Below are 115,343 nucleotides of genomic sequence, written 5' to 3'. Positions count from 1 at the left end.
TCTTCTTGTATATGAACTTCTATCTCACCTTCTAACTGATAAAACAATTCTTCGGTTTCGTTGTAATGATAATCTTTTCTAGCATTTGGACCTGCAACAATCATTACGATGTAATCTCCAGCTTCTTTATATAAATTTTTATTCCCAACAGGTGGTTTTAGCGTGTCACGATTCTCTTCTATCCATTTAGTAAGATTAAAAGGTTTTTGAATTGCCATACTTGTATATATTTTGTTATAAAATTAAGCAAATGACCGCATATCTTTTCTAAAACCTAAAATCAATGTATAAAAAAAGCGAACCTAAGTTCGCTTTTGTAAATTTTAACATCCTGTATCTTCATATTCCGTACTTCCATCTACTGGGCAAGGATCAGAACATGATTGTGTAATCAAAATAGGAAATGGTCTATTTGCCGGTCTAAAAACACAAGCACAACACTCATCAAAAAAGGGAAAGCTTCCTCCATGAATAGATTGTTGTTCGGTTTTACTAAGTTTTTTGCTTTCATCAATGTTTAAAATCTTCTTAAGCATACCTAAATAATTTAATTTGTTATGTTATTAAAGTTAAAAAACATTATGATGAATACGATCATAAAAAACCAAAATACAACCGCATTTTATTCAAATTGCGCCCTTATTTTCAGTTAATTACAAAATATAAATAAAAAAACAAAGTTGGGGAATTTTCCGAAAACCCTAAAAAAGAAATCGCCCAGACAAGATTTCTCTTGTAGAGCGATTTCCAACTAAATAACCAACCAAAAAAATTTATATCGTCTAGTGCGACTTTTTCTATTTTGTAAGCTTCATAAAATCCGCTTTTTTAATTCTTTTCTTATCATTCTGAGACGGTTTCCCATCTTTAGAAGATTTAAATTGTAGGTATCCTCTACCTTCAAATTCATAAATTGTACCAGATGCAGGGTGTAATAATTCTATTCTACTATCATTGATAACGGTTAATTCGAAATATTCATTGCCCAAATAGTCGTAATCAAGTGTTAAATTTTTCATATAGAAATTATTAGGTACATCTTGAACAGCATAATATCCCGTATAATCGTAGTATATATCGTTGATATTAGACACATTAACATCTTGTGAGCTTCTAAAATTATCTCCTGATCCGTAATACAAAAACTGTAAATAATTCTCGTTATCAAACTCATTCAATGCACCAAAATCGCTAGTATATACTTTTTCCCAAGCTGTATATTCATGTAAAAAGTAATGAATGTTGTCATAAAACACCTTATCATAATCAAATGTGTTTCTCTGATATCCAATTAAATAATAACTTGTATTAGTAACTCCATCATATAGTCGTATTTCATTGTTCGCTAATTGAATTACATCAATACTATATGTTCCATCGATATCATGACTAATATCAACCTCCATTCCGAATGTATTATAAAAACCTACATCTAATCCGAAACCATTACCATTGCTTCCAATACCTACTAGATTATTATTGGCAAAAAACGTCCCATTTCTGAAGGATACCGTAAATGCTTTCTGAAGAAACGGAATTTCACCATTACCTTGCGTGCGTTCTATATCTACATACCATATTTCATATGAATTTAGTAATTGATCTAATGAGATTGTTGGTTCTTCAATAAAAACATCTTCTTCTACCACTACTTCAGCAACACAAGAAGTAAATAGTATTGAGCCTAAGATAAAAGCCGAAAGTAATTTTAAAGTCTTCATAAGCTATAAGTTTTTTTAATTTGATCTGCTCTTTTTATTATTTTTTATTTATCAGATAGAATTCGCCATTAGACATTTAGTTTTGTGTAAACATATTCTAATGGCTCATTTCATTTATGAGAAACCAAAACGTGTGCCAAAAACATATATAATTGATTATCAGATGTTTATTTTGACTTCTATTTTCCTTATTTTTGAACTCACAATCATTTTACATGGATAAAGATTTAAAATTTGCTGTGATTGGTGGTGGTAGTTGGGCTACTGCGATCGTAAAAATGCTTACTGAAAACTTAAATGAAGTAGGATGGTATATGCGAAGTGTATATGCTTTAGAACACCTTAAGCGACAACAACACAACCCTAATTATTTAAGTTCAGTAGAATTTAAATTAAATCAGCTTAAGCTTACCAATGATATTAATGAGGCAATTGAATACGCTGATTATCTAATTTTTGCAATTCCTTCTGCATTTTTACATACGGAATTACAGAAGTTAACTACTTCTTTAGAAGGCAAGGTAATTTTTTCCGCAATTAAAGGAATTGTTCCGGAAACCGGATTAATTGTAGGAGAACATTTTCACGATAAATACAATATCCCATTTAATGATATTGGAGTCATTACTGGTCCTTGTCATGCTGAAGAAGTTGCTCTAGAAAGACTTTCCTATCTGACAATAGCATCTAATGATGAAGAAAAGGCAAAAATTGTAGCGAAAAAACTGAGTAGTGAATACATCAAATGCAAAGTAAGTGATGATATTATTGGAACCGAATATGCAGCAGTACTTAAAAATATATATTCAGTTGCCGCAGGAATTGCTCATGGATTAGGATATGGAGATAATTTTCAAAGTGTTTTAATGAGTAATGCCATCCGAGAAATGAAACGTTTTATTAAGAAAGTTCATAAAATGAAACGTAATATTAATAATTCTGCTTATTTAGGTGATTTATTGGTGACCGGGTATTCTGTTTTCTCTAGAAATCGAATGTTTGGGAATATGATTGGTAAGGGATATACTGTTAAAAGTGCCCAAATGGAAATGAATATGGTTGCTGAAGGCTACTATGCCGCAAAAACCGCTTATGAATTAGACGCTAATAAAAACACACGTACGCCAATTATCGATGCAGTTCACGGTATTTTGTATGAAAATAAAAACCCAAAAAAGGTATTTAAAAAATTAGCAGAAAAGCTGGATTAATTAAATCAACACAAATCATGAGTGATCATAAAAAACTTATCGAAACATTTTATACTGGTTTAAGTCAACAAAATGCAGATATGATGATATCTTGTTATCATAAAGATATTGTTTTTGAAGATCCTGGTTTTGGGCAACTACAAGGTGATAGAGCTAAAAAAATGTGGCAGATGCTTTGTAAAAATGGCAAAGACCTTAAAGTGGAATTCTCTGACATAAATGTTTCTAATGAAACAGGTTCTGCTCATTGGGAAGCTTGGTATACCTTTAGTCAAACAGGTAGAAAAGTTCATAACCGTATTGATGCTAAATTCGAATTCAAAGATGGAAAGATCATAAAACATACTGACGATTTTAATTTACATCGATGGGCCTCTCAGGCAATTGGATGGAAAGGGAAATTATTAGGTGGCACCAATTTCTTTAAGAAAAAATTACACCAACAAACTAATCGATTATTAGATAAGTTTCAACCTTAATCACATGGAAACATTACAACTTCCGGGTTTACTAGTATCTGTAGAATGGTTGCACCAACATTTAGATCATCCAGAGTTAATAATTCTAGATGCTAGTATTAAAAAAGTTACTTCAGCTCAAGCATCCTTGGATAATGACGTGCAAATTCCTGGAACAAGATTTTTTGATATCAAAAAGTCTTTTTCAGATCAAAATTCTTACTTACCAAATATGCTACCTTCTGCAGAAGATTTTGAAAAAAACTGTAAAGAGCTTGGTATAAATGCTAATTCTAAAATTGTGGTTTACGACACCATAGGCATGTACTCAAGTCCAAGAGCTTGGTGGATGTTTTCTAGAATGGGACATACCAATGTTGCGGTTTTGGATGGTGGGTTTCTGGAATGGAATAAAAAACAGCTACCGACTGAAATTAAAGGACTTACAGCTATTTTTGACACAGGAAACTTTCAAATAAACGATCGTTCCAAATGTACGGTAACTGCAAAGGAAATTTTATTTGAAATGAACGATCCAAACACTTTGATTCTTGATGCACGGTCTTCAGGAAGGTATAAAGGAATTGAACCGGAACCTAGATCAGACCTCAAAGGTGGACACATTCCACATTCCATAAATTTACCGTACGCCACTGTTCTAGAAGAAGGCAAAATGTTGCCAAAAGAAAAACTGCAAAACATCTTTGATGATCTTGATATTGCTAATAAAAAATTAATCTTTAGTTGCGGTTCTGGTATCACAGCGTGTATAATTTTATTAGCAGCACAATTAGCAGGATATACTAACCTCTGGATTTATGATGGTTCATGGACAGAATGGGGTCAGTTAACCGATGTGCCTATTGAATTTTAATTTTACGACAACCCTAATCTATGTCTATGCGATATTTTATCTTATTCCTATTTTCCTTTCTCCTTCATACTCAAGTCTCTGCTCAATCTACTAGATTCAGTTTACAAGATTTTTATTCTTATGATTCCGAACTGGAATACAAAGTAGATTCGATATACCGTTCACTGTCAGAACGACAACAGGTGGCACAAATGATTATTTCATCCGCAGGAGAATTGGGAAAACCAATGGCAACAGTAAAAAAACTGACCGAAAGTAATTCTATTGGTGGTGTAGTTTTCTTAAAAGGAAGTAAAAAAACACATACAGAAAGCATCAATTCTTTAAATGAAATTTCATCTAAAAATAAGTCTCTTCCCTTGTTGTTTAGTATGGATGCTGAACCCAGCTTATTTGCTAGTCGTATTAAAGGAGCAAAAGATGTTGGAAAAACCATAGATATTAAAACCGAAGCTCAGTCAGATGCTGTTGTAAACACCATAAATACTGAATTAAGAGCTATTGGCGTACATCATAATTACGCTCCTGTTTTAGATATTAGTGCTAAAAACGAAGCTATAAAATCTCGAAGTTATGGAAGCAACAAAGATTCTGTAATCAGCTTGGCCAATCAATTTATTAAGTGCACACAAGAAGGTGGAATAATTGCTACCGCAAAGCATTTTCCGGGTCATGGTTTGGTAAAAGGTGACACCCATAAACAAAGCGTTTATATCGATGGGCCACTACAAGAAGTAGCTAATTACAAGAAAATTATTGAAGATGGTGTTTTATCAATCATGATAGCACATATCACTATTCAAAATAATGAAAAGTATGGTACTAATGGTTTACCGTCCAGCTGTTCTCGAAAAATCATTACTGGATTACTCAAAGAAGAAATGGGTTTTAAAGGAATTATTATTTCTGATGCATTGAATATTATGAAAGCTGTTACGATTCTTGATAATGCTCCTTTACTGGCTTCAAAGGCAGGTTGTGATTTAATCTTAATGCCTCAAAATGAAAACGCAACTATAAATGCTATTATCGCTGAAATGAAAAAAGATCCGAATTATAAAAAACAAGTAGTACAATCTGTAAAAAAGATATTACGCTTGAAAATTTGTGCTGGCGTTATCTAATACCTCTATAGTACCGAAATTTGTATCAAAATACGAATCAAAAAAGAATGCAGCAAGTCATTAAACCTAATTGTATTGGTACTTTTACGACTATAAACATCTATTAAAATTGGTTTGTCCAACTCTATAATGCGCAAAATTATTCTTTGTTCACACGAATAATCAGAACCCTTAATTACTAATTAAAATAACATTCTGGCAATGTACACATCATATTCTACAGATATTTCAGAATAATATTGAAATCATCTATTTCGCTCATCAAATTATCCGTTCCTATCAATAGTAATCATTTATTTGTCTCATAATGATTATATTAGCAATTGGGTATGCTTTTCATCAAAAACAAAAAAAACATATTATCTCATTTTTTTTTGATTAATTTTATTTTTTTAATCAGTAGTCAAGCGCAAACATTGATGAGCGATACACCTCCTTTTGCAGATAAAGAATATACTGCTCAGGATATAGACTCAATAACCGCTGCATTAAGAAAGAGCTTCTATAAAGGAGATTATCATAAAATTATTGATTTTGGCACTCCCTTATTAGATCATGTAGAAAAAACAAATTTCTTCAGAGAAGAACGTGCATTAAGAAGCCTTATTACAAATACATTTATTCAACTTGATGAATTTGAAGGTGCAGAAGACCTCATTAATGAAGGTCTTGAAAGAGCAAAACTAAAAAAAGACACTATTGCTATCATAAGTAGTTATGTCGACCTTAGCAATTGTTATTTTGAAAATGAACCATTAAAAGCGATATCCTATTTAAAACCTGCTGCACCGTTAGTACAAAGAGTCAAACACCCTAGAGCACAATTTGTAGTTAATTCTAACCTAGCCGAATTATACGAGAGGGTGGATACACTAGAGATTGCTCAAAAACATCTCGACATTAATTGGGAATTACTCGATATGCATTCATTGCCAGATCGGAAAATGGAATTTGAAGCTGTTACTCTACATATTCAAGGAGCGATTTTTTTAAAACAAAAAAAATATAAAAGAGCTATTGAAACCATAAAAAAATCATTAGAATTAGGGTATGGTAAGTTTGATCAACGATATCACATAAAAAATTATGAAAATCTTATGATGGCTTATGAAAACATTGAGCAATACAAAAATGTAACCGAAATAAGGCATATCTATGATTCATTAATCACCGCTCAATACAAGTCAGAAAAGATAAAGCAACAAAATATTGCCTCTTCAAAATTTAAATTAGACCAATACAAGCAAAAATTACTTCAATCTCAATTAGAAAACGAAATTTCGTTACAAAAACAAGCCAAAAGTGACCTCTTACTAAAAATATTTTATGCGTCCTCTTTTATACTAATTGCCATTTTAGGAATTCTTTTTTATACCCGATACAAGCGAAATTTATTACTAGAGAATTTAAAACTCAAAAATCAACAATATCTTGAAGCAAAGGAACAATCAGAAAAACTTGCTAATAAAAACACGCAGTTTCTTTCTACCATAAGCCATGAATTAAGGACTCCTCTTTATGGTATTGTTGGCCTTTCTTCGGTATTTTTAAAAGACCCCAAATTTGATGAACATTCTGATGACCTGAGTTCTTTAAAATTTTCAGCAGATTATCTCTTGTCCTTAGTAAATGACGTTTTGAATCTTAATAAATTTTCCTCTGTTGAAGGTAGGCAAATACATAAAAGTAATTTCAAGATTGGGCAACTTATATCGAATATTGCACAAAATTTTGAATTTCTAAATCGAAAAAATAACAATTCAATCAACCTAACGATAAGTGAGAAAGTACCTGAGATATTATATACGGATAAAATGAAAATATCACAGGTTTTGTTGAACCTGATTAGCAATGCCTGTAAATTTACTGAAGATGGAAAAATCAATGTAAGTGTTGAATTTTTGGAATATAAAAATGAGCAATATCTTCTTAAATTTACAGTAAAAGATACCGGCAAAGGTATTCCAGAAGAAGAACAAACCAATATATTCAATGAATTTGCTCAAGTGCAGAATCATCAGGATTTAGAAGGAACCGGACTAGGACTAGCAATCGTGAATAAAATTTTACTGACCCTAAACAGTAAATTAAATTTGAAAAGTACTTTGCACAAAGGTTCTGAGTTCTTTTTTGATGTATGGCTAGAAGCTGGAAACCATATTACCGCAGAGAAAGAGGAGCTATTAGGATTTGAAAAACTTAAAAACAAACATATTTTAATTGTAGATGACAATAAAATTAATCAGGTAGTAACACGTAAAATCCTTGAACAATATGATATGAAGCACCAAATTGCTTCAAATGGTCTAGAAGCGGTTACTTTGGTCGAGGAAGATTATTTTGATGCTATTTTAATGGATATCAATATGCCTATTATGAATGGGATGGAATCTAGTACACAGATACGTACTTTTAATAAAACCATCCCTATCATAGCACTTACCGCTACCGATTATGTTAATGAAAATAGAAACCTGAAAGATTATGGTATCAATGATTTTATTATAAAACCATACAAAACTGAGGATTTACTAGAAACACTAACCCAACATATTGCTAATGGTAAAACTTAGTATTTTTATCCAGTAACATACATTCTTTATTAATGTTCGATAATCGAACTTATATGGAACACTTAAAAGGGATCCGAATTATAAAAAAAACAAGTAGTACAATCTGTAAAAAAGATATTACGCTTGAAAATTTGTGCTGGGTTGATTTAAAAATATTTTTTGTACTAAAAAAACGAATTTGAGAAAGTGCCTAAATTGTGGAACCGAATATAAAGGAAATTTTTGTCCCGAATGTGGACAAAAAGGTACTGTAGACAAGATTACATTGTCTTTTTTGGTTAATGATTTTCTTTCCAGATTTATGGATATCGATAAAGGAATATTGTTTAATATTAAACATCTTACTTTATATCCTCAAAAAACAATTTTTAATTACTTACTAGGCAAAAGGAAAAATGTACTCAATCCTGTTAGTTATGCCTTAATAGCTACTTCGCTATACTTATTAATAAGTTCTCAATTCGAATTGAATTGGATAAATACAACAAATCTTGAGAAGTATAAAGGGGAAATTTATGATAATAGTTATGAAGCAGGCAAAATTATAGGTACATACACAAAGTTCTTTTGGCTTCTTAACATCTTATTTTTAAGTGTATTTTCCAGATTATTTTTTAAGAAGTTTAGTTTTCTGGAACATTTAGCTATGAATTGCTTTATACATGGTCATGCAACTATTCTAGGAATACTGACCTTTATTCCTTTCAGATTACCGGTAGTTTATGATCCTTTTGTATTTCTCTATATTATCATACTCAATTTCATGATTTTTCAGAAAAAAGGAGATCGATTCGAAATAGCGGTTGCTGCATTTTTTTCAGTGTTTTTTTCATATTTGTTATTTTATACGATCCCCTTTATTATTGTTTTCATAACCAAATGATCAACAAACCTATATAATGAAATACCGTTTTTTAAATCAAAAACCAAATCCCAATTGAAAAGCAAATCGTAGTCCGTCATCACTTTTAAACGTTGATATATTAGCCGTCAACATATTGGCTAGGCTTACAAATGCACCACCACCAAAAGAAGTATTCAAATCATTCTCGTTAAAGGATTGATCAAACGCTAACTCATCATCTATCCATACTCTTCCATAATCTGCGCCCGCATAAATACCTAAACTTATTGGTAATAATGCTGTTTTAAGGCTCAAAAAATTCCATCGAATATCTGTGGATTGTACAAAAGCACTTTTCCCAGTAAAACGTTGATTTCTATATCCTCGTAAACCATTGTTAGCCCCTAAGCTTGCTCCTTGATAAAACTCAAAATCGTCACCAATATTAATATGCGCTCTTAAATCGGTAGCTAAAACCAACTGACCACTTGGAATGAGTTTATAATCAAATCCTAGTTCTGGCATAATATACCCAAAGCCTTTACCCGTCGATACATTATTTTTATATCCTAATTGTAAACCTATTTGCATACCTAGTGTTGGAAATGCTGGGTTATCTTTATTTTCAAAATAGTATGCAGCATCTATACCATAAAAATCTTGTTTATCAAAAACATCATTATTAATTGGTGTTAAATTTGCAGTTGTATTTACATCGGTAACATCATCCAAAAAACGTCCATTTGTCCTTTCTACCTCGTTAGATTCATAAAAAGCACCTATCTTTAAATGTCCTCCTAATTCTCCTCTCCAAATGATAGAAGGCATTGCACTCAACGTTCGAATTTTTACTCGATTATAATCCAAATCTACATCAATTCCATCACTGTCATTTGCTTCAAAATTTGGAGTGCTATTTCCAAATCCGAAAAAATTTACTGCAAAATTTGGGCTGTTAAAATGAGCATCTATTCCAATGTTTAGATTTCCAATAACATTAGCAAACTCTCCATTATAATTCAGATCAAATCCTTGCGTGGCAAAATAATATGATGCTGATACCGTATGATTAGAGGTAAAGGGATTCCGTTCAAAACCATATGGAGTATATGTATTACTTACCCCAATTTTAAAGCCATCATCAGGATTGGATCCCAAAGTAGGAATTAATTGATTGATATTGTTTTTTAATTTTTTGTAATCATATGTATTCGTTTCATAATCATCTCTTAATCTTATTTTGGCGGTTTTCGCTTTGGTAATATCATTAGGCTTACTCTTATGGTCATAGACTACTATTTTGTTACCATCTGGAATTAGGTAGGTATCATTGTTTTGTCCTCCTATTAATCTTATCTTAATCTTTTTACTTTTTCCTTTAACTTCGAATACATCGTCATCATCTAAACCATAGATCCATATTTCTTTCGTAAATTCTTTACTATAAAGACGTTCATGAAATACGTCTGCTTTTTTTCCCTCCTTGATCCTTTGTCCTAAGATTTTAACCTTTCCATCTGGAAAACAATCAATTGTAAAATAATCATCCTTATTTGTTCCTTTGATTACAGAGAACCTATTAAGTAATGTATAATATCTATTAGAAATAGCTTGAAGATTAGCGCGTCTAGCTTTAAGTTTCTTTTTAATTTCATCTACCGTCTCATCTTGTACTTCTTTTGGAAAAGACAAAAAGGCTTTGTCAATAATAGCATCAGTAATACCTTCCTGAATCATTTTTACCTGTTTATCCCAAACATCTTTATCTGATAATTCAATAAACTCCATATCCAAGGGATAAGGTGCTACATTGACTCCTTTTACATCTTTAAGATCATCATCATATTTTCTAAGCGCTCTAGTAGTAGGTACTAATGTGACTGCAGCACCTAATAAAAAACCATCTGACATAATGGAAAATGCTTGATCTCTATCTCTAGGCAAGGGACGATATACTATCTTCCCGTCTTTATTAAATTCTATCCATCTCCATTGATCCTGATGACGATCCCAATCACCAATAAGCATATCAAACAGTCGAGCTCGAATATAAGAGGCCTCATCAATAACAATATCCTCATCTTTATGGATTTTTTTCATTACATCTCTTGTGCTTATTATTTTATCCTGAAATCCAAAACTTTCCAAATTACCATGTCCAGCAGATGCATGTTCTTCAATCATATATAATTCATCACCAAATTCTTTATTAAACTCACCTAAAGCATTTTGTTTTGGAATATAGTATAAGATCGGATTGGTATGATACACGCCTACTGCATCTGATAAAGTTCCAATAGCAAAAGGAGCATAAGGGTATGATCCTGCAAACACATCCATTATTAAGTTTTCTGTACCCGTATGATCAAATTGCCCTTCGATATATTGATCTTTAAACATTACAGCTTGTAAATATTGTACGGCATTTTTGCGAAGCGCACGCATTACATATTGTGCACCATTTTTATCTTGAAGACGTAGTGATTTGGATTGATTCCCTCCTCCTTTTTTCACCACTGTTAGCCCTCCGTATAAAGTGTCTAAATTTACTGTAGGTGCAGAAACTTCTGTACTATAATATCTTCTATAACGATCACCCCATAAAAATCTATAAAATCCTGATTTATCAGTTTCTTTTTTAGTATATATAGAAGCCATTTTTTCTTTTGGGAAATTATTTGGATAATCAACTACTTTCTTTTGAGGATTGGGTGAAAACAATCGAGTGTTAAATACTATTTTTTCATTTTCAGTTGTGTAAAATTGAACATAAGATGAACCGTCTTTATAAATGTCCAATTTTGCATATCCATAAGTTCCATAAGAGAACTGCGCTCCCCCAATATTTCGAGTTGCTGATATTTTATCACCAGAACCACTACCACTTATTATTTGATGAAGATTGTCTTCTACTATATACTGTAGATTATGTTCATGACCAGATACAAAAACCACCTTTTTATTTTCTTGAGAAATAGTAACCAATCGTCTTTTAAATTCATTATAGCGTTTGTTTTGCAAATCAACATTGGCTACTCCACTTGTTCTTCTAATCACATTTTTTAGTGTTCCCAATATTGGAAAAGGAATCATATGACTTCCAAAAGTATACTGTCCTCCATGAGATCCGTTAGAATACATAGGATGATGTAGTGCTACAATAGTAGTTTTACCTCTAGACTTTTTAATAAGACTCATATATTCATCAAAAAAATTAGTTCTTGTTTTGATGTCACAATCATCATTTAGTGTTGGATACTTATCCCAATTAGTGATATACCAATAACTATCTATAAGGATAAGTTCAATATCATCAGAAATATGAATATTCTCTATTGGACACCCGTTTTTAGGTAAAAATGTATGTTTACCCACTTTTTCATTGATATATTTTTCTTGTCGTTTCAATCCTTCAAGACCATCATTATTCCAATCACGATTACCAGGAATAAAAACAGTTTTTCCTTTAAAACCCTCAACTACATCAGTTTGAAAATTTAGCTGACCTTCAGCAAAACGTCTATTTGGATGATCATTTTCGGGCATTCCATTCTCATAAATATTATCTCCCAAAAAAATCGCTGTACTATTCTCTGAAGCTTTGTTAAGTTCTTTTTTAAAGGACACTAAAGTCTCAGAAGGTTTGTCGATTGGTAAATTACCTGTGTTACCAATCAAATAGAAAGAATGTTCAATTTCAGAATTTGATTTAGTGTCATTAACACCAGAATTTTCATATTGTGCTTTAAATGTGGCACATCCGTTAAGAATTAATAATGTTATTAATGCTATACCTACGGAGTATACGTTTTTAGCCATAATAATTTTAGTTTACCCAGCTCTTTATAGAGAAAAGGCTTTGTAATTATAAGAAGTGTGTGAAGGTTAAAGGTATACATTTTTATTTTTAGTAAAAATATACACTAGATCACTAAAAATCTTTCAAATGCAAAAGCAAGGTTTAAAATCAAAAACAAATAAAAGTGTGATTGGGGCAGCAAAATGATTTTCAAAATGGTAACTTTAATAAAAAGAAAGCTTCTAATGAATAAAAATATCTATTCCAGTATACTTCTACTATTCATATTGGTTTTTGGTTGTTCCTCTGATGAGAGTATACAAAACCCTGTTCAGCAAGAGGAAGATCAAATAGAAGAAATCCAGAAATTTTCTTTTTTAGCATTAGGGGATTCTTATACCATAGGGCAAGGAGTGACAGAAAGCGAAAGTTGGCCCTTTCAATTACAAAATGCTTTTGCATCAAATACTCAAAAAATTGAAACTGTAAAAGTTATTGCACAAACTGGATGGACCACTGGTAATTTAATTTCGGCAATAGATACTCAAAACCCCGAAAATTATGATATCGTTTCATTACTTATTGGTGTAAATAATCAGTTTCAAGGGGCAGATTTTACCATTTTTCAATCAGAATTCAATTTTTTATTGGACAAAGCCATATCCTTAGCTGGTAATAATAAAAATCGTGTTTTTGTGGTATCCATACCAGATTATGGAGTAACGCCATTTGGATCTAATAATAGTGAAGTTATTGCTTCTGAAATTGATATGTATAATGCATATATCAAACAGCAATGTGAAGCACAATCAATACCATTTATTGATGTAACATCAATTTCAAGAAATCTTGGTAATTCTGAAGGAGCTTTAGCTACCGACAATTTACATCCAAGTGCGAACCAATATAGCTTATGGGTAGAAGCTATACTTCCAGTTGTAAAGGAAATTTTGGAATAACCATTAATTTACTTTAAACAAAGTGTGTGATCATAAGCCGAACTCAAAGCCTTACGAAGTTATTCGGTTTTGTCCAAGATATTTTATGTTAGCATATATTGTTATTGTTTTATAATTCTTGTTATGAACCCTTCTGATTTTAATAAATAAATTCCTCTTGACAAGTGGCTCACATCTACTTTATCACCTACTCCTTCTGCTACTTTTCTTCCTGAAGTAGTATATAGATCATATGAAAAATCACTACTTACTCCTTGTAGATTAATAATATCGATACCTGGATTAGGATATACAAAAACACCTTGAGTAGGCACTATAATATCCTCTATAGATAATACATTAATTATCGTTGAAGAGTCTTCAGTTTGTAGAAAGTTATTTGCCGGATCTTCAATGGAAGCGATCCAACTATTTCTAATATCAGCATCTATTTCTACTCTGCTATCTCCCCAATATCCAGAGGCATAATTATTATTCGCAGCACTCCATATAAATTCGCTATCCCAATCCGTATTAATATAACATAACGCTCTTACATCATCATTGTTTTTTACGAAATTAAATAATTCATCAAACCATTCCTGATAAATTTGGGTAGCAGTTTTATTTGTGCACCCTTGATTGGCAGTTCCATCATACACAGGACTAATATTACAATTGGTTTTGGCATCTAGATCATATCCTTGAGGAGAGGCCTCTGCAATCATAACAGGTTTCCCTTTGGATTGAGCAAAACTTACTAATTCATTAGCCAAAGCTAATTGTGTAGCTGGAGTAAATGATCCTACGGTAGGGTTTTCATTAGGAAGTAAGAACCAAGATAACCCCATCCAATCTACATAATCATCTCCTGGATAATAGGCATTAATATTTTCTTGACCACCATCTAGTATATCATCAATAGGCGAAGTGGATGACTGCCAAACATAAACTACATTATCCTGAGATAGATTTGTTCTCAATACATCTACAATTCGTTGATACGCGCCTATATATTTAGTCTGATCATAGGCGTTCCAGTTCCCGTCAAATTCGTAGCCTATTCTCAAATAAAAAATATTGGATGGAAATTGGTTGAAAAAAGTAGCCATTTTCACAATTTTACTATCGTGATTTCCATCAATAATATTCTGCAAACCATCTAAACCGTTAAAGGCATCTTCTACAATACTAAGTCCAATAGCTACCAAAGGAGAACGTTCTGCTGCCGTCCACAAGTTTAGAATTCCTGCTCCCCAATTTGTATTATTTGTATCTCGATTACCATTATTATCCATACCCATACCTCCATAGTATATAGATCTATTGACATCAATAAAAATCGAAGATTCCTCTAAAGTATAAAAAGACAAATACGCAATTTCTCCATGTCCATTATGACAACCCGTACAATTAGTTCTATAATTAGAAACAGAGGCTAAATCCTGCCCTACAAAAAGTAATTTTTGATCATTACCTGGATAAAATTGTCCGTTTATAAAGTGAGAATAAAAAAATAAACTAATAAGCAGCATTAGGTTATTCTTTATAGTAAGATCTCTGGACTCTGCAGCATAAGAAAACATCATTATCAACTATTTTTTTATTATTACTGCTAAAAATATAGTTTTAAACAAATTACTCACTAGAGAAAAGTTGATTATCTACGAAACCCTTTAAGTAGCTATCCTAAAAAAATTGAACTATTTATCATATCGCTTCAAACAATTTACCAGGTAATGGTCTGATGACACCTTTCAATTCCATGTTTAGCAAGGTAGAGGCTACTTTAAATGTTGGAATCTCACATTGCAATGCAATCACATCTAATAATTCCTTTCCATTTTTTCTAAGGAGGTTGTATATCTTTTTCTCATCACCTTCTAATTCTACAAAAAGTTGTTTTTGTACTGTAGGTTGTACTTTCTCCTCCAATTCCCAATTCAACATATAAATCAGATCTGCTGCACTGGTTAACATATGTGCTCTTTGAGTTTTAATTAATGTATTGCATCCTTCACTTAGAGCATCACCTACTCTGCCAGGCACGGCGAACACATCACGATTATAGGAATTTGCAATTTCAGCGGTTACTAATGAACCTCCTTTATTAGCGCTTTCGATAACAATAGTAGCTTCACTCAATCCTGCAATAATACGATTACGTCCTAGAAAATTCTTTCTATCAAAGGTATCTGTACTCCAAAAATCTGTAAAAAACCCTCCATTTTCTTCAATTTGTGACATATACTTTTTATGGGCTTTCGGATATATTTGATCTAATCCATGTGCCAAGCAACCTACGGTTTGTAAACCATGTTTTACCGCAGCTTTTTGAGCCGTAATATCCACGCCGTATGCGAAACCTGATACAATAACAGGATTTAATGGAACGATTGTTTCAATTAATTCTTCACAAAATCGTACTCCATAACTTGTTACTTTTCTTGTTCCTACGATACTTATTATTTTTTTATTCTTTACATCAATATTACCTCTACTAAACAAAACAACCGKACCATCTAAACAGTATTTTAGTTTCTCAGGATAACTGATATCATCATAAGCCATATAACGTATATCATTATCTCTCATGAATTGCAGCTCATTTTCTGCTGCAATCTTATTTTCCTTATTGTAAATCTCTTTAATCTTTACAGTCCCGATACCATCTATCTTCAGTAAATTCTGAGGTTTCTCTTTTAATACTTCTTCTGCAGATCCAACTTCTCTAATCAATTTTTTGATTGAACTATCTCCAAGATTTGGTGTTTTCTTAAGTGTTAATAAAGCAATTATTTTTTCTTCTGTCATGTAAACTATTATAAGTCAGTACAAGAAACGAAAAAAATCAAAAATGTTAATAAAATCAAGGTATCTTGTTATTTACAAACCCTATTTTTTTTAATTTTGATATACTCAATAATAGAAAGCATTTACGAGAGGGGATAATGAATAATACAGCTAAATACATAAGTGAATTACTATATAGATATGAATGTGTAATCTTACCAGGTTTTGGTGCTTTTTTAACCAAAAGACAGCCTGCTATGATTCAGGAGTCTACACATGCTTTTTTTCCTCCTCAAAAGTTAATTTCTTTTAATAGCCAATTACAAAATAATGATGGATTATTAGCGAATTATATAGCTACTGCGGAAAATATATCATATACCGATGCTGTTGCTAAAATTCAGCGTTATGTATTGTGGTTACAAAATAAAATGAGTGCTGGCAATCGTTTGGAACTTGAGGGAATTGGCGCTTTTTATACTTCAGTAGAAAATACTTTACAATTTGAGCCTTATCAAAATACAAATTATCTATCTGAAGCTTTTGGACTAAATTCTTTTATTTCTCCTTCTATTCTTAGAGAAAAAGAAATCAAAACGGTTCTACCTGAAGTCGCGACTTCAACAGTAACAAGAGAAACGTATAAAGAACAAGTCGAAGCTATTGAAGAGACTGCACCTATAGCTTTTACACCAGAAAAAAGACGTCAACGTCCATATTTGAAGTATGCAGCTGTTCTTGGTTTTGGAGTTATCCTTGGTTCATTAGCGCTATACCAAGTTAATACGCAGACTAATTTAGAAAATGATCGTATTACTATTAATGCGGAAAGAGAAATCGAGAACAGAATTCAAGAAGCCACTTTTGAAATAACAAGTCCTCTTCCTGCTATTAACTTAAATATTATTAAATCTGAAGAAAATACTGTTGTAGAAAATTCTGAGACTGAAGAAACAACAGTAACTAATTCCTCAGCAAAATACCACATTGTTGCTGGAGCCTTCAGAATAAAAGCAAACGCTGCTAAAAAAGTAAATAAATTAAAAGCTAAAGGTTTTGAAGCTCGCTTAATTGGTATAAACAAATATGGTCTTCATCAAGTTGTTTATAATAGTTTTGAAAACAGATTAGAAGCGTTAACGGCTCTTCAAAACATTAAAAAGCAACAAGATCGTCGTGCTTGGTTGTTGGTTCAAGAACTTTAATTTTTTTTTAGTTTTCACTTTTCTTAATCATCTATTGCAAATAGTAAGATACTATTCTTGATTCTATTTCTAAAGTTCATTCTTTTTTAGAAAAACATTGAAATTTTATCAATCTTTTCAAGGTAATTGAATATCAGTTTTCTAGAATGATATGGTTATAAGTTAATCTTACCTAACTATCTTTGTCAAAAATTACCAAAATTCATGGAAGCCAGATATCCTTCAGAATCCAGAACTATTTTAACAGATCTTGTTTTACCAGGAGAAACGAATCCTTTAAACAACCTTTTTGGAGGAGAATTACTTGCTCGTATGGATCGCGCAGCAGGAATTGCAGCTGGTCGACATTCCAGAAGAATTGTAGTAACAGCATCGGTAAACCATGTTGCTTTTAGCAAAGCTATTCCCTTAGGAAGTGTAGTAACGGTAGAAGCGAAGGTTTCTAGAGCGTTTAAAACCTCTATGGAGGTTGTTATAGATGTTTGGATAGAAGATAGACAAAGCGGTGATAAAACGAAGGCTAACGAAGCTATATACACTTTTGTAGCAGTAAATGAAAGTGGTTCCCCAGTATCCATACCTCCTATCAAACCAGAAACCGAATTAGAACAACAACGTTATGATGCTGCATTGCGTCGTAAGCAATTGAGTTTGGTACTTGCTGGCAAGATGAAACCAGATGAAGCAACTGAACTCAAGGCACTTTTTATTTAACAAAAAAGACACTCTCTATAAGGCTAGAGAGCATCTTCATATCATTCTGGGGAAAACGATTCTTTGCTATTTATTTTTTGACAAACTTAAATGACTGAGATTGTTCTTCGGCGAAGATAAAATAAACTCCTTTAGGTAAATCATTTACACTAATAGTAGATTCAGTTCCTTCCATTAACTTTGTTCCAGTTATTGTATACAGTTTCCAGGAAGTAATTTTTTCGTGTAATGTCAAAATATCTTTTACAGGATTAGGATACATTGCAACTTCATTATCCAATATTATGTCATCAACAGATAAACTTGTATCTACCGGTTTATACACTCTAATCCAATCCACCTTCATCGTATTTCTAGCTGGATCATTCAGTTGATTATCTGTTGGTGTTCGATCTGCATCAACATGCCAGTTTTGAGATTCTACATTGATAATAATATCCATCTCTTTTGTAAATCCATTTCCTCCTTGATAATTAAAAGGATCTATTACACTTACAGAAGATATGTTGCTAGCTTCTTGTAACGTTTGAAAAGAATACACAGTTCCACTTGCGTATTCCACAGCAGTTTGAAATCCATTAGGATCAAAATCTAGATTTCCATTGGTCATTGTAGGATACGTATACGTCCAAATACCATTTCTATTTGTCGCAAAAGCTTTATCATACAAAACTCTTACCAACTCTCCATCGATATAATATTCAAAATGAACAGGACTAATCCAATTTACCCCAATTCTAACATATCTCCTGTTTCCTCCATTCCAGCAATATTCACCCCATACCGATACATCAGATCGGCTCCACCAACTATTAAAATCTCTAGGTTGATAATCAGTGAAAGGTTGACGAATAAATGAGTGGTGACTTAAGTGAATAAACTCTGCAAAAAAACCATTTCCTTGTTCATCGCCACCATAACATTCTATAATATCTATTTCCTGTGTATCATCAGGACTTAATAACCAAACATCAGATGCCAAAACAATATCTGCAACGCTTACACTAGATTCTACAAAAACTGGGTACACTACTTTTGTATTTGAGGTAATACATCCAGCATTTACACCATCTTCAGGTCTTCCCATTTTATTTGGCAAGTTTGTTTTAGGAAGAGCAGTTTCTCCAGCTTGTCCCCATCTTGAAGCTCGTAAAACCAAATCATTTCCATCTACAGAAACATGATTATACTTCCAATATGTAGTTCCTGGACCATCCCAGCCGTTATGATAAAAGTTATACCATTTGTCATTACCAAAATTAGAACGCTGATTCGTTTCATCAAAAACATAGTTAAAGTCATCAGAAGCATCTACCTGAAGCTCCCATTCCTGACCTGTTCCAGCATCAGCAGGAACAGGAATGCCGTTCCAATCCTGAGCCATAGCAGATACGGAGATCAATGACATCATAAAGTAAATTTGGGCTTTTTTCATTGTGTAAAAAGTTAGTTTTTATTAAAAATGTAATCTTGAGTCATACAAAAGAAATTATTTTTTCAATCACATTCAAAAAATAAACGTACTTTTTACATTTTATTAATTTTCACACTTATTTTATACCAAAATCTTTTAAAATTTGGCCATAACCTATCAATTTTTAGTGTATAAATTAAATAAAAGATGATATGAATGTAATCCATTACCATTCTAAAGAAATCCTGCTCCTAAAGCCACAGAAATTAGGATCAACATAATTGCTACTACTATCTGTAAAAACTTTAGCGTGACTTTTTTGAGTAGTTTATTACCTAAAAATGCTCCAGCAATAGCTGATGCCGTAGCACAAATTACTAATGGTATATTGTCGCTTATACCTGATTGTGAAACATTGGTAGCATATACACTGAGTCTTGTGAAATCCACAAATGTAGAAACTACTACTGCTGTTCCTATAAAAGCTTCTTTAGAAAGCCCTGCTTTGATGAGAAAAGCCGTTCTTAATGCGCCTTGATTTCCTGAAAGGCCACCAAAAAATCCGCTTAGAAATCCTCCTAATGGTAATTTTTCTTCACCAAATTTTAATTTAGCGAAAAACGGGACTAAATCCATACTCGCAAAAATGATTAATAAGATAGAAATGATGAATTTCACAGGATACACCACAAAAGTTTTACCGAATAAAGTATAAGCAAAAAGAGGTTGAGCATCTGGAATCTTTAACAACACCCATGCTCCTAAAAAGGCTGCTATTACTGCAGGTATTCCAAATCTGAGTAACACAGATTTATTAGCATTTTTCCCAACTAAAAACAATTTGAATACATTATTAAAGAAATGCACTATTCCTGTTAATGCTATAGCGATCTCTACGGGAAAAAATACCATTAAAACAGGTGTGAGAATGGTTCCCAATCCAAAACCAGAAAAGAAGGTTAAGATCGAAACTAAAAAAGCCACAATCGAAACAACAACTATTTCCATAAGCATATTACATTTTATAAATCCAAGACTGTGGATTTAGTTTTTTTGTGTCTTTAAAAACCAGAAACTTCATAACAGCACGACCTGTTCGCGGGTTTACTCGGACTTCTCCAATATTTTGTTTGGTAGAAACCTTTTGCCCTTCCTTTACAGAAATATTTTCTAGATTGTAATACACTGTAATATAATTACCGTGTCGTATATGCACTAATTTTCCGGCATTCTTAAGTTGTTGAATAGCCATTACTTCTCCTTGGAAAATAGCTCTTGCCTTTTCTCCTGGTCTGGTTTCTAACTCTACACCGCTACTATTAATTTGAATATTTGGAAGTGTTGGATGTGGTTGACGTCCGTATTTCTTTGTAAGTTTTCCTGTACCTACAGGCCAAGGAAACTTTCCTTTGTTAGACGTAAAATTATCTGCCAATTTTTTATCTTCTGGAGTCAACGCAAAAGTGGTGGCAGAACCTTTTTTAGATGCTTTTTTACCAGCTTTTTTATTTGCTTTTGCTATCGCTTCTCGAATTAATTTTTCGATCGCCTTATCAATTGCACTTGCTTGCTCTTGTTTTTTCTTTATTTCCTTCTTATAGGTTCCTTCTTTTTTACGGATAGAAGCCATTAGTGTTTGTTGCTGCTTTTTTTCTTCCTTAAGCTGCTCGTGAGCGTCTCTATTTTCAGCTATTAATTGCTCTTTATTCTTCTTTCGCTCTAATAGATCTTTATTTAATGTTTGAAGTTCTTCTGTTCTTGTTTGTATCTGTTCTGCTTGTTCCTTGCGATGCTCGTTGTATTGCTTCATATATTGCAAACGCTTATAAGCTTGCATAAAATCAGTAGAAGACAATAAAAACATAATCTTACTATTCTGAGACTTACTTTTATATGATTTTACAATCATCTTGGCGTAATCCTCTTTCAACACCTTCAGCTCATCTCGATACGAACCCATTTTTTTTAGGTTTGTATTGATCTCCCTTGTTAGAAGATTAGCTTGTTGATTTGTAATTTTTATAAGATTTTGTCTTGTACTTATTTGAGAGTTTAAAGTTTCTACTTCATCCAATACCGATCTTTCTTTTTGCTTCGTATCTGCGAGCAAAGCCTTCATTTCTTCAATCTGCGCTTTTAGACGACGGCGTTGTTCTTCTAGCTGCTGCTGTTTTGCACTTTGCGAAAAAGAAGGAATACTAATTAATAGCATTCCAATAAAATATATCAACTGTTTTAACCTCATTCTATGGTGACTTCCTCGTATCCTGATGGTATTTTAAACGGAAAACTTACTTTTGGATTGTAATCTACATTACGATATTCAATCATAATGACGGTTTTGGCAACTCCTTCGGTTGCCATAATATTAATTTCTTTGGGAAAATCCTGATTTCCAACTTTTTGATAGCTACTATAATTGATTAGTAAATTTCTATTCTCCAATGGCTGTTTGAGTTGCTGTGAGAATATTTTAAAATTATCAGGATTTATAATGAATAATCGCTCGAATAAGGCTAGTTCTTTTTTAGGTTGCAACCTATATTTTTGGTTTGCTATAGATGAGCTATATTTTTCATTGTTTAAATTGAATAATGCCTGACCTAGTAATAATTGCTGTACTTTTTCAAAGTCTAACTCGGTTCCTAACCATTCACTCAACAACTTAAAATCACCTTCAAAGTAAGTGTTATTTACTTTTTCATAATAACTTACTTTTTCAGGTGTAATCAATGCTTTAGCAAGTGTAATACCTAAAAGTTTAGCACTTACCCATATTTTTTTATCTTTTTCTAGACGCAGCGTCACATTTGGACTAAATGATTGTTTTCCATCATCGTATCTAACCTTTACCCTAGCGTTCAGTGTGGTAAAATTGAAATCATTACTAGAGTGATTAGAAATAATCTTAGCTGTTTTCAGCTTTTTAACAGAAGCTCCAGAAACAGCTTTGGTCCCTTTACAGGAATTTAGTATGACAAGGCAAAAACATAATAGATAAAACAGTCTATTCATTATCCTTTATGATTTTTTTTTAAGTTCAACAGATCTGTCTTTATATTCTTTGGCTTTGGCTTCATTACCCATTTTTAGGTAAGCTTCGCCAATTTGATCATAAAAATCAGATTCCATTTTGAAGTCATCAATGATGTAGTCCATTCCAATACTTAAAATATCTATAGCTTCTTCATAATCATTAAGGTTTATTAGCGAAACACCACTAACCAAATAAAGAATAGGTTGTGAAGGATATAACTCTATTGCTAATTCACTCCCCACTTTAGCCTTTTCATATCTTTTAAGATCTAATTGTAAAAGCAATATTTTTCTAAGAATCCCAAAGTTACTGGCATTATCTTTAATTCCTCTTTCATAATAATTCAATGCCAATTCCTTTCTATCTTTATCATAGAAATAATTTCCTATCTCGGTAAACACCTTACTATTGCCTGCATCTTCAGAAAAGATCTTTGTTACTTCAATAAGTTTTGTTTCATATTGAGGATTTTTATCGACATAAACCAAAAAGTCATTGACCACTTTATATTTAGATTCTTCATCAATTTTATCAGAAGACAATACTACTTTCATTGATTTAATTGCATCCTTAGGTAAATTATCATCTAAATAATACTTATATAAAGCTAAATGGGCTAATTCAGATTTTGGTACTTGCTCTAATAATATTTGTGCAGTACCAAAAGCCTTTTCTACCTGATTATCCTGACTATATAAATAAATTAGATTCAAATAATTTTGTTCTTCCTTTGGATTGGCTGCTATTTTTTCTTGCAATCTAATTATCTGTGAATTAGGATTATTAATTTTCAAGGAAATTTTCTTTCGCAACTTATCTCTATAAGGATCTAGTCCAAGCTCTTCTATTAATTCATCTACCACTCTTAGTGCATCATCATATCTAGATTCTAAAAAGTAAAGATTAGCTAACTGCTCTTTGTACATACTGTCGAAATTTACTAACTTCTCCACCACTTCCACAGATTCGGCATACTTCCTTTGAGTAAAATATACCTCAAAAAGTAACTCTAAGACATAACGATCATTTGGTCTTTCTTCTAATACCTTTTTGAAATTGGTAGCAGCATTATCATATTGCTTTAGCTCTAGATAATTACTTCCTAATTCATAGTATAAAACAATTGGTTTTGGATTTGCCTCTATACATCTTTCTAAAGCGCTAATTGCCTTTTCGTAATTTGTGATTGCTCTTTCTTTTAGAGCTTCAAAGAAACTCTCTCTAAAAACATCCGACACATCACCCAAATCATCAAAAATCTCTATTTTCTTTAGAGATTCTATTTCTTGAGAAAACATGGTACTACCCAATCCAATGGTCAGCACCAAGCTCAATGTGATATGTCGACAAAATTTAATCATCCAAATTATTCTAAGGTAGAATAGTCTCCAATACTAATTGTTGTATATGTTCCGTCGTAATAAACGTGATTTCCAACCATAGCATTGTCTAAGTTAGCATTTTTTATGACAGTTTGGTTCTGTATTAAGCTATTTTTAATATCACTATTTTCAATTGCACAACCATCACCAATAGAAACATTAGGACCTACCGATCCATTTGCAATCGTAACACCTTTACCAATACAACAAGGAGGAATAATAGTTGCGTTTTCTAAAGTTACATCATCACTCACTAGATTTTCACCATCTTTTTCTAAAAAACCTAGCATTCTAGTATTGGTTTCGACAGTTACATTTTTATTACCACAATCCATCCATTCATCCACCTGACCAGTAACAAAAACTTTGCCATCTGCCATCATTCTTTTTATTCCATCATTTATCTGATACTCTCCTCCATTGATAATATTGTTGTCTAACACATATTGCAACTCATCTTTTAGAACTCCAATATCTTTAAAATAATAGATTCCTATCACTGCTAGATCCGAAACAAATTCTTTAGGCTTTTCTACCAACTCTACAATTTCTTTCTTTTCATTAAGTTTCACTACTCCATAAGCTTCAGGTTGATCAACTTGTTTTACCCAAATTACGGCATCCGCTTCTTTATCTAGATTAAAATCTGCTCTTATCAATGTATCTGCATAAGCCACAACTGCAGGTCCTGATAACGAATCTTTTGCGCACATAATAGCATGACCCGTTCCTAACGGTTGATCTTGTCGGTATATAGAAGCTTTTGCACCTAATTCTGAAGCAAGAGCCGTTAAGCTTTCTACCACATCATCTCCAAAGAAAGCAGGATCTCCTAATACGAATGCTATTTCATCTACAGGTTCTCCCAGAACCTTAGCTATATCCGAAACTAATCTATGAACAATTGGTTTTCCTGCTACAGGAATTAATGGTTTAGGAACAGTTAATGTATGAGGTCTTAATCTAGAACCTCTTCCGGCCATTGGCACAATAATTTTCATTACTTATGTTTTTTTGATTGGTTGATTATTTAACTCCTGTACTTCCAAAGCCACCTTCACCTCTAGAAGTTTCTGATAATTCTGTTACTTCATTCCATTCTGCTCGTTCGTGTTTTGCGATCACCAACTGAGCAACTCTTTCACCATTTTCTACTACAAAATCTTCATTAGACAAGTTGACCAAAATTACACCTATTTCACCTCTATAATCCGCATCTATAGTTCCTGGAGCATTTAAAACTGTAATTCCTTTTTTTGCTGCTAATCCACTTCTTGGTCTTACTTGCGCTTCAAAACCAACAGGTAACTCAATAAACAATCCTGTTTTAACAATTGTTCTTTCTAAAGGTCTAAGAGTTATTGACTCAGTAATATTGGCTCGCAAGTCCATTCCTGCAGAAGCAATTGTTTCGTAATGAGGTAATTTATGAGATGATTTGTTAATGATGTTTATTTGCATAGTTGTTTTATTACGCCATTATACAGCGTTGTTATCTTTTTAATAGTTGTTTTATTTCTTTTTTTTCAAAAGCATACAAAATTACTAAAAACACTAGTAAGAGTGGGATAGAAATTATATAATTACTATCGAAAATGTAAAAAGAAATTATCGAAAAACTAATTGACAATAAAAGATACGCTCCTATCTTCTTAAGATCGTATGGGATTGGATAATATTTCCTACCTAAATACCAAGATATCATCATCATAGAACCATAGGCAGCTAAAGTAGCAATAGCAGAACCTATGTAGGTGTATTTTGGAATTAATAAAAAGTTAAGAAGTAAAGTAATTACTGCACCAAAAACGGAAATATAAGCTCCAAATCTGGTTCTATCTGTTACTTTATACCAAACTGAAAGATTATGATAAATACCTAAGCAAAAATTAGCTAATAAAATTAACGGAACTATCTTTACCGCTTCCCAATATGATGTATCTCTTAAGAAAGCTATTTTTAAAACATGCACAAAAACAATTACAAATAGGAATATAAAAGAACCTAAAATCACAAAATACTTGGTTATTCTTGCATAAGTATCAGGAGCATTTTTATTAGAAGCATAGTTAAAGAAAAAAGGTTCAATTCCTAATCTGAAAGCCGTTGCAAATAAAGTCATAAACAAGGCTAGTTTATAACAGGCAGAGTATACACCTACCATATGGTCTGCAACATCCTCAGGTAATAAAAAGTCCAAAAGAATTCTATCAAATGTTTCGTTAATTGAATATGCAATTCCTGCTATGAGAATTGGCAGAGCATATTTCATCATCTTCTTCCACAATTCTTTATCAAAACGATATGATATTTTAGAATAAAATGATATCAGCGCCACTAATGCAAATCCACTTGCAATAAGATTTGAAATAAAAATATAACTGATTTCATAATCATCTTTACATATCCAATTTAAAAATGAAAAATGGAATGAAAGCTCCGTAAGAAAGAGCAAGAAAAATATATTAAGACCAAAATTTATTGCAACGTTTGTGATTTTAATAATTGCATATCTTATAGGACGCTCTTTGGCCCGTAACCAAGAAAATGGAATAATCACCAAAGCATCTAATAATAATATCCAAATAACAAGGTTGATATATTTAAGTTTTATATCTATCCAATCTGCTATTTGATGTTTTAGTAATAAGGCTATTATCAGGAATACAAAGGATGAAATCGCAATTGATATTGCAGATGTACTAACAACATTGTCCTTATTCTTTTCTTTATTAAAAAACCGAAAGAAAGCGGTTTCCATTCCATACGCGAGAATTACGTTAAAAAGTACAAAGTATGAGAAAATAATAGAGACTTTACCATACTCCTCAGTTGGTAATTGATTTGTATATAAGGGTACCAAAAGAAATGACAACATGCGTGGTAACACAGTTGCCATTCCATATATAAAAGTTTGCTTAAAAAGTTTCTGAAAAATTCCCAATTGCAAATTATTACGGCTCTAAAAATACAATTTTATTGCCTTGGCTTCATTGGATACGCTTCCAATTCTTTTTCTGGTAATTTATCGAGTTTGAAAAATCCTTCTTTTCCTGATTTGGTGTAAGCAATAATACACTCGTCATCTTTAAGGACAAAGGGTGTTTTTTCTTCTACTTTAGGTGCTTTATTACCGTATTCGTCTTTAGCATCACCACTCATAATCATATCGGGTTTTACACTTTCAGGATCTGTATATTTTCCTCTATAAAAACCTTCTCTTTGATTAAAATTTAGATCAACTTTTTTTCCTTTAAAATAAGCTGTATGTAATACAACATCCGATTCTTTGGCTACTGGAAAATACAGTGTGAAACCTTGACCGCCTCCTCGAATACCGGAAACCCATTTTTGAAAATAAGGAGCGTTTAATTCTACAGGTGCAATTTTATCTATTTTCTGACTTGTAGCACATTGGGCAAAAGTCATTAAAATTCCTAATAAGCCGATTTTTGTAAGTAGTGTTTTCAAATTTATTCTTTGTTCCATTTTTCTTTTAAACGTTCACGATGTTTTTCTTTCATTTTTTTAATATCTCTGGTATTAAAGACAATATTCATTCCAAAATTAAATGCAACACCAGAGAATAGCTTTGAATCTTCTCCATTTGTGATATTAAGACCATACATATAAGGAAGACCAAATTCTAATTCTAAACACTTGGCAAATTTATAATTAATTCCAGCACCTGCTGCAAATAATAACAAACCACCACTATTATCTTCTATTGCAATATCTGCAGGATCATTTGTTTCATATCGAATCGCACCAATCCCTATTCCAGACTCAAAATAGAAACTAAATTTTCCACTATTAATTGCATGTTTTCTAAAAGATGGTATAAACCCATACGCTTGTACTTCTACATCTCTACCATTTTCTTGCTCTATATCTTGTGGAAACAATGCAAAAGCCGAAGTATTAATAGCAAAACGTTCTGATAAATAATAAGATAGGCTTTGTTTTACGGCTACTCCGCTAAATCCATTATCGAAATCCATAAGTGGAACTGCAGCTATTCCCATCTTAATATCTCCTGCTTCGTATAAAGTTTCTGAATCCTGTGAATTCATAGTACTTATAAATGCCAAAACAAGCGCTAAAGTACAAAGTTTAATTTTTTTCATTTTTCTTTTTTCCATTAAAGATAAAAAATGAATGTGGTGTTTGTCCTAAAAAAAACAAAAAACCACATTCGACCAAACGAATGTGGTTATGCAATAAGAATTCACTTTTCTATTGTAAACTAACTGATAAAGTTCCTAATCCAACTGAAGAACCGAAACCAGACACCTCAATTGAATAACTACCGGCACTTAAAGAACCTACCATTCTAGATAACGTACCTGCTCCTCCATCATCATTAGAACCGATAAGATTTCCAAAGGAATCATACAGTCTTAAAAAGGTATCATAATTTGCAAATGTTGTTTCAAACACATAATCTGATTGACTATCTATACTAAAATTGAATGCAATAGCTCTATCTACTTCGCTGGTTGTATCATAGTTATAAGTTTCACTAAATGGAATGTTCAACGTTCCCAAATCTAAATCTGAAGAATCATAATCTTGTAAAGTAAGATTCATAGTTCCGTTTGCAGCAAGACCAAAATTATTATTAATTACTTCAAGATAATATGTTCCGGTTTCTAATGAAGCAAGTAGAATATTATTAAATCCATTAGCAATAAAATCTCCATTCTCGGAAAATAAGCTAAATGACACATTGCCAGACTCTTGTACAACAGAAAAACCAATAGAACGTTCTATTTCAAAAGTATAACCTACCTTATTATCTGGTTCATCTTCTAAGATTTCAAATGCTATATTCTCTTCATATGGAAGTGTCAATATCCCTAGATCAACATCTGTACCTCTAAAATTAAAAGTTCTACTTATCTCGTTAGTTCCACCGGTACGATCATTAGCAACTACTCTAATTACAAATTCAGAATCTATAAATTCTCTAAAATCTTGATTATAGAACAGAAACCCGTTAACATCATTAGACCCTATCACATAATTTTCTCTAATAACCGTGTCATTAAAATAAATATCATAAGACAAAATATCTCCGTCAGGATCTGTTGCTGGTGTCCAAGAAATTTCTAACCAGTTATATGCAAACAAATCAAAATTGATAAAATTAAAAGAAAACTCTTGAGGATCTCTGTTCATAAAAACATTTCTGTTTACTACAGCATCTTCGGACACACCACCATTAGAATCGAATGATGTGATCTTGATATCTAGTTCCAAACTCAATCCCTTGGCTAATAATTCTATACGATTAGTCTTGTTATTTTTTCCATCAGGATCAGTATTAGGAATGAACTGACTTGCATCGAACTGTAAAGTGGTTTCATTTGTTTTGCTAGCCAGAATTTTTTCATTTATAACCAAATCATAGGATATTTGATCATTATTGACATCTTCTGAAGGCTCCCAACTGACTTGCACCAATGTCCCTTCAATGACTTCTATTTCGATATTCGAAACTTTTTCTGGTGGAACATTCACAAAAGTATCATCATCGCTCCCACACGATAATATTATTAAACTTAAGCATACATAAAATAGGCTTACAATTTTTCTCATAAAAAGTGGTTTTAAAAATTAATGTTTAGTACTTTAAAGTAAGTACCTAAATAGAGGGAAATGTTACCCTACAAAAACCACTTTTACGAATTTTTAAAGGAAATGTTCTTAAATAAAAAAACTCGGCAAAATTCATTGCCGAGTTTTAAGAAATTTATCTTTTTTCTCTAAAATATTACTAAATTCTAATTATTTAGAGCTTCTGCACCACCAACGATTTCAAGAATCTCATTAGTAATTGCAGCTTGTCTTGCTTTGTTGTATTGTAACTTAAGACTATCTCTTAATTCTGTAGCGTTGTCCGTTGCTTTATGCATTGCAGTCATACGTGCACCATGTTCTGACGCGAAAGAATCTCGAATTGCCTTATACAATTGTGTTTTAAGAGACTTAGGGATTAATTGTTCCACTATCTCTTCTTTTGAAGGCTCAAAGATATAATCTACATTATTTGTACTTTCCCCTTCTATAGGTTTAATTGGCAAAAACTGTTCTTTTGTAACAATTTGAGTAGCAGCGTTTTTAAACTTATTATACACCAATACTATTTTATCATAAGAACCATTTGTAAACATTTCCATCAATTCTTCAGCTATCTCCGCAACATTAGCAAAAGTAAGATCGTCAAAAACTTCACTTTTATTGGATACAACTGTATGAGTTTTAGAAACAATATCATTTACTTTTTTACCAATAGCAACAAAATCAACCTGCTTACCGGCATATACATTCTCATAAAGATCTTTTGATCCTTTTATGATATTAGAATTGAACGCACCTGCCAAACCACGATTAGAAGCAATAGCCACTACTAATACTTTGTTTACTTCGCGTTGTTCAGAATATACACTACTACTATCTCCTTCTAGCGAAGCACTTAGACTTTGTAACAATTCAGTAAGCTTATCCGCATAAGGACGCATAGCTGTAATTGCCATCTGTGCTTTATTCAACTTTGCCGCAGATACCATTTTCATAGCACTGGTAATTTGCATCGTTGAAGATACAGAGGTAATTCTACTACGTAATTCTTTTAAATTTGCCATTTTTCTTAGTATTGAGTATTGAGTTGTTAGTAAATAGTACTTTCCTAATCAATACTTTCTAATATTATAACTTCTATAAATACAGAGTAAAAGATCTTATATCTAAATACTCTGTACTCAATACTACTTATTTATATTTTGCCGAAATTTCTTTACAAGCAGAAAGTAATACATCTGTAACTTCGTCTGTAAGTTTTCCAGCCTTTAACGTATCTAATGCATCTCTATGCTTAGCATTTAAATACTCTATATAATCACTTTCGAATTCTTTTACCTTATTTACAGGAACATCTTTCAATAAGTTCTTAGATCCAGCATAAATAATCGCAATTTGATCTTCAACTGTGTAAGGATCGTTTTGACCTTGCTTTAAGATTTCTACGTTACGCTTACCTTTTTCAATTACGTTTAAAGTAGCAGCATCTAGATCAGATCCAAACTTAGCAAACGCTTCTAATTCACGGAACTGTGCTTGATCCAGTTTTAAAGTACCTGCAACCTTCTTCATTGACTTAATCTGCGCAGAACCTCCTACACGAGATACTGAGATACCAACGTTAATTGCTGGACGAACACCTGAGTTAAATAAATCTGAAGTTAAGAATATCTGACCATCTGTAATAGAAATTACATTTGTTGGGATATATGCTGATACGTCACCTGCTTGTGTTTCGATAATTGGTAATGCAGTTAAAGAACCACCACCTTTTACTTTATCTTTTAAAGAATCAGGAAGATCATTCATATCTTTAGCAATACCGTCATCAGCGATTACTTTTGCAGCACGCTCTAATAATCTTGAGTGAAGGTAGAATACATCTCCAGGATATGCTTCACGACCTGGTGGACGACGTAATAATAATGAAACCTCACGGTATGCAACTGCTTGCTTAGATAAATCATCATAAATAATTAATGCTGGACGACCAGTATCACGGAAATACTCACCGATAGCAGCTCCAGCAAAAGGAGCATACACCTGCATTGGAGCAGGATCAGAAGCATTCGCAGCAACAATTGTAGTATAAGCAAGTGCTCCTTTATCTTCTAAAACTTTTGCGATGTTCGCAACGGTAGAAGCTTTCTGACCAATTGCTACATATATACAATATACAGGTTCTCCTGCATCATAAAATTCCTTCTGATTTAGAATTGTATCTATACAAACTGTAGTCTTACCAGTCTGACGGTCACCAATCACCAACTCACGCTGTCCTCTTCCAATCGGAACCATGGCATCAATTGATTTAATACCAGTCTGTAATGGCTCATTTACCGGTTGACGGAAAACTACACCAGGAGCTTTACGCTCTAATGGCATTTCGAAAGTTTCTCCATCGATAGCTCCTTTACCATCAATTGGATTTCCTAAAGTGTCCACTACACGTCCAACAATACCGTCTCCAACATTGATAGAGGCAATTCTCTGTGTACGTTTTACAGTTGCACCTTCTTTTACTTCTGTTGAAGAACCTAAAAGTACTACCCCAACATTATCTTCTTCAAGATTCAGTACAATTCCTTCTAATCCAGATTCAAATTCTACTAACTCTCCGTATTGAGCGTTAGACAATCCGTAAACTCTGGCGATACCGTCACCAACCTGTAATACCGTACCTACTTCTTCTAATGAAGCGGATGCTTCAAATCCAGATAATTGTTGTTTGATTATTGCTGATACTTCAGCAGGATTCACTTCTGCCATTTTATATAATAGTTTAGAAGAACAAAATGTTATTTTATTCTCTTATTATTAACTCTTAATTTAATTACTTAATTCTCTTCTTAAAGTTGTTAATTTGTGTGCGATACTAGCATTATACTGCATATCTCCAACTCTAAGAATAAATCCACCAATGATGCTCTCATCAATTTCATTCTCCAATGTAGCTTCGTTACCAGTAAGTTCTTTTACCTTAGCAAGAATCTTATTACTCATTGCCTTATCTAGAGGCACAGCTGTGGTAACCTTCGCTACTTGTGTATTGTTATGTCGATCTAATAAAACAATATATTGTTTTGCTACCTCAACTAAAAGATCAATTCTTTTATTAGTTACTAAAGTTTCGAAAAGCTTATTAGTAAGATCACCAGTGCTTTTAAAAACTTCTCGTAATGATGCCAATTTTATCTCACTTTTGATTAATGGACTATTCAAAAGCATATTAAGATCTGCGTTAGTATCAACAGTATCGATGATAGTCTGCATGTCCTTTTGAACATCATCAGTCGCTTTTTTGTCCTGAGCTAAACTCAACACTGCTTTAGCATAACGTATTGCTGCTCTACTCATGTGATTTCTTAATTTAAAGTAACATCACCAAGCATAGAATCTACTAATTCCAATTGCTTGTCTTTGTTTGATAATTCGTTTCTTACTACTTTTTCTGCGATCTCTACAGAAAGTCCAGCTACTTGATTTTTTAATTCTGCTAGTGCAGCTTTCTTTTCACTTTCGATAGTAGCTTGTGCTTGCGCAACAATTTTATCAGCTTCTGCTTGTGCTTCAGTCTTAGCATCAGTGATCATGTTATCTTTAAGCTGTCTTGCTTCTTTTAACATTGCATCACGCTCTGCTCTTGCTTCATTTAAGATACGCTCATTATCAGCTTGAAGATTTTGCATTTCTTTTCTAGCTGCTTCTGCCGCTTCTAACGCATTTTTAATTCCTTCTTCTCTATTATTAACAGAATCAAGAATAGGTTTCCATGCGAATTTCCTTAATAATAATACTAATCCTACAAACAAAAGTATCTGCCAGAAAAACAGACCGAATGAAAAATCATTTATTAACTTATCCATAATTAATTATGTTACTTTCTTAGTGTTTAATTTTAAAACTTAGTAATAGCTGCAACCAACCGTTACAGCTATTACTTGTAAATTAAGCTGCGAATAATGCAGCAAATCCAATACCTTCAATAAGTGCTGCTGCAATAAGCATAGCAGTTTGGATTTTTCCTGAAGCTTCTGGTTGACGAGCAATAGCTTCCATTGCTTGTCCACCGATTCTACCAATACCTAAACCAGCACCGATAACAATCAAACCAGCTCCTACATAATTTAAACCTTCCATAGTAAAGAATTAAAAAAATTAAACAATTATAATTATCGTTAATGATGTGCCTCTTCATTAGCCATACCAAAATATAGCGCTGACAACATCGTAAATATATATGCTTGTAATGCTGCTACCAATAATTCTAATATTGATAACGCAAATGCTAAACCAAATGACAATGGACTACCAATCCAACTTTTGAACAAGAACATCATTCCAACGATACTCATTAGTACTACGTGACCTGCTGTCATGTTCGCGTACAAACGAATCATCAATGAAAATGGCTTGATAAAAACACCTAATAATTCTATTGGTGCTAAAACTACCTTCATAAATGTAGGCACTCCTGGCATCCAAAAGATGTGACCCCAATAGTTTTTATTTGCTGTAAAGTTCGTAATCAAAAATGTAAGTAAAGCTAATCCAAAAGTTACAGCAATGTTTCCTGTAACATTCACACCAAGTGGTGTCATTCCTAATAGATTCAAAAACCAAACAAAGAAAAATATAGTTAACAAGAAGCTCATGTACTTTTTGTACTTCTTTTCTCCTATATTAGGAATTGCAATCTCATCTCTTACAAAAAGCACTAAAGGTTCTAAGAAACGTCCTGCTCCTGTTGGAATCCCATTATTCTTCTTATAGGATTTTGCTAAACCTCTAAACATAAAAAACATTAACAAGCCTATTAAAAGCATGCTAACAACATTCTTTGTTATAGAAAAATCTAATGGCTTTTCATTCGTTGCATGATGACTCTCATCATAAGTGATCGTTCCTGCAGCGTCTGTTTTATATATTTTACTGTGGTACAATTTGTAATAGTTACCATCCACCTCAGCAACTGTTTCACCGTGATGGAATTTGGAAGAAGAAAAAACCTTTAATCCATTATCCCAAAGAATAACTGGAAGTGGAAATCCATAATGCTTACCAGATTCTTTATCAGAAAATAATGTGAAATCATGTGAATCTTGAAGGTGATGATCAATGAACTCTTTTATCTCAGTTTTCAAACCATCTTTTCCTTCTTTTTCTGCTTTTTCAGTATCTTTCGCTGCCAGATTCAAAGAGGTAAGAATCACGGCTAAAGTCATAAAAATTCTAACTACACTAATTTTTTGCATTCTAGGTCAGATTTCGGTTCCTAAATTTCGGTGCAAATGTACATAATTAAGTTAGATTCTTAAACTATTTTGACTAAATAAGTTTAAGAATATTTTTAGAAAAATAAACTTCTGGTAATCAATCACTTAAGATTGTTCAAAATTTTAGAAATATAATACACCTCCAAGATTAAGCATATTACATAAGGAATAAAAAAGTCTAGAAAAACGCTTCTATCCATTTCCATACTACTTAGCTTGGTAATTGCTACAAAAACACCCAGCTTTATAAAACTAGCTGCTAAAAAAATGAAACCAATCTGATCTTTAAACCTATTTCTAAGGATTTGTATAAGACTGATTAATACCAAACCATAAATAGCATTAAAAACATAGGAAAGATTAATAATAATAGCATTACTCCGAAATGAAAAAAAATCTAGAACCCAAGTATGTACTAAGTAAGTTCCTGATAATATTAAGAGAAAGATTACTATAAATCGAAGTAAATGTTTGATCATAAAAATTACCTACAACTATAGATTTATTTTTTGGGATTATTAATTCTATCCAATTGTTTTATTACTAAATATAATGAAGATGCTACTCCAAAAAGAACCAATCCCATTGTAAACCAATTCTTCTCAAGCTGATAATAGGCATCCAATTTTTTACCTGCATACGCGCAGACAAAAATAATACCTCCCATTTCAAAAGCTATTCCGGTAAGTGCTAAGTACTTTCTAAGCTGATTTCCCTTGTTTTTGTCCATCAGTTTTACCTAATGATTTAACTCCACCTTTCATTACACATGAAGCATTAAAGGTTGCTCCTGGTTCTACTGCAAGTTTTCCTACAGAAACCTCTCCTTCTATATGAGCAGTTGGTTTTAAGGATAATGTTCCAGAAATCTCAAGATTCCCTGAAAATTTTCCTTCGAAATCAGCATCAGAGCATTGTAATGTCCCCTGAATATATCCTGATTTTCCAACCACTACCTTTCCTGTAGTTTTGAAAGTTCCTTCAATGGTTCCTTCTACTCTAAAACCGCCTTCGGAAATAACATCTCCTACAATTTTAGTTCCTTCTGAAATTTTGTTCTGGTTTCTGGAAAAATCTGTTGGGCCTTGATCTTTTCCTTTTTTATTGTCTGAAAACATACTAATCGGGGGATTAAATTATTATTCTGATTCTAATTTCGCTTTTACGTAGCTATAACTATCCAAATTCTTATGAATTTGTAAAATTCTATAATTGGGAGAAGCTATGATAAAATATTCTTTGTCTACTTTAGGGTAATACTTTTTTCTTCTATTCCACTTGGTAAGATCAACTCCACGAGTATCTTCAATTTTACCAAGAATTAAAAGTTCTGCCAATCCTTCTGCTCCTAACTGATCTCTTTTGGTATGCACTACCACAAATTGCTGATCTTTGGTATATACATCTAAAGAAACCTTCATCTTATCGTATCTAAGATCTTTTATAATGGCTTGCAGTCTTTCTTTTAATTCCTGCGCCTGGTTATCACCAAATCTTGAAAATGAATAAACGAGTTTATGGTTTTTTTCCTGATCCATTCCTTCCGTAACAAAAGAACTATTTTGTATTTGCGGAATTGTAGTTTGATAAATTAATTGTGCTTTCTTTCCCTCTGGACTTTGCGGATAATTTAGAGAAACATAATTCAACGCTTCCTTATAGGCTTCAAATCCTTTGTAACGACCAACAGCCTGCGCTTTTAATAATTCAAATTTAGGAACAAATTCCTCTCCTCCAAACTTTGTTATTAATTCGTCACTTTCTTTAATGACCTGTGCATATTTTTGGTCTCTAAAATCTTTATATAATCTATTATACATAGATTCTGGGCTATTCTTATCACCTTCTAATGCCTCATCAGGGTTTTGAAGAATTTTGGCATATCTAGAATCTCCATGATTATTAATAATATCCTGCTTCATTGCATTGGATTTTTCTAAATCATCCTGAACCAGATAAATTTTGTAGAGATTATATTTTGAAGGTATAATAAGTCGCTCTTCTGGATTACTATCTAATAAATTTTCAAATTTATCTGTAGACAGCCCATATTCCTGAAATTTTTCTTTGTAAATAACCCCTAATTGATAGTATGCAAAGTTTCTATCAGTTTGCAAACTATCTATTATTTTCTGATCTGTCGGCAATTGCGCAATATATGTTTGTGGATCAAAAGTAGGATCTGTTTCTATAGAGTATTCTTCTTTTGTAGACTGTTCTTCACTAGAAACAGCGCTAGGATTCGTAATGCTAGAAATTCTCCAATTATCTTGTAGTTCTCGATTCCCAAAAGTTCTCTTAAAAGCAGTTTTTCCGTATGCAACTATTGTTGGATTATAAAAATAGAACGGACCCGCTGCATCTGGGTTAGGACCACCACTTGCTCCTAATCCAGTCTTTGGTTGGTTAAAACGTTGTTCATTAGGAAGCTCACCTTTTATCCTTGCAATTTCCGCTGCTTCCTGAGCTGCAATAGCTTCTGCTTTTATCTTCTCTGTATACTCAGAATAATAGGCTATCCGTTCTTCTGGTGACATAGCAACAACCGTAAGAATACTATCGTTTTTCTGAGCTATAGACTCATATAAAATTACATCATCCAGATTTACTCTTTTCTTTTTAAGTACCCTATATTTTTTGGAGTCTACAACCATACGTTCTAAGGTACTATCATAATATGCTCCTGCAACAGCATACTCTTTGTTATCAAAGTTGATATCTCCTAACGTTTTATAATTTAAAGATTGTAGATACTTATCATCTGTGTCCGTACGTAATGATTTATTATAAAAAGAAACAGCTAAGTCGATCGAATCTAAAGTATTAAAATAAACAGCTTTTTGATTATAGATTTTGTCTAAAAATGGTCTATTCTCCCGATTTTCTTCCAAATCCGTCAAAAGTTCCAAAAACTCTTGTTTATTACCCGTTTCGTAATTAAAATTACGTGCTTTTGCCATATAGGCGTTTAGCATATATCTTCTTGGAGTCTTTCTATTGAGTTCAATTACTTGATCAAACGCATAGTTTGCACTGTCTTTATATCCTAATTGATTTAATAATTGTCCTTTAATATATAGATAGCGCCCTTTTTCTTCATTATTTTTCGAATGTATCGCAGCCTTACTTATATAGGTAACAGCAGAATCCTTTTGTTCTAGATTAATATAAGCTTGCGCAATCATTGCAACAGCATCCGAATAATCCTGAGCTTCCATATACTCTTCTTCTACCATCTTCATCAAATCCTCGATTGCTTTTTCATTATTATCTAAACGAAGATTTGCTTTTGCTCTCCAAACTTTAGCGTGATTAATATTGTTACTGGTAGGATATTTATAGAGTATGTAATTAAAAGCTTCTAATGCTGGAATAAATCGTTGCTCATTATATCGAGCTTTTCCTAATAATAGAAACGCTTCATCGATTTTAGGATTTCTTTCTCTATCATCAATAAGCATACTATGCTTTTGAATAGCTTTTGCAGCTTTTTCTTCAGCTTTATCAAAATTTTGATTTAATACTTCATTTGGTAATCTAACATCCTCACTAACTATCAATCTTTCTACAGGTAATAGTTCCCAAAAATTGTCTTTGTATGTTTGTACGATATCCTGCTTTCCTTTATCAAAAGCTACTCTTCCATTATATAGCGTATTATTCTTTGTAGTTACATCATGCCAAGTTCTATTGGTCCATTTGTCCTTTTTACGTGAACAACTAAACCCAATGACAATTAGGAAAAGTATAACGATGATTTGTGATAAGTTTTTGCTCAAATCTGAATAATTTATACGCTGATAACTAAAAAACTTACATTTTAGTGCATCAAAACGGTACAAAAATATGGTGTGAAATGTAAAAATACATTTCTTTCTGTAAAAAACGCTTGAACCTTCTATTTTTTTATCCTTCTAAGGCACTAAACTACGTTTTACATGGCATCCGACAAAAACGAATACTAATTTGACCTTGTCAAATTCTATTTTAAAGATTTTCAAGACAAGAAAGATACTGATATTACACTTTTACGATGATCTCATGAAAAACTCACTACTTACTCTCAAATACATCAAATTACTTTTCTTTTCTATTATATGTATTCAGGTTAATGCTCAAAAACGAGTAGGCGATCCTGGAATCACATTTGATGATAGCAAATATGACCAACAATACCCACAAATGCTAGAATGGCAAAAAGCTGGAGTAAGAGGCGGAATCCCTTATCTGGATGATATAAGAATTTTTAAAACACTTAGTAGCGGAAGTAACAGTTCTCAGATTAATCAAGCTATCAATGATGCCGCTAAAGAAAATGAACTAGTTGGTGTTTTATTGGAAAACGGCACTTATACGATTAATAGTGCTGTAAAAATGAAATCCAATGTTGCTCTAATTGGAGAAAGCAGAAATGGTGTTCAATGTATTATCGATATGGATAGTGGAAATGGCTTTAGGTTTGATGATGTATCAAATTCTGGTATCTATCGATTAACAATTGAAGGAAGTTGGGGAACTCCAAAATATAAGTGGAATTATAGTTTATCCCAAAATGATGAGTTACCAAACAATGATAATATATCAGTAAAAATTGTTCGATCTGAAGATTGCTGGTTAGATAAAGTAAATATCTACAATTCAGCAAGAGATCCTATTAGAGTTCCTTCTAATCATGTCACTTTACGAGATTTGGATGTTAAAGGTGCTCATAAAAAGGCAGGTGGTGCTCAAGGATATTTTTTTATCCAAGGAGCTTATAATTTAATTACAGGTTGCTCTGTAACCCATCTACGACATATATCTCTTCAAGGTGGTAATGTTGAATATAACGTTGTTTATGATAATCAGTTTAAACAAGAAGTAAGTTTTCATAGTGGTGATGCCGGAAATAACCTAATCGAGAACAATATCATCACCTTACCTTCGGATATGTCTCCGGTAAGTCAAGATGAGCTTTTACCTGATGACCCAATAGAAATTGCTACCAACAAGCCTGTATACTTTGCTATTATGGGTCCTTGGTCTACACAGCATGACAATTCAGAAAAACCAAATTTTATTATTAATAATACTTGTTTACAATTAAATCACAATCATGGATCTTCAACTCCATGGTCTGAGCCTGGAGTTTTGTATAAAGGACCTCTTAAACTTGGACTTACTATACAGGAAAGGATACAAAACTTTCCTGAAGTATCTTCTGCATTAAACCCAACAGGTGAAACCTTATATCCAATTGATAATGCTATCACACTATCAACCAATGATTATCTTTTTAATGATTTAGCACTTAGTATATATCCCAATCCTGCTGACTCAGAGTTTTATTTAAATTTTGATGAATCAGTTTCTAAGGAATTAAAAATTGAAATAAGAAACATCGAAGGAAAACTTTTAAGAAAACTAAATACACCAGAAAAAGCTCATATTTCAAATATAAATACAAGTAATTTAACACCTGGAATTTACTTGGTTACAATAATAGATCAATCAAATACTAAAACCGCAACCAGAAAATTGGTAATCGACAGGTAAGTTTTTCTTAGTGTAGAAATTAATTTTCATTGAATTAAAAAGGCACTAATTTCTAGAAATTAGTGCCTTTTATGTCCCAAACTATTTTCGAATTATATATTATTTGTTAAAATGCTCTTCTAATTCTTTTAATGTTTCTTCTGAGGTCACTAAGTCTTTTACAACTTCTCCCTTGTCTAATACAACGATACGATCACACACCTCAGTAACATGCATCAAATCATGACTGGAAACTAATACAGTTACATTTGGGTCTGCAGCTAGATCTTTAATTATTTTCTTTAATCGAATTTGTGTTGTTGGATCCAAATTAGCAAATGGTTCATCCAAAACAACAACTTCAGGATTACCAATTAGTGCAGCAACTATTCCTGCTTTCTTTTGATTACCTTTAGACAAGTCTCTTAAATACTTCTTTTGCCCTAAAATTTCTCCATGGAAAAAGTCCTCGAATTGTGCTAATAATGCATCTACATCTGCTTTATTCTGACCTCTTAATTCTCCTATAAAATAAAAATACTCTTCGGCAGTAAGATATCCAATCAAAAAGGTTTCATCGATAAAAGCTGAGGTAATCGATTTCCAATCTTCATTTTCGCTCACTTTAATTCCACTATTTTCTATATATCCTGTAGTTGGTCTAATCAGATCCAATAAAGCACTAAATAAAGTTGTCTTTCCTGCCCCGTTATTACCGACTAATCCAAAACTATCTCCTTTAGGTATTTCTAAGTGTTCTATATTCAATACAGTATTTCCTGCATATGATTTTGTAATATTATGTACTCCTATCATCTTCTTATTTTTTTTGTTTATACGCCCATATCGTTGCGTACTTTTCTGTTTTATAAATTTTTTCGATTTTGTCAAAAACCATATTTCTGAAAGCAAAACCAGCAATTCCTGCAACAGCAACCAACGCATATCCAGCATAAGGGCTATATGCATAATGACCAATTGCATAAAGTATCACAGGTAATGCTAGCTTTGGCAATGATAACATTACTGTTTTCATATTAAAGGATTGTTTATCTCCAAATGCATTTTTATTGCTGGTAAGATCAATTGGTGTTTTCACATATGCGCCAGCCCACAAAACTACATGAGCATTCATTCCCATATTATAAATTCCACCAACAATAACAGCCAGATAAGCTTCCCATCCAAAATACAAATAACCAGATGACAAAATAACCGAAACAAAAGTTGCCATTACCATCAACCACCATTTTGAAGACAAGTATTCTCTATACTTAATATTCTGACTCATCATTAATGGATAATAAGAGCTATCCCAACTTGGAACGAATTGACCAAAGCTCAATAAAAACCCACCAGACACAAAAATTCCTTCTTGCTCTTTTATTTCTTTTAATTAATTTGATATCGTTTTTAAGAAAGATTGCTGTTTTACCAAAACGATCTAACCACTCTAGATTTTCAGTTTTCACATCTTTTGCTTTTGTAGCAAGACCCTCATCTAGATACAAACCACTAACAAAAGATTTAAATGCTACTATGTACAGTACAATCGCAGCTATTACAGGCAACACAAAAAGGTATAATGTATCATATAATCCTTGGAAAAAAGGAGCTGTATATTGTGTAATATCAAAGTATCCAAAATAATGAAGCCCTCCTAATATTGCAATAACTCCTCCAACACCATAAATCAGATTATCTTTATTGTTCAATAAGATATTCAGAAAGTTATTAGCATAAACTAGTGCAATCAGTCCAATATTCCAGAGTAATACCTGAAGTACAGGAGCATCTCCTTTTGTTATCAGTAATATCGAAAATGGTACAAAAAAGAAACCATGAATAATATTAAAAAAAGAAGTCATCGTTTTTCCTAATCCAAATGAAACGATCTTTTTCTTATTAAAAGGTAAAATCAATAAGGGTTTGATGTTGATTACTGGCATTTTTTGCAAGGCATATCTAAAAACGAGATCAAATGCCCACCAATAGATTAAAAATCTATTTACGACTACAAGCGGATCTTGACATAATTCTTTTACAGAATATTTGTAGACCAACAGACTCCCTCCCATCATCATAAGAATGAAATATACTGCCCAAAATCCCATAAAAATTTTCATCCACATGCTAGATGAAGCTGAAGCAGATCTCCAAAAGGATTTCCACTGTAAGGATATAAAGTGTTTAAACATAGTTGTATTAGTTTTATAAGAAGTAGGAAATACTTCTTACAATATTTAGTAATCAAAAAGTAGATTTTGTTACAATTTTGAAAGAAATTTCCTTAAACTTTTATCATTGGATAGGAAGAAATCACCTCATTAACAAGGTGTTTCTTAAGCTTAGCGTATGCCAATATTGCTATAACAGAAAAGCTAAGAATACCGCTCAATACCAGAACATTATCATATTCTTTGAAAAATGTAATGATCACCGAAAAAGTTATTATAGGAATTGCAATAATTATTTGAAGATAATCTAATATTTTAACGGTTAAAAAACTATAGCCTTTTTCTTGGATATTCTTTAAATACCTATTGCTATTATATGAGCCTTGAAAAATAAACAACATATTGAACAACTGTTGAAAAAAGCCGTATATACTTTGTTCTACATCAAAAGCTCGAAATATGAATACGAATCCAATAAAAATACAAATGGTAAGAAGTATTTTTGGAAATGAAAAATAGTTTTTTAATCCATCGGTATAGATTCGAAAAAACTTTCTCAGCAACACTTTCCTTTTCTCAGTGGTAATCTGCTTCAACCCTTTTTTACCATCAAATCCTTCAAGAATTTCTTTTGTTTTTTCATCAAAGGATTTCTCATTCTCTTCTTCTAAGGCAATGGCAAAATGATCTACCAACTCTGTCTGAACGTCATAATATTTGACTCCATTCTTTTTTATAATATGATATAATTCTTTTATATGATACTCTTCCAATTTCATACGCTTACGTTTTAGTTCTTTCTCCTAATTATGCCAGTTGCATACGTTTTTTATAAAAAACTACTAGTGAAATCATTGTTTTTAAACTTCCTACAAAAAATAGTGTAAGCACCCCTAGATAAATGTAATAGAACGTCGAAGGTTCTTTTAGATGAGGAATAAATTGATAATTAAAAGAGAAAAATACCGTTATTAAGACTCCAAAATTTCCTATAAATGAAAACTTCTTTTTCCCAAATACCATAAAGGGTATACATGCTACTAATACCAATAAAAATGTCGGAAAGAATGAACCCCAAACACTATCTATATAAAAATACGAGTAAATCTCATTAAAAATCCAGAAACAAGCTATACTTCCTAAAAGTACCTGCCATGTCACCAAATTCTTTAAGAATTTTATGGAAACACTTTTAAATATCTTCCAATTAAATGGTTTGCTTCCTTCTTTCACTAATGAAGCTTTATTTTCTACCATATATTCTTTAAAAATATGATAAAAATCTCTTGTATCTCCTTCATTCATTCTATGTTCAATTTCCGAAGCTACGTGATCAATCATTTCAATTCTTACATCTTCATAATGAATATCCGAATTCCACAAATATGTATCAATAAATTGTATATCTTCTATTGTTAGTTTTCTCATAATTAGCTAATACTCCATTTAGGATTAATAATTGTTTGCATTGTGCGGATGTACTCTTCCAGTTCATTTAATCTATTAGCGGTTTCCTTTGTTCCTTTTTCGGTAAGCTTGTAATACTTACGCAATCGATTATCCACTTTTTGCATTTCCACATCCAATAACCCTTCTGCTTCTAACTTATGTAATGCAGGATACAATGCTCCTTCTGTAATGTTTAATTCTCCCTTTGTGATTTCTTTTACTTTCTGAGTAATCTCATATCCATACATTTTTTCACTTTCCTCCAAAAGCTTCAAAATAATCGTATTCAGACTTCCTTTATATAATTTAGAATTGCCCATAACTTAAAGAATTAGGGTACAAATATATACATAATTTTCTTATGCATAAGTTTTTTAGGTATATAAAATTATCCCAAAACCCTCTTATGGTGTCTTGCATTTAGTATTTTTGCGCAAAAATTAACTTTGAGAAATTAGAATTCTAATATGCTCATCTAAAAAACCTTAAAAAGTTTTTGACTTATTATTTACTTTATTGCTATGTCAGATTTCCACACATTAACCATTAAAGATATTACTAGAGAAACTCCTAAAGCAGTTTCTATTGAATTTGATATCCCATCAGGATTATCTCAGGATTATAACTTTATCGCAGGACAGTACATTACGATTAAAATCCTTGTTGATAGAAAGGAAATTAGAAGAGCTTATTCTATATGTTCTGCACCAAAAAGTGGATCACTTCGTGTGGCTGTAAAAGAAATTGAAGGAGGTACTTTTTCAACTATTGCAAATAATAAATTAAAAATTGGTGATACTCTTGATGTTCATACACCTGAAGGCACCTTTTTATTAGCATCTAATCCCGCTGCTGAAAATTACTATGCAGCTTTTGCTGCTGGAAGCGGAATTACACCTATCATGAGCATGATCAAAAGTGTACTTGAGGAAGAACCCAATAGTAGTTTCGTATTAGTGTATGGTAATCAAACTCCAAGTGAAACTATTTTCCATAAGGAACTTTTAAGTTTACAAGCCCAATATCCTAATAGATTTTTCATAGAGTTCTTTTATAGTAGAAGTCAAGAAGAAGGTGCTCGTTTCGGAAGAATAGAAAAGTCTACTATCAATTATATTACTAAAAATAAATTCAAGGATGTCCAGTTCAAAAGTTTCTTCCTGTGCGGACCTGAAGAAATGATCAATACGGTTACAGATGTTCTTATAGAAAATAATATTGCCAAAGAAAATATACATTTCGAATTATTTACGAGTAGCTCAGAACCAGCAGAGATAGATACTGAATTAGATGGTCAAACAAAAATTACCATATTGGTTGACGATGAGGAATCTTCTTTTGTAATGGATCAGAAAAAAACCATTTTAGATGCTGCTCTTGAAGAAGATATCGATGCGCCATACTCATGCCAAGGAGGTGTTTGTAGTTCATGTATTTGTAAAATAACAGAAGGTAAGGCAATAATGGGCAAAAACAGTATTCTTACGGATGCTGAACTTGAAGAAGGATTGGTATTGGCATGCCAAGCATATCCAACCTCATCTACAATAAAAGTTGATTTTGATGATGTTTAATGATTATATTTATATGTAGAATTTAAAATTTTTTAAATCATTAAACTGCTAAACATATCATCTCTTTATGTCTCAATTGGCTTGCGTATTATATTTAAGTATTGAAAACAAACCTTTTAGTGAAACTTCTTTAGACCTACTAGTAAGTAGTGCTCAAACAACTAACAAAAGTCACGGAATTACTGGTTTTCTATACTATAAACAAAGACATTTTTTTCAATATATAGAAGGCACACCTGATAAAATAAATGATCTATTAGACAATTTAAAAAAGGATACTCGACATAAGATACTTGAATTTGTACAAGATAATACGCTTAATGATCGAAGATTTCCCAATTGGGATATGGGTGATCTAAAAACAAATCAACTAATGCAGATTAAATTTGAAGATTTAATTATAGAAAATTTATTGTGGAAAAAAACCTATAAGAATACCAACTTACCCATTAATGATGCTAATCTTTGGAAGCTTGTTGATAAGTTAGCCTTCTTTAGAAATAAGGGTCATTTTTCATAAAAAAATGCATTTTATCGATTTTATTTGCTTTTTATCCGATTTTTTAATTTCGATTTAGTATCTTCATTAGAACATATATCATCTAATTTTAGTTTTGCACCAAAATCTTATAACCTCTATTTTTTACGAGATGATAATTCTAATAGATGATAATACGATCTCTAGTTTTTTTATAAAGCAAGAAATTGAAAAATCCGATTATATCTCTAAAGTTGTTTCTTTTGATAACACTTTAGAAGCCTTGAGCTTTCTAAGACCTCTAACAGCAGTCTTAGAAAAACCTGTATTTATTTTTATAAAAATAGATATGCCTCAATTAAATGGTTATGAGTTTATAGAAAAATGTAAGGAGATGAAAGGTAATCAGGAATATTTGAATATCATTTTAATGACTAAAGAAGAACTGGATACAGAAGAAGAAATAAAAATTAGCAAATATTCACATGTTACTTCCATAAATTCTTATCAACTAAATAAGGAACATGTAAGAGATTTGATACTAAGCAGAACTACCATATATTTAGAAAGTAAAGCAAGTTAATTTTGTCTTATGCAAACCATATTCTCCATTAGATTCGGAGTATTCATGTAATGGTTATAAATCCTAGATAGGGTATTTTTTTCTAGCGGTTTTTCAATGAAATCGTATATTTCTGCTCCTTTTTTATAAGCTTTGATTCTATCTTTCTCCCAATTGGAAGTGGTTAAAAAAGCGATTAAAATATCTGATTTAGTTTCTAAAGGAAGTTTAATATATTCCTCTAAAAATTCAAAACCATCCATTTTAGGCATATTGATATCCAAAAAAATAACATTAGGTCTTGGAAATTCATCCTTATCTCCTTTAAACTTCCCTTCTCTATTCAGATAGTCCAGCGCTTCCAAACCATTATATACCTCAAAAACCTTATGAGCTATTGAGGTAGTTTGAATTAATTTTTTATTATAAAAATTTGTCGATTTGCTATCATCTACCAGCAGTATGCAATTGATCTTTTTCATAATTCTTCTTCGGGATTAATTTTGCGATGGAAAAATAAAAGGTTGCCCCTTTATCCTGTGCAGATTTTATCCACATTTTTCCTTCATGATTGTTTACTATTCTTTTGCAATTAGCTAATCCGATGCCTGTTCCTTCGTATTCTTCCTGACTGTGTAAACGTTTAAAAACCTCAAATATCTTTTCATGATATTCTTTTTTAATTCCAATACCGTTATCTTTTACAAAGAACTGATAATCTCTTCTTTTTTGTTCAAAACCAATCTGAATTACTGGGGCTACATCTGGTTTTCTATATTTTAAGCTATTGGAAATCAAATTTTGAAATAACTGTCGTATTTGAACAGCATCACAGGTGATGTGGGGAAGTTCATCAAAAGTTATTTCTGCTTTATCATCTTCGATATGCTTTTGTAAATCTTCTAGAATCTCATTTACTATCAAATTAAGATCTATAACTTCAAAATTTAGTGCTTTATCGTCTAGCTGAGAATATTGTAATAAATCATCTGTTAGCGTGATCATCCTGCTAGAAGCTTTTTCAATAAAATCTAAATAAGTATGTGCATTTTCATCTAAGATATTACCATATTCTTCTTTAAAAAGGCCTGTAAAACTAGTAACTGTTCTTAGAGGTTCTTTAAGATCATGACTTGCCAAATATGCAAACCGTTCAAGCTCTATATTTAGAGCTTTCATTTTATTTTCAGATTGTTTTTTATTATGAATGTCTGTCAAGGTACCGACAACTTTATTGACATCTCCATTGATTTCTTTTTGCGCTTTAGCATTTACTCTAAACCAACGATAACCATCCTCTTGGGTTTTAATTCTTATATCTTCATCTATCCCGTCTAAATCCTCTATTTGTTCCTCTAAACTTTTCCTAAAATTTATGATATCTTCTGGATGGATCATATTTATAAAAGAAGAAAAAGAAGATCTAAGCGACTTATTATTGTAACCCAATAATTGATAAAACTCTTTAGACCACCACGCTTTATCAGTAGTAAAATCACTCCATTCCCAAAGTGCCGCTTTATTACTTCTAATTGCGAGTTGTAAACGTGATTCGCTTACTGATAACTGATGTTGTAATTCTTTTAACTTATGAATCTGCTGTGCTACTCCCAAAATAGAAATTACTTCCCCATTTTCATTACGTGCATTGACCTTATCTGTAGAAAACAACCAAATAGGCTTTTTACTTGTTTTATGTACAATTCTATATTCAATTTGTAAAATCTCATTGTCTCCTAAGAGTTTCATTTTTTCATGATGCTTGGAAATGGCTTTCAAATCTTCTTTATAAAACAGTATTTCCATCAATTGAGAACCTAATTGCTTAATTTCTATATCTGAATAACCCGCAATTTTCGCAATATTATCACTGGCATATATATTCTCTTTTTTTAATAAATCATAAATATAGATTACACCTGGATTCGCATGTATCACATGTTTTAAAAACTCATTAGCTTGTGCAGTATCTTTCAAGGCTACTTTGGCATTGTGAACATTAATAAAATTGATTACTACACCTCTGATCATATCATCTTGATTGCGATATGGCAAAATTTGCATTAAAAACCAGATACCTTCTGCATTCTGTACTTCTTGCTTATAGGGTTGTAAAGTTTGGATTACTTGTTTTGATAATTGCATCAAATTATGACCACCTAGAGTTCCAGAAAAATGATTTATGGGTCTACCGATATCCTCTACCCTTAGTTGAAAGTGCTGATGAATTGCTGGCGTAAATTTTCGAATATTAAAATTCTTATCTAAAAAAACTGTACCTACATGTACATTTTTCATCAAATTTTCCACATCCGAATTAGACTCTAATAATTGGGTGTTCTTTTCTTGCAATTCAGCATTTACTGTGTGTAATTCCTCATTTAAAGATTGTAATTCTTCATTGGTACTTTGTAATTCTTCGTTCGAAGCTAACAGTTCTTCATTCGTAGCCTGCATCTCCTCATTTGTAATTTCAAGTTCTTCGATAGTTGACTGCAGATTGTCTCTTGTTTCAGTTAAGGCTTCCTTGAGCTCCTCTACTTCTGCTGATTTGCTTAAATAAGGTACTTTGTCCTGATATTCTCCTGTATGTTTTATAATAGTATCTCTTTCTTCAGCAAATAAAACTAAATACGACTTTTTATATACTTTGTCTAAATTTAATTCTCTTACTAAAAGTTTTAACTCCTTATAACCATTCTTTTCATGAACTTTTACTTTTCGATCGAAAGGTTTTTTTTCCTTTTGCTTATCTAACTTTCTAATCAAAGTATTTAAAGGAATTCCTAACTCATCTGGAAGCATTTTAATCAAATTATTAGTAAAACCTTCTTCAGGAATAGTAATATATTTTTTTAGTTTACCTGATGCTTTAATAATGTCAAAATTTTCATCTATACAAACACAAACAACACCAAGATCTTCCATTAAGCTAGTATTGATCGATTTGATCATTTCATCCAAGACTTTTTTACTTTTTACATTGCTTCTTGCATCTTTTGGTCTTGAGTTCATTTCCCATATATCGTTACTATTATGGGCAATCATTCTTCCCGGTCTTTTATTCCTATATATTTTCCATTTAGAATTAATTTCTTCAAAATTTTTATCCAGTAATCCTATATTTTCTGAATTCCCTAAGAATAAGAACCCTTCTCTATTCAATGCAAAGTGAATACTTGTTAATACTTTCAACTGTATCTCACTCTCCATATAAATGAGCATATTACGGCAGGATACCAAATCCATTTTGTTAAATGGTGGATTATGAAGTACATCATGCTTAGAAAAAATAATATTTCTTCGTATGTGGCTATTTATTTGGTAAGAATCATGCTTTTTCGTAAAATACTTATCCAAAAAGTTCGATGGCACTTCAGAGGTAATGTTTCCTTTATAAATTCCTTTAGAGGCGAATTCAATTGCTTTTTCGTTGATATCCGTGGCGAATATTTTATAATCCTTTTTTATTTTCATTAACTCACAATATTCTTCAATTAACATTGCAATAGAATATGCTTCTTCACCAGTAGAACAGGCGACCACCCAAATCTTTATTGGATCTTGATCAATTTTATTAGCATTAACAATTTTTGGTATTATTTTTTGTTTAATTATATCAAACGCTCCTTGATCTCTAAAAAACTTTGTAACTCCAATCAGGTATTCTTTTGCCAGAATAAATTTTTCTTCTGGATCTTCGTATAAAAAATTAATGTAATCTGTTACCGTCTTATTTTTGGTAATATTCATCCGTTTAGCTGTTCTTCTAAACAAAGTGGGTTTCTTATAATCTAAAAAATCATAACCTACATAGGTTTTTATCATTTTAAGGATACGCCCCAACAATTCATTACTTGCAAATTCAGAAGCGCCATGATCTAAACTAAAGTTATCATACTCCATAAATTCTAATAACTCCGTCGGTATTTCAGCTGGCATTAAAATGAAGTCCGCTAAGCCTTGAGCAATTGCACTATTGGGCATCCCATCAAATTTAGCGCTCTCCGGACTTTGCACAAACAAAGCTCCTCCTGCCTCCTTTATTGATTTAGCACCTTTTGTACCATCTGAACCGGTACCTGATAAAATGATACAAATTGCTTTTTCTCTTTTCTCAATTGCCAGAGATTTGAAAAAAATATCAATCGAAAAATTCATTTGATTGTGAGGTGGACGTTCGGTTAACATCAATACACCATCTTCAATAATAATATTTTTATCACCAGGAATTAGATATACAGAATTAGGCTTTACCTCATCTTCTTGAATTGCCTCTTTTACAGACATTTGAGTATGTCTAGAAAGCAAATCTGGCATCAAGCTTTTATACTCAGGAGATAAATGTTGAACTACCACAAATGCACAGCCCGTATCTGAAGGGCAATGATCAAAAAATGCTTCCAAAGCATTTAAACCACCTGCAGAGCTACCAATACCAATAACCGGAAAATCTGGAATATCTATCCCTAATTTCTTATTCAAAACCTTTGACATACTAAAACTTAAAAAACAATAACGAACGTTAGCTAATAAGGGGTAAGAAATGAGTATATTAAGTTGCGAGTTTTCATCTCTAAGATAGCAACTTTTATCGGAAATTTCCCCAAAAAAATGTAAAGTTTTATAAAGTTTAGTATCTAAATAAAAGGAAAGATGTTTTTACCGTAAACAGAATATTGTTTTAATGTCTAAATGGTTTTCAAAATTGTTTCAACTACCGTTTCAGGTTTAATAGAATGCATTACCTTTTCATACCCTGGTGGAAATTTATTTCCGTAAATTGAGGTTGGTATTTGGTCGTATTTGGCAAGATTAGGCAATAGAGCATTTTCCATAGGTTGACCAAAAGGCATAAACCCTGCAAAGGGATGCGTTACTCCCCAAAGTGTAATTGTAGGAATTCCAAACATAGCTGCCAGATGTGCATTGCCACTATCCATAGATAACATACCATCCAGATTTGCGATAAGCTTTAATTCATCCTCAAAAGATAGCTTACCAGCAACATTTATAACATTTTGATACTTACTTTCGATATTATTTAAAATATCCATTTCTTTTTTTCCACCTCCAAACAATAAAATTTCATAAACATTCTCTTCATTTAATTGCTCGATGACCTCAATCAACAAATCTAATGGATATACTTTACTTTGGTACTGGGCAAAAGGAGCAATTCCTAGCCACTTTTTTGTAGAATTCTTTGTAAGTTCTAATATATTTGGTGTTAACGTTGCTTTCTTAGGAAAGGAATGATTTTTTAAATCGATTGGAAATCCTAACTTACCAAAAACATCTGCATAACGCTGATGGGTAGTTTTTAGTTGTTTAAACTCTTTATTACTAGATCTTGTTAGCGCTTTTTTCTCTGCTCTTCCTTTGTCTATTTGTACAACTTTGACTCCTCTTAATCTGAGCAGGTTTTTTAGCACATTTGACCTCAACACATTATGTAAATCAGCTACAGCAGTGATTCCCGTTTTCCGAAGTTCATTAGACAACCTAGATAGTCCTAAAACCCCTTTATGTTTTCCAGTAACATCCGCATGATATACTTCTAAATTTTCAATTCCTGAAAAAATAGGCTCGAAGAATTTTCTAGTTAGTACTGTTATTTTAGCATTAGGGTAGGCTTCTCTAAAGGTTCTTAAAACAGGTACTGTCATAGCTACATCTCCCATTGCCGATAATCGAATGACAAGAATATGTGCATCAAAGCCCTTTTTAGAAAGGGCTTTGTCATTTTGCTGTATATTAATAATCTTGTTCAAAAGAGCTATTACTTTTCTCCTCTTAAAACCGGATTTAGCTCATCATCATTGTACATTTTCATCTGCTTATACACTTTCATATATTTATCACCATTCTCAATATCATTCAATAATGTATCTATAGCAGTAGAAAGATCTACTTGCTGTTCCAATAAAACATCATACTTCTTTTGGCAAGCTGCTTTATGTGAATCAGAAGCGTCCTCTCTTACTGTTTCCTCATGCATATGATATACCTTAAGTGCCAAAATTGATAATCGATCTATTCCCCAAGCTGGACTTTCTGTATTGATAGATGCATTTTCTTTGGCAACTACGTCCTTATATTTTTCCAAAAAGTAACTATCTATGTATTCTACCATATCAGTCCTATCCTGATTAGACGCATCAATCTGTCTTTTCAATGTTAAAGCTGCAACAGGATCAATCTCTGGATCTCTTATAATATCTTCATAATGCCACTGTACGGTATCTATCCAGCACTTGCGATATAATAAGTGCTCTATTTGTTGTGATTTACTATCATAAGGATTCGAAAATTCTTGATCCACACGATCAACTACATGATACATGTCTATGACTTCTTTAAAAATCTTATTCGCTTTATCTGTAAACATTATTTTTATTTTTCTGAGATGCGTAAATATTTTTTGATTGTTATCTGCTAACTTCTTATCAGAAGTAGTTATTTAATTACATGTTCATAACGCCTTCAAATTTATCTTATTTTTAGCGTTTTCATTAAACATTTAGTATAACTAAGGAAAACATAATTGAATTTGAAGTTTATAATTAGTAGCTAAAAAACTGTAATTACCTTTCTTTTTGTAACAACTATGTCCTTTATGGTATAACAAACCTATTTTTCTAACTGGCACAAAGGTATTACATTTTGCAATAGTATCTAAAATATTGCAATTAGCGATATAAGGCCTCTGAAATTATCTCAGTATCTGTATGAAAAATATGTTCTTTTTGTCTTCAACAAGTGTATTACTATTCTGATTATAAACTTTATACATATTTGTTATAGTATTCATATATATAGAAATAACGATTGTAAAAAAAGGAATTATCTATATTACTATAATTCGAATTTTGTATGTAGATCCGTCCATGCTATCCAAACACTATCATATGTAAACGGAAAACACTTAAAATAGCAGTGAAATGAAAGGCAATAATAAAAATACCCAAAGGTTTATTTCTTTTACGAATTTTCCTTGATCCATCTCCAAATAGGCAGTACCTATTATTGCTAATGGAGCACCAATAAATATCATTTCAGCAGTGCTTTTACTAGGAGCGATTATGATAATTACCAAAGCAATCAACCATTGTGAAATAATCAACCTCAAAATGGGTTTTAACTTGGTGGATTTTCTATTAAATTTTAAAAAGTATATTGTAAAGAAAAATAGTGTGCAAATAATAAGAATACCGATAGAAAAAACGCTACTTTGATCTGTATAATTATTAAAGGAAAATGAAATTGGATCTACATAATCAGAAATAGTAAAAACCTTATCATAAAATAATAATGTAAAACAATTAGCCAATATGTAGACAGTTATTACAGAAATTATAGGAATTATCCAGTTTCTATAATTCTTAGGTTCAAAAAATAAAATGCCTAAGAATACAAAAATCATAAATCCAATACTCCAGAAATATGCTAAGGACGCTATACTTACAAATAGCGAAGCATCCAAGATTTTAGATTTTATATGTTTACCATTTCTTAGACTAAGCACACTTCTAGCTCCAAGAATCACTAACAAATTAGCTAATAAAATATAGATATTTGTAAGTGAATCAGGTAATATTGCCGTCAAAAAAGCAAAAAGTAATATAGTATTGGTACTTTTTTGTGTAAGATCATTCTTCTGAGTTATCAAATTGAGTACTAGCATTGCCAAAATATAGGCTACAAATCCTGTTAAAGAGATAAGAATACTATTGTAATTAAGACCAAAACCATTTTTATAGTAAGCTATTATATATAATAGCAGCATATATATAGCAACTATTATAAAATTAATTGGTTTTGATTTACTAAAAAAGCTTGATAACACTACTATTTTTTATATTTTTGCGTCAGACAATCAATTATTGTTTTTACTAATAATATTACTAATTTATAAAAAGTTTTTCGTTAGCTTTTTATAATGAAAATGAAGATCATATTATGAAAGAATTTTTTGAAGCTATTCAATATTTATTTGTAGATGTACTTTTTGCTCCTCTAGATTCACTAAGAGCGTTAGAATTAGAAAGTTGGACTGCAGCTAATATTGTAAACTGGTTATTTATGTTAATTGGTTTTGTTGCTTTTCTTTATTGGATGAAGGAGTTGAAAAAATTTAATGACAACAATGAAGAAGATCGAGATCCGACAGCTCATTCATTTTTGGACTAAATTATTTTATATATCGTATATTAAAAAAGCTCATTGTAGATCTACAATGAGCTTTTTTAATAATAGTATAGTTTATTGACTATAAATCGAATCCTAAATCTTTTCTATAGTACATTTTTTCGAAAGTAAGTTTCTCTATATTTTGATATGACTTTTCTAAAGCTTTTCTAAAATCATCATCAAATGAGGTTATTGCTATTACACGACCTCCATTTGTAACTGTTTTACCATTATCTATTTTGGTGCCAGCATGAAAAACAATCGAATCTTTTATTTGATCGATTCCAGTAATTTCCTTTCCTTTTTCATACGCTTCTGGATATCCTCCAGAAACCGTCATAACCGTAGTAGCACTTCGCGGGTCGATGTCGATATCAATTTTATCCAGTGTTTGATTTGATACGTGATTAAAAAGTGATACCAGATCTGTTTTTACCCTTGGCAAAACAACTTCAGTCTCAGGATCTCCCATTCTTACATTATATTCAATAACTTTAGGATCGTCTCCTACTTTTATCAAACCAATAAAGATAAAACCTTTATATTCTATTTTCTCCTTTGTGAGGCCTTCTACAGTAGGTTTAACGACTCTTTCTTCTATTTTATCCATAAAGCTACTATCAGCAAATGGAACTGGAGAAATAGCGCCCATTCCTCCTGTATTTAATCCTGTATCTCCTTCTCCAATACGCTTATAATCTTTTGCTGTAGGTAAGGTGATGTAATTTTTACCATCTGTAAGAACAAAAACACTTAGCTCAATTCCATCTAAAAATTCTTCTATTACCACTTTTTCACTTGCTGCACCAAACTTTTTATTGGTCAACATGTTTTCTAGTTCTGCTTTAGCGGTTTCAAGATCTTGAAGAATTAACACGCCTTTTCCTGCTGCAAGACCATCTGCTTTTAACACATAAGGAGGTTTTAAAGTCTCTAAGAATTCCTTCCCTTTATTCACAGTATTTGCAGTAAAACTTTGATAAGCAGCGGTAGGGATATTGTGTCTAAATAAAAACTCCTTTGCGTATTCCTTACTACCTTCTAACCTTGCTCCCTCTTTTGAAGGACCAATTAAAGCTACATTTTTTAGATCACTATCATTTGCGAAAAAGTCGGCTATACCTTGCACCAAAGGATCTTCAGGCCCTACAACAACCATTTCTATTTTTTCGTCTATTACAAGGTTCTTTATAGCATCAAAGTCTGTTACAGAAATAGATATATTTGTTGCAATATCAGCCGTTCCCGCATTTCCTGGAGCAACAAATAACTTATCACATAAGTTACTTTGTGCTATTTTGTAAGCAAACGTATGTTCTCTACCTCCAGATCCTAAAACTAAAATATTCATTATTTATTGGTTGTTTTTATTGCTAATTTAACAAGCTTCAAAAATAGTTTATTAGCAATTGTCTTACTAATTATTTTAAAGGCTATTTTAATATTTATGATACTATCAGATTATTCCGAATTATTCTACTACTTAGAATACTTCGTTTCTTAAGCAATAATGGAATTATAATAGAAAAAAATACAATTCCGTTGAATCTTACCAGCATTGATTCGAATATAAGAGAAATAAGAAGAATAAGGAAAACCGAAAATTCGTTTCGGCTTCTTCTCATTCGAATCGCTAATACCACAAAAATACTTACCAGTATGACAAAACCCATAATACCCGTTTGTAATAATGTCTGAAGAAACTGGTTGTGTGCGTTATATCTGTTGTCAAAATTATATGTATAGCCAAGTTCGCTATACTTATTTATTAAAATATCATTAGCGTCTCCTATTCCATAACCTAGTAATGGTGCATCCTTTATTAATTTCAAACTTGCATCCCACGAAAGTAATCGCGCCTTCTCAGAAGTAGAGTTAGCATATTCTATGGAATTGCCGAAGTTTTTAATCTTAGCATAGAAATCAAATACTCTTGGATTGTTAAGAAAAATAATAACTCCTAATACAAACATTATCATCATAGTATGTTTTCTACTTCTTTCTGAAATGTCAAAAATCAAAAGCAAACACATAATTAGCAGTATTAGGTATGCCGCAATTGAAGCTAACAGGAAAAGATAGAGAAATAAGATGACTACGACTGTAGTTCTTAGTCTAGAATCTAAGTTCTTTTTTAGGTAAAAACTTAGTACTAACAATATATATAACGATAGATAACTTGGGTTGATAAGCTTAGAAAATTCATCTTCTACCAAATAATTCCATCCACTCATCAATGCATCTAAAAAAGAAGTGAGATCTTGTATTGAAACATTAGTAAAAAAACCTTCCTTAAAGATAGATATAGAATTATTTAGAGCAATTGATAAATTAATAAAAAAAGAAATAACCAATCCGACAAGCAAAAACTCAAACAACTTCCTTACAGAGGATGCATCTTCCTTTACAAAAAGGAAAATAACAGGAAATAAGAACAATGATAATGATCGTTGTAATACATCAAGTCCGTATGAACTATTACTAGTGTAAAACAAACTGATGGCCATTACGACAAAATACAAAGGAAGCAGCAATAAGATTTTATTATCCAGAACAAACTTTTTCTTTGATCGAAATATATTGATAATACCAAGGGTTATCGATATTATGAAAAAAGGAGTGGGAAGATTGATTCCTAGAGGCAACAATAAAAAAGCTATATACAAACTATTCCAAAATATAGTAAGTACTATATCATCATCATGTTTATAAAACATTTCGGAAAGTTCCATTATTTTTTTTCCAAACTCCACCTTTATTATCGTATTGTTTATACGGCTTCTAACTAATATGCTTTTTCTTGTCCTTTAATAACATTCATTATGGTATCTAGCACAATTTTAGAATCCAAAAGCAAAGACCAGTTCTCTATATAAAAAATATCATACTTAATACGATTTACGATATCTTCATCACTCTCAACTTCACCTCTATATCCTTTTACCTGTGCCATTCCTGTAATTCCAGGCTTTACAGAATGTCTAAAAACAAAATTATATTTGTCTATTCTTTTTCCATAATCTTTAGTGTAAGAAATCATATGTGGTCTCGGACCTACTACAGACATATCCCCGAAAAGCACGTTGAAAAATTGTGGAAGTTCATCAATACTTGTTCTTCGTATGAAACGTCCTATTTTAGTCACTCGATGATCGTCTTTTTTTACTTGAACCAGATCTGAAAAATTTTCATCCCTCATAGATCTAAATTTATAACAAATAAATTCTTTGTAATTTATCCCATTACGTCGATGACTATAAATTAAAGGACCTTTTGATTCTAGTTTAATCAGAACATACAATAGTGGTATTAACCAGGATAATATAAAAATGATTACCATTAGTGAAAAAACAATATCAAAACCTCTCTTAATAGCTCTATTCGTAGCATTGTTTAATGATACTTCTGGTATTGATAAAACCGGTAAATACTCATAATAATCTGTCTTCAATCTTTTAGAAAAGATACGTTGAGAATTGGGGATAAACTTTAAAACACTATAATTCTGATCAGCATATTTTACGTATTCATTTACAACCTCATCTGAAATCTCATCTATAGAACAGTATATCTCATCTACATCTTCTTTTTTTAAAAATTCAAAGCTATCTTTAATTTTATCAGGTAGTTCGTCAGAAAACACCTTTAAAACCTGATATCCTAAATCTTTTCTCTTTTCAAAAAACGCATTGAGTTGTTGTGCACTTTTGTTGTTTCCTATAATAACAACTATTCTATTATTTCCTCCAAGATAAGATCGGTATCTTTTTAAAGCATAATATGAAATCACCTTCACGATACCAATTGAAAAAATCGAAACTGAAATAAAAGAAAAGATATCACTTGTAGAAAAGAAATTTATTTTCAGCAATCCAAAATAGGCAAATAAAAGAACCAGAATCAGCAGTCCTTGTTTTATTAAAAGAGATATAATAGTTAATACTTTGGTAAATCTATAAACCTCATAAAAATTAAGTAGGTATGCCGATATATACCATATAATGGACAAGAATACATATAATTGATTATTGGCAATATTATTCAGAAAATAAAAAGAGGATATTAACAAAATAAGAAGATCAATAACAATAAGTATTGGTCTTATTAAATACGAATATCCTCCTCTTTTATGATGCATTTATTGTTCGGAATAAGATGAAAAATCTTTATGCTCACTTCTATATAATTCTTCTTCAGAAAGACTTTTAAAATATTCCAATGTACGTTTCATACCTTCAGATCTGTCAATTTTTGGCTCCCATTTTAAAACTTCTTTAGCTTTTGAAATATCTGGTTGTCTTTGTAAGGGATCATTAACTGGGAGCGGTTTATAAATCACTTTTTGGTCGGTTCCAGTTAATTTTATGATTTCTTCTGCAAAATCTCCAATTGTAATTTCATTTGGGTTACCAATATTTACAGGATATACGTAATCACTAAACAACAATCTATAAATTCCTTCTATCAGATCATCCACATAACAGAAGGAGCGTGTTTGAGAACCATCTCCGAACACTGTAAGATCTTCTCCTCTTAAAGCTTGTCCTATAAAAGCAGGAACTACCCTTCCATCATTTAATCTCATTCTAGGGCCGTAGGTATTAAAAATACGCACAATTCTTGTTTCCAATTTATGATAAGTATGATACGCCATTGTTATAGATTCTTGAAATCGTTTTGCTTCATCATACACTCCACGAGGTCCAATTGTATTTACATTGCCATAATAATCTTCCGTTTGAGGATGAATCAAAGGATCCCCATATACTTCACTCGTTGAAGCAATTAATATTCTGGCGTTTTTTTCTTTTGCCAAACCTAAAAGATTATGTGTCCCTAATGATCCTACTTTTAAAGTTTGTATTGGTATTTTAAGATAATCTATAGGACTTGCAGGAGAAGCAAAATGTAGTATATAATCTAAATTACCAGGAACATGAACAAACTTTGAAACATCATGATTATAAAACTCAAAATTCTTAAGTTTAAATAAATGTTCAATGTTTTTTAGATCTCCGGTGATTAAGTTATCCATACCAATCACATGATAACCTTCTTTAATAAATCGATCACAAAGATGTGATCCTAAAAATCCAGCAGCTCCGGTAATTAAAACTTTTTTCATCTGTTCTTTTTTATTTTTTTTGAATAGTCAGATGGAATTCTCCACTAAACATATCGGTTGACATTAACCTAGTTATTATGGCTCATTTCATGGTATTTATTTGATATCTTTTCTTCCAATAGAGAAGTACGCGATTTTTTCTTTTTCCATATCTGCTAAATCGTATAGATTTCTTCCGTCAAAAATTACAGGATTGATAAGAAGTTCCTTTATCTTATCAAAATTAGGAGTCCTGAAAATACTCCACTCCGTACATATGATCAATGCATCTGCATCAGTCAAAGCATCATACATTGAATTGGAAAAAGTAATCTTATCTCCATATTTCCTAGCCACATTATCCATAGCTTCTGGATCAAATGTTTTTACCTGTGCTCCTCTATCTAATAAACTGTTTATAATATCTAAAGAAGGAGCTTCTCTGATATCATCTGTCTCTGGTTTAAATGCAAGACCCCAGATAGCAAGGGTTTTTCCTTCCAAATTATTCCCAAAATATGACTCAATTTTAGGAAGTAATGCTATTTTTTGATTTTGATTCACATCTATAACGGACTCCAAAATTTTAAAAGCATAACCATCTTCTTTTCCAGATTTATGTAGTGCTTTTACATCCTTTGGAAAACACGAACCTCCATATCCAATTCCTGGAAACAAAAATCGCTTTCCAATTCTCGAATCAGTACCCATACCTATACGAACCTTATCTACATCAGCCCCCACTTTTTCACAATAGTTAGCAATCTCATTCATAAAGGTAATCTTAGTTGCCAAAAACGAATTAGCAGCGTACTTAGTAAGTTCAGCGGATTTTTCATCCATTACGATGATAGGGTTTCCTGATCTTACATACGGCTTATATAATTTTTTCATCAGATCAGTCGCACGATCTGATGAAGAACCGATAACTATACGCTCAGGTTTCAGAAAATCATCTACTGCAAAACCTTCTCTTAAAAACTCAGGATTGGATACTACATCAAAATCACATTTAGAATTTTCTAATATCGCTTCTCGAACCTTCTCAGCTGTACCTACTGGAACTGTACTTTTATCTACAATAACTTTATAGTCAGAAATAAGCTTACCTATATCATTTGAAACACCTAAAACATAAGATAGATCTGCCGACCCATCTTCATCTTCTGGAGTTGGTAAAGCAAGGAAAATAATATCACCATGATCGATACCTTCTTCTAGCGATGTTGTAAAACGTAATCTATTTGCTTTTATATTTCTTTCAAAAAGAACATCTAAATGGGGTTCATATATCGGAACTTCACCATTACGCATCCTCTCAACTTTTGCAGAATCAATATCAACACATACAACCTCATTGCCTGTCTCTGCTAAACATGTACCTGTTACCAATCCTACATAACCCGTACCTATTACTGATATTTTCATGTATACCTAAAATTAGATTCAAAAATCGGGTTTTCTAATGATTTATCAAGCTTTTTGAAGAAATATTATGTTTAAGAGTATGATAATTTTCTAATATGCTTTTTCTTCTCCCTTAAAAATATTAATCACAGTTTGTACTATGATATAAATATCCAATAATACGGACCAATTTTCTATATAGAAAATATCATATTTTGTTCTATTTACAATATCTTCATTAGTTTCTATACCTCCACGATACCCCTTAACTTGGGCTAATCCTGTTATACCAGGTTTTACTAAATGTCTGACCATGTATTTCGAAACGGTTGTCCCATATAATTCATTTTGTTTCCATAAATGAGGCCTAGGACCCACCACAGACATGTCCCCGAATAATACATTAATAAACTGAGGTAATTCATCTATGCTTGTTCTTCTTATAAATTTTCCAACTCTTGTAGTACGTGGATCATTTCTAGTCGCAGAATTTTCTGAAACCGAATTCACATGCATTGATCTGAATTTATAACAAAAGAATCCTTTTTCCTTTATTCCAGGGCGATTTTGTTTAAAAAAAACTGGCCCCTTGCTTTCTAGTTTAATAATCAAAGCTAAAATAGGAATTAGCCAAGAAAGAATAGTAACCATAACTAAAGCTGCCAAAATAAAATCAAAAAGTCTCTTCCCTCCACTTTTTATTGGATCATCCAAAGGAATTTCCCGTAATGAAATTATTGGAACTAAATCGTAATAAATGAGATGTAAATTTTTAGCAAATATTTCTTTCGTATCTGGTATAAATTTCAAATTTTTCATTTGAACATCACAAAAGTCAATATAACTTTTTACTGCATCATCATCTAGCTCATCAAGAGAACAATAGATTTCGTCAATATCACCATTTGAAATAAAATCAAAACTCTGCTCAATATTCCCTATTTTGTCTTTTGAGGGTTGATTCGTAAAAAAGCCTTTATATCTATAACCATAACCAGGCATAGAATTGAAGAAATTGATAAGCTTCTTTGTCGATTCATTATCTCCAATGACTACAACATTTCTATAATTACTTCCGGTTATTATTCGGTATTTCTTAAAAATTTCATATAAAAATATCCTCCAAATATTTAAAACAACAAAGAGCCAAATGAAATAACTTACAATACTTGCCCAAGGAATATCAGATTTTGAAACATATAAATAACTTGTTATTAATAGCACTAATGTTACTGTTTGTTTAAATAACAATGCAATAATTTCAATAATTTTAGTAAAGCGATATACTTTATAAAATGAAAGTAAAACTGACAATAATACCCAGAATAAAATAAAAAACATCAGATCGGTATAACTCTGAGTCAAAAGAAAAAATGATAATAAATATATAATCAATAAATCAATACCATATAATATAGGGCGGATGTATTTAGAATATCGATTTTTATACATGGAATACTTTATACAAACAATTTTAATTTACCACTTCTTCAAACGAATAAAAATAAGTAGAATTATATTATTACTTTGTATGACGCGTATATTTTTGATATATATTTTCAATTATTGAAATATTCTTGTTCAAGTTGTATTTCTCATGAAATTGTTCTAAAGAGCTTTGCTCCATTTTTCTCCTTAAATTTTCATTTTTATATAAGCTCATAATTTTTTCCGACATTCCCAAAATATCATTATTCCTAATTAGATATCCATTGAGACCGTCAACAATTAGATCTCTGTTTCCATCACAATCGGTAACTACACATGCCTTAGACAGCGCTAAACTCTCAATAACCGAATATGGCAAACCTTCATATCTCGCTGTAGAAATATAAAGTTTAGATTTAGAAATTATTTTGAAAATTTCTTTCCGTTCAATCCAACTAACCAAAGTAATATTCTCTTTTAGGTTATAATCTTCAATAAGTTGTTCTACTTTTTTTAGATTTGGGAAGTATTCTCCTACTCCCATAAGAACCAGATGAATAGCAGGTATTTCCTTTTTTATTTCCCTTATAACCTCCACCATCATTTCTATGTTTTTTTGATATGAAGGACGGCCAACGGTACATATGTAATTATCCGGCCAGCTAACTGGATATTTAATATCTTCTTCAATTTCTTCAATAGGAATTATTGAATTGTTAAACAATTCTGTTTTTGAGCTTTTATACCCAACTTCTTTAATACCTCTCTTCAATTCGGAATTAGAAGATGCAACTAAAACAGAATTTAATCTTCGCAAAACTTTCTCGATTAGTAAAATTATCCAGACTTTAAACCTATTATTTGTACTTAAATAGGAGTAAGCCTGTGGTGTATGAAGAACTGTAATGGGATAAAATATTGATGCTACTCTAGCAATAAGTCCTCCTTTTGCACTATGAGCATGTAAAATATCAGGAGTTTCTTTCTTAAGAATTTTTACTGTATGAATTATCGATTTAATATCATTAATAATACTTATATCTCTTAATATAGGGACTTTATAATCTTTGATAAGCTTTTTATTTTTATCTAAATATTTTTTGCTGGTGTCTTTTTCACCATGAACAACAAAATTATCATATACTTCAGGATCAATATTTTCAAGAATCAACCTTAGCGACACATCAACTCCACCAATTGAATTCAGTACATGACCAACTTTTATTTTATTCATAAAAACTTAATTAATAATAGATTTTTTTCTATTCTCCATGAGAAAGATTAGAAATACTCCAAAACAATATACTCCCACTTGTCGATGAAAATAATTTTCCACTAAACCTATAAGAAGAAAAGACAATATTAATGAAACAGAAAAAAAACTGTGTCTATTTTTCCAAAAAGCAAAAACAAAAAATGATACAAAAATTATAAGACCTAAAATTCCTGAGACTAATAGGAAATCTAGAAACTGATTGTGTGTATTATATTTTATAAATAAAAACCACTCTCTTTTTTCTTTATGATCAATGCTTCTATCATAACAATCTAACAACTCTTTCTCCTGTAAGTTATAAGATGCTAATCCATTTATCATATTATAATTTTCCTTCTTAGTAATATCATATACACAAGGCCAGATAACCATTCTAGGCTCCCATATGGCTAAATTTTTCATAAAAGAATTGTCCTGATCTTTATAAAAAAATCGATTCTGTAGATTCTTATTTGTCATAAAAAAGCCAGCAAGTAATATCGTTCCTAAACCTAATACAATTAGTACTTTTCTTTTGTCTAGTTTTTTGATCATATATAAAAAAGCAATCAACACAATTGAAATCAGTGCCATTCTTGCCGCAATTAATAAGACAAACACAACCAGAACAGCTATATTTAGCAACATTAGTTTTCGATAGTGTTTGAATAAATCAAGTGATACTACAAAACTAATAACACATAAGAAAGCAATATATACTCTTTCTAGAATTAAAACCTCATTGATTGCCTTACCAGAGCTAAAATTAAAATCTCCAGTTTTATAGATATACATAAAGATAGATCCCATAGAGATAATAACACCAAAAAACACTCCTAAAACCACGAAAATTTTTAATTCTTTTAAGTAGTTTTTTATGGGAATAGACAATACAAAAATACCTGCTGGAAGATATAATTTCCCCAGTTGCGATAGCTCAGAATTAAAGTTTCCAAAACTCACAATATTTAGTGTGATATATAATATCAAAATCAAATACAAGTAAACCGTTTGATTTTGAAAATCTTCTCTCTTTTTGCCTTTTAGACAAAATGGAAAAAAAGCTATTAACAGAACTAAGATAATATTAGGCACTGATGTTGCCACGTCACTAAAAGGAAGTGAAAATATAAGAATACAAAAAAGAGCTAAATACCCTTTAAGAAGCAAAGATTGTTTCACTTTCTAATAATTGATTTTATTTTATTACTGGTCTTTCTAGACACCAAAAGCAATAAAAGGTTTCTAAGTAACCCATAACTAGGATACCATCCTAAATAATAATTATTTAAAATTACTTTTATTCTGCTTTTTACTTGTCTTTTTCTTTTTAAAGACGAAATAGAGTTAGGATCAACAATATAATCCATGAGAACCTCTGGGTAATTCTCTGATTTATATTTCTTAACGATATTCATAAAAAACGCATAATCCTCTGCTGCAGGATATGCTATAGGATACAATCCTATTTCAGATAAAATTGAACTTTCAAATACAACCGAAGGATGTATGAACGTAGTATTTAAATACATCTTTTTCTTTATTTCATCATACGAAGTAGGATGCTTCTCGATGTACAAAAATTTTCCTTGATCATCTTTAATATCTGCCCAACAACCTAATAATTTTATATTTTTATTTACTTCTAAATACGTTATTTGTTTCTTGAGTTTATCTTTATGAAACCTATCTCCACAATCCAATCGTCCTATGTACGTATAATTCTGCTCACTAATCTTACGTAAACCTGCATTTAATGCAATCTCGATACCTTTATTTTCTGAAAGTATTTCATAAGTAATTTTACCACGCTTACCATATGTTTTTTGAATTTCCTCAATTGGTAGCGGTTCTCTAATACTCCCATCATCAACAATCATCAGATCCACAGGAAAAGATTCTTGAATAGAGTTAATTGTGTTAATTACTCCTAATCTATTTTCATAATATGGAATCAGAACGACTATTTTAGATTGCATCAATTTCTTTTTTTCTCTGAAACTTATAAAAAAAACAAAGTAATGCTAAACATAACCAAACTCCATACATTCTAAACGAATCAATCTGCATCCAGTTTAAAACAAAACCCCCTAAAGAAACCAATATAATGACACCCATAGTTCTATTTTCTGGTTTCTTTCTAAGCTCATTGGCTTGATAAAAAAATGAACTAATAAAACACAAAAATAGTATTAAACCTATGGTACCTGTTTCTGCCAAAATTCTAGTGTATATATTATATCCTGGAGGAAATGATTTTAATTTTTCATTAAGATATTTATAATCAAACTCCCAATTATTCTTCACTGCCCAATAGGGATACTTATGTTTAGCGTGATAAGCCTGTTGTCCATAACCTACACCAAAAACTGGATTTTCTTTATATATTAACAAGGATGTGTACTGTATCCCTAATCTAGATTGATTTGAATAGTTCCTATTAACATTTGTAAAATCCAAGGAAGCTGCTTTTTCAGAAGCAAACTCATGTACAGCTCTATAATTTACAACCAATAAAATTACTACTGAAGCTAGTATTATTCTTAATCCATTCATTATTAAATAATGATATCTTTTTAGGTGAAATATTTGTATTAAAAATAAAACGAATTGAAATAAAATTACTACCAGGGAAGTTCTAGATCCAGAGGCAACTGCTAGAAACAAAACCAAGATAGCAGGAATAAATTTTTTAAGCCCTTTGTGTGTCAAAATATAAGAAAACATCCATCCCGCGATAGTGATCAAATACATGGCTAGTGCTGGAGGTTCATAGGTAATAGAACTTAAACGATGACTATTGTAATCTAAATTAACATTTACAAAAGGAAGGTAATCAAATAAATAAATTATTGGTTTCAGTTGATGAAGACCTAAACGAAGAATCACAACTTCCAAAACCGAGTAACTAAATACAACAATTAATGAAAACAGTAGTGTCTTTCTTACTAAATTTAAGATTTTATCCTTTCCTACATAACTAATTGCATTATAAAAAAGTGTAAAAAACAGAACACTAGATAATAGCAAAGAAAACAACTGTCTTATAAACCTATTAATTCCAGAAGTCTGCTTAAAAAAATTATCACTAATACTTGGCAAATTAATCAAGAAGGAAATTACAATCCAAATAAGAAATATGAAGAAAGCATGATATGTAAGATTAGAAACTGGAAATTTTATTTTTCTAGTCCAAATGAAATTCAAGAACAAGAGTAAAACTCCAAATATCAATACAAGCGCATTCGCATCTTGACTAAATTCCCCCATAAAAGACAGGCCTTTATATGAATTAAAGGGAATTAAGAACAAGCCAAGAATAAAAGCTTGAATAATAATCTTTTCTAAATTTTTCAAATTATGTATTTTCATTTAGGAACTTTGATAGAAATACTAATCTTTCTTTCTCCTTAGTCTCATAACTAAGTTTCCTGATTATATTGGTTCTATCAATATTTTTTCCTGTCCAATAAAGCACAAATTCTTTAATAGTGGAAATATTATCCTTTACATTATTGGTGCTGTTCGGTAACTCCAAAATATAATCTGAGCCTTTCATATCCACGTCATAACCTCCAAGTATTATTGGAAGCGCATTACATAAGTATTCGCGTACCTTTAGTGTTGAACTTTCATTTACACCTGCCTTATATAGTGATAAACTTCCAATAGCAACATCACAAAAAGAGTATATTTTTTTTATTTCGTCAAGCGCTAAATAACCATAAAATTTCACGTTATTTAAATTACTTTCTTGTTTGATCCCAATGATATGAAAATCAAATTCTGGTATTTTTTTTGCCATGTAATATATTTTATCCACTCCATGCCACTGACAATTCGGGCTACCGACAAATACCAATTGAGGTCTATCTGAAATTCTATTTTTTTCTATCTCATTAGTATCAAATAAATATCCATTTCCAATAGTAACTTTTGGAACATTTTTATGACTATATAATTCATTCAATTCTGTAGTAACAGTAACTAAACCATTAATATGATTTAATATTTTAGTCCTACCAAATTTATATATTATTCTTCGTGCTATTGTTTCATTCTGGATTTCTATCAAGTCATTAGTATTCACTTCCATAACAACCTGATAAAGTTTCAAAACCTTTGTTAAACCTGGATACCAAATTCCCTGCCTGTAATAGATAACATCAGGATGGTATCTTCTTATATCCTTATTAATTATACTTGAGCTTCTCACTTTAAATAAATAATTATTTAAAGAACTATTCTTTTTATTTGAATAGTAGGATTTTCTAATTACACCTTGAAAATCAATGTTTTTTTGATTCCTGGAAGGTTTAGTTGACAAAACTTGAACTTGATGACCATTCTTTGTCCAAATACTAGTTTGTTGAACAATTTTATTTAAAATACCACTTGAGGAATTAAGATCGAAATCTACTAAGTATAGAATTTTCATTAGAAAAATTATCTGTGCTAATAGGTCTTTATAATTTGATCAATAATCAATTTGGCAGCATTACCTTTACCATAAAAATTATGAGATAAATTTAATTTTTTTATAACCAATTCATCATATAAATCCATCAAATTAAGTTCTTCTGTCCATAAAAAATTACATCCAGATTCTACCAATTCTATCCATTCTGTTTCAGGTCTTAATGTAATACAAGGTTTTTGATGAAAAAAGGCTTCCTTTTGTATTCCTCCAGAATCGGTAATGATCATCTTGCAAGTCTTTTCTAACATTACCATATCTATGTAACCAATTGGATCAATAAAAGTAATATTCTTGGTTCTTATCTTAAACTCTTCTTTCTTTTGTTTAGTCCTTGGATGAAGTGGTAGTACTATATTAATTTTCTTGGCTAGTTCATCTAATTCACTTAGAATTCTGCACAATCTTTTTCTATCATCGGTATTTTCTGCTCTATGGACAGTAGCAAGAATAAAATCAGTACCTGTTAAATCTAATTTTTCAATAATTTTACTGTTAGACTCCGCTTTTTCTTTATAAAACAAAGATGCGTCATACATAACATCTCCTACTTGATGAATTTTATCGCTAGCAATACCTTCTTTTTTTAAATTTTCTACTGCTGTATTTGTAGGCGTAAATAACGTATCGGAAATATGATCTGTCAAAATTCGATTAACCTCTTCTGGCATTTTTTTATTAAATGACCTTAACCCAGCTTCGACATGAACCACTGGAATATGTAGTTTTGTCGATGCCAAAGCTCCAGCAATTGTACTATTTGTATCGCCATAAACTATAACTAAAGAAGGTTTTTCATCTAAAATAACTTTCTCAATACCAATTAACATTTCTCCGGTTTGTTCACCATGATTTCCTCCTCCTATTCCTAAATTATAATGTGGTTTAGGGATATCCATTTCTTCAAAAAAAATAGCTGACATATTATCATCATAATGTTGTCCTGTATGAACAATAATTTCATGAACGTTTTCAACATCTTTTATAGCTCTTGATATCGTAGCCGCTTTAATAAACTGTGGTCTTGCTCCAATGATTGTAATAATCTTTATCATTTGCATTTCTTTCATTTTAGTAGTTTTTTAAGTACCACATTTGTCCTATTAAGAACTACTAATTACAATATTTCTTATATTACTATTTAGTTATTTCAGATAATAATACTTATTAAGTAGATTTTCTTGATTGTGGATACGAATATAGGGCTATATTCAATAATTTATCAGAATGTATTTAATAGAGATTACTATTAGATAAAATGGTAATGCGTAAATAACAATAACAGACCAGTATTTTAATACATTAATGGTAGTATAATTATGAATCATAAAAGTGGCATATACAAAATAACTTATAGCGCTCAAACAACTAAATAGCATTATTGTTATATATACATCCTTAAAATATAAAATACCAAGTACTAATCCGATTAATCTTAGTCCAGACATAACAGAAAGAAACACAAACCCAACTTGCTGCTTTTCCTTAATGGTAATAATAAAAGTTATCGGTGAAACCAGAAAATTAAAAAATATCCAAGGAATCATTATACTAGCATAACTACCTGCAGTTCTCCATTGCTCTCCAAAGACAAATGCAAATATCTCTTCACCAAAAACAAATATTAATGTTAAAGGAATAAAGGATAAAAAAAATAATTGTCTGTGAGTTTTAAACACGAGTTGGGAAAATGCTTTTTGATTATTTTTTAATAAGGAACCCTTTTCAAAAAACACCTGACCCACTGCACCACCCATTATCGATATAGGTGTCATTAAAACTTTATATGCATGAAAATAAAATCCTCCAAATAACGATCCAAAATAACTTGGTATTAATAATATTGGAGCTTGAATAGTTCCTATATTGAAAAGACTAGAAGGCATATCAAATAAAGGAAATTTTATATATCTCTTTACTGTAGCTTTTAGTACAGAATATTTTATGTTTCTTATATATTTTTTATTTCCTTTTAATAAAAGAATCGCTTCTACTATAGATGCTATAAAAAAACCTACGATCAATCCTAAATACTTTATAAAATAAAGACTTATCTGTAATGTGGATTGTACCATTGACCTACCTACTTTAGAAACGGATATTTGCCCATATCGTCTCTTTTTAATATTAGTAAAAGTAAAAAGCTTAGTTATTCCCAAAAAAAGAACAGTAGGTATTAACAAATAGTTCAAATGATCTTTTTCTGCAATTTTGAGAAATGTCATTTTTTCGGAAAAGAAAAAAAATAAAACCGCAAAAAATATACTAAAAACACTAATTACTGCTATGGTAAGAGATATTACATTTGTTTTCTCTTCCTCATTATCAGTATTCATTATGGCCAATTCAAACTTACCAGTAACTATCTCTGATAAAATAATAGCAATACTAATATAGATTCCTAAAATGGAGAAATCTTCTGGAGTATATAATCTAGTTAGTACTGGAGATATAAGTATTGGAATGAATTGAGCAATTGAAGTTCCAGATACTAATGTTAAAACATGTTTTACAAACTCATTCTTGGTTAGGTTATAAAATTTTTCTTTTATAAAATTTACCATTGTCGTTTAAAAATACTTAGCAAAAAACCCCATGAATAAACTTAGATATTTAAATTAACTGAAAAGAACGAAAAATTGAACTTGTTTACATCCTTCAATAATTAACCAACACTAATAAAAGGTTTTTTAAAACCACATTCTAAATTATTCTAATATTAGTATTATCTCTGGAGTTTATGGTTTAATTCCCTTTGTAAGTTTACTGGCTTAAAAAATCATCAAATTTTTCAAAAAGAATATCAATTAGCTTATTTTCTGACTATTATCTTTTCGTTTTTGAGAAAACTTTTCTTTATTTTTAATTACGTCATCCTTTAATTTATCTACTTTTCTCTTAAATAATATTTTTCTTTTAATATTACTAAAACTATAATCAAATCGGTAGAAAAGATATGCCAAAATAATAACAGAACTTATCAAAAAAACTACTAAATAAAAATTATAAGAAGCACTTCCTAATAGAATCATTAAGATAACAAAAACCAGATTAAACCCTCCAATAATGAAACTAGCTTGTTTATGAGAAAGTTTAAAACTGTCTATCAATATATGATGTGTATGATTTCTATCCGCTGAAAAAGGGCTCTTCTTATTAGCTACTCTAATTGTAAAAACTCTTGCAGTATCAAACAAAGGAACGATTAATATACTAATAGCAATCAATGGTATATTTTCTAATAAAAAAGGCAAGCTATCATATGCAGCGGGTGATAGCGCTAAAAATTTAATCGTTAAGATACTTATAACAAAACCTACAATCAACGACCCTGTATCCCCCATAAATATTTTTCTGCTAGAAGACAAATTATAACTCAAAAAAGCAATTAACGAACCATTTAGTGCTAATGAAATAAGAACGTAAAAATATTCATCCGTTAAGTAAAAAATAGTTGTGTAAATTACTAAAATTACAACTCCCACGATCGATGCTAAACCATCTATCCCATCAATTAGATTATAGGCGTTTATTATCGTTAACATCATAAAACCTCCTACCAAATAAAACACATATAATGGTATTTCATAAATTCCTAAAAACCCATTTAAAGAATTAATCCTAAAGCTCTCATTGCTTAGGATAAAGACTATTGCTGTTAACTGTGCTGCTAGTTTAGTATATGGAGAAAGTACCAACAAGTCATCTTTTAACCCTATAATAAACAAAATTGTTAGACCTGGTATAAAATAAATAGCTTCATCATAAGTATCCCAATTATGAAGAAAAAATAATGTAAAAATTAAAGTATAAAAAAAAGATACACCTCCTAAAGTAGGGGTTTTTTTTACATGAGAACTTCGAATATTAGGGTTGTCCATTAGATTTTTGTATTCTACAAGACCAATAATTTTTGGCACTGTAAAATACGTGAGCAAATAAGCTCCTAAAAAAAATATAAGAGGATGGTAAACTTGCAAAACTAAATTAAGTTACTATTTGTGAATATCAAAAATACTAAATTAACGAATGCATCTTGAGTTTCTGGCATGTCAAATTAATATATACCATACTTTAATTAGTCAAAACATTGTTTAAAATCTTAACTAATTATGCAAAATTCATTACATTATTTATATAAATCAGATTATAAAATTAGGCTTTAAACATTTCTAACAATGTTTTCTGTATATTAAATTCCTCTACGAAATCGTCAATAATCGGAAATAACTTTTTTGTTGATCCCTTCAACAATTGTATTTCATTTTTTCTTACAAAATTCGGATTAACATTTACTTGTATTTTATAACCAGAAATTTCACTCATTAAAGCCAAAATTTCTTTTATACTATAGACCCTGCCAGTACATATATTAAATATGTCTGATTTTATATCTGAAAGAATCAACTTTGTATAACATTTAGTTACAAAACTTACATCGTTAAACTCTCTATGAACATCAATATTCCCTAAATCTATTTCTTTTTTTCCAGCTTTAAAATGAGTTACAATTTTTGGAATCAAGAAATTCTCTCTTTGACCAACACCAGTGTAATTAAATGGTCTTACTATTATGATATCCAGTTTATCAAAAAAAGGTTTAACCATATTTTCCATCACCAACTTACTGTTGCCATAATGATTTACAGGTCTTGGATGCATATTTTCATTTAATTCGCCTTCTATGTTTCCGTAAACAGCAGCACTACTTGCGATTAGGATTTTTTTTGGTGTATACGCTAGTCTTGCAGCGGCATTTAACAAGTTTAAAGTTCCGAAAACGTTAACATTATAAATGTTTAATTGATCTTCAGCTGCCACGAAAGATATTGCAGCAAGATGTATCACATAATCTGGTTTAACCTCATCCAATATTTGATATAATGACTCTTCGGATAAGATATCACATTTAAAATGTTTACTAGATGTTTCCAGTAATGATGACCCGTATACATCGAACCCCTTTTCAGACAAGTAATTTTCTAAGTGTTTTCCAGTAAATCCAGATATGCCTGTAATAAAAACTCTTTTATTAGAAGGTACTTCCATTTTGATTTCTTTCTATATCTTTTAATACCATCATTTCACATAATTCATGAAGAGTTGTCTGTGGTTTCCATCCTAATTTTTCATTAGCTTTATTAGCATCACCAATAAGTAAATCTACTTCTGCAGGACGATAATACAAAGGGTTTACTTTCACTAATGTCTTACCGGTTGCACTATTTATTCCTACTTCGTTTTCATTCTTTCCTTGCCACTCTAAATCAATATCAATAATTTTAAAGGCTAGAGAAACAAAATCTCTAACAGTTTGTGTCTTATTTGTTGCCAAAACAAAAGTACCAGGTTCATCAATTTGCATCATTCTATACATGCCATCAACATATTCTTTTGCATAACCCCAATCTCTTTTCGCATCTAAATTTCCTAATTCTAAAGTATCTTGCTTACCTAAATGTATCTTTGCAACAGTATCACTTATCTTTCTTGTCACAAATTCTTTTCCTCTCAATGGTGATTCATGATTAAACAAAATACCACTTGTAGCAAATAACCCGAAAGATTCCTGATAATTTAATGTGGCCCAATGTGCAAAAACCTTTGCCACTCCATAAGGGCTTCTAGGATGAAAAGGAGTTTCTTCATTTTGAGGTATTGCTTGTACCTTTCCAAACATTTCAGAAGTTGACGCTTGATAAAATCGTATTTTTGGATTGATTGTTCTTATTGCTTCAAGTAAAYTCATAGCACCAACTCCAGTTATTTGAGCCGTAGCAATTGGTTGTGTAAAGGAAACACCTACAAAACTTTGTGCCGCTAAGTTATATATCTCATCTGGTTCTACTTCATTAATTATTCTATAGGCACTAGATAAATCAATTAAATCATACTCCAACAAATGAAGATTCGGATGATTATCTATTCCCAACTCTTCTATCCTCCAAAAATTTGTTGAACTGGTTCTTCTATAAGTACCATAGACCTTATAGTTTTTAGACAACAGCATCTCGGCCAAGTAAGCTGCATCTTGGCCTGTAATTCCTGTTATAATAGCTTTTTTCATAATCTTTTATTAAAATAAATTTATTGTCTTCTGAAATAATTTCTAAATATGAAATTCAACGAAAATATCAATTAATAATGCACTTTGAAGTTAATCAACCTGAATTCTAAATTCTAATACCTGTCTGTTATAGTAAGAATAGATTTTTATATTTCTTAGATATAACTGGCCAAGTATATTCTTCTTTGGCGATCGACTTCATTTTTGATCCTATTTTGACAATTTCATCATGTTCAATTATATAATTCAATTTCTCCTTTAAGTCCTGAGCTGTTTTAAAATATACGGCTTTATTATTGGTAGTAAATCTGTTATAATGCACATCAAATGCAATAATCGCTAAACCTAGATTCATTGCTTCTACTAAAGAAGGGTTAGTTCCTCCTGCACTATGTCCATGAATATAAAACCAACAATTACTTCTTAATTCATTTAATTTCTTTTGATCGTAAATTGGATCTAAAAGATAAAGGTTATCATCCGTATATTCGTTTTTCAACTCTGTACCATAAAGATTATTATTCCAATTACCTACTAACACCAAATTGAGATTGGTATTTCTAAAGGCTTCTAGAATAATATGAATATTATTTTCTGGTTCTATTCTACATACTTTAAAAGCATATTTATCTGGTAGATTATACTTAGTCTTAGTATCACTATTTAATTTTTCATAAAAAACATGATCACCTCCATAAGCAATTAAATTACTACTACTGTTATATGATTCTGAAACGTGATCTTGAATTCCCTTATTATCAGAAATAATTTCATGACTATAATTAACAGCTATTTCTTCCTGTTTTTTTAAGTATTTTTTCGCGTATTTACCCCATTTATCTCTTTTCCATTCTAAACCGTCAATGTTAGTAATTATTTTTTTTCTTGTAAAAAGCTTCACAAATGGAAGAACAAAGGCACCACTTACCCCTAAAATCAACAAAGTGTCCGCATAAAATAAAGCATGAAAAATTGAAACTATATCATACAAAATACTTGATTTTCCATTTGCCTCAATTGGTAAATAAATTAATCTTGCTCCATGATATGTTTTGGGTCTATCTTTATATTTTTTCTTACTACAATACACAGTAAAATCAAACTCGTTGCTTAGATTCTGAATTAGATAATCTGCAAGAGTCTCAAAACCTCCATATATCCCAGGAACTCCTACTGTTCCTATTACAGCTATTTTAACCTTGCTTTTTTGAGTCATTCTTCATCTTTTTGTTGTTAATTAAAAATAGCGAGCTTAATAAAGCAAAAAAAACTATTCCTTTGTGTACTTGTAGTACAGATTCTGTTAAAAAAACCAATAGTATAATTACAGCAAAAGATAAAAAAACAGGGTCTTCGTATATAATTGATTTTTTAACAAAGCTGCCCAACATGAAAAATAAATAAATAAGGCCAAAAATCCCTAAAGACAGAAAAGTCTGAGTATATTGATTATGTAAATTATAATTTAAATATTTTCCACGATGCAGATCATGTTTTACATAGAATTCATTTGTGTAATCTTTATAATCGCCCGTGCCAACTCCCAACAAAAAATGATTGTCCTCTATTAAATGCTTTATAGCCAATCTTGAAAAAACTAATCTAAGCGTTAATCCAGAGAAGTTTTCATTATAGGCATATTTATCCTTGAAAACAATCTCAAGATTAGGTTTCAATACATCCGAAAATCTTTCTTTAGTAACTGAAAAAAAAACAATGGCCAAACTGGTTGTTACAATTAAAAGAATACTTAATATTAATTTTTGAGCCTTAAGTCCTTTGGTTCGAAAAATAGCATAAAATCCTAAAATCAATGCTGCGAGTATAATAATTTTCGAAGATATTAACATTAGAACCACTAATGAATACGCCACAAGAATACCCATATATACTTGCTTATTTTTTACATTATTTTTATAAATGTTTTTTAAAACCAAAACAACACTCAAAACATAATACATCCCAAAATATACAGGATGTAATTCTTCCAATTTGGTAAATTCTTTATAAAAGAAACAATTTATATCCCTGCTATGCAGATAATTATACCCAGAAATTAAAAATAATATCAAACTTATAACCAAGCCAGAATATCCAAAAAACAATAAAGCCTTTTCTTTTTTTAGTTGTGTAATACTTGAGCTTGCTAATATTAATGGAAAAAGGAAAAATGGTAAAATTCTAACTATATATTTTAATCCTTCTTTACTATTTGCGGTATACAATAATCCCACTAGATACAACAAAAAGAACCCCATTAAGAACCAATTACTCTTACTAATTTTAATGGTCCGTATTTTTTTAATAAAATTAGATTGTAGTAACCATGATAGGATAAAAACATTTATGGCAATGCTATTAAAATTAATAGGAAGAAATAATGTAATTAGTACTAGTGATAATGCATAAAGTATAAAATCATCTCGATACTTATTAAAAAAAGTAATTTTTTCACTTCCCATTATATAGAGTTTTCCCTCAAAATTTGAAGATAATCTTGAGCTATTTTATCCCAATTATAATGTTCCTTTATATAGGAAACCTTTTTCGTTATATCTGGATCTCCAAATTCTAAGCATCGTTCTATTTTATTCTTCAGTTCCTGAATATTATAAGGATCAAAGTGGTTTTCTTCAAAAAAAGTAAAATCTGCCATTGCAGTTGCATTAGAACACAAGGTAGTGGTGCCAACCGCAATCGCTTCCAAAGGAGGAATTCCAAACCCTTCAGCAAAACTTGGGCAAACAAAAAGCTTAGCTCCTTTAAGAAACGCTTCTTGTTCTGAATTATCTACATTAGATATAAAGATAATACTCTCCTTTATTTGTTTATCTAGCTCATTTACGAAATCAAATAAGTCTTTACTTTTAATATCCTCTTTACCAATCAAAACTAAATTATAACCTTTATCATAAAGTTTTAATTCCACAAAAGCTCTTACTAATGCTATATGATTTTTTCTTGGTTCAATTCTGCTTAAATAAAGTATGTAATCATTAGAAATCTTATACTTTACTTTTATATCATCAATGTTTTCAATATTACTATTTTCAAAGAAGCGTTTACTTACACCACAAGGAATAAATTCTATGCGATCTTCTTCAATATTGTAATGTTCGGAAATGCGTGTTTTAGAATATATCGAATCAGTTAATAATATATCAGCTCTTTTAGCGGAACGTTTAAATAAAATGTTGTTCTTAATTCGGTAAGAATTAGGGAAATATTCAGGAAAATCATTAAAAAGCACATCATGCATTGTAACAATTTCCTTACAAGTTTTAAAAAGCGGACTTATATATTGAAAATGAGCGAAATCAATTTTATATTTCTTGATGATTTTTGGAAGATCTATTGCCAAACGATAAAATTTATTCTTTGAAGCAAACTGAACAAAAAATACATTCTTATTTTCCTCACCAAATTCTTCTTTTAAGATTTGTATATCATCAGCTACAAAATAAAAATTAATATCCTTAGCTATTGGAATTAGACTACTATATAACTCTTTTAAATAAGTTCTAGAGCCTTGATAGGGATAATTAAATATGTGAGCATCAATGAGTATGTTCATGTGATAATTGCTTAAGTAAAAAAGCTTTATTGATAAATAAACAAGTTACTACAAACCAAAAAAGCTGCGTATTAAAGTTTGAATTTAGAAGGGTCAAAAGTATTAATAAAATTTCGAAAACTGATCTTCTTGCTACTTTTTTAAAGATGGCATATACCACTAATAAGGCTCCAAAAAATCCATAATCATATAGAAATCCCGGTAAAAATTGAGGAGAAAAAATCATTTCTGGATGATTTGGAAACAACAATCTCGAGAAATAACTTTGAGAAGCATTGGCGCCATATCCCAAATAAAAATGCAAATCCAAAAAATCTATTTTTTCAATATAATAAAAAAAAGGTGCCACCCTAAAATAAGCACTTGAATCGATTGAATTAAGGTTTTGTAAAAAATTCCCGTCGAAAGAAAATAATAGCGACAGTAACTTTTTGAAACGTAAAATACTATTCGTTCCTATTTCAAATATTGAAATTATTAGAATTAATAGAATTGATGTAATTAAAATATAAAATAATTGACGGTAATTTAATTTCAAAAATGATATTGCCAAAACTAAAATTAAAATAATACCAATAGTAGATTTAAAACTAAATACCATAAAGAATAAAATACTCATAAGAATAAGTTTTTCTTTTCGCTTTGTGATTAGATTATTTAGTAAATAGTATATAACTATAACGATAATGCAAGCATAAGAAGGCTCAGAAGAGAGCGACGAATATCTGTATAAACTTTTACTTTCATCATAAATTATGCCCAACGGACCATGTAAAAGATAATACCCCTGTATTTCGGTTTTTAAAGCAACTAAGTCAAAAAAAACTAATATTTGTGAAATTATTAGCACTATGAAATAAGAATAAAAAATAGCTTTTAAAATATTAACAACCTGTCTTTTAGACACATATATTTCATGTGTGTTTTTATAGTAAATGAATAAAACTAGAAACAAAAATGAGTAAATTACTGATGTATATTTAAGATCGGTAAAATTAATTACCGATGAGATAATCATAAACATCAATATTAAAAAAGCAGAATCAGAATAAAAATTCGGAATACGATTGTTCAACAACGAAAGAAAAAACATTCCAAATAAGGCAAACAGAATATAAATTGAAATTTTTACACTTGCCACCTCTACAAAAAACAAATTTGTAGTTGCTAACAAAAACATCATTATTCCAAAAACAAAAGTGTTTAATTTAGATCTGCTTATGACCATACCTTTCGCTTTATGATTTATTTAGATGTTGAATCAAAGCATCTGACAACAAATTCAGGTTTCTTTGCGAGAGCACATCAGGAGACGTAGGTGTCCATGTTCCTTCAAAAGAGTGATGATACACAAAATTAGAAAACTCCTTAACACTCATTTTTTTATCATTTTCCCCATTTTTTTCCAAAATCAATGCTGATAAATTATCACAGTTGTTAAAGTCTTCTATAGAAATTTGATGGCAGTATTTTAGCTTATTGAAAAACATGGGGGCAAATGTAAAAGCAGTTTTTTCCATTAAAGCAGCTTCATATGCAATGGTGCCGCTAACGGTAAAAATAGTTTGACAATTTCTAATTAAAGCGTAAGAATCGGTCTTTTCATTTACTAAGTAACTATTCGGAAGATTCTGTATTTTTTGATAAAAACTTTTATCTCTATCTCCAATTGCATTGCTATGCTCTTTAACAACTAAACACCAATCTCCTGGAAGTAACTTCCATATATTAAAAATATTTATCCATTGATTATTGTAGTATTTACCTAATACATCAATAGACGCTTCGGGTTGTTTATGGAGAGGATAAACTACATACTTTTTATTTTTTATTTCATCAAATGAAATTGTTTTTATACTGTAATATCTTCTTCTATTTTTCTCCTCAGTATAGCCCCTTTTCAATCTATCCTTAAAATTATACAATAAGCTAGGATCATTTTTCTCCACATTCTTCTTCGATAGAAAGCGTTGAAATCTATTATATTTTGTTTTAAGCTTTAATGATTCATTTACTATTTTATCATTTACATTTACGTAGTCTGGTTTTTCTAATTTAATTAATGGGTGATTTAATTCTTGATAGTGTACATTATCATCTAATTTGAGGTCCTCTTTTTCTTCTTTAAAGAAAGCAAATCTTCCATTCGGAATTCGAACCACATGAGGATTATAATATCTACAATCTAACTCAACATTAGTATTAACCATTCTACTAATTAGTAGTTCATGAGACCATGTCAATTCTCCAAAAATAGTTGTTATTTTGTTTTTTCTAATGAATTCATACACTGGTTTCTGGATACTGTTTAAAAAGCGCAACCCAACTTCTTTATCCAGAGATAAAAATCTATCATTCGCAACTAATTCGTTTATTTTATAATCCCCAACTGATTCATGTGCTTCTAAATCTTTATGGATATATAAAATTTCATCTAAGTCATTCTTTTCAGACAAATATTTCAAGTATTTAGAATTAACTACTATCCAAAAAACCTTAATTTGATGCTGATCTTTTAAAATTCGAGCAACACCATCAAAAACATAAGTCTTCTCAAAATTCGAAACGAAACAAATGTTCTTCATTATTTTACTTTGTATAATTTCTGAGAAGAATAAACTCCTTCTTCATTTATTGATTTATATATAACCGATGATGGTCCAATTGTTACATTGTCACAAACTGACACATTTTTTGTAAAAGTGCAGTTAGAACCTATGAAAATATTATTTCCGAGAACAATAGATCCACTTTGGTAATTCCTTTTTGTATCGAAACCATGTGTCCATAACTCTGACCCGTTTCCGGCAAAAACAACATTATCTCCAATTGTAATTTCATTTGTCAAATCCACGTAATTACTCCTTAAAATTTCTGAAGTTTTGCCTAAAGTTAGATTTTGTCTTTCAAACACGAGCCCCTTATGGGTGCTATTCATAGGAATACCAGCGATAAAATTCCAACTAAAAATAATGGCTTTTTCTTTTAAAATTAATTTATTACAGTTTTTGATCCTATTAAATTTATTAATCCAGGCTCCTTCTTTTAATATAACTTTATCAGCCTGAATAAGGTTAAAATTGCCAATAGTTGATTTTTGTACAACAAATTTATTTACTTTAAAAATATTAAAATACCCTAATTTTGATTCGTATGATATATTAAACCCAAAAATTTTGTTATACATATAAATCTTCAGTTTATTAATTGGAATTATTGATATTAAAAGTGTTGTAATATTTTTCATTATATTTTAAAATAATAGCGCCTTCTTATTAAAATACCAGTAGATGTAACTAAAGCCACAAAGATACTGCACGTCATCGCATAAATTACTTTTTCAAGAAAAGGAATTGAAAACAGACTTATTACCCCTATAAAAACTAATGCATTTACAATAGCTAAATAAAGTTTAATAATGTTTTTATTTTCCCTACTATAAAATATTTCAATATATGAATAAATACACCACAATACTGTATATACAATTATAGCTATAGAAACCTGAAAAATCCTTTCACTCGTAATATCAATTGCTTTAAAATACCAATTAATGCTAAGAACTATGAATACAACTATAGCACTTAATATTATAAGGGTAATATATTTTAAAAGTATTTTTAAGTTAATTTCTTTAATTTCTTCTAAATATAAATCTTTCATCAAAAAAGCAACTATAGATGTGTGCGTTAATTGAATTAACATAGCATATCGTTGTGTTAAAGATAATAAGGTTGCTTCATCTAAAGTCAAATAATGTAGTGCATTAACTTTTCCGTAATTGGCAATGTACATTATTAAAAAAGCCTGAATAATAGTTGGCCAAGAGAATAGAAATGACTTGTGTAAAATAGCATAAAGTACTTTTTTATTTATATTCATTTTTTTGACAAATCGTTTGATGATTTTGAAAAAGAAATAAAAACAAAATAAAATTTGTCCTACAAAAACTATAAAAACATTAACTTCTAGTTTTAAAATATAAAAACAAAATATTGTGATTAATGAAATTATATTTGAAATAATAGTAACAAAAAGTGCTTTCTGAGGTTTGTTTACCAACCTATAATAAGAAGATAGAAACATAAACAGTACTACGAAAAGACATCTAAATACTATAAAAACAATATAATCTTCAAAAGGAATCCATAAGTAATGAACCAAAATGAAAAGAATACCAATCGTAAACAATACTGCATAAAGAATATGAAATGCGTTAAATATTGCGATTATTGCTGTTCTTTTAGACTTATGTTCACGATAATAATAAAAAAAATATCCTGTTAATCCGAAATCTAAAAAAGGGACAGCGACAAGTACAATAGAATAAATATACTCTACCGATACGTAAATTGACTTACTATTAAAAAGATAAAGTACCAGTAACGGTACTAAAAAAATAATCGCTTTATCAAAATAACTTAATGAAATAAATTTCAATAGAGCATAGTTTTTTTTTATTAACTGCATATATGCTTTAATGTTTAATCATTATGGTGATTTTCATAGAAATTTGGAACACGTTCAAATTGAGACTATAGTCATATTTGACCAAAATGAAACTACTTTTTAACCGTAAAAGTGTCTTCAAAAAACTACTCCGAATTTATATGCAATTATTTTTATTTTAATATTACATCTTTTTAGTTCGAAAATCTATAAGAATATCAATAAATCTAAATTTCAATTAATAAAAATCTTATTGGGAATAACTATAGTTACTTTTTAATAGCTTTTACAATATAAATTTGTTTCCATTTTTAAATTAATCTGTTATAATAACAAATCATTGCTGCGGTATTATATATTTTTAATAAATAGCCTTGATCCTCTTCCTTCCATGGTAATGATTTTTCCATAAACTTATTAATAAACCTATCTAACTTATATTTTTTGATAAATGGTTTTTCCGAATTTAAATCAGAGGTGAAAACTGATTTTATAGTATTTGACAATCCTTCATTAAAAAGAACATAAAATGTTGCTGGTGCAGCTTTGGATCTGTAGAACGTTTTATCATCTATCTTATCTTTAAGAGACATACGCAATAAATATTTATAAACGATTTTTTTTGCTTCCCCGAACTCAGCCTTCCCAAGCATGGTTTTTATTGCTAAATTAAAGGGTATTCCAGCTTTATATTTCGCAATCTCCATATCATAAAAAGGTAAAGCTATATATGAGTTATTCATTCTAGCCATATCTTGTAAATATCTAATATCCGAAACGTATTGTTCTCTCCATTTTAGCGCTACAATTTCATTATACAAGCCTCTTGCAGTATTAATTTTACTTAAATCTAATTGATAATTGCTTTTAAACTTATCAAAAAACTCTAAAGGTAAATCCTGAGATTTAAGGTGCATCTTATCTATTTTAAAATAGTATTTATACACGTATTTTTTTAGATTAAAAATATATGTTACCCTTAATAGACCTCTTAATTTTCTATTCCTAGATCCTTCAAATAACTTAAACAATGGTCTTAAAATATACATAAGTCCATTTAGTGATTTTAAAATTATTTTTGGTTTATTAATTAAGTTGAATGCTAATAAATCTACTTTATTGACCGAAGGGGTATGAAGTCTTGTGTCTTGACCAGCGTAGTATGTTATCTTATCAACATTTTCAAAATTATCATTAAAAATGTGTACACCCATATATGGATTATTCATTTTTAATATTAATTTTTCAAACTCTAACGATGATGTATTTTGTCTTAATTCCGTTTCAAAAACATCAATATCGATATCCAAGTGATTTGCTATGCTTTTCGCGTATACTGTCTCATCAGCATTTATTGCGTTTTTTACTTTATAAGAATGAGCCTTTATTCTATCTTTTTTAATTAAATCATCTAAAGCAATAATAATTGCCACTGAATCGATACCCCCAGATAGTAGAACTACATTTTCTTTATTGATATATTTTTTGTGAGCCTCAACTATTTTTTCTCTTAAAACACTAATATTCTGTTGTTCAGAAAGATCGTTCTCCTTGTTATCAAAAACAATTTCAAATTTTTCCTCTCTTAGTAATTGCAAGTTCTTATCAAAAAAGTACTCTCCTCCTATTTTAAATTCGTTTACTTCTTTATAAAATGTTTGACCATCCCATAGGTAATCAGAATATAAAAACTGGTAAACGGCTTCATCATCAAAATTGCAAGAAGAAAATTGCGTAATTTCATGCATTAAACTACTTATTACCAATTTTCGGTTTGTCTCGTCATGTCGATAATATCCAGTATTTATTCCTGATTTATCTCTGATCACTATTATTTCTGAGGTGAGTTTTTCTATGAATACGCCAAAATAATCACCTTTAAGAGATGATTTTATCAACTCAATGCTAAGGGTATCTTTAGAAAAAATGGATTCTAATTCATCTTTTATATTAGCATTTGAGATTAGAAAAAAAAATGCTATTTCATTTTCAAAAAAATACTCCCTATCATTAAGTTTATACTGAAATGATAGGTTATTTGCAATAAGTTCGTTAGTGCCGGCAACACTTGAATAATTAAATAAAAGTAGCATAGGCGTTACCTATTTATTTGATTTAATGAAAGAGGAGTTCCTCTTTTTATATCTTCATTTACAGTTTTGCCCAATATTTGATTGTAATATTTAGGATGCATTCCGTTTCCAGGTCTTATAGATCTTACATTTTCTGAAGATAATACATCGCCCTTTTTTATATCTTTTACTACAAACAAGGATCGCGCAAATTTTCTATTTTTCTTTACTTTCTCTGAAACTTCATAATTAGGTACACCAAGCATCTTTTCAGTATCTCTTACAGCTTTTACCATTTCGGTAAACTCTTTTTCATCTAGTGAAAAGTCTGCGTCAGGTCCTCCAATTGATTTGTTAAGGATGAAGTGTTTCTCAATAACATTAGCACCAAGAGTTGTTGCAATTGCTGGAGCTAAAGAACCATACGTATGGTCACTAAAACCTACCTCAACATTAAATTGATTCTTGATATCTGGAATTGTATTTAAATTTGCCAAGTCCAATGGTGCAGGATACGAGGATGTACATTTTAATAAAACAATATCTTCATTGCCAACATTTCTGCACGTATCAACTGCCAATTGAATATCTTCTTTTGTTGCAATTCCAGTAGAAATAATGATAGGCTTTCCTTTAGAAGCTGTATACTCTATTAAAGGTATATCCTGAATCTCAAAAGATGCTATTTTATATACGGGTACATCAAATTTCTCCAGAAAGTCCACAGCTGTTATGTCAAAAGGAGAAGAAAAACACATCAATCCTTCTTCAGCAGCAACCTTAAAAAGCTCTTCATGCCATTCCCATGGTGTATACGCTTCTTTATAAAGCTCATACAGCGTTTTTCCGTCCCACAAAGTACCTTCTTTAATTTGAAAGTGCTCATTATTCTCATCAATGGTCATAGTGTCTGGAGTATATGTTTGCAATTTTATGGCATCTGCTCCTGTTCTTTTAGCTGCTCTAATTGTTTCTATTGCAACTTCTAAACTTCCATTATGATTTGCTGAGAGTTCTGCAATTATAAAACAGGGATGATTCTCTCCTATATTTCTATTTCCTATCTTCATTTTTTTTAACTTATTGTTCTTATTATAACAAACGCTTCAGCATATTTTTTTCCTACTATTATTCCTCTTTGCTGTGCTAAAACTTTCAATGCTTTTGGTGATCTTGGATGAGGGAAAGCTCTTTTTTCGAATTCATAACTTTCCATTCCTTTTATTTTAGCATCGACATTTTCCTCAGAAACCTCTACAAAAAAATTAGGGATAAAATGTTTAGGATCTGAAGATGCTCTCCACTCTGTACCAGATGGCGTTTCAAAAGTGATTATTGTATGCACCTTTTCATGTTCCATAGGTCTAGTAGCTGTAATTACCGCTTCAAAAGTTCTTTGATGATCGATATTGACATCTCCTCCGTGATGAGTAAAAATAATTTCTGGTTGAAATTCTTGTTTTTCCGCTTCAATTACTTTAACGATATCCAACAAATCAACCGAGTCGAATCTATTATCTGGGAAATCATAAACACCAACTGATTCATAACCTATTGCTGCTCTAGCATCCTCAATATTTTGTCTATGCTTTTTCAATTCATCCTCCCACAATTTTGGATCTCGTTTATCTGATCTTGAAGTGATTCCTTCTCCTAGTATTATCGTTCTTATAGCGCAATTGCATTCTTTAATAAGTTTGTGCATTGTAGCTCCTAAGCCTAATAATTCATCATCTGGATGCGCTACTACTAGTAGTATTCTTTTATTTCTTAATGATTCTAACATCTGCTAATATTGTATTATTGGATTTCAAACTTGCTCTAGTAAATTCAAATTTAAAGTGATCATTTTCAAAATATGCTTTGGGATAACCTTCAGCATCCAACATTCTAATGTGATCATAGAGTTTACCTATTTCATCTATCTGCGCTATTTCACTCATAGCTGGTTTTCTCCTTTTAAAAAAAACTGGCTCTCCTTCCTGCTCAATAGGTGATAAATTATTTGAAACGATTTTAACAATCATTTCTTCAATTGTTTCATTGGTACGAATAAAAATTTCCTCTGCTGTTCCGTAAAGATCTAATTCTTGTTTCAGATAAATCGGACCTGCATCTAACTCTTTTACCACTTTTAATGCAGAAACTTTGGTCTTTTTATGTCCTCGAACAATTAAATTTTGCAAAGGACTACCACCTCTTCCATAAGGTAAATCTGTCATATGAAAAACAATACATTCAAAAGATGAAAAAATTTCCGCAGGAATAATATATGACCAATGTGGAATAAATATTTTACTAGGATTGATTTTTTTTAAATTTTCTAATAAAAAATCACTCTTATTATTTATCAGTAACCATTGAGCATCTGGAATATTTTTTTTTAGATTTTCTACCAATCGGGTATTCCATGTTTTTTCTGATAATACAACAAAATTATTCATCTTCTTTATAAATCTTTATTATATACTTTTTTGTATTGTGCACAAAAAAAGCAGGGTACCTTTCATTATCACAAACTCTTAATAGATCAAACTGTTCTTTAATTGATTTATTAATATCCAGCTCGCTATCATTAGGTGTTCTTTTTTTATAAAATGTTTCTTTTCCTTTTTGAGCAGTTCCATTGATCTTTGGATAATTTTCCAAGAATTTTAAAATTAATTCATTGGTAATTCTACCTTGCATATCTTTTATTTCATCTATAAGTTCATGCCCTATTAATTCAATGTTTTTCTGAAAATATATTTCTCCAGCATCAACTTTTTCAACAGCTTCAAATAATGTAACAGGTATCTCCTTTTTACCTTCTAATACCTGCCACGTAACAGGCGACCATCCCTTTCCTTTTGGAAGATCACTTTCATGAACTACTAAATTATGCTTATTCAAATGAAGGGCTCTAAAAATTTTCTCACATGACAACAAAAATAATAGTTCACCAGCTACGACTTCGCTATGATCATGTAAGAGAACTGGTGAATACCCAAATTTCAGTTTAATAGTATTTATTAATTCATTAGTATATGGAATGATCCACGAATTAGGGTTGTCAACTAGTATTTGAATTATCATACTTCTAATTCATTTAATAATTTTAAAAAACGTTTTTTCTGGTTTCCGTCAAACAACTTATATTGATTTGCAAGTTTTTTTTTGAAATCTGAAGTTTGATTTTTCATTATATCCTCCACTTTTTCTTTAAAATCACCTGAAGAATATTTTTTAAAATCACCTCCAGGATAAATAACATCATTATTCAGAAATCCTTTATAAATATTTATTTGATTATCAACATAATACCCTCCAAAAATCAACATTTTCACACAACAAACCTCATAACAAATTGTGCTTGTTGGCACTATGGCAAGATCACACTTATCCATAATATTAAGCATTTCTTTCTCAGCTAAATTCCTGTGTATAAAAACTTTGTCCTTTTTATCTTTGATCAAATCATGGATATCTTCATAATTATAAGCTCCTCCTAACACAACATGAATCTCTTTTACATCATTTATTCCAACAACTCCTTCTACACTTTTATAAGTTAAATCATAAAAATCTGATCCCCCAAAACAAATAAAAACATTATTGATACTTGTTTTTTCCTTCCTCTCTTTTGCTTTTTCAATAAAAAAAGGTCGTAAAATCGAATATTCTGTTCCTAAAGCAAATTTAGTGTATGATTCTGAACTAAAATCTAAAGACTTTAATGATGGCGAATGATTAATTACAATATCAGCATACATGTGTTCCTTTACCAAATCATCAATATAAACCAGTGAAAAGCCTAAAGACTTTATTTTCTTTTGATAATTTGATACAAAGTCATATCCATCTGCTATAATGATATGTTCTTTTGGAGCATACCTTTTCGCTAACCATTCTGGCTCTTCTTTTTCATCTACATTTTCAGGTATCAAAAGTTTTGTATACTCGTTTGGTATTATACCTGAGGTGGAAGAAGCACGAACTATATACACAAATTCGTATAATTCTTTAACCATTTCAACTATGGCAAAAAGACGATACAAATGTCCAAGACCAATAGAAGAATTTCCATCTGCTCTAAAGAGTATTTTCTTTCCCATAATCTAACATTAGTTCATACTTTATTTCTGCAAGTTTCCAATCTGTTAGAGTATCGATATCTTGTGCTTCTAACTCAGAAATAATAATCGCACCAGAGTTCTTAGTAAATAAGGTTCCTTCTTTTAAAAATGCTTTCGTATTTAACCAATAATATTGACCAGTATCATGGAAACGTTTTGGTAAGTCCTGAGATCTAGAATTTAAAAATTCATTCCATACCATTTTTATTTTTCCTTCATCAAAAGCCAAACAACGTTGGATAGGATAGGAAAATTCAATTACTGGAAATACGCTTTGTAATTTTTTTGAAATTAGTTCTTCAAAACCTTTTTTTATTTTATTTCCGCTTATAAATGGTGCTGTAGGTAATATACAACATATGTTATCATATTCTTTTCCTTTTTCTTTATAGGAATGGATTACTTCCATTACAACATCGGAAAGTGTTGCATGATCATCAGCATTTTTTACACTCCTTAAAAAAGGAACTTCAGCTCCATATTCTTTTGCTGTTTTTGCTATTTCATCGCTATCGGTAGAAACCATTACTGAATCGAATATACCTGAATCTATTGCCGATTCTATGGAATAAGCTATAATAGGTTTCCCTAAAAAAGGTCTAATATTTTTCCCAGGTATACGCTTACTTCCACCTCTAGCTGGTATGATTGCAAGATTACCCATGAATAAATTCTAAAACTTTAGAAATGACAAAATCTTGTTCTTCCGAAGTTAATGTGGGATACATCGGAAGGCTTAAACAATTAGAATAGTAGTTTTCAGAATTTTTTAAATCTGCTTCTTTATACCCTATCTCTTTATAATATGGAAGAGTGTGCACCGGTATATAATGTATTTGTGCAAAAATTCCATTTTCTCTTAAAAAGTCGTAAAGGTCTTTACGGTTATCTACCTCAATCACAAAAAGATGATGTGCATTATAGCTATTTTGTGGAAGTCCTTGGAATTTTACTTTACCTTCAAAAGCCTCTTTATATCTTTTTGCTATTTTATTTCTTTTAATAACTCCATTGGTGTTTTTTGCCAATTGGGTTATTCCCAATGAAGATTGAATATCGGTTAATCTATAATTGAATCCTAATTCTTGCATTTCATAATACCAACCTCCATGATTTTCAGACATATCTTCTTTGGTGATACCATGTGTTCTTAATAAAAGTAATTTCTTGTAAAGCTTTTCATCATTAGTGGTAATCATACCGCCTTCACCACAAGCAATATGTTTTACAGGGTGAAAAGAGAAAATACCAATATTTGCATATTTGGCATTCCCACACATTTGTTTTTCATTTTGAGAATCTTCAAAATAACCACCTGGAGCGTGACATGCATCTTCTATTATCCAAAGGTCATGTTCATTAGCAAGTGTTCTAAAAGCTTCTGTATCTACCGGTAAACCAGCAAAATCAACAGGTATAATTCCTTTAAAAAACCCTTTAGGCTTGCTTTCGATAAGTTTTCGAGTACTCTCTATGGAAAGCAAATAGGTTTCTGGGTCAATATCTGCAAACCAAACTTCTCCACCACAATATCTAATACAGTTTGCGGAAGCAGCAAATGTGATTGGTGTTGTAATTACTCTATCTCCAGAATTCAAGCCAAGCGCTGCTACCGAAATATGTAATCCTGCAGTTGCATTGCTTACCGCAACAGCATATTTGGAACCAACATAAGCAGCAAATTTTTCTTCAAACTCCTTTACTTTAGGACCTTGAGTAAGATAATCTGCTTGTAATGTTTCTATAACCGCATTTATATCATCTTTGTCAATAGATTGTCTGCCGTAAGGTATTGCCTTCATTATACAGTGAAATTTGGATCTACATGTTCTTTAACAAGTTTTCTTAAACTATCTACCGTCTCCCAATCAGTATTCTCTCCTGAATTATAATAAAACCCTTCCGGAACTTTTGTAGCGTTAAAATGCTCTACATACTTGTTTAAATCAAAAATTGGTTTTTGCGGAAGTATCGAATAGTATTTTCCTAGATCCCAAGTATTAAAAGAATCTGACATAGTTATCATTTCTTCATGTAGCTTTTCTCCTGGACGAATACCTACTATTTCTTGTACTGCTTCTGGAGCAATTGCTTCGGCAACATCTGTAATCTTATAAGAAGGGATCTTTGGAACAAAGATTTCTCCTCCCCAAGCCTTTTCAATAGCGTTGAAAACCATTTCACAACCATCTTCCAAACTAATATTGAACCTTGTCATTCTTTCATCTGTAATTGGCAATTTACCAGCTGCTTTTTTCTTTAAAAAAAATGGCATTACCGATCCATTTGACCCCATAACATTACCATATCTAACTACCGAAAACTTAATATCTCTTTTACCTCTAATATTATTAGCTGCTACAAACAACTTGTCTGAGGCCAGCTTTGTAGCTCCATAGAGGTTAATTGGTGCAGCAGCTTTATCCGTAGATAATGCAACTACATCTTTTACGTTACTTGCTAATGCGGCATCAATTACGTTTTCTGCTCCTAAAATATTTGTCTTTACACATTCCATAGGATTATATTCCGCTATATGAACATGTTTCATAGCTGCTGCGTGAATAACTATATCAATTCCTTCAAACGCTCTAAATAGTCTTTCTCTATCTCTAACATCTCCAACAAAAAAACGTAATGCAGGATACTTATCTTCAGGAAACTCTAGTCCCATCTGAAAATGCTTTTGTTCGTCTCTGGAAAATATTACCAATCTATTTACTTTAGGAAATCTTTTTAAAATGAGCTTAGTAAATGTTTTGCCAAAACTACCAGTTCCTCCAGTGATAAGGATTGATTTTCCATTTAAGTCCAACATAATTTCTTATTTTATCTTTGTTCTGTGTTTTTCAAATTATTTTTTTGCAAAAATAATTCTATTTTTCTTATAATTCTTATGATATTACATTTATAAGAGTGATTTATTTTTTTCTTCCACAAGTTTATATAACTTTTTGACATCTTGGCTTTTTCCATTACCCAAAACAACAATGCAATCATTTGTTTCTACAACCGTAATGTTTGATACTCCAAGTCCAAACACTTTTTTATTACCTAGGTAATAAGTACTTTCTAAATCTACCCCATCTATTTCAACCATGTCATTTACTTCACTTTCTTCATTTTGAAAAAAATCGATCAACGAATCAAATGTTCCTAGATCTGTCCATCCAAAATCCGAGGGCACGGTTTTAATTTTGTCACTTTTTTCGAAAACAGCATAATCAACACTTTCATCTGGTATTGTTTTCATTTTATCTAAACTAATAAGGCCGTCTTTAGCTGAAGTAATAGCATTGAAACAAGCTTGATAAATATCCTTTCTGTGTTTTTTTAACTCTTCTAAATATGTTTTAGCCTTAAAACAAAACATGCCACTATTCCATAGAAAGCTTCCCGAATTTAGAAATTTCTCAGCTGTTTTTTTATCTGGTTTTTCTCGAAAGCTTAAAACTTCTTCTTTATCATATTCTATGTAACCAAAGCCTACTTCAGGAGCTGTGGGCTTAATTCCAAAAGTAACTAAGTAGTTTTTTTTAGCCAATTGTATCGCTCTATCTAAACAAGTTTTATAAACATCTGTATTTGTGATCATATGATCACAAGGTGTAACAAACATTATATCATTTGGATTTAAACAAAGTGCAGTCAATGCAATTGCTGGTGCCGTATTTCGTCCAATTGGTTCTATAACTTTGTTCGAAAAGTTTTCTGAAATTTCATTAATTTGTTCATTTGCCTCAACAATTTGTTCGGTATTGGTAATTAATAAAAAATCATCTACCAGCTTTTTATTTCTGTTGATTGTGTGCTGAAATAACGATTGGTCATCAAATATTTTTAAAAACTGTTTGGGTTTAGATTTTCTTGAAAGTGGCCAAAGCCTAGTTCCAGAACCACCACTTAATACTACATTAATTATCTTATTCATTTGAATAATTGATTTAATATAAACTTCAAATAACTTGTGTTATTTGTCTTTGATTTGGACTGTATCAGACACAGATCCGATTAGTAAAGAATAATTTATAACTGACACATTGAATGCAAACTATAAGAGCATCATGTGCATTAATTTTCTTAGTGATTCTTTCCAATCTAAAACGTCAAAGCTAAATGAATTAATAAGTTTTTCTTTACTTAAAACACTATAATTAGGTCTTTTGGCAAGGGTAGGATAGTTATCTGTTTTCAGTAATTCAATATTTTTTTCTTTACTGATATATTTTAAGATTTCTTCAGCAAAATCATACCATGTTGCTTCACCGAGGTTACTAAAGTGATAGATTCCATATTTTAAGCTTCCGGAAGAAATAATGTGTAAGATGAATTCTGCAAGATCATTTGCATTAGTTGGAGTTCCCTTCTCTGCCGTTGTTATTGTAAGCTTAGATTCTGTTTCAGATTTGTTTAAAATAGTTTTGAAGAAATTCTTATTGTATTCTGAATACAACCACGAGGTCCTGATAATAAAATGTTTGTCTAAAATTTCTTGAATATATTTCTCTCCTTTTAACTTAGATCTCCCATATTCATTAATTGGATTGGTAATTTGATTTTCGGAGTAAGGTGTTCTTGTGTTTCCATCAAAAACATAGTCTGTAGAAATATGAATAAGGGTTATGTCTTGGTTTTTACAAACCTTTGCCAAATTATGTACTCCTTCTGCATTTACAAAAAAAGCTTTCTCAGTCGATTTTTCTGATTGTTCAACATTTGTATAAGCTGCACAATTTATGACATAATCATATTTATTGCTACTAAAAAGCGTATCGACACTCTTCTCGTTAGTAATATCTAGTTCTGATGATGTTTTAAAGCTAAAATTAAAATTTTCTATTTTTTTTGATGCCTTTTTAAGACATAAACCCAACTGTCCATTTGCTCCTGTAACAAGTATAGATATCATAATTTTGCGTTTCTAAAATTTGGAAGTATTATGTCTTTTTCTGAAACTATAATCTCTTCTTCCTTAACTTTCCAATCTATTTTCAATTCTTCATCATTGAAAATAATACCTCCTTCGGCTTCTTTATTATAAAAATTATCGCACTTATAGAAAAAAATAGCTGTATCACTTAAAGTAACGAAACCATGTGCAAACCCCCTAGGAATAAACAATTGTTTTTGATTATTATCAGACAATTCGATAGCTATATACTCTTTATAGGTTGGTGAATCTTTCCGCAGATCCACCGCTACATCTAACACTTTACCTTTAAGTACTCTAACCAACTTTGCTTGGGCATAATCTCCTGTTTGATAATGAAGTGCTCTTATTACTCCTTTAGCGGAAAAAGATTGATTATCTTGTACAAAATTGACTTTTTGGCCAATTAATTCTTCAAATTTTTTTTGATTATAACTTTCAAAAAAATAACCTCTTTCATCTTCAAAAATTGAAGGCTCTAAAACGAAACATCCTTTTAGCTTAGTTTCCGTTGCAATCATCTCTATTCTTCTAAAATGCTAGTTAGGTGTTTCCCATAACCACTTTTGATTAGTGGTATTGCCAACTGCTTTAATTCTTCTTTTGATATATAATTCATTTTATAAGCAACTTCTTCTATAGCACCGATTTTTAGTCCTTGTCTTTCTTCGATAACCTGAACAAATTGAGAAGCTTGCATTAACGAATTAAAAGTTCCTGTATCCAACCAAGCAGTGCCTCTGTCCAGAATGCTTACATTTAGCTTTCCTTTTTTTAGATATTCCCTATTTACATCTGTAATTTCAAGCTCTCCTCTATCACTTGGCTTAATATTTTTTGCAATATCTATTACTTCATTATCATAAAAATATATACCTGGTACTGCAAAATTTGATTTTGGTTTATGAGGTTTTTCTTCTATGGAAATTACTTTTCCGTCATCATTAAATTCAACTACTCCATATCTTTCGGGATCATGCACATGATATGCATAGATAATTCCCCCATCAGGATTGTTATTAGCTTGTAAAAGCTTTGAAAGTCCCGTTCCATAAAAAATATTGTCTCCAAGGATCAAAGCGACTTTGTCATTTCCAATAAAATCTGCACCTATAATAAAAGCTTCAGCCAATCCATTTGGGTGTTCTTGTACGGCATACTCAAATCTACATCCGAATTTTTCACCGTTTCCTAGTAGTTTTTTAAACAACGGAAGATCATGTGGTGTAGAAATAATGAGAATCTCTCTTATTCCTGACCACATTAAAGTTGAAAGAGGATAATAAATCATGGGTTTATCATAAATGGGAACAAGCTGTTTACTAACTGCTAAAGTTAGAGGGTGTAGTCTTGTACCTGAACCTCCTGCAAGAACGATTCCTTTCATGTGTTCTTATATTTTTTTAAATACCAATCTATTGTTTTATCAATGCCCGTTTCAAAATTTTCTTCGGCTTCCCATCCTAATTCATTTTCAATTTTAGATGCGTCTATGGCATATCTTAAATCATGTCCTGGTCTGTCCTTAACATAAGTAATCAATTCTTCATAAGAACCACCGCTTTTTCTTGGCATCTTTTTGTCTAACAATTCACAAATCTTTTTTGCGATATAGTTGTTATTTCGTTCATTTTTTCCTCCAATATTATACGTCTCACCAGAAACTCCTTTTCTAAAAACTAACTCAATACCCTTACAGTGATCCAGGACATATAACCAATCTCTTACATTTTTGCCATCTCCATAAATAGGTATATTTTCTTCTGAAATTGCTTTTCTAATAATCGTAGGTATTAACTTCTCATCATGCTGTTTTGGTCCATAATTATTGGAGCAATTTGTAGTAACTACGTTCATTCCATAGGTATGAAAATAACTTCTAATTATAAAATCTGACGACGCTTTAGAGGCACTATATGGGCTATTAGGAGCATAAGGAGTGGTTTCCTTGAACAATCCTGTTTCTCCAAGAGTACCATATACCTCATCTGTAGACACATGATGAAAACGACAGTTTTCGCGATCTTGCTTATAATTGTGCGGAGCTTCCATCCAAAAATCTCTAGCTACATCAATCAATGTAAAAGTTCCAAAAACGTTTGTTTTAATGAATTCATCTGGATTAGAAATTGAATTATCGACATGAGATTCAGCTGCTAAATGAATAACACCGTCAAAATTATACTCTTGAAATAATTTTTCTACAAGCTTCCTGTCACATATATCTCCCTCAATGAAAGTATAATTTGTCGAATTTCCAATTTCATCTAAATTTTCCGTATTTCCTGCATATGTTAACTTGTCAATATTAACGATATGAGTCTTTGGATATTTTTCAAGTAAATAGCAAACAAAATTTGAGCCAATAAATCCTGCTCCTCCTGTTATTAATAAATTTTTCAAAACAAATGATATAATTTGATTATACTTTTTGGTAATTTTTCAAATATCGATTTAAGTCCAATAGAACTAGGAATAATAATACAACTACAATAAAACAAATCGGCAATAATACTTTCTTCTGTCTAAAGAGATCATTAATCACAGCAGCTCTATCAGGAAAATTCGATATAACATTAATAATATCTTTAGTGTTTGCTTTTTTATTATTAATTTCAAGAATTTCTCTACTTAAAGATTTTGCTTCTTTAAGCAATTCAATTTCAGATTTGTCCAAATCCTTATTCTCAGAACTTAAATTAATACTTGTATTTGTTGCAGACTGTTCTTTCTGAATATCTAATAGTTTTAATTTTTGATAAAATGACTTCAAGGAATCCACTTCTGCTAACTGTTTGCGAACAATGGAATCATCTAATCTTAAGTTAAGGTCGTTTGTACTCTTTTGTAATTTAAAATATTCATTATTAGAAATAGACCTTACTATTGCGTTTTGGCATTTCTTTGCAACTTCTGAATCAATAGCCTCAATGGTAACTTTATGAAATTTTGCATTAATATTATTAAAGTTCTGCAAATAATCTTTATAACTTAAATTCGCTCTAGATATACTATCTAAAGTTGTTACAAAATCGCTAAAATGTTTTAATTTTTGATTGTCATCTGTAAAGGCCTCAATAGATACTTCTCTAATGCTTTTGGCTTCTTGACTAGAAATTTTTAAAGCCGCTGCCAAGCTGTTAAAATCTTCTTCTTCGGCAAGTTCATTATAAAACTCTATATTATTATACAACTGTTGTGCGCTATTAAAATTTGGTTCAACAATCATAGAAGATTGATAAGCCGATTTTGTCGAACCATCTAATATCCATCCAAGTATTAGTCCAACAACACCCGCAATTACAAACTTCAAAAAATGATTCCGAAAGAATAAAAGAAGAAGAACAATAGCATGAAATATCTCCTTGAAAAACTTGATAATAAATAAAGACAATTTATTAAACACATTCCCAATTAGTCTAAATAACTGTCCTAGATCTATTTCTTCAGATGCGTTTTCCTTATTACTACTCATTATGATTTAAGTATTATAGGCCAAAAATATGATTCGAGGGTAAAGGTAATGTCTTTTGATAAATTATCATCATAACGGCGTTCTTAATTATATTTCATAAAAAAATACACTATTCAAGAATCCAATATTGACCAAATCGTTCAAACTTATAAACCTCTCTTCTCCCACTAATACATTACTTTTTGGTAATGTTATTTGAGTTTTAACTATTAATGTATTCGATTAATCTACTTGGTAATTTTTGAAATAAAAAAAGTAATGACACAAAAAGAAATAGTGCTATAGGTACTCTTATTATCATTTTTTTCGACAAACCTGCACTTCGTGTAATCATCTCTCCTCTTTCTACCATATCAAATACTTCATTATCTAGCATCAGTAGGTCCTCATACTTAGTTATGGTAGTCAATAGTGTCTGCTTTCTAGCTAACAAGCTTGAAATTGTAGGTAGTTCCGATTCTTCACCAACGATAATCACATCATTGGTATTTTCATTTGGAGCTTTGCTTAGCTTTTCCAAATAATCATTGATATAAGCTAAAGTTTCTTTATTTTCCTTTAAGTTTTTTTGAGTCTGTTTGATTTCTTGATTTAATATTTTTTGAAAATAATTATTAGATTGAATATAATTCAAAATGTTTTTTGACAACTTTAAATTATTCTCATCCTTTGTATTAAAAACAAAAGTTAATCTATGATACTTGTAAAAGTTCTTATATTTTTCCTTTTCTAAAACCTTAGTATCATAACTTTCAATAATTTCATGATAATCTTCTTTACCTCCATATTTTTTATGCAAATTATCTAAAATATCAGCTGATCTTATGATGGGGTTAATTTCAACTAGTCTTAGGTTCTTTACAAGAGTACTATCTAGATTTGCCTTTTTCAAGAATGATGGCTCCTTAACTTTGCTTTTTAATGAATTTATGAAATCATAAACATATTTTTTAGAATCATACTTTGGTTCAATAATTATTTCTTGAATGTATTTTTTTGAATATCCAAATTTACTGTCCAAAATATATCCTCCTATCGAACCTACAATTACTATAACCAAGAATAGTATCCATTTCTTTTTATAAAATCGAGCAATGGAAAGACAAACCCTTAATAGATTTTTAAAACCTTTCTCAAGTTTCTTAACTATGTAATTTAGATTAACTTCTTCTGTATCTGACTCTATACTCATTTAGTACTTCTTAAATATTTGCTCTAAAATTTTCTCAGTTATCAAATATGTAGGTTTCACTCCTGTCGTTCCTAATCCACCAGATGCTAATGTGCTTCCTGTTTCTAAAGGATTATCAGATGCATAATACGCATAATTCACCTTTACATCAGAGCTTATACTTCCTCTTAATTTTGATGCAGACTGAATAGCTTTTTGGTAATGCGCTCCTTCCATCTCTAACCCAATCACATTCCAGGTAGATTCGTGAAAAAACTTCAAAATATCTCTATTCTGCAATGAGGTTCCTAAGACTGTAATCATGGCTCCTTCAAATATATCTATTCCATGACCTTCTAAATCCTCTTTTTTCAATCCATTGTCAAAAGGATAATTATCTGCAGTTCCTTCAAAAACATGAGCAGAAGGAATCATAATATCCCCTTTTCCTCCTTCAAGAATACCAGCTTTCCCCATTAATGAAACAGATTTTACATTTAGATACTTCCTGCCATTTGGTTGCTCATAGGGTTTTAAAAGTTCATCCATTGTTTCATACGCTTGCTCACCGAAAGCATAATCCATCACTATGATAACTGGTTGGTTATGAATTTCATTTTTTGAAACGTTTGTTTCAAAAGCTCCGTTTGTATATTTTGCAGTATCGAAAATTTGAACATCAATATTTGTCCCACTTTCATCTTGCAAAAATGTCATTCCTTTCTGAAGTGCTAGTTTTTCAACTTTTGCTCTTAACTTATCATTTTTATCCTGACTTAGTAACTCATAAATATCAAAAGTAGACTTATTCTTCAGTTCTGTTTTAAGCGCCAATGGAGCATATAATGTATTCATTACACTATGCATATTCGCACTTATAATATGTATGGGGCGATCTATTACATCTAATTGTTGTAATTTACTTTTTATAGTATTTGCCCATCGCTCTCCATGAATGTGATGTCCTAAACGCTCTCTTAATACTGGTGTAAACGTTACTAACCTTTTATTTTCATTTACAGATTCTTCGATAGCCAGTTTACCTAACCAATAAATTATGTGTATAAATCGCTCTTTATTTTCTGGACAAGAAAAACTACTATATATTGAGGTAACTTCTTGAAAAGTTCTTCCCAATATGTTTGCAGTATGTGTGAGAACAACTTCTCTTTCGGCCTTTGTAAGATCTTTTTTAGAAGTAACTGCTTTCTCTAACTTGTCCCAATCTCTAGTAACATTACCTTCTTCATTAATTACCACTCGATTCATAATCTTATGAGATTCTATGAATAAAAAAGTAAGGTGTGTAAGAATATCATATATTTCTGATCTTCCGCGAGTGACCTCGATATTCATCTGCTCTTCATCAATTCTGTAGCAATTTCTTCTTCGCTTAGGAGGAACTATCGCCTTAAAATGGGAATTTTTATATCCCTCTTCACTCGTTAGATTAATATAGCGACATTCTTCGATTCCGATTGGCAAGCGATCGATTACGTATAACAGTCCATCTAGCTCTACTTTTTCTTCGGCTACTGAACCATAAATTTCTGGACGAAGTGTTAGCAATCCTTCTCTTAAAGTATCTCCAGAAACACCCATAGGCTTATAAAAACCTCTATTAAATAGATGACGCATAGTAATGTACATGCGTTCTATTGCGCTTGAACTTTCTTGAGCTCTTGTTCTTCCTTTAATTTTGAGATTTGCCATAAAATTTTTCCTAACAAATATATAATTTATTTGCCTATACCTACCGATAGAGAATCAGCAATCTTTCTATCATTAGAAAGTCTTGGAAGTTTATTTTGCCCACCAAGTTTCCCAATAGATTTCATATACTCATTAAAACCATCTTTAGGAACTGATCTTACCTTTAATGTCCTTAATACACTTCCTGTAATCAAGTCATCATAATAAGTGTTCTGCTTACGCAAAGAATTGTCTATTTGAATTTCAAATTCCTGCATATTATTAGGGCTTTCCTGGAACTCAACAAACCATTCATGATATGGTAATTCCGAATCATTGGGGTTGATTTGAGGTGCCACTGTAAACTCTTTAATGACCGTGCCTGTTTTTTCAGTTGCTTCTTTCATGGCTTGTTCGACCTCTTTTCCGATCACATGCTCTCCAAAAGCAGAAATAAAGTGTTTGATTCTTCCAGAAACAATTACCCTATATGGTGCAGTGCTTGTAAAGATTACGGTATCTCCAATGTTATACGCCCATAAACCAGCATTTGAAGAGATCAACATTACATAGTTTACACCAATTTCTACATCAGCTACAGTTATTCGTTTTGGTTGTTCTTCAAAAAACTCATCTGCTTTTATGAACTCATAAAACATTCCTGAATCTAATTGAAGTAGCATTCCTTTTTCTTCCTGCTTGTCTTGAAAGGCGAAAAAACCTTCTGAAGCGGGATATAATTCTATGCTTGGGACTTTTCTTCCTATTAACTTTTCGAAAGTTGCTCTGTAGGGTTCAAAATTTACCCCTCCATAAATAAAGAGTTCGAAGTTCTTGAAAAGTTCTCCGATCGACTTCCCTGTTTTTTTCTTTAATTTTTCAAAGTACATCTGTACCCAAGGAGGAATTCCACTTATGATTGTCATGTCCTCATTTACGGTTTCTTCGACTATTGCATCCACTTTTGATTCCCAATCATCAATGCAATTTGTCTCCCAACTTGGAAGTCTATTTTTTTGAAGGTATTTTGGAACATAGTGCGCAACAATACCCGAAAGGCGTCCTAAATTAATTCCATTTTTCTCTATCAACTCTGGACTTCCTTGAAGAAATATCATTTTTCCATTCACAAAAGAAGCTTTTCCACTTTCAGCGATGTAACATAGAATAGCATTCCTAGCAGCTTTAATATGTGTAGGCATAGAATCAGCTGTTAACGGGATATATTTTACTCCACTTGTCGTACCTGAAGTCTTGGCAAAATAAATAGGTTTTCCCCGCCACAACACATTACTTTCTCCTTCTACTACACGCTCTACATAAGGACGTAACTGTTCATAATCTCTAACAGGAACTTCCTTTACAAAGTCAGCGTGCGTATGAATATTATCAAAATTGTGATCCTTTCCAAAAACAGTAGTGCTTGCGGATTTCAATAATTCTTTAAAAACTCTGTTCTGAGTCTCTACAGGATTATTGGCCCATTTATCTATCTTTTTACGAATGCGTTTTGCAAAAATCTTTGCCCCTAATGATTTAATAGACATTGTATCTTATTATTCAAAATCAATAAATTTTGATGGATCTGTAGGATATCCATCTCTCCATAATTCAAAGTGTAAATGAGGCCCTGTAGATAGTTCTCCTGTGGATCCTGCTGTAGCAATAACTTCTCCTGCTTTTACTACCTCACCTTGTTCTTTTGTTAGCGATGCGTTGTGCTTATATACAGTAAGTAAATCATTTCCGTGTTCTAAAATGATTACATGGCCCGTTTCCGCAGTCCACTCTGCAAAAATTACTGTTCCTGCTGCTGCTGCTTTTATTGGAGTATCCTTAGGAACCGCTATATCTACCGCATAGTGTTTTTCGTTTACGTCATATCCAGATGTAATGCTACCATTTACAGGAGGAAATAGTGAAAAATCTGTACTAGATTTTTCGCTTTCAAACAAGCTATACTTATCTTCTCGTGAAACCTCTTCTCTAAGTTGCATATCTTGCTCTGATGGATTCAAATCCACCTCATCAGGATTCAACTTTTGGGATTGAACGGCAGAATCAATATCAAACTCTACTGTTTTTACATCTCCTGTAAGTACTTTTTTAATCGAATTATAATATTTCTGATTTACAGCAAGTACTGTTTCTAAAGAATCTGCTGTAGAAACTAGTCTTGTAGCTTTTTGGTTAAGTGAAGTAGAAGAATATCCTGGAATATATTCTCTAAGCGGTGTAAAAGCAATTAAAATAGTCGTACAAGAAATTAAAATAATCGATGTGATGGTAACCAGCACAAAAACATTTAACCTGGTCAATTTAAAAGATATTCTTTCTTCAAAAGTATCTTCATTAAGAATTACTAATCTGTATTTGTTTAGTAACTTCTTGGTGATTCTCTTTTGTTCTTTTTTCTTTTTAGCCATAGGTTAATCTAGTATCTGAGTAATCCCACTCATAACGCAAATATACATATTCTGTTAACGGATAAAATGCTAAAACTTATATTAAAATGTTATCTAAAAGCGAATCATACGGTTATAAGGTGTGAATATTCTCTTAAAACTATCTTTTCATGCTTTAAAAAGATCGTTTTTATGTAAATCTTATTAACTTTGTATTCTAAATTTAAGAACCATGATATCATTAAGTATATTTTTAGGAATGTTAGGGCCTTGGCAAATTGCATTGATTGTTGCTGCGGTTTTACTTTTATTCGGAGGTAAAAAAATTCCAGAATTGATGAGAGGACTTGGAAGCGGTATCAAAGAATTTAAAGATGCTTCCAAAGAAGATGAAGATCCTAATAAGATTGAAGAAAAGAAATAGTTTTTATAAACTATGTATCATACAAAATGCCTAGCTTTTAAGTTAGGCATTTTTTATTGGGTAACGTTTTACGTTTATAAAAGTGTTAGTTCTCGCGCACATTATATATGTAACATTATTAATTCTTTGATAGAAAGATCTGTTTTCTTTAGCTTATGAAACTTTAGCTAACCATATTCTAGTAAAACCTTATATCGTTATTTAATTTAGAATTTGGTAGTCCAAAAATTACAATTGTTAATGATTTATTAATTAGCCGAACACCTACAATACTGTTCTTTTCAACGAAATTAATGGTTTATTTGATCAAAAAAATAGCTTTGATTATCAGAAAATTAGGATAAAAAACGTTTTTATTTTACGGTAAAACCATAAAATTTGTGTATTTCATCGAATTAAAAAACCACTTTATCTAAAAGTTTCTGATATGTTTTGTAGCACTCTTTTTTCGTCTTAACTTTGAGTAAATCAAACAAGTAACTTCATAAAGCCCCAAACTATGAAAACTATATTTTTTACAATCGCAATTTTATTTTCTTTTACAACAATTTCAGCACAAGAAACTGTTCAAGCTGAAGCTAACGCTACTACTGTTACTGTAAAATCTTCTAAAACAGATTTTTATAAAGCATTAATCAAAGCAAACAATTTTGATATCACTATTAAAGAAGATAAAAAAGAAGTTACAAACACTACTAAAGAAGATTTCTATAATCTTTTACTAGAAAAAAACGGTTTTACCACAGATACTAAAAAGACAACACGTTTAACAAACGTTATCAATAAAGAACAAAACACAAGAATCACTGACAATAAAGCAGTAGCAAGCTTATTGCCATAATAAAAATCACATAAAAAATATAGTTTGTACTCCTTTCTAAACGAAAGGAGTTTTTTTTGGCCCATTCTTACAATCAAACTATGTGCTAATCCACTAAAGAGAGTTGAATTCTTTTTCTGCTTAAATCTATATCAAGTACAGTTACCATCAGTTGTTGATTTAATTGCACTACAGCATTTACATCACTTATGTACTCATTTGCTAGTTTAGAGATATGTATTAAGCCACTTTCTTTTATTCCTATATCCACGAAACAACCAAAATTTGTAATATTATTTACGATTCCTGGTAATTTCATCCCCGTTTTGAGGTCGTTAATTGTTTTTACATTCGGATCAAACTCAAAAATAGTAGCTTTTTTTCTCGGGTCTACTCCTGGTTTTTCTAATTCCTTAATAATATCCGTTAAAGTAGGTAACCCAACATCTTCTGAAGTATATTCTCTCAACTGAATTTTGGAGATTGCCGCCTTGTTCCCGATTAGCTCTTGTAATGGTACTCCAACATCTTTTGCCATTTTAGCAACTAATTTATATCGCTCCGGGTGCACTGCAGAGTTGTCTAAGGGATGGGTAGGTTCTGTAATTCTTAAAAATGCTGCTGCTTGTTCATAAGCTTTTCCTCCTAGTCTGGGAACCTTTTTTAATTCTTCTCTGGATTGTAGGGCTCCATTTTCGAATCTATAATTAACAATATTTTCTGCTAATTTTTCACCTATTCCAGATACATAGCTCAATAAAGGTGCGCTTGCCGTGTTTACATTAATCCCAACACTATTTACGCAACTCATCACTACAGTATCCAATTCATTTTTGAGTTTTGTTTGATCTACATCATGCTGATACTGCCCTACTCCAATTGCTTTTGGGTCAATCTTTACCAGTTCTGCTAATGGGTCTGCCAAACGTCTTCCAATTGAAACTGCTCCTCTTACCGTAACATCGTAATTAGGAAACTCTGCTCTCGCTATTTTAGAAGCAGAATATACTGAGGCTCCACTTTCATTCACCATAAATACCTGAATTTGATTTTCAAAAGGAATTTTCTTGATAAATGATTCAGTTTCTCTGGCAGCTGTACCATTTCCTATTGCGATTGCTTCAATTTTATATGCGTTTACTAAAGACTTTATCTTTTTAATCGCATTTGTGGTTTCGCGTTGCGGAGGATGCGGATAAATGTTTTCATTATGAAGTAAATCCCCCTGTTGATCCAGACAAACTACTTTACAGCCAGATTTAAAACCTGGATCTAATGCTAGTATTCGTTTCTGTCCTAATGGAGAAGCTAATAATAATTGCTTTAAATTCTGAGCAAATACTTTAATCGCATTATCATCCGCTTTTTCTTTTGCTTGATTTAATACTTCCGTAGAAATTGCAGGTGTTAATAATCTCTTATAGGCATCAGCAATCGCCAAAAACATCTGATCGGTGCATGCTTCTACATTAGATTTTATCATAACATCATCGATAATGTCTAAAGCGTCATTTTCTGAAACTGAAATTTTAACTCGTACAATCTTTTCATTTTCTGCACGTAATATGGCCAATAATCTATGCGAAGGACATTTGTGAAGCGGTTCTTCCCAATCAAAATATTGTTGATACTTCTGAGCTTCTTCTTCGTCTTTTTTAGTTTTAATAACTGATGAAGCTATGGATGCACGTCGTTGAAAAAGTCTTCTTAACCTATTTCTTACTTTTTCATCTTCATTGACCCACTCTGCTATAATATCTCTAGCTCCTTGTAATGCAAGTTCTTCATTAATAATGGTGTCATTTAGATATTGTGATGCAACATACAGAAGTTCTTCTTCTCGCTGTTGCATAATCACTTTGGCCAATGGCTCTAACCCTTGTTCTTTGGCTACAGATGCCTTGGTCTTTCGTTTTTTCTTATACGGAAGATATAAATCCTCAACTTCGGAAAGCGTTTGAGCTGCTTCTATACGTTTTTGTAATTCTGGAGTAAGTGCATCTTGCTCTTTTATCGATGCTAAAACGCTTTCTTTTCGTTTTTGAAGTGCTTCAAAGGCAGTTTTATGCTTTACTATTTCACCAATTTCTACCTCATCAAGATTTCCTGTTGCCTCTTTACGATATCTAGAAATAAAGGGAATTGTAGATCCATCGTTTAATAATTCGATGGTTTTGGTAATTTGCTTTTCAGAAACAGGTACCTGTTTCGAAATATAGGAAACAATATTCATGGGTTACATTTTGAACCGCTAAATATATTATAAAATTACCTATTTTTATTCAAATTTGATACTCTTAATAATAGCTTCTAACTCGAACATATAGTTTCTTTTTCTCACTGATGGAGCTAATACAAAACCTTCGATTACAACTTGTCTATTATTAGGGATATCGTCAATTACATAGTTTACAAAAGGTCCTGCCATATATCGGTCTTTAATTTCCCAAGTTCCTTTTGTCTCAAAGGTAAACTTGTCATCAAGACTAGTTTCATAGAGATATGGAGCATACGCTTTTTCAGTAATAAACTTACCAGAATTTGTAGGTATTTTAAGCATTCCTACTGAGTCCCTTATTTTTATAATCTTAGCAACAGTATTAGAATCTTTAGGCACTGTTCCTATTGGTAATTCATAGATCATCAAATTCATGTCTCCATTGGTTACATCTTTACGTAACCAAAAGAATTTATCTTCTTCTTTAGCTATTCTATATGCAGAAGGCATCTTTAATGTAATCCCCATTTTTTCTTTTAATTGAGGAATATATTCCAAAGATTTAGCTATTCTATATTGCTTCTCTTTTGTTTCTACCTTCTTATATTTCGAGATAATATCTGCAGATCTTTCTCTAATTAATTTATAAATATCTTCATCACTTGTTCCTGTGATCACGTAACCTAATTGTGGAGTGGCATATTTATTATTAGCACGATACACTTTTGATTCCTCTCCTTGCTGTATTTTTACAAACAACCTATATCTTCTGGATAATCCTGTAAACGCTTCCGTAGGAATTTGTCTCATAGAAAACTGCGGCTCTTCTTGTGGGAGACCTGGAACTTCAGCTCCAAAATACTTACGTATCGTATCTCCTAAACTTCCTGTCCATTGTTCATTATCAATTACAACGGCTAGTTCATTTATTTTACCAATAGATTGTGCCAGAGAACCGTTTATCTTTTCTGAAGAATCTTTTTTCGTTTCTTTACAGCTAAAAAGGCATAAAGCTGATACAATAATAAGCGCTAGTTTTTTCATGATACAAATATACTTGGGATATGCTAATATTAAAAAAATACTATCCAGATAACCGAAATAGTTCTGGTTATAACATCATAAACCATTCCAATGTAGTATGAAGTGGATAGTAATAAACTTTAATATATAAGTTCCATACCTATTTATTGTAAATCAAGTATAACAATGATTCTTATACTATGCTTATATAGGCTATTTTAAAATGTTTATTTTTAAACACACAACATCCATCTATTTGTCAAATATCATATGCTTGCATCTAGCACTTTAACAATAATTTCGGGGATTGGTGTGATACAGAGCACACTGTTTTCATTGTTGATTGCGTTAAAAAAACGACAACAACAATCTGACTGGATCTTGATTACATGGTTTTTGATATTTGCCATTCATTTGTTGCTTGGAATAGGTCATAAAATTTATCCTATTACATTTATAGATGTGTTCATAATGACCATTAGCTTTTTACATGGTCCTTTTTTCTTTCTTTATACAAAAGCAATTACCAACGGGAAGATCATTACTATTGATTTTTTACACTTTTTACCATTTACTGTTTTCTTTACTTTCAGTCTTTTTGTAGAAGATATTCATGACGTTTCTTGGGAGCTACTGATCCTTTTTCCTAAACTGGCTTCATTGATTTTTTACCCGATTTATATACTTTATCATTATCATAAACGGCTTCGTTTTTTTAAATCAACTATTGCAGATGATCGAATTTTAGCTTCTTTCTGGATTAAAACCATAGCTATTCTCTTTTTAATTAGCGTTGGGGTAAGCATTATTCGACTTATCACAGAACTAATGGTTGGTGTATCCTATTTTGAGTTTTTGGATGTACTGCGCTACGTAATTTTGGTAACGGTCATTGGTTTTTATGGATTAAAATATGGAACAGTATACAAGCCGGAAATATATATTCAAACGGCTGAAGAAAAAAAATATAAGTACAGTCCATTAAAAAAAGATAAGATTTCCATAGCTATATCTCATATCAACCAATACTTTCAGGAAAATGAGGAATACTTACAATCTGATTTTTCTCTAGCTGTATTATCAAAGGCTTTACAAATTCCTAAACATCATCTTTCTCAGATCATAAATTCAGATATGAATACTACTTTTTATGATTTGGTAAATTCTAAAAGAATCAATCGAGCTATATCTCGAATTAAAGAAGGAGATAAACTAAACCTTACTTTGGAAGGCTTGGGTTATGAATGTGGTTTTAATTCTAAATCAGCATTTTTTCATCATTTTAAAAAACATACCGGTAAAACTCCTGGTCAGTTTAAAAAAGAAATAGGTAGTAATTAATTAAGGGGTTCCTTTGTTTGCTTATTAGTCTTCATTTTTATGCTCATTAAATATTATACATGATCATGAATAAAAGAGACTTTATTAAAACCGTTAGTGCTGCTTCTTTATGTACTTTGCTTAATCCTTTAGAAACTTTAGGTTTCGGAATACCTACTAGTTCAACTCCTAAAAAAGTTCTTATTTTGGGCGGAAGAGGTTTTCTAGGACCTACCATAGTAAAATCATTCTTAGCATCTGGTCACCAAGTAACGCTTTTAAACAGAGGAAAAACAAACCCTAATCTTTTTAAAGACTTGCCGATTATTATTTGTGATAGAGAAAAAGAGCATAAACAAGGCCTTAAGGCAATAGAAAAAGAGTATAAAGAAACCTATTGGGATTATGTTGTAGACACTTGGCAAAAATCTCCGAAAGCAGTTGCTGATTTTCTCGATGAATTCAAAGGTCGATTTGGACATTATCATTACATATCAACTATTTCTGTGTATGATAAATGGGATAAGAAGTTTATCACAGAAGATGAGCCCTTAAATCCTCTTCCAAAATTCCCTAATACGATATCTGAGGATTTCAGGTATGCTATCAGAAAAACATTGGCAGAAGAAGCCATTAGAGCACGTATTGATAATTTTACTATTTACAGATCGCATGGCATAAAAAGTTTCAGGGTTAATCGTCCTGGCAATCCAGATTCTGAACCTTTCTGGCCTATACGGTTTTATAGAGGTGGAGAAATATTATTGCCAAATGTAGAAAACCACCACATCCAAATCACGGATGCACAAAGTCTTGCTGATTTTGTCATTCATTGTTCCGAGTCAAAAATACATGGTTCTTACAATGTCGCTACGCATCCTATACCCTTCAAAGATTTTGTATCTGCACTTGTTTTTGCAACGAATATGCCTAAAAAACTACATTGGGTTGACGGAGATTTTCTAATTAAAAATGGTATTCTTCCGTATAAAACTATGCCATTATGGAGAGAAGATCGAGTAGGTTTTTATTATTTCAATATACAAAGGGCAACAAATGCAGGTCTTATAAATCGTTCTATGGTAGAAATTGTAACAGATCAGCTAAATGGTTATAAAAGTAGATATCCCAAAGATGATATTCGATTTGGAGAAATTGTAAACGGGAAACAACTCAAATGTTATTCTGAAAACAAAGAAAAGGAAGTTTTAAAAAAATGGTTCTCTAGATCCTAATCGCCTATTAAGCAATGGTCATTAATAAAGTACTAAAACATAGATTAATGCTATACTAAGGAATATAGATGAAACGAATTTTATTTACGATTTAGACAACTTCAATTTCATGCCTGGTTTTATTCCAGTTCCGCTGATATTGTTCCAGCTTTTTAGGTTTTCGATAGTCACGCCCTTGAACTTCTGAGAAATGCTCCATAAGGTATCTCCTGATTTCACGGTATACGTTTCAGAGTTTCCAGGATTAGTACTTGCAACAGCTTTCTTAGAAGTACTTTTTTTAGGCCTGTCTATGACAGGTCTTCTAGGATAAATAGTTAATCGCTGCCCAATTCTTAGGTTATTGCTTCTTAGCCCGTTCCATCGTTTAATCTGACTAACACGAACTCCATATCTACGAGCAATTCTTCCTAAATAATCTCCACTACGTACTCGATATCTGATACGATCATTGGCTTCGAAAAACTTTGGAAGTGGCTTTTCTCGTTTATTGAACTCTTCTTGTGCTAATGCATATATCTGATCCTCATTAGATACAAATTTACCTACTTGATCTAATGGTAATCTTAAGACATAATTTTCATCCTTTATATGTGGTATAATATCTAATTTATAAGAAGGGTTTAAAAACTGTAGTTCTTCGATATCGATATCCATAACTTCAGAAACCTGATCCAAGGTAATCATTTGTTTTACCTTAATTGTATCTGTTTCAAAATAGGCAAACTCCGGTTTTCTAGGTTTAAATCCATGTTCTTCGGCATATTCGAAAATATACATAGTTGCTAGAAATGCTGGTAGATATCCTGCTGTTTCTCTTGGTAAATTATGTCTAATATTCCAATAATTGGTATATCCTCCACTTCTTCTAATCGCTTTGGTTACATTTCCAGGTCCTGAATTATACGATGCTAATGCCAAATCCCAATCACCAAACACTCGATATAAGCTAGCCAAATATTTACATGCCGCTTGTGTAGCCATAATAGGATCCATACGTTCGTCAACATATGAACTCACTTCTAGGCCAAACATCTTACCTGTTCCAAACATGAACTGCCATAGTCCTGTTGCGCCTACTCGAGATTTTGCTCTTGGTTTTAGGGCAGACTCCACTATCGCCAAATACTTAATCTCTAAGGGAATGTTTTGATTATCTAACTCTTGTTCGAATAATGGGAAATAAAATTCACTCAACGCCATGAGTCTTTCCAAATGTTCATGTCTATTCTTAAGATATCTTTTTATTACACTCTCTAAAGAAGGATTATATTCTACATTAAATGGAGTACGGGCGTTTAATTCGGCTAATCTGGCCTTTAATGTATCTGTTGGAAGATCTACATACTCTACAGGTTCATACGTTAACTCCGTAACCGATTTATAAATAGTATCAAAAAGACTTGAATTATATAATTCTTGTTTCCAGATCGAATCTAATTTTGCTAACTGTGGATGGTCTTCGATAGCATACACTACACTATCCTTTACACTAGTTTTGGTAAAAGTGGTTGTTTGTAACTCACCTACAGTACTAGTAGTTTGTATAGTGTCTATTACACGAACTGTATCTTTTTTAACTGTTAGTTCTTTATCTAGTTTTAATGTTCTGGAGGCTTTTGAATTTGATGATGGAATCGTATCCTGACCATACAGAGAAACCAAACAAGAAAGAAAACTAAGGTATAACCAACAATTTTTAATCATTTCGAATATTGTTTACTAGTACTCCAACTAACGTGTATTTTGGAGCGATTTATATAATGTTTGTATAAGTTATTAACAACACTGCTGCGAAAATCGTATTTTTTTTCTAAAATCCAAAAAATCAACAAGTTAAAAACACAAAAAAATCAGTCGAAATGACTGATTTTTAATAACTTTTGTGTTTATTAAGACTTTTCTTACAGAAATTTATCTCTTTTGTTAATTTCCTATGGCAGCGATACCTGGAAGTGTTTTTCCTTCTAAACTTTCCAACATCGCTCCTCCTCCTGTAGAAACATAACTTACTTTATTACCAAACCCAAATTGTTTTACCGCTGCAACTGAATCACCACCTCCTACTAATGAGAAAGCTCCATTTTCTGTTGCTTCAGCAATCGAATGTCCTAAAGCAATGGTTCCATTTGCAAAGTTTTCCATTTCAAAAACACCTAATGGTCCATTCCATAGGATTGTTTTAGACTCTAAAATAACCTGATGAAAGTTTTTTAAGGTTTCTGGTCCAGCATCTAATCCTTGCCATCCATCAGGAATAGCATCCACACTCATCGCCTTGGTATTTGCACCATTATCAAACGCATCTGCACCAATTACATCTACTGGTAAATGTATTTGAACACCTTTTTCTTCTGCTTGCTTAAGAATATTTAATGCTAATTCTTGTTTATCATCTTCGCAAATAGAATCTCCAATTTGTCCTCCTTGTGCTTTAATAAAAGTATAAGTCATTCCACCTCCTATAATCAGGTGATCTACTTTATCCAAAATATTTTCAATGATTGTTATTTTAGAAGAAACTTTGGATCCACCTAAAACAGCAGTTACTGGTTTTTCTCCACTTTTTAGGACTTTGTCAATACTTTGAATCTCTTTGGCCAATAAATTACCAAAACACTTATTTTCTGGAAAAAACTGTGCTACGATCGTTGTAGATGCATGGGCTCTATGAGCAGTTCCAAAGGCATCATTTACGTAAATATCTCCTAATTTTGACAATTCTTCAGCAAAAGCCGTATCTCCAGATGTTTCTTCTTTATGAAATCTAAGGTTTTCTAATAATAGAACTTCTCCTGGATTTAACTGTGCTATTGCCTCTTCAGCTTCCTCTCCTACACAGTTTGCAGCAAACTTAATTTGTACTCCGATAACATCTGCTACTTCCTCTACGATATGGCTTAATGAAAACTCTTCCTGAACTCCTTTTGGACGACCTAAATGTGACATTAGTACAGCACTTCCTCCATCTTCTAAAACTTTAATAATAGTTGGCTTAGCTGCTTGGATTCTAGTATTATCAGTTACTTTAAAATTTTCGTCTAGGGGAACATTAAAATCTACTCGAATTAATGCTTTTTTATTTTCAAAATTGAAATCTTGTATTGTCTTCATCGGATTGGATTGATTTTTCGCAAACGAAAATAATTTTATTTCCTCAAAAACATTGAAAACAACCGGAAAAAATGATTCAATTTTTCCTTAAACTTCCACTTTTAACGATTTTTAGCTAAAAGAAGCTTTTCAATGAAAAAATCACATTGAATTTATATCTCTAAATCATTCATACATATTGAACATTATTAAATTATATTTGCCTCATGCTTTTCTCAGAAATATTAGGGCTTACCCATATCAAAAGTTATCTAACCACTAGTGTAGAAAGAGGTCGTATTCCTCATGCTCAACTTTTTGTAGGTCCAAGTGGTAGTGGTACCTTACCAATGGCGATTGCCTATGCCCAATATATTTTGTGTCAAAACATAGAAGGAGAAAATACTGGTGGCAACCAGGCTTGCAATGTGAAATTTAATCATTTAGCTCATCCTGATTTGCATTTTGCCTATCCAGTTGCTACCAATGATAAAGTCAAAAAGCATCCAACCGCAAATCATTTTGCTGAAGAATGGAGATCTTTTGTAAAAGACACTCCATATGGAAGCATCTTTGATTGGTATGTTTTACTTGGTATTGAAAAAAAACAAGGTCAAATAGGTGTGGATGAGGCATTGGAAGTTGTTAAAAAATTATCTTTAAAAAGTTACGAAGGTGGATATAAAGTCATGCTAATATGGATGGCTGATAAGATGAATATTGCCGCTTCAAACAAATTACTAAAGTTAATAGAAGAGCCTCCTGAAAAAACTGTTTTTATTTTAATTACGGAACAAGAGGAACAGCTCATACAGACCATTCGTTCTCGATGTCAGGTGTTACATTTTCCACCATTGGGAGAACAAGTAATTAAAGATGCGCTAAAAGCATCAGAAGAGATCTCTGATAGTGAAGCTTTAAAAATTGCGCACCAAGCGAATGGTGATTACAGCAAAGCCTTACATCTATTACATCAAGATGGTGGCGATGAGCAATTTGAGGATTGGTTTATACAATGGGTGCGAACAGCTTTTAGAGCTAAAGGAAATAAATCTGCAGTAAACGATTTAATCAAATGGAGCGAATCTATAGCTGGTGCTGGAAGAGAAACTCAAAAGAAATTCTTAAACTATTGTCTTGATTTTTTTAGACAAGCTTTATTATTAAATTATGGTGCTGAAGATTTAGTTTTTTTAGAACCCAAAACAAATGGTTTTAAACTTCAAAAATTTGCACCTTTTATTCATGGTGCTAATATCATGGATATCAGCGAAGAACTTCAGAATGCTATTTATCATATAGAAAGAAACGGTAATGCTAAAATCATTTTAACAGACCTATCTATTAAACTTACGAGATTGCTACACAAAAAACCAGTTTAAGGTTTTTGGATATTATTTTTTATTCTTCCCTTTTTATTACGATTTTAGATTTCTCATTTATTTCAAACACAAATTAGACTCATGGATAATTTTATGACTCACATTGTTTCCATTACTATTCTATTATTTCTTTTGATCACTTTTTTACAATCTGGTATTGATAAAATGATTGATTGGAAAGGAAATCTAGGTTGGCTAAAGGGACATTTTTCCGCAACTTTTTTAGCTAATATAGTTCCTTTGCTTTTGGGCACTGTTCTTTTTATTGAAATTATTACGGCAGTATTATGTCTAATGGGTATTTATCATTTGATTGCTTATAATCATACAGCTTTTGCAACAGGTGCCATGTTCTCTGCTTGTATCACCCTATTGATGCTTCTTTTTGGTCAACGGGTTGCAAAAGATTATCAAGGAGCACTTACGATAACCTGTTATTTTATCGTAGCTGTTTTTGGACTATATGTTGTACATTCTTAATAAAGAATAAAGAGAGCACCTATGCAGTGCTCCCTCTGTTCATTTTTGATTGATATCTTTTAAAAATGTAGCTTTTTATACGTTTTATATCACAACAAACCCACCTAAAATTAGGTAGGTTCGTTTTTCGTTACTTTTTAAGTACGAGATGCTTTTGGACCAAAAAAGAAATTATATGTATTATCCCAAGAATTGACCTTTTCTAATTAAAAAATATGTCCAAAATCACTCTCGAATATATAGTAATGAGGCTTTTAAATTAAGTTATGTTGAAGTTTTGTGATAAACATATCTAATATTGTGATAAACAACGTTTGCAAATTATGAAGTCATAAGAAAGAATAAAGACAAAGTCTTTTTATAAAGAACAAACACTATCTAATTTTTCATTTTTGGAGTATGGAAAACAAGTGTTGTTGTTTCTATCTACAATCAAAAAGTCTTGTTTAAGGCAAATAGATATATCTTTGTTAGCGTTTTTAGCAGTTTTTAATAAGTACATCCACACTTACTTTGTCTACATCCGAAGTCGATTCCTAAGGTAATCATATGAGAACCTGCTGCATTACTCGCATCAAAAACCTCATTGATGTTCACCTGATATCCATATGCTACATAAAAATTAGACTTCTTAATACCAATCATTGGAGATACCGATAACGGCTTAAAATCCTGATCCACTAACGAGCGTAAACTAATTCCCGCCCAATAGTAATCACTACGGTGTAATTTACGAACCTTCAAGTTCAAATCTGCTGTACTCCTACCATCTCCAGCAAAACTCTGATACAACACCGAAGGCTCAACCTCAATGTCACTAAAACGATCATAAAA

The 115,343-nt window shown here is 31.2% G+C and carries 102 protein-coding genes and 1 pseudogene (1 of these 103 running past the window's edge); 20 read left to right on the top strand and 83 right to left on the bottom strand.

Features of this window, described 5'->3' with window-relative positions; genetic code table 11:
- The 3 genes from GBO31_RS00515 to GBO31_RS00505 all read right to left on the bottom strand — a co-directional run.
- Positions 1-218 carry the 5' portion of a 3-hydroxyanthranilate 3,4-dioxygenase gene (locus tag GBO31_RS00515; protein ID WP_219006339.1) on the bottom strand. 319 nt of this gene lie to the left of the window's left edge, so the window shows 218 of its 537 coding nt (coding positions 1-218); its start codon is at positions 216-218; the stop codon falls past the left edge of the window.
- A 105-nt stretch (positions 219-323) separates the two neighbouring features.
- A complete protein-coding gene (locus tag GBO31_RS00510) occupies positions 324-536 on the bottom strand; it encodes a hypothetical protein (RefSeq protein WP_219006338.1) in 213 nt (70 codons plus the stop codon).
- A gap of 261 nt (positions 537-797) precedes the next feature.
- Positions 798-1,721, bottom strand: a complete 924-nt coding sequence (locus GBO31_RS00505) for a nicotinic acid mononucleotide adenyltransferase (protein WP_219006337.1) — start codon at positions 1,719-1,721, stop codon at positions 798-800.
- 215 nt (positions 1,722-1,936) lie between these two features.
- Here GBO31_RS00505 and GBO31_RS00500 point away from each other — a divergent pair, with 215 nt between their 5' ends.
- The 6 genes from GBO31_RS00500 to GBO31_RS00475 all read left to right on the top strand — a co-directional run bounded on the left by GBO31_RS00500 (position 1,937) and on the right by GBO31_RS00475 (position 8,844).
- Positions 1,937-2,932, top strand: coding sequence for an NAD(P)H-dependent glycerol-3-phosphate dehydrogenase (locus tag GBO31_RS00500; RefSeq protein ID WP_219006336.1), 996 nt, complete (start codon positions 1,937-1,939; stop codon positions 2,930-2,932).
- 17 nt (positions 2,933-2,949) lie between these two features.
- Entirely contained in the window at positions 2,950-3,411 is a 462-nt protein-coding gene (locus GBO31_RS00495; RefSeq protein ID WP_219006335.1) for a nuclear transport factor 2 family protein, read from the top strand.
- 4 nt (positions 3,412-3,415) lie between these two features.
- Complete coding sequence (locus GBO31_RS00490; RefSeq protein ID WP_219006334.1) at positions 3,416-4,264, top strand: sulfurtransferase; 849 nt, start codon at positions 3,416-3,418, stop codon at positions 4,262-4,264.
- A gap of 26 nt (positions 4,265-4,290) precedes the next feature.
- On the top strand, positions 4,291-5,388 hold the full coding sequence (locus GBO31_RS00485) for a glycoside hydrolase family 3 N-terminal domain-containing protein (protein ID WP_219006333.1): 1,098 nt from the start codon (positions 4,291-4,293) through the stop codon (positions 5,386-5,388).
- A gap of 419 nt (positions 5,389-5,807) precedes the next feature.
- Positions 5,808-7,961: a response regulator gene (locus GBO31_RS00480; RefSeq protein ID WP_219006332.1), complete on the top strand. Its 2,154-nt coding sequence runs from the start codon at positions 5,808-5,810 to the stop codon at positions 7,959-7,961.
- Between the two features lie 178 nt (positions 7,962-8,139).
- A complete protein-coding gene (locus GBO31_RS00475) occupies positions 8,140-8,844 on the top strand; it encodes a DUF3667 domain-containing protein (RefSeq protein ID WP_219006331.1) in 705 nt (234 codons plus the stop codon).
- A 36-nt stretch (positions 8,845-8,880) separates the two neighbouring features.
- Here GBO31_RS00475 and GBO31_RS00470 read toward each other — a convergent pair whose 3' ends face one another.
- Positions 8,881-12,624, bottom strand: a complete 3,744-nt coding sequence (locus GBO31_RS00470) for a phosphoesterase (protein ID WP_219006330.1) — start codon at positions 12,622-12,624, stop codon at positions 8,881-8,883.
- Positions 12,625-12,849: 225 nt separating this feature from the next.
- On the opposite strand from GBO31_RS00470, the gene GBO31_RS00465 reads away from it, so the two are divergent.
- Complete coding sequence (locus GBO31_RS00465) at positions 12,850-13,563, top strand: SGNH/GDSL hydrolase family protein (protein ID WP_219006329.1); 714 nt, start codon at positions 12,850-12,852, stop codon at positions 13,561-13,563.
- A 101-nt stretch (positions 13,564-13,664) separates the two neighbouring features.
- On the opposite strand, the gene GBO31_RS00460 is transcribed toward GBO31_RS00465, so the two are convergent.
- Positions 13,665-15,131: a T9SS type A sorting domain-containing protein gene (locus GBO31_RS00460; RefSeq protein ID WP_219006328.1), complete on the bottom strand. Its 1,467-nt coding sequence runs from the start codon at positions 15,129-15,131 to the stop codon at positions 13,665-13,667.
- Between the two features lie 121 nt (positions 15,132-15,252).
- A complete protein-coding gene (gene dprA, locus GBO31_RS00455) occupies positions 15,253-16,356 on the bottom strand; it encodes a DNA-processing protein DprA (protein ID WP_219006327.1) in 1,104 nt (367 codons plus the stop codon).
- Between the two features lie 137 nt (positions 16,357-16,493).
- Between dprA and GBO31_RS00450 the strand changes: the two genes are divergently transcribed.
- Positions 16,494-17,540: an SPOR domain-containing protein gene (locus GBO31_RS00450; RefSeq protein WP_219006326.1), complete on the top strand. Its 1,047-nt coding sequence runs from the start codon at positions 16,494-16,496 to the stop codon at positions 17,538-17,540.
- 204 nt (positions 17,541-17,744) lie between these two features.
- Positions 17,745-18,254 carry an acyl-CoA thioesterase gene (locus tag GBO31_RS00445; protein WP_219006325.1) on the top strand — a complete coding sequence of 170 codons (510 nt, stop codon included), beginning with the start codon at positions 17,745-17,747 and terminating at the stop codon, positions 18,252-18,254.
- 70 nt (positions 18,255-18,324) lie between these two features.
- On the opposite strand, the gene GBO31_RS00440 is transcribed toward GBO31_RS00445, so the two are convergent.
- The 20 genes from GBO31_RS00440 to GBO31_RS00345 all read right to left on the bottom strand — a co-directional run bounded on the left by GBO31_RS00440 (position 18,325) and on the right by GBO31_RS00345 (position 38,725).
- Entirely contained in the window at positions 18,325-19,689 is a 1,365-nt protein-coding gene (locus GBO31_RS00440) for a T9SS type A sorting domain-containing protein (RefSeq protein ID WP_219006324.1), read from the bottom strand.
- A 213-nt stretch (positions 19,690-19,902) separates the two neighbouring features.
- The gene (locus GBO31_RS00435; protein ID WP_219006323.1) at positions 19,903-20,676 is read right to left on the bottom strand and encodes a sulfite exporter TauE/SafE family protein; all 774 of its coding nucleotides are present in this window, start codon (positions 20,674-20,676) and stop codon (positions 19,903-19,905) included.
- Between the two features lie 7 nt (positions 20,677-20,683).
- On the bottom strand, positions 20,684-21,898 hold the full coding sequence (locus tag GBO31_RS00430; RefSeq protein ID WP_246615730.1) for a murein hydrolase activator EnvC family protein: 1,215 nt from the start codon (positions 21,896-21,898) through the stop codon (positions 20,684-20,686).
- Between the two features lie 11 nt (positions 21,899-21,909).
- A complete protein-coding gene (locus GBO31_RS00425; RefSeq protein WP_219006321.1) occupies positions 21,910-22,683 on the bottom strand; it encodes a DUF4292 domain-containing protein in 774 nt (257 codons plus the stop codon).
- Between the two features lie 6 nt (positions 22,684-22,689).
- Positions 22,690-24,066, bottom strand: a complete 1,377-nt coding sequence (locus GBO31_RS00420) for a tetratricopeptide repeat protein (RefSeq protein WP_219006509.1) — start codon at positions 24,064-24,066, stop codon at positions 22,690-22,692.
- Positions 24,067-24,071: 5 nt separating this feature from the next.
- On the bottom strand, positions 24,072-25,088 hold the full coding sequence (locus GBO31_RS00415; RefSeq protein ID WP_219006320.1) for a sugar nucleotidyltransferase: 1,017 nt from the start codon (positions 25,086-25,088) through the stop codon (positions 24,072-24,074).
- A gap of 25 nt (positions 25,089-25,113) precedes the next feature.
- Positions 25,114-25,548, bottom strand: coding sequence for a dUTP diphosphatase (gene dut / locus GBO31_RS00410; RefSeq protein ID WP_219006319.1), 435 nt, complete (start codon positions 25,546-25,548; stop codon positions 25,114-25,116).
- 31 nt (positions 25,549-25,579) lie between these two features.
- Positions 25,580-27,031 carry an oligosaccharide flippase family protein gene (locus GBO31_RS00405; RefSeq protein ID WP_219006508.1) on the bottom strand — a complete coding sequence of 484 codons (1,452 nt, stop codon included), beginning with the start codon at positions 27,029-27,031 and terminating at the stop codon, positions 25,580-25,582.
- A gap of 32 nt (positions 27,032-27,063) precedes the next feature.
- Entirely contained in the window at positions 27,064-27,576 is a 513-nt protein-coding gene (locus tag GBO31_RS00400) for a hypothetical protein (protein WP_219006318.1), read from the bottom strand.
- Entirely contained in the window at positions 27,561-28,214 is a 654-nt protein-coding gene (locus GBO31_RS00395; protein ID WP_219006317.1) for a hypothetical protein, read from the bottom strand. The genes GBO31_RS00400 and GBO31_RS00395 overlap by 16 nt, the downstream gene beginning before the upstream one ends.
- Before the next feature lie 109 nt (positions 28,215-28,323).
- Complete coding sequence (locus GBO31_RS00390) at positions 28,324-29,688, bottom strand: fibronectin type III domain-containing protein (protein WP_219006316.1); 1,365 nt, start codon at positions 29,686-29,688, stop codon at positions 28,324-28,326.
- Positions 29,689-29,873: 185 nt separating this feature from the next.
- Positions 29,874-30,734, bottom strand: coding sequence for an ATP synthase F1 subunit gamma (gene atpG, locus GBO31_RS00385; protein WP_219006315.1), 861 nt, complete (start codon positions 30,732-30,734; stop codon positions 29,874-29,876).
- Between the two features lie 127 nt (positions 30,735-30,861).
- The gene (gene atpA / locus GBO31_RS00380) at positions 30,862-32,439 is read right to left on the bottom strand and encodes a F0F1 ATP synthase subunit alpha (protein WP_219006314.1); all 1,578 of its coding nucleotides are present in this window, start codon (positions 32,437-32,439) and stop codon (positions 30,862-30,864) included.
- A 60-nt stretch (positions 32,440-32,499) separates the two neighbouring features.
- Positions 32,500-33,027: an ATP synthase F1 subunit delta gene (atpH, locus tag GBO31_RS00375; protein WP_219006313.1), complete on the bottom strand. Its 528-nt coding sequence runs from the start codon at positions 33,025-33,027 to the stop codon at positions 32,500-32,502.
- Between the two features lie 8 nt (positions 33,028-33,035).
- Positions 33,036-33,536, bottom strand: a complete 501-nt coding sequence (locus tag GBO31_RS00370) for a F0F1 ATP synthase subunit B (protein WP_219006312.1) — start codon at positions 33,534-33,536, stop codon at positions 33,036-33,038.
- 82 nt (positions 33,537-33,618) lie between these two features.
- Positions 33,619-33,810 carry an ATP synthase F0 subunit C gene (atpE, locus tag GBO31_RS00365; protein ID WP_027394417.1) on the bottom strand — a complete coding sequence of 64 codons (192 nt, stop codon included), beginning with the start codon at positions 33,808-33,810 and terminating at the stop codon, positions 33,619-33,621.
- Positions 33,811-33,848: 38 nt separating this feature from the next.
- The gene (atpB, locus tag GBO31_RS00360; RefSeq protein WP_219006311.1) at positions 33,849-34,925 is read right to left on the bottom strand and encodes a F0F1 ATP synthase subunit A; all 1,077 of its coding nucleotides are present in this window, start codon (positions 34,923-34,925) and stop codon (positions 33,849-33,851) included.
- 523 nt (positions 34,926-35,448) lie between these two features.
- A complete protein-coding gene (locus GBO31_RS00355) occupies positions 35,449-35,676 on the bottom strand; it encodes an AtpZ/AtpI family protein (RefSeq protein WP_219006310.1) in 228 nt (75 codons plus the stop codon).
- A complete protein-coding gene (locus GBO31_RS00350) occupies positions 35,648-36,064 on the bottom strand; it encodes a bactofilin family protein (protein ID WP_219006309.1) in 417 nt (138 codons plus the stop codon). Before GBO31_RS00350 ends, GBO31_RS00355 begins: the two co-directional genes overlap by 29 nt.
- Before the next feature lie 21 nt (positions 36,065-36,085).
- A complete protein-coding gene (locus GBO31_RS00345; protein WP_219006308.1) occupies positions 36,086-38,725 on the bottom strand; it encodes a tetratricopeptide repeat protein in 2,640 nt (879 codons plus the stop codon).
- A gap of 262 nt (positions 38,726-38,987) precedes the next feature.
- On the opposite strand from GBO31_RS00345, the gene GBO31_RS00340 reads away from it, so the two are divergent.
- Positions 38,988-40,481, top strand: a complete 1,494-nt coding sequence (locus tag GBO31_RS00340; protein ID WP_219006307.1) for a T9SS type A sorting domain-containing protein — start codon at positions 38,988-38,990, stop codon at positions 40,479-40,481.
- Between the two features lie 99 nt (positions 40,482-40,580).
- Here the strand turns inward: GBO31_RS00340 and GBO31_RS00335 are convergent, their stop codons facing one another.
- The 5 genes and pseudogenes from GBO31_RS00335 to GBO31_RS00315 form a co-directional block, all read right to left on the bottom strand.
- Positions 40,581-41,276 carry an ABC transporter ATP-binding protein gene (locus tag GBO31_RS00335; protein WP_219006306.1) on the bottom strand — a complete coding sequence of 232 codons (696 nt, stop codon included), beginning with the start codon at positions 41,274-41,276 and terminating at the stop codon, positions 40,581-40,583.
- A 4-nt stretch (positions 41,277-41,280) separates the two neighbouring features.
- Positions 41,281-42,574, bottom strand: a pseudogene (locus GBO31_RS00330) (DUF5687 family protein).
- 176 nt (positions 42,575-42,750) lie between these two features.
- A complete protein-coding gene (locus GBO31_RS00325) occupies positions 42,751-43,416 on the bottom strand; it encodes a hypothetical protein (RefSeq protein ID WP_219006305.1) in 666 nt (221 codons plus the stop codon).
- Positions 43,417-43,444: 28 nt separating this feature from the next.
- A complete protein-coding gene (locus GBO31_RS00320) occupies positions 43,445-44,065 on the bottom strand; it encodes a hypothetical protein (protein ID WP_219006304.1) in 621 nt (206 codons plus the stop codon).
- Between the two features lie 2 nt (positions 44,066-44,067).
- Entirely contained in the window at positions 44,068-44,406 is a 339-nt protein-coding gene (locus tag GBO31_RS00315; RefSeq protein ID WP_219006303.1) for a PadR family transcriptional regulator, read from the bottom strand.
- Positions 44,407-44,607: 201 nt separating this feature from the next.
- Here GBO31_RS00315 and GBO31_RS00310 point away from each other — a divergent pair, with 201 nt between their 5' ends.
- From GBO31_RS00310 to GBO31_RS00300, 3 genes are all read left to right on the top strand, one after another.
- Positions 44,608-45,660 carry a ferredoxin--NADP reductase gene (locus GBO31_RS00310; protein WP_219006302.1) on the top strand — a complete coding sequence of 351 codons (1,053 nt, stop codon included), beginning with the start codon at positions 44,608-44,610 and terminating at the stop codon, positions 45,658-45,660.
- Positions 45,661-45,727: 67 nt separating this feature from the next.
- Positions 45,728-46,180, top strand: a complete 453-nt coding sequence (locus GBO31_RS00305) for a BLUF domain-containing protein (protein WP_219006301.1) — start codon at positions 45,728-45,730, stop codon at positions 46,178-46,180.
- A gap of 130 nt (positions 46,181-46,310) precedes the next feature.
- Positions 46,311-46,721 carry a response regulator gene (locus GBO31_RS00300; RefSeq protein ID WP_219006300.1) on the top strand — a complete coding sequence of 137 codons (411 nt, stop codon included), beginning with the start codon at positions 46,311-46,313 and terminating at the stop codon, positions 46,719-46,721.
- Here GBO31_RS00300 and GBO31_RS00295 read toward each other — a convergent pair.
- The 5 genes from GBO31_RS00295 to GBO31_RS00275 form a co-directional block, all read right to left on the bottom strand.
- Positions 46,718-47,182, bottom strand: coding sequence for a response regulator (locus GBO31_RS00295; protein WP_219006299.1), 465 nt, complete (start codon positions 47,180-47,182; stop codon positions 46,718-46,720). The two genes, GBO31_RS00300 and GBO31_RS00295, sit on opposite strands and share 4 nt — an antisense overlap.
- Positions 47,148-51,197, bottom strand: coding sequence for a chemotaxis protein CheB (locus GBO31_RS00290; RefSeq protein WP_219006298.1), 4,050 nt, complete (start codon positions 51,195-51,197; stop codon positions 47,148-47,150). Before GBO31_RS00290 ends, GBO31_RS00295 begins: the two co-directional genes overlap by 35 nt.
- Before the next feature lie 194 nt (positions 51,198-51,391).
- The gene (locus tag GBO31_RS00285; protein WP_343211281.1) at positions 51,392-52,474 is read right to left on the bottom strand and encodes a glycosyltransferase family 9 protein; all 1,083 of its coding nucleotides are present in this window, start codon (positions 52,472-52,474) and stop codon (positions 51,392-51,394) included.
- A gap of 8 nt (positions 52,475-52,482) precedes the next feature.
- Positions 52,483-53,091: a DUF4254 domain-containing protein gene (locus GBO31_RS00280; RefSeq protein ID WP_219006297.1), complete on the bottom strand. Its 609-nt coding sequence runs from the start codon at positions 53,089-53,091 to the stop codon at positions 52,483-52,485.
- A 537-nt stretch (positions 53,092-53,628) separates the two neighbouring features.
- Positions 53,629-54,549: a DUF6427 family protein gene (locus GBO31_RS00275; protein ID WP_343211280.1), complete on the bottom strand. Its 921-nt coding sequence runs from the start codon at positions 54,547-54,549 to the stop codon at positions 53,629-53,631.
- 113 nt (positions 54,550-54,662) lie between these two features.
- Between GBO31_RS00275 and GBO31_RS00270 the strand changes: the two genes are divergently transcribed.
- Positions 54,663-54,893 carry a DUF6341 family protein gene (locus tag GBO31_RS00270; protein WP_219006295.1) on the top strand — a complete coding sequence of 77 codons (231 nt, stop codon included), beginning with the start codon at positions 54,663-54,665 and terminating at the stop codon, positions 54,891-54,893.
- Between the two features lie 79 nt (positions 54,894-54,972).
- Here GBO31_RS00270 and purD read toward each other — a convergent pair whose 3' ends face one another.
- The 42 genes from purD to GBO31_RS00060 form a co-directional block, all read right to left on the bottom strand.
- Positions 54,973-56,244: a phosphoribosylamine--glycine ligase gene (gene purD / locus GBO31_RS00265; RefSeq protein ID WP_219006294.1), complete on the bottom strand. Its 1,272-nt coding sequence runs from the start codon at positions 56,242-56,244 to the stop codon at positions 54,973-54,975.
- Positions 56,245-56,338: 94 nt separating this feature from the next.
- Entirely contained in the window at positions 56,339-57,625 is a 1,287-nt protein-coding gene (locus GBO31_RS00260; protein ID WP_219006293.1) for an O-antigen ligase family protein, read from the bottom strand.
- Between the two features lie 53 nt (positions 57,626-57,678).
- Positions 57,679-59,031: an exopolysaccharide biosynthesis polyprenyl glycosylphosphotransferase gene (locus GBO31_RS00255; RefSeq protein ID WP_219006292.1), complete on the bottom strand. Its 1,353-nt coding sequence runs from the start codon at positions 59,029-59,031 to the stop codon at positions 57,679-57,681.
- A complete protein-coding gene (locus tag GBO31_RS00250) occupies positions 59,032-60,018 on the bottom strand; it encodes a UDP-glucuronic acid decarboxylase family protein (protein ID WP_219006291.1) in 987 nt (328 codons plus the stop codon).
- 96 nt (positions 60,019-60,114) lie between these two features.
- A complete protein-coding gene (locus GBO31_RS00245; RefSeq protein WP_219006290.1) occupies positions 60,115-61,425 on the bottom strand; it encodes a UDP-glucose dehydrogenase family protein in 1,311 nt (436 codons plus the stop codon).
- Between the two features lie 90 nt (positions 61,426-61,515).
- Complete coding sequence (locus GBO31_RS00240) at positions 61,516-62,856, bottom strand: undecaprenyl-phosphate glucose phosphotransferase (protein ID WP_219006289.1); 1,341 nt, start codon at positions 62,854-62,856, stop codon at positions 61,516-61,518.
- A 70-nt stretch (positions 62,857-62,926) separates the two neighbouring features.
- Positions 62,927-64,066 (bottom strand): glycosyltransferase, encoded by a 1,140-nt coding sequence (locus GBO31_RS00235; protein WP_219006288.1) that lies wholly within the window; start codon positions 64,064-64,066, stop codon positions 62,927-62,929.
- A gap of 6 nt (positions 64,067-64,072) precedes the next feature.
- Positions 64,073-65,269, bottom strand: a complete 1,197-nt coding sequence (locus GBO31_RS27280; RefSeq protein WP_219006287.1) for an O-antigen ligase family protein — start codon at positions 65,267-65,269, stop codon at positions 64,073-64,075.
- Complete coding sequence (locus GBO31_RS00225; RefSeq protein WP_219006286.1) at positions 65,266-66,066, bottom strand: glycosyltransferase; 801 nt, start codon at positions 66,064-66,066, stop codon at positions 65,266-65,268. Before GBO31_RS00225 ends, GBO31_RS27280 begins: the two co-directional genes overlap by 4 nt.
- Complete coding sequence (locus GBO31_RS00220) at positions 66,056-67,459, bottom strand: O-antigen ligase family protein (RefSeq protein ID WP_219006285.1); 1,404 nt, start codon at positions 67,457-67,459, stop codon at positions 66,056-66,058. The genes GBO31_RS00225 and GBO31_RS00220 overlap by 11 nt, the downstream gene beginning before the upstream one ends.
- On the bottom strand, positions 67,446-68,525 hold the full coding sequence (locus GBO31_RS00215; RefSeq protein WP_219006284.1) for a hypothetical protein: 1,080 nt from the start codon (positions 68,523-68,525) through the stop codon (positions 67,446-67,448). Before GBO31_RS00215 ends, GBO31_RS00220 begins: the two co-directional genes overlap by 14 nt.
- Before the next feature lie 17 nt (positions 68,526-68,542).
- On the bottom strand, positions 68,543-69,634 hold the full coding sequence (gene wecB, locus GBO31_RS00210) for a non-hydrolyzing UDP-N-acetylglucosamine 2-epimerase (RefSeq protein ID WP_246615728.1): 1,092 nt from the start codon (positions 69,632-69,634) through the stop codon (positions 68,543-68,545).
- Between the two features lie 141 nt (positions 69,635-69,775).
- A complete protein-coding gene (locus GBO31_RS00205) occupies positions 69,776-71,128 on the bottom strand; it encodes a lipopolysaccharide biosynthesis protein (protein WP_219006283.1) in 1,353 nt (450 codons plus the stop codon).
- Positions 71,129-71,371: 243 nt separating this feature from the next.
- A complete protein-coding gene (locus GBO31_RS00200) occupies positions 71,372-72,484 on the bottom strand; it encodes an MraY family glycosyltransferase (RefSeq protein WP_343211279.1) in 1,113 nt (370 codons plus the stop codon).
- 235 nt (positions 72,485-72,719) lie between these two features.
- On the bottom strand, positions 72,720-73,613 hold the full coding sequence (locus GBO31_RS00195) for a GDP-mannose 4,6-dehydratase (protein WP_219006282.1): 894 nt from the start codon (positions 73,611-73,613) through the stop codon (positions 72,720-72,722).
- Complete coding sequence (gene gmd / locus GBO31_RS00190; protein ID WP_219006281.1) at positions 73,597-74,631, bottom strand: GDP-mannose 4,6-dehydratase; 1,035 nt, start codon at positions 74,629-74,631, stop codon at positions 73,597-73,599. The genes GBO31_RS00195 and gmd overlap by 17 nt, the downstream gene beginning before the upstream one ends.
- A gap of 127 nt (positions 74,632-74,758) precedes the next feature.
- Positions 74,759-75,847: a DUF1972 domain-containing protein gene (locus tag GBO31_RS00185; RefSeq protein WP_219006280.1), complete on the bottom strand. Its 1,089-nt coding sequence runs from the start codon at positions 75,845-75,847 to the stop codon at positions 74,759-74,761.
- On the bottom strand, positions 75,825-76,865 hold the full coding sequence (locus GBO31_RS00180; protein ID WP_219006279.1) for an O-antigen ligase family protein: 1,041 nt from the start codon (positions 76,863-76,865) through the stop codon (positions 75,825-75,827). The genes GBO31_RS00185 and GBO31_RS00180 overlap by 23 nt, the downstream gene beginning before the upstream one ends.
- A gap of 227 nt (positions 76,866-77,092) precedes the next feature.
- Positions 77,093-78,205, bottom strand: a complete 1,113-nt coding sequence (locus tag GBO31_RS00175; protein WP_219006278.1) for a glycosyltransferase family 4 protein — start codon at positions 78,203-78,205, stop codon at positions 77,093-77,095.
- Complete coding sequence (locus tag GBO31_RS00170; protein WP_219006277.1) at positions 78,189-79,346, bottom strand: hypothetical protein; 1,158 nt, start codon at positions 79,344-79,346, stop codon at positions 78,189-78,191. The genes GBO31_RS00175 and GBO31_RS00170 overlap by 17 nt, the downstream gene beginning before the upstream one ends.
- 97 nt (positions 79,347-79,443) lie before the next feature.
- Positions 79,444-80,790 (bottom strand): hypothetical protein, encoded by a 1,347-nt coding sequence (locus GBO31_RS00165; RefSeq protein WP_219006276.1) that lies wholly within the window; start codon positions 80,788-80,790, stop codon positions 79,444-79,446.
- On the bottom strand, positions 80,790-81,452 hold the full coding sequence (locus GBO31_RS00160) for an acyltransferase (protein ID WP_219006275.1): 663 nt from the start codon (positions 81,450-81,452) through the stop codon (positions 80,790-80,792). Before GBO31_RS00160 ends, GBO31_RS00165 begins: the two co-directional genes overlap by 1 nt.
- Positions 81,452-82,675 carry a hypothetical protein gene (locus GBO31_RS00155; protein WP_219006274.1) on the bottom strand — a complete coding sequence of 408 codons (1,224 nt, stop codon included), beginning with the start codon at positions 82,673-82,675 and terminating at the stop codon, positions 81,452-81,454. Before GBO31_RS00155 ends, GBO31_RS00160 begins: the two co-directional genes overlap by 1 nt.
- A 290-nt stretch (positions 82,676-82,965) precedes the next feature.
- Complete coding sequence (locus GBO31_RS00150) at positions 82,966-84,747, bottom strand: asparagine synthase-related protein (RefSeq protein ID WP_219006273.1); 1,782 nt, start codon at positions 84,745-84,747, stop codon at positions 82,966-82,968.
- A 5-nt stretch (positions 84,748-84,752) separates the two neighbouring features.
- Positions 84,753-85,796 (bottom strand): pseudaminic acid synthase, encoded by a 1,044-nt coding sequence (pseI, locus tag GBO31_RS00145; RefSeq protein ID WP_219006272.1) that lies wholly within the window; start codon positions 85,794-85,796, stop codon positions 84,753-84,755.
- A 5-nt stretch (positions 85,797-85,801) separates the two neighbouring features.
- On the bottom strand, positions 85,802-86,512 hold the full coding sequence (locus GBO31_RS00140) for a PIG-L deacetylase family protein (RefSeq protein WP_219006271.1): 711 nt from the start codon (positions 86,510-86,512) through the stop codon (positions 85,802-85,804).
- Positions 86,490-87,170: a formyltransferase family protein gene (locus GBO31_RS00135; protein ID WP_219006270.1), complete on the bottom strand. Its 681-nt coding sequence runs from the start codon at positions 87,168-87,170 to the stop codon at positions 86,490-86,492. Before GBO31_RS00135 ends, GBO31_RS00140 begins: the two co-directional genes overlap by 23 nt.
- Positions 87,163-87,801, bottom strand: coding sequence for a formyltransferase family protein (locus GBO31_RS00130; protein ID WP_219006269.1), 639 nt, complete (start codon positions 87,799-87,801; stop codon positions 87,163-87,165). The genes GBO31_RS00135 and GBO31_RS00130 overlap by 8 nt, the downstream gene beginning before the upstream one ends.
- Positions 87,798-88,820, bottom strand: a complete 1,023-nt coding sequence (pseG, locus tag GBO31_RS00125) for a UDP-2,4-diacetamido-2,4,6-trideoxy-beta-L-altropyranose hydrolase (RefSeq protein WP_219006268.1) — start codon at positions 88,818-88,820, stop codon at positions 87,798-87,800. Before pseG ends, GBO31_RS00130 begins: the two co-directional genes overlap by 4 nt.
- Positions 88,798-89,505, bottom strand: a complete 708-nt coding sequence (pseF, locus tag GBO31_RS00120) for a pseudaminic acid cytidylyltransferase (RefSeq protein ID WP_219006267.1) — start codon at positions 89,503-89,505, stop codon at positions 88,798-88,800. The genes pseG and pseF overlap by 23 nt, the downstream gene beginning before the upstream one ends.
- Positions 89,498-90,643 (bottom strand): UDP-4-amino-4,6-dideoxy-N-acetyl-beta-L-altrosamine transaminase, encoded by a 1,146-nt coding sequence (pseC, locus tag GBO31_RS00115; RefSeq protein ID WP_219006266.1) that lies wholly within the window; start codon positions 90,641-90,643, stop codon positions 89,498-89,500. Before pseC ends, pseF begins: the two co-directional genes overlap by 8 nt.
- On the bottom strand, positions 90,643-91,659 hold the full coding sequence (gene pseB / locus GBO31_RS00110; protein WP_219006265.1) for a UDP-N-acetylglucosamine 4,6-dehydratase (inverting): 1,017 nt from the start codon (positions 91,657-91,659) through the stop codon (positions 90,643-90,645). The genes pseC and pseB overlap by 1 nt, the downstream gene beginning before the upstream one ends.
- Before the next feature lie 90 nt (positions 91,660-91,749).
- Positions 91,750-92,772 carry a mannose-1-phosphate guanylyltransferase gene (locus tag GBO31_RS00105; RefSeq protein ID WP_219006264.1) on the bottom strand — a complete coding sequence of 341 codons (1,023 nt, stop codon included), beginning with the start codon at positions 92,770-92,772 and terminating at the stop codon, positions 91,750-91,752.
- A gap of 120 nt (positions 92,773-92,892) precedes the next feature.
- A complete protein-coding gene (rfbD, locus tag GBO31_RS00100) occupies positions 92,893-93,750 on the bottom strand; it encodes a dTDP-4-dehydrorhamnose reductase (RefSeq protein WP_219006263.1) in 858 nt (285 codons plus the stop codon).
- Positions 93,747-94,292 (bottom strand): dTDP-4-dehydrorhamnose 3,5-epimerase, encoded by a 546-nt coding sequence (gene rfbC, locus GBO31_RS00095; RefSeq protein ID WP_219006262.1) that lies wholly within the window; start codon positions 94,290-94,292, stop codon positions 93,747-93,749. The genes rfbD and rfbC overlap by 4 nt, the downstream gene beginning before the upstream one ends.
- A gap of 2 nt (positions 94,293-94,294) precedes the next feature.
- On the bottom strand, positions 94,295-95,158 hold the full coding sequence (rfbA, locus tag GBO31_RS00090) for a glucose-1-phosphate thymidylyltransferase RfbA (protein WP_219006261.1): 864 nt from the start codon (positions 95,156-95,158) through the stop codon (positions 94,295-94,297).
- Complete coding sequence (gene rfbB, locus GBO31_RS00085; RefSeq protein WP_219006260.1) at positions 95,155-96,174, bottom strand: dTDP-glucose 4,6-dehydratase; 1,020 nt, start codon at positions 96,172-96,174, stop codon at positions 95,155-95,157. The genes rfbA and rfbB overlap by 4 nt, the downstream gene beginning before the upstream one ends.
- 19 nt (positions 96,175-96,193) lie before the next feature.
- Positions 96,194-97,246 carry a hypothetical protein gene (locus tag GBO31_RS00080; protein WP_219006259.1) on the bottom strand — a complete coding sequence of 351 codons (1,053 nt, stop codon included), beginning with the start codon at positions 97,244-97,246 and terminating at the stop codon, positions 96,194-96,196.
- Positions 97,247-97,448: 202 nt separating this feature from the next.
- The gene (locus GBO31_RS00075; protein WP_219006258.1) at positions 97,449-98,438 is read right to left on the bottom strand and encodes a hypothetical protein; all 990 of its coding nucleotides are present in this window, start codon (positions 98,436-98,438) and stop codon (positions 97,449-97,451) included.
- Entirely contained in the window at positions 98,439-100,130 is a 1,692-nt protein-coding gene (locus tag GBO31_RS00070) for a DUF6909 family protein (RefSeq protein WP_219006257.1), read from the bottom strand. It abuts the gene before it with no gap.
- A 26-nt stretch (positions 100,131-100,156) separates the two neighbouring features.
- A complete protein-coding gene (locus tag GBO31_RS00065) occupies positions 100,157-101,656 on the bottom strand; it encodes a GH3 auxin-responsive promoter family protein (protein ID WP_219006256.1) in 1,500 nt (499 codons plus the stop codon).
- 9 nt (positions 101,657-101,665) lie between these two features.
- On the bottom strand, positions 101,666-102,535 hold the full coding sequence (locus GBO31_RS00060; protein WP_219006255.1) for a M23 family metallopeptidase: 870 nt from the start codon (positions 102,533-102,535) through the stop codon (positions 101,666-101,668).
- 211 nt (positions 102,536-102,746) lie between these two features.
- Between GBO31_RS00060 and GBO31_RS00055 the strand changes: the two genes are divergently transcribed.
- Complete coding sequence (locus tag GBO31_RS00055; protein ID WP_281422447.1) at positions 102,747-102,938, top strand: twin-arginine translocase TatA/TatE family subunit; 192 nt, start codon at positions 102,747-102,749, stop codon at positions 102,936-102,938.
- Positions 102,939-103,437: 499 nt separating this feature from the next.
- A complete protein-coding gene (locus tag GBO31_RS00050) occupies positions 103,438-103,779 on the top strand; it encodes a hypothetical protein (RefSeq protein WP_219006254.1) in 342 nt (113 codons plus the stop codon).
- 85 nt (positions 103,780-103,864) lie between these two features.
- Here the strand turns inward: GBO31_RS00050 and GBO31_RS00045 are convergent, their stop codons facing one another.
- Entirely contained in the window at positions 103,865-105,991 is a 2,127-nt protein-coding gene (locus GBO31_RS00045) for a Tex family protein (RefSeq protein WP_219006253.1), read from the bottom strand.
- A gap of 45 nt (positions 105,992-106,036) precedes the next feature.
- Positions 106,037-107,020 carry a DUF4837 family protein gene (locus GBO31_RS00040; RefSeq protein WP_219006252.1) on the bottom strand — a complete coding sequence of 328 codons (984 nt, stop codon included), beginning with the start codon at positions 107,018-107,020 and terminating at the stop codon, positions 106,037-106,039.
- A gap of 249 nt (positions 107,021-107,269) precedes the next feature.
- Between GBO31_RS00040 and GBO31_RS00035 the strand changes: the two genes are divergently transcribed.
- Both GBO31_RS00035 and GBO31_RS00030 read left to right on the top strand, forming a co-directional pair.
- Positions 107,270-108,340, top strand: a complete 1,071-nt coding sequence (locus GBO31_RS00035; protein WP_219006251.1) for a helix-turn-helix domain-containing protein — start codon at positions 107,270-107,272, stop codon at positions 108,338-108,340.
- Positions 108,341-108,405: 65 nt separating this feature from the next.
- Entirely contained in the window at positions 108,406-109,554 is a 1,149-nt protein-coding gene (locus GBO31_RS00030; protein ID WP_219006250.1) for an NAD-dependent epimerase/dehydratase family protein, read from the top strand.
- 84 nt (positions 109,555-109,638) lie between these two features.
- On the opposite strand, the gene GBO31_RS00025 is transcribed toward GBO31_RS00030, so the two are convergent.
- The gene (locus GBO31_RS00025) at positions 109,639-111,261 is read right to left on the bottom strand and encodes a LysM peptidoglycan-binding domain-containing protein (RefSeq protein WP_219006249.1); all 1,623 of its coding nucleotides are present in this window, start codon (positions 111,259-111,261) and stop codon (positions 109,639-109,641) included.
- A gap of 219 nt (positions 111,262-111,480) precedes the next feature.
- Positions 111,481-112,668, bottom strand: a complete 1,188-nt coding sequence (locus GBO31_RS00020) for a phosphoglycerate kinase (RefSeq protein ID WP_219006248.1) — start codon at positions 112,666-112,668, stop codon at positions 111,481-111,483.
- Positions 112,669-112,874: 206 nt separating this feature from the next.
- Between GBO31_RS00020 and GBO31_RS00015 the strand changes: the two genes are divergently transcribed.
- Positions 112,875-114,029, top strand: coding sequence for an ATP-binding protein (locus GBO31_RS00015; RefSeq protein WP_219006247.1), 1,155 nt, complete (start codon positions 112,875-112,877; stop codon positions 114,027-114,029).
- Between the two features lie 81 nt (positions 114,030-114,110).
- Complete coding sequence (locus GBO31_RS00010; protein WP_219006246.1) at positions 114,111-114,509, top strand: DoxX family protein; 399 nt, start codon at positions 114,111-114,113, stop codon at positions 114,507-114,509.
- A 489-nt stretch (positions 114,510-114,998) separates the two neighbouring features.
- Here GBO31_RS00010 and GBO31_RS00005 read toward each other — a convergent pair.
- Positions 114,999-115,343, bottom strand: a 345-nt coding sequence (locus GBO31_RS00005) for a type IX secretion system membrane protein PorP/SprF (protein ID WP_219006245.1), incomplete at its 5' end; no start/stop codon positions are given.

The sequence above is a fragment of the Aquimarina litoralis genome (assembly GCF_019295435.1).
In the GTDB taxonomy this organism is placed as follows: Bacteria; Bacteroidota; Bacteroidia; order Flavobacteriales; family Flavobacteriaceae; genus Aquimarina; species Aquimarina litoralis_A.
Note: the sequence above shows the minus strand (reverse complement) of the source record. Positions and strands in the feature narration are given on the sequence as shown.

Bases quoted from the DNA above. Each gene is read 5' to 3' on its own strand.
- GBO31_RS00510 (WP_219006338.1), bottom strand. From the start codon at position 536: ATGCTTAAGAAGATTTTAAACATTGATGAAAGCAAAAAACTTAGTAAA.
- GBO31_RS00505 (WP_219006337.1), bottom strand. From the start codon at position 1,721: ATGAAGACTTTAAAATTACTTTCGGCTTTTATCTTAGGCTCAATACTA.
- GBO31_RS00500 (WP_219006336.1), top strand. From the start codon at position 1,937: ATGGATAAAGATTTAAAATTTGCTGTGATTGGTGGTGGTAGTTGGGCT.
- GBO31_RS00495 (WP_219006335.1), top strand. From the start codon at position 2,950: ATGAGTGATCATAAAAAACTTATCGAAACATTTTATACTGGTTTAAGT.
- GBO31_RS00490 (WP_219006334.1), top strand. From the start codon at position 3,416: ATGGAAACATTACAACTTCCGGGTTTACTAGTATCTGTAGAATGGTTG.
- GBO31_RS00485 (WP_219006333.1), top strand. From the start codon at position 4,291: ATGCGATATTTTATCTTATTCCTATTTTCCTTTCTCCTTCATACTCAA.
- GBO31_RS00480 (WP_219006332.1), top strand. From the start codon at position 5,808: ATGAGCGATACACCTCCTTTTGCAGATAAAGAATATACTGCTCAGGAT.
- GBO31_RS00470 (WP_219006330.1), bottom strand. From the start codon at position 12,624: ATGGCTAAAAACGTATACTCCGTAGGTATAGCATTAATAACATTATTA.
- GBO31_RS00465 (WP_219006329.1), top strand. From the start codon at position 12,850: ATGAATAAAAATATCTATTCCAGTATACTTCTACTATTCATATTGGTT.
- GBO31_RS00460 (WP_219006328.1), bottom strand. From the start codon at position 15,131: ATGATGTTTTCTTATGCTGCAGAGTCCAGAGATCTTACTATAAAGAAT.
- GBO31_RS00450 (WP_219006326.1), top strand. From the start codon at position 16,494: ATGAATAATACAGCTAAATACATAAGTGAATTACTATATAGATATGAA.
- GBO31_RS00445 (WP_219006325.1), top strand. From the start codon at position 17,745: ATGGAAGCCAGATATCCTTCAGAATCCAGAACTATTTTAACAGATCTT.
- GBO31_RS00440 (WP_219006324.1), bottom strand. From the start codon at position 19,689: ATGAAAAAAGCCCAAATTTACTTTATGATGTCATTGATCTCCGTATCT.
- GBO31_RS00435 (WP_219006323.1), bottom strand. From the start codon at position 20,676: ATGGAAATAGTTGTTGTTTCGATTGTGGCTTTTTTAGTTTCGATCTTA.
- GBO31_RS00425 (WP_219006321.1), bottom strand. From the start codon at position 22,683: ATGAATAGACTGTTTTATCTATTATGTTTTTGCCTTGTCATACTAAAT.
- GBO31_RS00420 (WP_219006509.1), bottom strand. From the start codon at position 24,066: ATGATTAAATTTTGTCGACATATCACATTGAGCTTGGTGCTGACCATT.
- GBO31_RS00415 (WP_219006320.1), bottom strand. From the start codon at position 25,088: ATGAAAATTATTGTGCCAATGGCCGGAAGAGGTTCTAGATTAAGACCT.
- dut (WP_219006319.1), bottom strand. From the start codon at position 25,548: ATGCAAATAAACATCATTAACAAATCATCTCATAAATTACCTCATTAC.
- GBO31_RS00400 (WP_219006318.1), bottom strand. From the start codon at position 27,576: ATGGAACAAAGAATAAATTTGAAAACACTACTTACAAAAATCGGCTTA.
- GBO31_RS00395 (WP_219006317.1), bottom strand. From the start codon at position 28,214: ATGAAAAAAATTAAACTTTGTACTTTAGCGCTTGTTTTGGCATTTATA.
- GBO31_RS00390 (WP_219006316.1), bottom strand. From the start codon at position 29,688: ATGAGAAAAATTGTAAGCCTATTTTATGTATGCTTAAGTTTAATAATA.
- atpG (WP_219006315.1), bottom strand. From the start codon at position 30,734: ATGGCAAATTTAAAAGAATTACGTAGTAGAATTACCTCTGTATCTTCA.
- atpA (WP_219006314.1), bottom strand. From the start codon at position 32,439: ATGGCAGAAGTGAATCCTGCTGAAGTATCAGCAATAATCAAACAACAA.
- atpH (WP_219006313.1), bottom strand. From the start codon at position 33,027: ATGAGTAGAGCAGCAATACGTTATGCTAAAGCAGTGTTGAGTTTAGCT.
- GBO31_RS00370 (WP_219006312.1), bottom strand. From the start codon at position 33,536: ATGGATAAGTTAATAAATGATTTTTCATTCGGTCTGTTTTTCTGGCAG.
- atpE (WP_027394417.1), bottom strand. From the start codon at position 33,810: ATGGAAGGTTTAAATTATGTAGGAGCTGGTTTGATTGTTATCGGTGCT.
- atpB (WP_219006311.1), bottom strand. From the start codon at position 34,925: ATGCAAAAAATTAGTGTAGTTAGAATTTTTATGACTTTAGCCGTGATT.
- GBO31_RS00355 (WP_219006310.1), bottom strand. From the start codon at position 35,676: ATGGACAAAAACAAGGGAAATCAGCTTAGAAAGTACTTAGCACTTACC.
- GBO31_RS00350 (WP_219006309.1), bottom strand. From the start codon at position 36,064: ATGTTTTCAGACAATAAAAAAGGAAAAGATCAAGGCCCAACAGATTTT.
- GBO31_RS00340 (WP_219006307.1), top strand. From the start codon at position 38,988: ATGAAAAACTCACTACTTACTCTCAAATACATCAAATTACTTTTCTTT.
- GBO31_RS00335 (WP_219006306.1), bottom strand. From the start codon at position 41,276: ATGATAGGAGTACATAATATTACAAAATCATATGCAGGAAATACTGTA.
- GBO31_RS00325 (WP_219006305.1), bottom strand. From the start codon at position 43,416: ATGAAATTGGAAGAGTATCATATAAAAGAATTATATCATATTATAAAA.
- GBO31_RS00320 (WP_219006304.1), bottom strand. From the start codon at position 44,065: ATGAGAAAACTAACAATAGAAGATATACAATTTATTGATACATATTTG.
- GBO31_RS00315 (WP_219006303.1), bottom strand. From the start codon at position 44,406: ATGGGCAATTCTAAATTATATAAAGGAAGTCTGAATACGATTATTTTG.
- GBO31_RS00310 (WP_219006302.1), top strand. From the start codon at position 44,608: ATGTCAGATTTCCACACATTAACCATTAAAGATATTACTAGAGAAACT.
- GBO31_RS00305 (WP_219006301.1), top strand. From the start codon at position 45,728: ATGTCTCAATTGGCTTGCGTATTATATTTAAGTATTGAAAACAAACCT.
- GBO31_RS00300 (WP_219006300.1), top strand. From the start codon at position 46,311: ATGATAATTCTAATAGATGATAATACGATCTCTAGTTTTTTTATAAAG.
- GBO31_RS00295 (WP_219006299.1), bottom strand. From the start codon at position 47,182: ATGAAAAAGATCAATTGCATACTGCTGGTAGATGATAGCAAATCGACA.
- GBO31_RS00290 (WP_219006298.1), bottom strand. From the start codon at position 51,197: ATGTCAAAGGTTTTGAATAAGAAATTAGGGATAGATATTCCAGATTTT.
- GBO31_RS00280 (WP_219006297.1), bottom strand. From the start codon at position 53,091: ATGTTTACAGATAAAGCGAATAAGATTTTTAAAGAAGTCATAGACATG.
- GBO31_RS00270 (WP_219006295.1), top strand. From the start codon at position 54,663: ATGAAAGAATTTTTTGAAGCTATTCAATATTTATTTGTAGATGTACTT.
- purD (WP_219006294.1), bottom strand. From the start codon at position 56,244: ATGAATATTTTAGTTTTAGGATCTGGAGGTAGAGAACATACGTTTGCT.
- GBO31_RS00260 (WP_219006293.1), bottom strand. From the start codon at position 57,625: ATGGAACTTTCCGAAATGTTTTATAAACATGATGATGATATAGTACTT.
- GBO31_RS00255 (WP_219006292.1), bottom strand. From the start codon at position 59,031: ATGCATCATAAAAGAGGAGGATATTCGTATTTAATAAGACCAATACTT.
- GBO31_RS00250 (WP_219006291.1), bottom strand. From the start codon at position 60,018: ATGAAAAAAGTTTTAATTACCGGAGCTGCTGGATTTTTAGGATCACAT.
- GBO31_RS00245 (WP_219006290.1), bottom strand. From the start codon at position 61,425: ATGAAAATATCAGTAATAGGTACGGGTTATGTAGGATTGGTAACAGGT.
- GBO31_RS00240 (WP_219006289.1), bottom strand. From the start codon at position 62,856: ATGTATAAAAATCGATATTCTAAATACATCCGCCCTATATTATATGGT.
- GBO31_RS00235 (WP_219006288.1), bottom strand. From the start codon at position 64,066: ATGAATAAAATAAAAGTTGGTCATGTACTGAATTCAATTGGTGGAGTT.
- GBO31_RS00225 (WP_219006286.1), bottom strand. From the start codon at position 66,066: ATGCAATCTAAAATAGTCGTTCTGATTCCATATTATGAAAATAGATTA.
- GBO31_RS00220 (WP_219006285.1), bottom strand. From the start codon at position 67,459: ATGAAAATACATAATTTGAAAAATTTAGAAAAGATTATTATTCAAGCT.
- GBO31_RS00215 (WP_219006284.1), bottom strand. From the start codon at position 68,525: ATGAAAATTCTATACTTAGTAGATTTCGATCTTAATTCCTCAAGTGGT.
- wecB (WP_246615728.1), bottom strand. From the start codon at position 69,634: ATGAAAGAAATGCAAATGATAAAGATTATTACAATCATTGGAGCAAGA.
- GBO31_RS00205 (WP_219006283.1), bottom strand. From the start codon at position 71,128: ATGGTAAATTTTATAAAAGAAAAATTTTATAACCTAACCAAGAATGAG.
- GBO31_RS00195 (WP_219006282.1), bottom strand. From the start codon at position 73,613: ATGGAAGTACCTTCTAATAAAAGAGTTTTTATTACAGGCATATCTGGA.
- GBO31_RS00185 (WP_219006280.1), bottom strand. From the start codon at position 75,847: ATGACTCAAAAAAGCAAGGTTAAAATAGCTGTAATAGGAACAGTAGGA.
- GBO31_RS00175 (WP_219006278.1), bottom strand. From the start codon at position 78,205: ATGAACATACTCATTGATGCTCACATATTTAATTATCCCTATCAAGGC.
- GBO31_RS00165 (WP_219006276.1), bottom strand. From the start codon at position 80,790: ATGAAGAACATTTGTTTCGTTTCGAATTTTGAGAAGACTTATGTTTTT.
- GBO31_RS00160 (WP_219006275.1), bottom strand. From the start codon at position 81,452: ATGAAAAATATTACAACACTTTTAATATCAATAATTCCAATTAATAAA.
- GBO31_RS00155 (WP_219006274.1), bottom strand. From the start codon at position 82,675: ATGCAGTTAATAAAAAAAAACTATGCTCTATTGAAATTTATTTCATTA.
- GBO31_RS00150 (WP_219006273.1), bottom strand. From the start codon at position 84,747: ATGCTACTTTTATTTAATTATTCAAGTGTTGCCGGCACTAACGAACTT.
- pseI (WP_219006272.1), bottom strand. From the start codon at position 85,796: ATGAAGATAGGAAATAGAAATATAGGAGAGAATCATCCCTGTTTTATA.
- GBO31_RS00140 (WP_219006271.1), bottom strand. From the start codon at position 86,512: ATGTTAGAATCATTAAGAAATAAAAGAATACTACTAGTAGTAGCGCAT.
- GBO31_RS00135 (WP_219006270.1), bottom strand. From the start codon at position 87,170: ATGAATAATTTTGTTGTATTATCAGAAAAAACATGGAATACCCGATTG.
- GBO31_RS00130 (WP_219006269.1), bottom strand. From the start codon at position 87,801: ATGATAATTCAAATACTAGTTGACAACCCTAATTCGTGGATCATTCCA.
- pseG (WP_219006268.1), bottom strand. From the start codon at position 88,820: ATGGGAAAGAAAATACTCTTTAGAGCAGATGGAAATTCTTCTATTGGT.
- pseF (WP_219006267.1), bottom strand. From the start codon at position 89,505: ATGGGTAATCTTGCAATCATACCAGCTAGAGGTGGAAGTAAGCGTATA.
- pseC (WP_219006266.1), bottom strand. From the start codon at position 90,643: ATGAAGGCAATACCTTACGGCAGACAATCTATTGACAAAGATGATATA.
- pseB (WP_219006265.1), bottom strand. From the start codon at position 91,659: ATGTTGGACTTAAATGGAAAATCAATCCTTATCACTGGAGGAACTGGT.
- GBO31_RS00105 (WP_219006264.1), bottom strand. From the start codon at position 92,772: ATGAATAAGATAATTAATGTAGTATTAAGTGGTGGTTCTGGAACTAGG.
- rfbD (WP_219006263.1), bottom strand. From the start codon at position 93,750: ATGATATCTATACTTGTTACAGGAGCAAATGGACAGTTGGGTTTATGT.
- rfbC (WP_219006262.1), bottom strand. From the start codon at position 94,292: ATGATTGCAACGGAAACTAAGCTAAAAGGATGTTTCGTTTTAGAGCCT.
- rfbA (WP_219006261.1), bottom strand. From the start codon at position 95,158: ATGAAAGGAATCGTTCTTGCAGGAGGTTCAGGTACAAGACTACACCCT.
- GBO31_RS00080 (WP_219006259.1), bottom strand. From the start codon at position 97,246: ATGAGTAGTAATAAGGAAAACGCATCTGAAGAAATAGATCTAGGACAG.
- GBO31_RS00075 (WP_219006258.1), bottom strand. From the start codon at position 98,438: ATGAGTATAGAGTCAGATACAGAAGAAGTTAATCTAAATTACATAGTT.
- GBO31_RS00070 (WP_219006257.1), bottom strand. From the start codon at position 100,130: ATGGCAAATCTCAAAATTAAAGGAAGAACAAGAGCTCAAGAAAGTTCA.
- GBO31_RS00065 (WP_219006256.1), bottom strand. From the start codon at position 101,656: ATGTCTATTAAATCATTAGGGGCAAAGATTTTTGCAAAACGCATTCGT.
- GBO31_RS00060 (WP_219006255.1), bottom strand. From the start codon at position 102,535: ATGGCTAAAAAGAAAAAAGAACAAAAGAGAATCACCAAGAAGTTACTA.
- GBO31_RS00055 (WP_281422447.1), top strand. From the start codon at position 102,747: ATGATATCATTAAGTATATTTTTAGGAATGTTAGGGCCTTGGCAAATT.
- GBO31_RS00050 (WP_219006254.1), top strand. From the start codon at position 103,438: ATGAAAACTATATTTTTTACAATCGCAATTTTATTTTCTTTTACAACA.
- GBO31_RS00045 (WP_219006253.1), bottom strand. From the start codon at position 105,991: ATGAATATTGTTTCCTATATTTCGAAACAGGTACCTGTTTCTGAAAAG.
- GBO31_RS00040 (WP_219006252.1), bottom strand. From the start codon at position 107,020: ATGAAAAAACTAGCGCTTATTATTGTATCAGCTTTATGCCTTTTTAGC.
- GBO31_RS00035 (WP_219006251.1), top strand. From the start codon at position 107,270: ATGCTTGCATCTAGCACTTTAACAATAATTTCGGGGATTGGTGTGATA.
- GBO31_RS00030 (WP_219006250.1), top strand. From the start codon at position 108,406: ATGAATAAAAGAGACTTTATTAAAACCGTTAGTGCTGCTTCTTTATGT.
- GBO31_RS00025 (WP_219006249.1), bottom strand. From the start codon at position 111,261: ATGATTAAAAATTGTTGGTTATACCTTAGTTTTCTTTCTTGTTTGGTT.
- GBO31_RS00020 (WP_219006248.1), bottom strand. From the start codon at position 112,668: ATGAAGACAATACAAGATTTCAATTTTGAAAATAAAAAAGCATTAATT.
- GBO31_RS00015 (WP_219006247.1), top strand. From the start codon at position 112,875: ATGCTTTTCTCAGAAATATTAGGGCTTACCCATATCAAAAGTTATCTA.
- GBO31_RS00010 (WP_219006246.1), top strand. From the start codon at position 114,111: ATGGATAATTTTATGACTCACATTGTTTCCATTACTATTCTATTATTT.